Origin of the sequence: Plantactinospora sp. BB1, from assembly GCF_003030385.1 — a bacterium.
In the GTDB taxonomy this organism is placed as follows: domain Bacteria; phylum Actinomycetota; class Actinomycetes; order Mycobacteriales; family Micromonosporaceae; genus Plantactinospora.
This window is the reverse complement of record NZ_CP028159.1, coordinates 4,935,847-5,050,870: the sequence shown is the minus strand read 5'-3', so window position 1 is coordinate 5,050,870 and position 115,024 is coordinate 4,935,847. Positions and strand designations below refer to the sequence as shown.

Below are 115,024 nucleotides of genomic sequence, written 5' to 3'. Positions count from 1 at the left end.
TACGACGCCCAGTGGTCGGGACGGCAGTTCACGGTGGTCGACACCGGCGGCTGGGAGCCGGACGCGAAGGACCGGGCCGCCGCGATCGCCGCCCAGGCCGAGAACGCCGTCGCCACCGCCGACGTGGTGCTGTTCGTGGTCGATGCCACGGTCGGGGCGACCGACGTCGACGAGGCTGCCGTACGCATGCTCCGGCGCAGCGCCAAGCCGGTGCTGCTGGTTGCCAACAAGGCCGACAACACGGCCGTGGAACTCGAGGCCACCTCGCTGTGGTCGCTCGGGCTGGGCGAGCCGCGGCCCGTCTCGGCGCTGCACGGCCGGGGCTCCGGCGACCTGCTCGACGCGATCCTGGAGGCGCTGCCGGACGCGCCGCCGATCAGCGAGGCGGGCCCGCGCGGCCCGCGCCGGGTGGCCCTGGTCGGCCGCCCCAACGTCGGCAAGTCCAGCCTGCTCAACCGGCTCGCCAAGGAGGAGCGGGCGGTCGTCGACTCGGTCGCCGGCACCACCGTCGACCCGGTCGACAGCCTGGTCGAGATCGGCGGCGAGGTCTGGCAGCTGGTGGACACCGCCGGGCTGCGCAAGCGAGTCGGCAAGGCCAGCGGTACGGAGTACTACGCGAGCCTGCGTACCGCCGCCGCGATCGAGGCGGCCGAGGTGGCCGTGGTACTGCTCGACGCCAGTGAGCCGATCAGCGAGCAGGACCAGCGGATCCTCACCACCGTCACCGAGACCGGCCGGGCGCTGGTGATCGCCTTCAACAAGTGGGACCTGGTCGACGCGGACCGCCGCTACTACCTGGACAAGGAGATCGAGCGGGAGCTGCGCCGGATTCCCTGGGCGATCCGGATCAACGTCTCGGCGAAGACCGGACGGGCGGTGGACAAGCTCGCCCCGGCGTTGCGTACCGCCCTGGCGAGCTGGGAGACCCGGGTCCCGACCGGGCAGCTGAACCAGTGGCTCACCGCCCTGGTGCAGGCGACACCGCACCCGGTGCGGGGTGGCCGGGCGCCTCGGGTGCTCTTCGCCACCCAGGCGGGTACCTGCCCGCCCCGGTTCGTGCTCTTCACCACCGGCCCGCTGGACGCCGGATACCAGCGCTTCGTCGAGCGGAAGCTCCGCGAGGAGTTCGGCTTCGAGGGCAGTCCGGTGGAGGTCTCGGTACGTCCTCGGAAGAAGGTCGGTGCCGGCGGGCGGGGCAAGCCGCACGGCTGAGCCGGTACGCCGGGTTACCAAGCTCGATGATTCTCCGACCCGTCCGGTTCACTCCGAACCGGACGGGTCGACCTTCTGCCTGATTCGGGTTCGACGTGTTGTCGTCGTCTTCGTCTTCGCCTCCGGAGAATGACCTATCTTCCTAGGACGGCGTAGGGGGTGTGAGGGGTGCGGTGGAACGTGAAGGAGGGGCGACGGGGGACGGTGGGCCGCTGCACGTACGAAACGGTCCTGCGCTACGCTGTACCGGCTGTCGCACGGCGCAGGTCGGGCGGGAGCGGGACGTGGCGCAGTTTGGTAGCGCACTTGACTGGGGGTCAAGGGGTCGTCGGTTCGAATCCGGCCGTCCCGACAGACAGAAAGCCCTGACCAGCGGAAACGTTGGTCAGGGCTTTAAGCTTGTCTATGAGGTTTTGAACCGTCCCCCGAAAACCTCCCATCTACGGGTGTCGCAACCGGCTCTGTCAAACGAACGGCCCTGTCTCACATTCGGTGGTGACGGAGGGTGGCGAGGCGTCGCTGATTCCTGCTCGACCAGCAGCCGCTCGAACGGCCTGGAGGCGAAGCCCTTCTCCCTGATCAGCAGGATCCTGTCGTGCTCGGCGACCACCCCGGCCTCCACCTCCAGCATCGCCGCGAGGACCTCGCGTTCGCCGATCTTCGGCTGGCCAGGGCCCACAAGATCGGCATCCTGATCGCAGCCTGGGCCCGACGACGAACGTGCTCGGCGTCGAGGTTCCCGGGCGCGACCCATGCTGCCCTGGCGCCCGTCGAGGATCGACCAGGTCCGGCAGTGCGGTGGGCTTCGGCACCCAGCGTCTGCCGGGACGGGCGCGTGCGCGGGGGACGGATGCTGACTTCGACGCCACAACGATGCGCATGACCGTCCTCAATGGCGCAGCCCTCGGGGAAACGTGGAATCGCTGGATCGCCTCATTGATGGCGACAAATGGTATTGATCCCTCGATTCCGCTCGACCCCTAGGCGCCACTTACCACAATGTGTAAGGTGAGCGCACCGCCGGACAGGCCGACATCCCGGACCGGCGGCGCGGTTGTCTGGGGGGCAAGTCGGGGAGAGTCCCGCCGCGTACCGGGGGCAATTTTCCGATGACTGCGCGGCAGGGACGGGCTGCGACCACTCGATCGGGCGATCCGTCCTCGTGAGTGGTTCGCGGTGTCCACAGCGGAGGCGTGACGCTTCTCGGCCCCCTTCGACGTATAGCGGTGAGGTGAGACGAAGGAGGCAATAGCCATGGAGGACAACCCATTGCGATCCCGGCGCGGCTTTCTGGGAATGGGGGTGGGGCTGCTCGGCGCGGCCGGTCTGGCCGCGTGTGGGGACACTTCACCGTCGACCCCCCAGGTGCAGGCCGAGGTCCCGAAGGAGCTGATCGACGCTGCGGCATCGTTGAAGGGCTCCTCGATGGGCATGCTGTCGCAGAAGCTGTACTCGGAGGCGGCGAACGCCGCGCTCGACAGCTCCATCAAGAAGTTCGCCGACACCACCGGTACGAAGATCGACAACAGTCTGGTCCAGGCCGACGCCGGAGACGTGGTGGCCAAGATCCACGCCGAGGTTGAGGGTGGCGTGGCTCGGGACCTCGCGTTCATGACCGACTCGCGGTTCGTCGCGCAGTTTCAGGCCCTCGGCGACCTGGAGGACGTGACGGACGTCGTCCAGGCGCTGACGGCCAAGTACGGCGAGCCCACCGCGGAGTCCAAGAACTTCTGCGTCTTCGACGGCAAGTGGTTCGCCATCCCCTACCACTTCATCGGGATCGGCTCGTTCCTGCGCAAGGACTGGATGCAGGACAAGGGCATCACGCCCAAGGACATCTACAGCTGGGAGGAACTGCGAGACCTGTGCCTGGCCATCTCCGATCCGTCCAAGCGCCGGTTCGGCTGGGGCATGACCGTGAACCGGTCCGGTGACGCGAACGGCATGATCGAGGCGCTGATCAACTCGTACGGCGGGTCGATCGCCTCCAACGACGGCCGGAAGGTCACGTTCAACTCGCCGGAGACGGTGCAGGCGGTGACCTTCCTCGGCGACATCTACACCAATCCCAAGTACAAGCCGATGTTGCCGCCGGGGGTGGCCGCCTGGACCGACTCCAGCAACAACGAGAACTGGCTCGCCGGGATCCTCGGCTACACCCGCAACCAGCTCAGCGTCTACGCGGACTCCAAGACCAAGAAGAATCCCGTCTACGACAAGACCCACGTCTTCGCCGACTGCATCGGACCGGCCACCGACAACCCGCTGCTGCTCGGCCAGTCCCAGGCCTTCGTCATCTTCAAGGGCGCCAAGAACGCCGCACTCGCCAAGCTCCTGGCGCAGTACCTGGTGACTGCGCCCGCGCTGCTCGGGGTGGCGAAGGAAGCGCCCGGCCTGGCGCTGCCCGCCTGGCAGAAGGTCTGGGACGCCGACCCGTTCTTCACCAGCGGTGACCCGGCGTTCCCCATCATGCGCAAGATCACCGAGCTGTCACTGCCGCTGACCACCAAGAACGGCCTGAACTTTCCGCAGAAGGCCAGCGCGGGCCAGCAGGCCGCCGTCGGTGCCTACGTGCTCACCGACATGATGCAGCAGGTCATCCAGGGCACGGCGCCCGCGCAGGCCGTGCAGGCCGCCCACGCCAAGATGGTGCAGATCTTCAACCAGCAGGGGCTGCCGCAGTGACGTCGGTCCGTCCAGCACCGGCCCCGGCGACGAAGGTGTCCTCGCCGCCGGGGCACGGCACTCTCAGCACGACCCAGCGGCGGCTGGGTCGTGACTGGCGGCTGGCGGCGCTGTTCCTGGCGCCCACCGCCGTACTGGTCGGCGGGCTCGTGCTCGTGCCGATCGCCTGGTCGATCGTCACCAGCACGACGGAACGGCACGGGCAGCAGAGCGTGTTCGTCGGGCTGGCCAACTACGTCACACTCGCCAGCGACGACCAGTTCCGCACCGGCGTGGTGAACTCGTTCGTCTTCACCGCGTACGCCGAGGTCTTCAAGGTGGTGCTCGGGCTGTCCGCGGCCCTGCTGCTGCACCATCTGCGCCGCGGGCGGGCGGTGTTGGCCGGGCTGCTCCTGTTGCCGTGGGTGGTGCCGACGGTGGTCACGGCGTTCAGCTGGCGCTCGCTGCTCGATCCGATCTTCGGCAGCGTCAACATGCTGCTCACCGAGTCGGGGATCGGGCCGCTGCTGGCCAAGGCGCACCTGGTCGACACCTGGCCGGCAGGCTGGCTGTCCGAGGCGTCGCTGGCCATGCCATCGGTGATCCTCGTCAACGTGTGGAAAGGGGTGCCGTTCTTCACCGTCGCGTTCCTGGCGGGGCTGAAGGCCATCCCGGCGGACCTGTACGAGGCCGCGACCGTCGACGGCGCCTCGTCGTTGCAGCGCTTCCTCCACGTGACGCTGCCCGGGCTGCGCCATGTGATCACCGTGACGGTGACCCTGTCCTCGATCTGGACGTTCAACAACTTCGACCTCATCTGGTTGCTGACGCAGGGCGGCCCGGGCAACGCGACCGCGCCGTATGTGCTGGTCGCCTACTCCAAGGCGATCCTGCAACTCCAGTACGGTGCGGGGGCAGCCGTCACGCTCGTGATGCTGCCGGTCATCGGCGTGCTGGTGTTCGTCCTGGTCCGGTTGTTGCGTCGGGACGCCGGCAACGGGCTGCCCCGACGTGTCCGCACGGCGTGGAAGGCGGAGAAGGCGCGGAAGGCGCTGCCGTGGGTCGTCGCCCTGGTGCTCACCGGTCTGCTGGCCTGGGCGTCGCCACACATCGTCTGGAAGGCGGCGGTGGTCCTCGGGGTGATACTGCTGATCGCGGCGGCGGTCGGCCGGGTGGTGTCGGCACTCCAGACCTGGGGACGTCGCCGGGCGTCGTCGGTGGCGTCGCGCCTGGCGTCCGGTGTCGCGCTGGCCGGGTTGCTGCTCTTCGTCCTGGCCCCGCTGTACTGGATCGCCGTCACGGCATTCAAGTCCGAGGGTCAGATCGTCATGCGCGAGCACGACCTGTGGCCGACGCCCTGGACCTTGCAGCAGTTCACCGACCTCTTCGCCACCAAGCCCTTCGGCCGCTGGTACCTCAACACCGTGCTGGTGTCCGCGGCGTCCACCGCGGTGGCACTGGTCTGCGCCGCCCTGGCGGGCTACGCGTTGGCCCGGCTGCGTTTCCGCGGTGCACAGAGTTTCACCGTCACGGTGTTGATCACCTACGTGATGCCGGGTGCGCTGCTGTTCATCCCGCTGTACCAGCTGCTCATCGGGATGCGGCTCACCGACTCGCTGTGGTCGCTGGTGGTGACGTACCCGACCTTCACGCTTCCGTTCGCCACCTGGCTGCTGGTGGGGTACTTCTCGTCGATCCCCATCGAGTTGGAGGAGGCCGCGCTGGTCGACGGCTGCACCCGCCTCCAGGCCTTCGGTCGGGTGGTGCTGCCGCTGGCCAAGCCGGGACTGCTGGCGGTCGCGCTGTTCACCCTGACCAACGCCTGGAACGAGTTCCTCTTCGCCTTCGTGTTCATCACCAAGGACGAGTACAAGACGCTCCCGGTGGGGATGCAGTCCATGATCACCGGGGACGTCGTGCCGCAGGGGCAGCTTGCTGCGGCGTCACTGCTGGTCAGCATCCCCGTGGTGATCATGTACGCCTTCGGGCAGCGCTTCCTGACCGAGGGACTCACCGCGGGGGCGGTGAAGGGCTGACCTGGGATGGCCGGATCTCTCGGGCGACATGGATCCCGTACCGGACGGGTTACGCATGTGTCGCGCTCGGCATCCCGGCGATCGCGGTCGAGAGGCGATAGCGGGGGAGTCTGCGGGCCACCCGACGCAGGTTCGTGCGCGGTTGCCGTGCCGTCGTCCCACGGCACGGCAACCGCGCACCGTGCACCGTGCTGGTCCGACCCGGTCCCGGCGGACACCCCGGAGCAGCGCCGCACCGGGCCGCCGGTGCGAGGAGCCGTGGCCGGAATGATCATCGGGCCCTCGGTGACGTCAGAACCGGGGCGGGGATGGCCGGTTGGCGCCGAGACGGGGTCAACATGTCCTGGTCGGGGAAGGATAGGTGCGAGGATCTCGTCGATCAGGAGGGGACATCATGAACGGGTCCACGGCTGGCTACCGTGACCGGTGCCTTCGTGAGAGCGGCCAGCGAGCACGGAGATGATTGACCCTTCCACCCAAACGTGCCGGCCGGACGGCGGATTCCGGACGACGTCGCCGACATCGCCCTGTGGGCCCGTACCGGAGGTCAGGTGAGCTGTGGCTCCGAGTGTGTACGTCGCCGGACTCGGCCCGGGTGCGGGCAAGGCCACCGTGGCGCTGGGCCTGGCCGAGTCGCTGTCGCGACGGGTGGCCTCGCTGGGCCTCTTCCGGCCGGTGGTGCCCGCATCCTGGGAAGATCCGGTGCTCGCGCTGCTGATCGCCCGATATCCGATCGCCGCCGGCTATCCCGACTCGTACGGCGTGACGAGCAGCCAAGCGGCCACCCTGGCGGCGGAGGGGCGTCAGGAGGAGCTGATCGGCCGGATCGTCGAGCGCTACCGGGAGTTGGAGCGCCGCTGCGCCGCCGTGGTCGTCGTCGGCGGCGACGTGGCCACCCGAGATGATGGGACGCCGAGTGGGCCCGACCGGCTGCTCGCCTTCCACGCCCGGCTCGCCACCGAGTTCGGCAGTCTGGTCGTTCCGGTGGTGGACGGCCTGGACCAGCCGCCCGAGGTGGTCGCTACGGCGGCGCGGACGGCGTACCACGACGTCGTCGAGGCGGGCGCCACGGTTCTGGCGGTGATCGCCAACCGGGTGCCGGCGGGTACGTCCGCGCCGGCCGGGCTGCCGGTGCCGGCGTACGCGATCCCCGAGACACCGGCTGTCTCGGCGCCGACCGTGGCAGAGGTGGCGGCGGCGCTCGACGCCACCGTCCTGTCCGGCGATCCCGACGCGCTGGACCGCGACGTGCTGGACGTCGTGGTCGGTGCCGCGCACGTGCCGGTACTGCTCGACCATCTCACCGACGGCTGCCTCATGATCACCCCCGGGGACCGGGCCGACCTGCTCGTCGCGGCCAGCGCGGCGCACGCTGCCGGGGTCGTCGCTCTCTCCGGCCTGGTACTCACCCTCGGCGAGCAGCCCGACGCACGGGCGATGCGGGTGATCGATCGGCTGCACACCGGGCTGCCCGTACTCGTCACGAAGAGCGACAGCTACCAGACGGTTGGTGTGGTCGGCCGGCTCGAAGGCCGACTCGCCATCACCGCACCCCGCAAGGTCCAGGCGGCGCTCGGTGCCTTCGAGGCCCACGTCGACATGATCGAACTGTCCCGCCGCATGGAGGTGACCCGCTCCCACCGGGTCACGCCCCTGATGTTCGAGAACGGCCTCATCGACCGGGCTCAGACACAGCGTCGACACCTCGTCCTACCCGAGGGTGGGGTGAAACGGATCCTGCGGGCGGCGGAGACGGTCCTCCGCCGGGGCGTCGCCGAGCTGACGCTGCTGGGCGACCCATCCGAGATCAGCCGGCGGGCGAACGAACTAGGCGTCGACATCACCGCGGCAAGGCTGGTCGACCCCGAGAGCAGCGCCTGGCGCGCCGACTTCGCCGCCCGCTACGCGCAGCTGCGCCGGCACCGCGGGATGCCGCTGGAGCTGGCGCACGACGTGGTGCGCGATGTCAACTACTTCGGCACGCTCATGGTCGAGGCCGGGCTGGCCGACGGCATGGTGTCCGGAGCGACGCACACGACCGCGGCGACGATCCGACCCGCGTTCGAGATCATCAAGACCGAACCGGGCGTATCGGTCGCCTCCAGCGTCTTCTTCATGCTGCTCGCCGACCGGGTCCTGGTGTACGCCGACTGCGCGGTCAACCCTGATCCGGACGCGACCCAGCTCGCCGACATCGCGCTGTCCAGTGCCGATACCGCCGCCCGGTTCGGGATCGAACCCGTGCTGGCCATGCTCTCCTACGCCACCGGCACGTCTGGCGTCGGCGCGGACGTGGACAAGGTCGCCCAGGCCACGGCGATCGTCCGGGCCCGCCGGCCGGATCTGCCGGTGGAGGGTCCGATTCAGTACGATGCCGCCGTCGACCCGGTGGTCGCGGCGGCGAAACTTCCGGGCAGCCCGGTCGCCGGGCATGCCACCGTGCTGGTCTTTCCGGACCTCAACACAGGGAACAACACGTACAAGGCGGTGCAGCGGTCGGCGGGGGCGGTCGCGGTCGGCCCGATCCTGCAAGGGTTGCGCCGGCCGGTCAACGACCTGTCCCGCGGCGCGACGGTGAAGGACATCGTCAACACGATCGCCATCACCGCGATCCAGGCAGCCGGAAGGGGATCTGCGTGACGAGGGTGCTCGTGGTCAACTGCGGGTCGTCGTCACTGAAGTACCGGCTCTTCGACGGTAGCCGGATCGTCAGGCGGGGGCTGGTGGAGCGGATCGGCGAGCCCGACGGTGGTGCACCGGACCACTCGACGGCCCTGCGTGACGCGTTGGCCGGACTGGACCTGGCGAACCTGGACGTCGTCGGCCACCGCGTCGTGCACGGTGGCACCGAGTTCACCGGGCCGACCCTCGTCGATGACGCTGTCGTGGCGGCCATCGAACGGTTGATTCCGCTGGCGCCGCTGCACAATCCCGCCAATCTGACCGGGATCGCGGTGGCCCGCCAACTGCTGCCGGACGTGCCGCAGGTCGCGGTCTTCGACACCGCTTTCCACACCACGATGCCCCCGGAAGCGGCGACCTACGCGCTGGACAGTGACCTGGCAGGTCGGCTGGGTGTACGCCGCTACGGCTTCCACGGCACGTCACACGCGTACGTGGCCCGGCGTACGGCGGATCTGCTGGGGCGCCGGCCGGACCAACTCGACCTGATCACGCTGCACCTGGGCAACGGGGCGAGCGCCTGCGCGGTCTCCGCTGGCCGCAGCGTCGCCACCTCGATGGGAATGTCGCCGCTGGCCGGCCTGGTGATGGGCACCCGCAGCGGTGACCTGGACCCGGCGGTGATGTTCCACCTGCACCGGGTCGGTGGCCTGTCCGTACCGGAGATCGACGAGTTGCTCAATCACCGCGGCGGCCTGCTCGGGCTGACCGGCGACAACGACATGCGGGCCGTACTGCGGCGCCGGGCGGCCGGCGATCCCGCCGCAACCCTCGCCTTCGACGTCTACTCCCGGCGCATCACCGAGTACGTTGGCGCCTACCTCGCCGTCCTCGGCCGGCTGGACGCCATCACCTTCACCGGCGGCGTCGGCGAGCACGCCGTCGAGGTCCGCGCCGCTGCGTTGGCCGGGCTGGCGGGTCTGGGCATCGTCGTCGATCCGGCACGCAACGAACGCGGCGAGCAGATCATCTCCGCACCGGACGCACCCGTCTCGGTGTGTGTCGTCGCGACCGACGAGGAGCGGGAGATCGCCGACCAGGCGTTGGCGGTGCTCTCCGGGCGCCCGCCCCTGTCGAGCCCGTAACTCCGGATGGCCCCTCGTGGCACGGCTTCGACGTCCTCGACGACGGCTCCCTGAAACTGGTCAGCACCACGACCGGCCTACCGCAAGCAACAAGCGACGGCGGCATCCTCAACGGGATGGAGGGCATCGCGGCGACCCCGTGACCCACGACACCCGACGCCGGCCCGGGAACCGCCAAGGGCCGGCGTCGGGTGCGGCAACAGAGCCCCGCCGGCACGCTCGACGCTTCCTGAGGACGTGACGGAGATCCAGCCGGGGACTGTGATGTGTACGCGTGGCAGGGCCGTCTCGAACCGATGACGGCCCTGCCACGCGGGTTCATCCGGTGAGCGAGGCATCGTGGAGCAGGGCGCGACGTGGCTAGGCGCGAGGGCGGTGCGCGCCGTTCGCCGCCTTCGATCCGTCGTCGTCGTTCTGCGCCCGCAGGGGGGAATCGACCCTTAACACATGGTCCACCCGGGCGATCTCGAGGAGCCGGGACAGTCGTGCTGACGGCTTCCGTAACTCCAGCATGCCGCCGGTACGCCGCAGTTGGCGGTGCATGTCGAGGAGCAACGCGATCCCGGCGGCATCGACGTATTCGCAGTGCGCCATGTCGAGCACGATCCGTTCCGGCTTGCGGTCGAGCGCCGCGTCGAACGTCGTGTTGACCCCCGGTACCGCCGAATGGTCGAGCCAGCCGGTGATCGCCAACTCGATCGTCGAGACGGTCGCCGTGCCGTCGCGACGTCCGCCGTCACCCGCGTTGTCGTCCTCGGACATCGACGCCTCCTCCACGACCTCGGATGTGCAGGATCAGCTTGGCTGCTGATCTTCGCGGCAGTCTGGCGGCGACATGACAGTTCCGTGACACTCGAGGTGCCCGCCGGGACCCGCACTGCTGCGCCGGACCTCGCGGCTGGCGGACACCGAACCTCACGGAGAATGCCGGACCTCACGCGTAGCGGGATGGTGACCCGGAGCACGGCGGACGGATCGACGTGGTCGGCAGGGCCCCACGCCAGGTGCGGCGCGGATGCTGCCAGCACGGTGGTCGGCCATCGTGGCCGAGGTTGTCACGAGACTGTCATAGGTCCGCGTAAGCCTCTCCACATCGCCGCACGAGGCTGGCTCCAGTACCGGCGACGACAGGAGGGACGCGGTGACTACGGTTCGGCAACCAGCTGCCGTACCGGCGCCAGTAATCGGGGCCGGGTTCACCGACCGCCCGGACCTGGCGTACCCGGTGCCGGTGTGGGCAGCACTGGACGCGGCCGTGCGGGTGTGCCCGAGTCGGTCGGCGCCCGACATGCCGCGACGCGTGGCGACCGGCGCGGCAGGCGTCGCCCAGCCCTTGGACGTGCGCCGGCACCCGCTGCGAAGCGGTACCCGTGTCGTTTTGCGTGCGCCGACGGCACAGCTCCGGGGGCTGTGCCGGGGTGCCCGCGTGGAGCAGGTGCTGCGGGCAGCGCCCGCAGCGCCTGGGGTTCCGCCGGGGCAGGCGGGGCGTGCTCGGAGCGCGCCGTGACGGGGTTGTGGCCGCTCCCCGACGACGGCTCCTGGTCCGGCCCGCCGTCACGTCGCCAGACACCTCGAATCCACCAGGATCAGGTGCTCGCCGACCAGGTGGTGGCACAGTTGGTCCAGGACGAGCGGACTCGTCTGCAGGACATCGCCGTCGAGGTGCAGAACGGCGTCGCCATCCTCACCGGCCGGGTCGATACGGCGGAATTGATATTCGTCGCCGGCGCACTGGCGTGGCAGGCGATGGGCATCGCCGACGTCTGTAACGCCCTCGAGTCGCGCGACGGCGACGATCTGGCCGGCAGCTAGCCGATTTCAGGCATCGCCCCACCTGTACAGGATGGCTGCACCCGGTCAACAGGGAGGAACTGTGAAGGCGATGAGTTCCGGGGTCACCACCCTGCGCCGAGTCGCCCTCGGCCGAACGCGGGACGGCATCGTGACGAGGTCGGCGCAGACCGGGACGTGCGCGCTGTGAACGACCAGCGGGAACTCGGAACCACCATTCTGATCACCGAGCGGCAGACCGATTCCGGCATCCGGCTGCTGCTGGCCGGCGAGATCGACCTGGCCACCGTGGGGCAGATCCGTGACGCGATCATCGACGTGCTGACCCGGGACAACCCGTCGGCCATCGTCCTGGATCTTGAGGGCGTGTCGTTCATCGACTCCTCCGGCATCGGTGAGCTGGTTCGTTGTCACCAGGCCGCTGCGGTGAGCGGTAGCGTCCTGACGCTGGAGAACCTTGCCCCGTTTCCACGCCGGCAGCTCTGGGCGACCGGGCTGCTCGGTCTGTTCGGCCTGGTCGACGTGTCCGGCCAGGACGGGGGAGGCTGATCCCGCAACCCTCGGAAGCCGGGCCGGGAGGCGCCGATGGCAGCCCTTCTCGCCAGCTGACCACGGGCCGTTTTCGCCAGCTGACCACGGGCCGTTTTCGCTAGCTGACCACGGGCCGTCGAGGCGATGCCCGCAGCCGACGATTCCATCGGACCGCCGACGATTCAGCCGGACCGCCGACGATCCCGCCCGATGGTCAGCGGACGCCGTTCATGAGCCTTCGAACGAGCGGGCTGAGGGCGGCGAGTGCCAGGCCGAGCACGATGGCCGTACCGCCGAGGACGCCGAAGTAACCGCTCTCCTGGTCCTCGTCGTAGTACCTGGCGAGAACGCCGGACATGGCCGTGCCGAGGGCCACCGAGAGGAAGAACAGCGCGACCATCTGCGTCCGGAAGGCCCGGGGTGCGAGCTTGGTGGACAGTGACAGGCCGACCGGCGACAGCAGCAGTTCGGCGATGGTGAACACCAGCAGGATGCCGACCAGGGCGAGTAGCGGTGCGCTGTTCGGCCCGCCGCCGGCAAGTGGCAGGAACAGCAGGAACGCCACACCCATCACGGCCGTGCCGGTGGCGAACTTGATCGGGGCCGACGGCTGTCGTGGACCGAGTCTGGTCCACAGGGCGGCGAACAGACCCGAGAGGATGATGATGAAGACGGGGTTGATCGACTGTACCCAGGAGACCGGCATCTCCCAGCCGAGGATCCGGCGGTCCAGTCGGGTGTCCGAGTAGATGGTCACGACGGTGAACTGCTGCTGGTACAGCGACCAGAACGCCGCGCTGGCGACGAACATCGGGATGAACGCGATGACCCGCCGCCGTTCGGTGCCGGTGATCGCCCTACTGGCCAGGATCACCACGAAGTACGCTACCGCCGCGGCGGCGCTGAGCACCACGACGATGGCCGACAGCCGCCGCGCCGGCAGCAGCCCCGCGAACGCCGCCACGACGACGAACCCGATCACGACGACGGCGGCCGCCGCGACCAGGGGCCGACGAGCGGCCGGCAACGGATTCGGCACCTCACGCGCCGCGCCGGTCAGCCGTCGGCGGCCGAACGTGTACTGCGCCAGACCGGCCGCCATGCCGACCGCGGCGAGGCCGAACCCGTAGTGGAAGCCGGCGGTCTTCTGTAGCAGACCGGTAGCCAGCGGCCCGAACAGGGCACCGAGGTTGATCCCCAGATAGAACAGCGAGAACCCGGCGTCCCTGCGGTCGTCGTCCTCGGCGTAGAGCGTGCCGACCAGCGACGTGGCGGTGGCTTTCACACCGCCGCTGCCGAACGCGATCAGGACCAGGCCGACCCCCACCCCGAGCAGGCCGGGCAGCACCGCGAGGGAGACGTGTCCGGCCATGACCAGAACGGCGCTGTGGAACAGTACCCGTTCGGCACCGAACAACCGGTCGGCCAACCAAGCCCCGAGCACGGTGGAGAGGTACACCATCCCGCCGTACGCCCCGACGATGCTGGTGGCGGTGTCGCGGTCGATGCCGAGGCCGCCGTCGGCACTGGCGTAGTAGAGGTAGATGAGCAGGATGCCCTGCATGCCATAGAAGGAGAACCGCTCCCACAGCTCGACACCGAACAGATTCGCCAGCAGGGGCGGCTGCCCGAAGAAGGTCCTGCTCCGCTCTGGCCTCGGCGCGACATCGGGGGTCACCATGAGCTCGCCGGTACCCCGTTCATCCGAGAACTACGCTGAACCGGCCGTGGTGTTTCCGTCCGGTCGGCACGTCCACGTCGGGCCGGCCGGTGTTCTCGGCCCAGACGCACATCCGGTGCGCGACCTCGTCGGCCAGGGTCGGGCGTACGCTTCGGTCGACGGCCTGCCTCACCCCGTCCACGCCGGGGGGGGTGCGGTGGGCGGGGTGAGGGCTCAGGGCCGACGCACCCTCGGGGAGGGCGGGTAGGTGCGGAACGGCCCACGCGTCGATCACCCGGGTGAGGGCAACGACCTCCGCGTTGCCCAGGTGCTGTCCTGGACCGTATTCAGCCTCTGATCGGGGTATGGCGGTACCTCGACGGTTGTGTGACAGTCTCGTGACAAGCCGCCAGGACACCCCGTCAGGGTGCTTACGGTTGTGCCGCTGGGCATGATTTAGCGATGGAACAGGTGCTGTTGATCGAAGACGATGATCGTATCCGGCTGTCGTTGACGCTCGGCCTGGAAGACGAGGGGTACGCGGTCCGGGGCGCGGCGACAGCGGAGGAAGGTCTGCGGGAGCAGCGACGTGCCCCCGCCGACACCGTGCTGATCGACCTGATGCTGCCCGGCCTCGACGGTTTCGAGTGCATCCGGCAGCTGCGTTCTCGCGACGACGTGCCGATCGTCGTGGTCAGCGCGCGCGACGACACGCACGACATCGTGGCGGCGCTCGGCGCTGGCGCGGACGACTACGTGGTCAAACCGGTGGCGGTGAAGGAGCTGTCCGCGCGGCTGCGGGCGTTGCGGCGCCGAGCCCGGGCGAGTACGGTCTCGGCCGTACCGGCGCTGGTCTTCGACGATCTGGAGATCCGGCCGCAGGCCGGCGAGGTGGCCCTGCGGGGCGAGCCGGTGGCGGTGACCCGCACCGAGTTCCGGCTGTTGTGTGAGCTGGCCGAGCATCCTGGCCGGGTGCTGTCCCGGGCACAGCTGCTGGAGCGGGTCTGGGAGTACACGTACGGGGACGAGCGCCTCGTCGACGTGCACGTCGGCAGGCTGCGGCAGAAGATCGAGGACGACCCGACGGCGCCACGACATCTTCTGACCGTCCGCGGCATGGGATACAAGCTCGTCGGATGAGGCGTCCTGGCCTGCGTACCCGGGTCGCCGCTGGTTTCACGGCCGGCGCGTTCGCCCTCTCCACGTCGATGGCCGCCCTCTCGTACGGGTTCACCAGCCAGGCGCTGATGGCCGGTCGGGAACGCAGTGCCCTGCGCTCGGCGTACCTCGATGCCGGTGTCGTGCACGCGGGTCTGGCCACCGAGCCGCCGGACATCTCGGCCGTGCTCAGCACCCTCAACACGGGCAACACCCGACGGGCCCTGCTTCGCCGGGAGAGCCGTTGGTACGCCCGCGCCGCCGACGCGGGCATGACCGACGCGATACCGCCCGGGTTGCAGCGGCTGGTCGAGCAGGGCAAGGTCGGGATGCAGCGGGTTCGCACCGACAGCGGTCCCGCCGTGGTCGTCGGTGTCCCGTTGCCGTCTGAGACCGGTTTCTATGTCATCGACTCGATGCACGAACTCGACCAGACTCTGCGTACCCTCGCCCTGGTACTCACTCTCGTGGCAGCGGGCACGACCGCGGCCGGCGCCGGACTTGGCTGGAATCTGACTCGGCGCGTGCTGCGCCCGCTGGACACGGTCACCGCCGCCGCGCGCGAGATCACCGCCGGCGACCTCGGCGCCCGCCTCGATCCGGCCACGGAACCGGATCTCGAACGGTTGACGACATCGTTCAACGAGATGGTCGACCGGCTCGCCGATCGGATGGAACGGGACCGACGGTTCGCTGCGGACGTCAGCCACGAGCTGCGCTCGCCGCTGCAGACACTGTCCGCCGCCGCCACTGTGCTGGACCGGCACCGCCCGCGCCTCGACGACCGTGCCGCGACCGCGGTCACCCTGCTCTCCGACGAGGTGGTCCGCTTCCAGCGGCTGGTCACCGACCTGCTGGAACTGGCCCGCGACGACCAGGCCGCGCAGCGCACACCTGTCCAGGTCGCCGACCTGGCCCGCGAGGAATGCCAGGCGCGCGGACTGCCGGCGGAGGTGGTGCAGGTGGTCGACGGAAGCCCGGCTGTCTGGTCGATCGACCGGCGTCGGTTCAGCCAGATCCTGAGCAACCTGCTCGACAACGCCGAACGGTACGGGGGCGGGCCGTGCGCCGTGCGCCTCAGCCAGACACCCGGTGCGTTCGTGCTGGAGGTCGACGACGAGGGGCCGGGGGTACGACCGGAAGACCGCACCGCGATCTTCGACCGGTTCGTCCGTGGCCGTGCCGCAAGCGCGAGAGGAGCCAGCGACGGCACCGGCCTCGGCCTCGCCCTCGTCGCCCGGCACGCTTCCGCGCACGGTGGACATGCGACGGTCGTGGACCGGCCGGGCGGCGGGGCCCGCTTCCGTGTCGAACTGGGTGGGACGAACCCGTGAGCGCCCCGCTCGGATCCCGTCGGGCCGCCGCGCTGCCACTGTTGCTCGCGGCCGTCGTCGCCGGCTGCGGAGTACCGGCCGAGGAGACCGCCCGCGAGGTGGAGCCACCCGACGGGGTAACCCACGCGTGGGCGACCCCGACACCGCCGGACCCCACCCCGAGTATCGGTGCCGTCCCGGCGCGCCTCTACCTGCTCCGGGACGGCGAACTCGTCGCCGTCACCCGGCATGTCGACGCCGCACCCAGCGTCGACGAACTCGTCGACAACCTGCTCGCCGGTCCGACCGATGCCGAGCAACGCGACGGCCTGACCAGCGCGCTGCTCGGCAACGACATCGTCGTCGGCGTCCAGCTCAGCGACGGTCGGGCCACGGTCGAACTGACCGATACCCTGGACGAGACCGGCCGCAGCGACCAGATCCTCGCGTTCGCGCAGATCGTCTGCACCCTCGCCGCCAAGCCGGGCGTCACCGCCGTGTCGTTCACCCGTGCCGGGCAGCCCGTCGGCGTTCCCCGCGCCGACGGCTCGCTGTCCGAAGCTCCGGCGACCGCCGCCGACTACGCGAGCCTCGTCAGCGACCGATGAACGGTAGTTCGAATGGCGGAGTGCTGACCCTGCCCCGCCCGAATCTGCTGATTGTCGGGGCAGGTTGGTTGCTACCGGGCCACCTTCCGGTTCACCGGCTGTGAGTTCCCCCCGCATGCCGAAGACCTCGGCCAGGTGCGACGGGTCGGCACCGCTGACGATGGCTTCGTCGAGGTGACGGTCTATGCGCAGCCGTTCGAGGTTCGCCGGCAATCCGCGTCCAAGCCCTCGACGTCTCCGAGATCCTCGAACGCCTCGGAACCGACCTTGATGACCAGCCCGAAGCTGTAGAACACAACGATGCACACGGATGACAAACCTGGTTGCCGAGACCCATAAACGGGAGGTTCTCGGGGGAGGTTCAAAACTCCATAGACAAAGATTAAGCCTGACCAGCGTTTCTGCTGGTCAGGACTTTTCATCTGTCGGGACGGCTGGATTCGAACCGACGACCCCTTGACCCCCAGTAGTCCGGTGGCCCAGCGGCATGCTCAGGCACGTCTGCCCAGGTCGCCCATAGCATAAACCGGCCGAGTAAAGGGGTCATACGCCGACGGCTCCAGGCGGCCCGTCCGGGCTTATGCGGCCCGCCGCTCCAACGACCGCCATACTGTCGCCCATGAGCCTGGACGTGCGCAGCGACGACAACTGCCATCTATGGGCCGAACAGTCTGGCGCCGGGCCGCCGCTGGTGTTTTGTCACGGCGGTCCGGGCCTCTGGGACTACCTCGACCCGGTCGCCCGGCTGCTCCAAGATCATGCCCGCACCATCCGATGGGACCAGCGCGGCTGTGGACGCTCGCAGCGGCGCGGACCATACAGCGTCGCCCGCTTCGTCGCTGATCTCGACGCGGTACGCGATCAACTGGCCGGACCGCGAGCGGCCCTGCTGGGCCATTCGTGGGGCGCGCACCTGGCGTTGCGGTACACCCTCGAACACCCCGAACGGGTCAGCCATCTGATCTATGTGTCCGGGACCGGCATCGACCCCGAACGGGACTGGCACCCGCACTACAAGCGGAATCTGAGGCAGCGGCTCGGGCAACATCTGGACCGGTGGGAGGCCCTCAGCGCCCGCGTCCGCACGCCTGCGGAGGAACGTGAATGGGCGGTACTGCAATGGTCGGCTGACTTCGCCGATCACGGCACCGCACTGCGGCACGCCGAACGCATGGCCACCCCATGGCTGGGCATCAACTACGACTGCAGCCAGGCCATCAACGCCGAGGTCAAGCACGAGCTCAGGAACTCCGAAATGGCCGTGGAGTGCCGAGCGCTCGACCTGCCCGTGCTGATCATCGACGGCACCGAGGACATCCGCCCCCGCTGGGCCGTCGACTCGCTGCACCAAGCGTTGACCGACAGCCAACGGGTGAGCCTCGCCGGATCCGGTCACTTGCCGTGGGTCGAGAACCCTGACGGTTTCCGTGAAGCGGTGACCGCCTTCCTGACGCAACACAGTCGCCAGATCCTCCGTCAGGTTCACCGCGAACCCCCGGATCCGCGATAGCGTGACTGCGCAGACGAACCCTTGAGCTCACGCCGAGAACCCGTCAGTTTCCCTAAACTCTCGGGGATCCCCGGGGCGGTAAAGACCAGCGGGACTGCGTAGATCTCCGTGTTTGACCTGGGGGTGGTCCGTTGGACAGGACGTTGATCCTGTCCGGAAAGGACCACGTCATGGCAGACAAGAAGAGCGCTGTTTCACTTCCCGAGCCGATGGCGACGGAGGTGGAGTTCGCGCGGCAACTGGGCGAGCGGGCCGAGGCGACGGAGTCTCGTTGGTCGGGCCGGGTGGGCTCCTCGCGGGGATCACCCGGACCGTTTTCGAGTCAGCGCTCGGTGCGGAGCTGGATGCACACCTCGACGAGGCCGGTGTCGACGAGGCCACCGGCTGGCGGGCCAACATCCGCAACGGGCACGGTGCGAAGACGGTCCAGACCGAGGTCGGGCCGGTGCGGATTCAGGTCCTGCAGAACCGGGCGGGTTCCTTCACGCCACGGATCGTCCCGAAGCACGCCCGGCGGTTGGACGGGTTCAACGAGGCGATCCTGTCGCTGTATGCCAAGGGCCTGACGACCGGGGAGATCGCCGCGCATCTGGCGGATGCACTTGGCCGTCGCCGATGGTGGTCACCTGGTGATTCACCCCGCAATTGGCTAGGTTGCCCTCACCTTGGCCGATTCTCACAGGGGGGTGGCAGCCGTGCGGCAAGAGCACAAGACCTTTCAGGCGATCGAGGTCGGCGACGGCGGCGACGGGCGGTGGGCCGCCTACGCCCGGGGCCTGTGGCAGGAGATGGAGGGCCTGCTGACCGAGGAGGGCCGGACTCCGGAGGGCGCGGATCGTGTTCGGGCGCTGTTCCGTGCGCACATGCCGGAACTGGTCCCGGTTCTGGACCGCCTGGCCGGCCAACTCGACCGGCCCGAGGCGGAAGTCTTCCTCACCCACGCGGCACTGCGGCCGTTCTCCCAGGCGTGCACCCAGATCGGCAGGAACGGCACTCTGCTGCGCAACTATGACCTACGGCCCGATCAGTGCGAGGGGACCATCGTCTCCTCCTGCTTCCTGCGCCCCGTGATCGGGATGCAGGACATGCTGTGGGGCTTGCTGGACGGGATGAACGACGCCGGTCTCGCGGTCTCGCTCACCTGGGGCGGACGTTCCGCCTACGGACGGGGCTTCGCCATTCTCGTCGTGGTGCGCTACCTGCTGGAGACGTGCGACACCGTTGATGAGGCGGTCGGCAGGCTGCGGTCCCTTCCGGTCGCCGTCCCCCAGAACCTCACCCTTGTCGATCCCACCAAGGCGGTGACGGTGTTCGTGGGGCCGGATATGTCACCGACGGTGGCGCCGGATTCCTGCGCCGCCAATCACCAGCACCTGCCGGTGACCGACGAGCAGGAGCGTGCCCTGCGGACGCAGGAGCGGCTGCGCGCCATTCGCGCCGCGGGTGTGGACGACGTGGCGGCGATGCTCAAGCCGCCGCTATACCAATCCGTTGACGAGCAGGGGTCGAGAACGCTCTACACAGCCCACTACCGGGCCGTCGAGGGCCGTGTGACGTACTACTGGCCCGGTGAGTCCTGGCAACAGTCCTTCGGCGACTTCACACTCGGATCCCGCACCGTGACCTTGGGCCGGACCAGCTGAGAGGCTTTCCGGACCCCTGCTCACCCTGCACGAAGATTCTGCAAGAACGTGATGTCACCCGCCGCCGACAGGCCCTCCCTCGGCCCGCCCCGCCACGGCCACACGATGAACCGGCAGGCGCTCGGCATCGCTCCACCTGTCGGACGAGCGCCTCCCCCGATACACCCCGACAAGGTGTCTCTCGCTACATAGTTACCAATCCACAGGTCTTGACAATTGCTCCTGCGCGCGGCGCGCAAGCGGATCAGTTTGCTGGAGCAGGAGAACGAGATCCTGCGTCGGGCGGCGGCCTACCTGTCGCAGGCGAATCTGCCGGGAAACGGCTCTACCCGCTCGTGAACGAGCTGGCCGCCGACGGAATCCCCGTGGCGGTGACGTGCCGGGTACCGAAGATCGCTCGTCAGCCCTACTATCGATGGCTCGCCCGAACCGTCGGCGACGCCGGACTCGTTGCCGCTTACTGGTCGAACGCCTTGGTGGACGCCCACCGCGGCGATCCGGAGTTCGGTTACCGGTTCCTGGTCGATGAGGCCCGCGCGGCCGGGCAGGCGATGGCTGAGGCGCACCGCGTGGCGGATCTGCTCGGATCACGGCTGGTGGAGCGCCTTCGGTAAGCGCAAGCGTCGTGGCAAGGGTGGAAAGGTCGGCCCACCGGTGCACGACGACCTGGTCCGGGCGGCGAGGGCGGTCTGGGTGGCTTTCCGGTCGGAAGGCCTGGTCGATCAGAACGACACGATGATGCCGACCATCGGGGGGCGGCGTAGCCGCAGCAGGCGAGCGAACCAGTTTCCTGCCCGTGACATGACGTATCGGCTGGCCAGCAGCTTGCGGGCCAGCGCCGTCCCGTCGTCGTCGAGCAACCGGGCCGTTCCCGTCACGCTCGGCGCACCCGGCGCCACCGTCCCGCGTACGGAGCACGGTCGGACACGCACTTGCGGGTTGTTCCGGATCCGCTTGACCTTGCCCGAGCCCGCTTCGGTCACGATCCAGAGTTCAGCACCGTGCGGTACGTGCCAGACCGGCGTGCTCACCGGGGTGCCGTCCTTGCGGTAGGTGGTCAGACTGACGTACCGGCTACGGACGATCTCGTCGGCCACGGTCATCGTGCCAGCGTAGCGGGCCGCGCCCCGGGCCGCGCCCGCATGGTTGAGAGCAACTGGCCGGCAGGAAGGCTTACCTGCGCCCTCAGCCAGGCTAGCGCAAACGGCTTCCCCAGCCCGGACGTGCTGATCAAGCTGACAGGTGAGGCCCTTCGAACCCCACGGTCCGTCACCGTCGCCAGCGCCCTCTGCGCGGCGGATCCGGGTCCTGATCCGGGTGAGCCGAACGGCAGGCAGGAAGGCGCCGCCGATGGCTCGGCTCGGCGGCGTTGCGTTCTGGGTCATCAGCCGATCGGATGGCCGAAGGCGATGATCGGCTATTTCCATGTGCGACAGACACCGTGCGACGCCTAGGAAGGAGGCATGACCAACGAGGTGACCGTTCCCCTGCTGCCGTGCGCGTCCATTGACGACATCGAAACCTTCTACGGAGTTCTCGGTTTCCGCACCACGTACAAGCAGCGCAAGCCCAACGCGTGTGTGGGCGTGCAGCGGGAAGACCTGCATCTGCAATTCTTCGAGATCGACGGGTTTGACCCGGAGCAGTCCTATGGCTCCTGCCTGGTACTCACCGCGGACATCGAGGGACTACACCGGGCATTCGCCGCCGGCATGCGCGCCGCGTACGGCAAGGTACTGGTGTCCGGAACGCCGCGGATGACCCGGCCCAGGGCGCGGAAGAACGCCGACGGGTTAGGTGGATTCAGCGTCATCGACCCGGGCGGCAACTGGATCCGAGTCTTTCGGAACGCCACCACCGCGCCCATCCCGGCCGCCACGCCTGCCGGGCGGCTGGCCAAGGCGTTGGCGAATGCTGTCGTGCAGGCCGATTCCAGGGGAAGCGTCGGACAGGCCGTTCGGATCCTCGACAGCGCGTTGGCCCGCCCGCAAGCCGACGACGACCCGGTCGAGCAGGTAGAGGTGCTGGTCTACCGCGCCGAACTCGCGATGGTGCTGCACGATCCAAAGACTGCGGCCGAGATGCTGGCCCGCGCCCAGTCCGTCACGCTCACCGAAGAAGAGTCCGAAAGGGCGGCACCCGCGTTCGACAACGCCGCCGAACTCGCAGCAGCACTGCGGTGACTTACCATACGAACGCCTCCCTCATCTCGCCACGAGCGCGTCCGACAAGGTTGACCGATGGTGTACGGAGAGTGCCGGTCGCCGACACCCGACGTGCCCCATTGGCGGCATGAGCGTGAGCCGGTTGACTGCGTGGACTCATCCAAGCGCTACCTAAAGGGTAATAGGGATTCATTGATGCCGTGTCATCGACCATCGGTGGCGCGGTAGGGCGCACCAAAGTGGTCCAAGGCGTCGATGATCACGTCGCCGACGCCTCGGCCGGTGCCGTGGCCGGCTTCGTCGATCAGTGCCAGCCTCGCCTCCGGCCACACCTTGGACAGTCGCCAGGGAATGTCGACGGGGCTGCCAAGGTCGAGTCGGCCATGTACGAGCACACCGGGGATGCCGGCGAGCCGGTGTGCACCCGCCAACAGTTCGCCGTCGGCGAACCAGCCGTCGTGCGCCCAATAGTGGGTTACGAGGCGGGTGAAGGTCATCCGAAACGTCGGGTTCTCGTATCGAGGGTCGGGGCGGCTGCCGGGCAGGTTGGAGACCAGGGCGTCCTCCCAGGCGCACCACGCGCGCGCGGCCCGGTCCCGCACGGTTTCCTCGGGATCGGCCAGCAGCCGGGCGTAGGCGGCGGGCAGGTTGCCGCCGCGTTCGGCCGCCGGTACCGCGTCGCGGAACCGCTCCCACTCTTCGGGAAAGATCCGTCCGAGATCGCGGGTGAGCCAACGATGCTCGGCAGGGGTACTCGTGACGACGCTGAACAGCACGATCTCGGTGACCCTGTCGGGGTGCCGTTGGGCGTAGCCGAGGCCGAGCGCGCTGCCCCACGACCCGCCGAGCAGTAACCATCGGTCGATTTCCAGGTGCGTGCGCAACTTCTCGATGTCGGCCAGCAGGTGGGCAGTCGTGTTGGTCGACAGATCGGTGCGCACGTCGCCCGCGTCTGGTGTGCTGCGTCCGCACCCACGCTGGTCGAACAGGACCACCCGGTATACCGCCGGGTCGAAGAACCGCCGCCAGTAGGCACCGGCTCCCGAGCCGGGTCCACCGTGTAGCACCAGTGCCGGCTTGCCGAGCGGATTGCCGCAGCTCTCCCAGTAGACGAGGTGGCCGTCTCCGACGTCGAGCATGCCTTGCGCGAACGGTTCGATCTCGGGATACAGTCGGCCCATCCGCTGATCCAACCGTTCCGCCGTTTGCCGCGCACTCGCTTTTCACGAGTTCCGGCACGGTACAGGGTGCGCGGAGTGCGGTACGGCGGATGCGCGTAGTGCTGCGGCCAGCCACTCGAACGGGAACCGTTCCGGCGGCAGACCGTTCACGGCGGTGACCAGCGCCATGTACCGGTCGAACGGTCCCGCCGGCTCCGGCGGAGTGCGATCCCATTCCGCGCCCGCCAGCATGTGGTCGGCCGCCTGGATCCGGAACTCGGGTGTGTCAGGCGTACCGGGACTGTCCGGTGTCGCGAAGATGCCGGTCAGCCAGGCGATCCACCGGTCGGCGATCTCCCGCCCCCTCGGCGAGTCCGGCGGCACCTGCTCCCGCGCCGCGTCCATCGCCGCCTGGCCGATCGGTGTGGCCGCTTCCAGGGCGTCCAGCATCGGCGACGAGGTCATCAGCGGCCCGGCTCCGGTGGTGCACACCTCGTACAGCTCACGACGCACGGCCTGCCGGACCTCGGTGTCCCGGACCAGCTCGGCCAGCTCGATCCACGCCTCCAGCTGGGCCGCGGTGGGATGTTCGGGCAGTTCCGGACGGGCAGCCCGCCACCACTCGACCATCCGCTCCGGCGGCTCCCAGCCGGTGGAGACCTCGGTCCAGAACTCGTCGATCAGCCGGTGCCGCTCCTCGTCCGGCATGCCAACCAGCCTGTGCATCAGGGTGACCTGCTCGGCCGTGGAGTCCTGCCGCAGGATGGTCGACAGCACCGCGCGACGGCTGCGCAGCCGTGCCTCCTGCCGCGCCAGCAGGGCCAGGTGGGTGGCGGCCAGCTCGCGCAGCGTCGCCTCGCCGGCCAGCACCTGCCGGATCTCGTCCAGGCCGGCGTCGAGTTCCCGTAGCGTCCGGACCAGTTCCAGCCGGGCGATGGCCGACACGTCGTACAGGCGGTGACCGGACGGAGTGGTGGCGGACGGCATGACGACACCGGCGTCCGCGTAGTACCGGACGGCGCTGACGCTCAGACCGGTCCGCCGGGCGACATCCCCGATACCGTACAGCTCGTTCGCGTCCACGCCGCCCACTATGCGACCTCAAGCGGCTTGAGACACAAGCCCTGATCAGGTCGCCTGACTATCGGTCGTCGGCGTGACCGGGCGTCACGCGTCAGCCGAGGCCGTCACCCTGCTTACTCGTCGGCGACCTGTCGGCGCGCGTACTGGGCGGCAGGTGGGGGAGTGCGTCGATGGTGTCCCGTCTCACCGCGCTCTCCCTCGGCGGATCACCGCAGCGGCCCGGTACTCTTGATCGGGTACAGATTGTGACTTTATGTCCGCCAGTCGAGGGGTGCCCATGCCCGACCACGCATCCGGCCACATCGCGCTCGCTCACCTACAGAACGTGCTCGACGGACCGTGGGCTGCCGTTCGCAGGGCGCACCGGGATCACTTGAATGGGAAGTTTCTCCCGGTTTACGGCGAGACCGTTGACCAGGCACGTGAGCGGGTCTCCCGGCTGCTCACCGAGCTTCCCGTCGAGCTGGGTATGGGCTCGGCGTTCCCTGTCGAGTACGGCGGCAGATCCGACGTGGGGGGCTCGATCGTCGCCAGTGAGATGCTGGCGCAGGTCGACCTGTCGCTGATGGTCAAGGCGGGAGTGCAGTGGGGCCTGTTCGGCGGGGCGATCGCGGCCCTGGGCACCCGGCGGCATCACGACGCCTACCTCCGGGACATCGTATCCGGCAAGATTCTCGGCTGCTTCGCGATGACCGAGACCGGCCACGGTTCCGACGTCCAGCAGCTGCGCACCACCTGCGCCTACGATCCACAGACGCAGACCTTTGATCTGCACACCCCGCACGAGGCGGCTCGCAAGGACTACATCGGCAACGCGGCCCGGGACGGCCGGATGGCGGTGGTCTTCGCGCAACTGATCACCAACGGGCGACAGCACGGCGTACACGCCTGGCTGGTCCCGATCCGCGACGCTCGGGGCAACCCGCTGCCCGGCGTGACCATCGGCGACGCTGGGCCCAAGGCCGGTCTGCTCGGCGTGGACAACGGACGGATCAGCTTCGACCATGTGACGGTGCCGCGTGACATGCTGCTGGACCGGTACGGGCAGGTCGCGGAGGACGGGACGTACTCCAGCCCGATCGAGAACGACTCACGGCGCTTCTTCACGATGCTCGGCACACTGGTTCGCGGCCGGGTGAGCGTGGGTGGCGCCGCGTCGGCGGCCACCAAGTCGGCGCTGACCATCGCGGTGCGCTACGGCGACGTCCGTCGCCAGTTCGGCACCCCCGACGCGGATCGGGAGGTGCTGCTCAACGACTACCTGGCCCACCAGCGCAAGCTACTTCCCGCCCTGGCCACCACGTACGCGTTGCACTTCGCCCAGGCCGAACTGGTCGCCGCGCTGGACGAGGTCCAGGGCGGCAGCGGCCCGGTCGACGAGCATCGGCAACGGGAGCTGGAGTCCCGGGCCGCCGGTCTCAAGGCCGCACAGACCTGGCACGCGACCCGCACCATCCAGATGTGCCGCGAGGCGTGCGGCGGCGCCGGCTACATGGCCGAGAACCGGCTACCCGGCCTCAAGGCCGACACCGACGTCTTCACCACGTTCGAGGGCGACAACACGGTGCTGCTGCAGCTGGTGGCCAAGGGGCTGCTCACCGGCTACCGGGACGAGTTCGGCTCGTTGGACGGCTGGGGGCGGGCCTCCTTCGTCGCCGAGCAGGTCCGCGCGATGGTGCTCGAGCGCACCGCCGCGCGAGCGGTCATCGAACGGCTGATCAGCGCCGTGCCCGGCCGCGACGAGGAGGTTGCCGTCACCGACCGCGGCTGGCAGCTCAAGGTCTTCGAGGACCGCGAGGACCACCTCCTCGACGGCGCGGTCCGTCGCCTCCGCAACGGCGCGGCCACCAAGAAGGACCGCCCCTTCGACATCTTCAACGACGTTCAGGACCACGTCCTGGCCGCCGCCGCCGCGCACATCGACCGGGTCACCCTGGAGGCGTTCGTCGCCGGCATCGAGGGCACCGCCGATCCGGCGGTCCGGGCGCTGCTCTCCCGGGTCTGTGACCTGTACGCGCTCAGCGTCATCGAGGCCCACAAGGGGTGGTTCCTGGAACACGGCCGGTTCACGCCAGCCCGCTCGAAGGCGATCACCGCCGTGGTGAACGGCCTGCTCAAAGAGCTGCGCCCGCACATGCGGACGCTGGTGGACGGTTTCGCCATCCCGGAGGAGTGGCTGCACTGCGCCATCCTGCGCGAGGAACCCGACCGGCAGGAGACCATGGCCGCCCAGGACGCCGCCAGTGCTCCGCAGGCGGTCCCGGCGTAGGCAGCAAGACCGGTGCGCCCGGGAACAGCCGCCGCCGCACGATGCGGTGGGGCTGTCAACGAACGGAAGGTCTGCCGTTCAGCCCAGACCGGAAGGTCTGCCGTTCAGCCCGATGACGGTGCCGGATTACGTCGTGCTCGGAATCAGCCGCAGCACCGTGGCGGCGAGTTCGGCCAGTACGGTCTCCCGGTCGTGGGGCTTCTCCCCGCTCAGTGGCTGCCGGGGGTCGTTGAACGCCTGGAACTTCGACATCTCCGGTAGGTTCTGGAATTGGCTGGGTCCGCCCACCCGGCATTTCCAAGCCGGCACCCGCTACACACTCTTCCGGACCCGTTGACTGCATGGCGGCGTTCGACGGACTCAGGCTCGTCCCGCAGAGACCGCCAGAGCACGTCCGGACGGCGCAGGTCCGTCCGCTCCTGCTCGGGCTGCCCGATCAGCCCAGCCCCCGCGACTTGAAGGGACAACCAGCCACTGTGACCGACACCAGCCGGGAAATACTGCGCACCACGTTCGGCCAGGACGCCGAACTCTACGACCAATGCCGTCCCGGCTATCCACACCAGTTGTTCACCGACCTCGTCACGCTCGCGGATCTCGGTCCACCCGCTCGGGTCCTGGAGATCGGCTGCGGCACCGGCCAAGCGACCCTGCCCCTGGCACAACTGGGATGCCATGTCGTCGCGATGGACCTCAGCCCCGACATGACCGCCGTCGCCCGACGCAACCTCGCAGAGTTCCCGAACGTCACCGTCGTCACGGCAGCGTTCGAGGACTGGCAGTCCTCGGAGGGTGCCTTCGACGCGGTTCTCTCCGCGACCGCGTTCCACTGGCTCGACCCCGAGATGCGCATGATCAAGGTAGCTGACCTGCTGCGTCCCGGCGGCACCCTCGGCATCGTCTCGACCCACCACATCGCCGGCGGGACGAACGCCTTCTTCGCCGACGCACAACGATGCTACGAACGTTTCGACCCCACCACACCGCCCGGCATGCGCCTGACGACCGATGACGAGACCGCCGAAGAGACAGCAGAGTTCGATCGATCGGCACGATTCGGGCCGGTCGAATTCCGGCGCTACGAGTGGCAACAGACCTACACGGCCCACGAGTACCTGAACCTGCTCATGACCTACTCCGGCCATCGAGCCATGGCACCGCAGGCACGCAGCGGCCTGTTCGCCTGCATCGCTCATCTGATCGACGACGTCTACGACGGAGAGATCACCAAGCAGTACCGGACCCGCCTCACAATCGCGCACAAGACACCGTGACTCGGCTCGGCACCCGATCCGCGCACTACCGTCACCTGGAGCAGACAGCGAACGCCCGGTGTGTCAGGCCGGAAACACCGTTCGGTCCACAGACCCCGGGGTTACGACAGGCCGGCCTGGTGGGCGAGGACGGCGGCCTGGACCCGGTTCTGTGCGTCGAGCTTGATGAGGATCGAGCTGACGTGCGCCTTCACGGTTCCCTCGACGACGTGCAGGGAGCGAGCGATCTGGCCGTTGGAGTGTCCGGTGCCGAGCAGCGCGAGTACCTCGCGTTCCCGCTCGGTCAGCGACCCGACGCGCCGCGCCGCATCGGCGGCCCGGCGGCGGTGGCTGTCGCGGTAGGTGGCGATGACCTGCCGGGCGATGGCCGGCGAGAGGAAGGCGGCTCCGTCGTTGACGGCGTGCACCGCGGCGATCAGTTCGCGCGGGTCGGCGGCCTTGAGCAGGAACCCGGCGGCACCACCGCCGAGCGCCCGCGCGATGTACTCCTCCTCGCCGAAGGTGGTGAGCATCACGATGCTGGTGGTCGGTACCGTGCCGGCGATCTCGTCGGCCGCGGCGAGTCCGTCGAGAACCGGCATCCGGATGTCCAGCAGCGCGATGTCGGGACGGTGGGCGCGGCACAGCTCGACGGCTCGGCGTCCGTCGGCGGCCTCGGCGACGACCTCGATACGGTCGTCGGTGTCCAGGATCGCCCGGACACCGGCGCGGATCATGGCCTCGTCGTCGGCCAGCAGTACCCGGATCGGGGTCGCCATCACACCTTTTCCATCCGGTCCTTGGCGACGAGTAGGTCTTCGTCGCTGAAACAGAGTCGGTAGACGCTGGCGGCCTCGCTGAACATGCTGGTACCGGCCTGGAAGTAGGCGCAGGTCGAGCCGGCCGGGGTCGGTGGCTCGTTCAGGATTCGCGGCAGCGGGTCGATCTCGCGTGGCGGCAACTGCGGCTGGATCTGTGCACGCGTCTGGCCGAGCCGCAGGTGTTGGTACAGCTCGTCGGAGAGCCCGGTGCGTGACACGGTGTACATCTGCAGGATGGCGAGGGCCGCGACGAGCAGGAGCGCGGCGCCGAGGGGAAGGGCGGCGGACTGCATCTGCCGGCGGCGGGTGAGCCGCCTCGTGCCTTGCAGTTCGAATCCGGCGGGACCGTCGTCGAGCCGCGATCCGGCCTCGTCGGGCAGCACCGCGGTGACGGCCCAGCCGCCGTCCGGCCGGGGTCCGGCTTCGAGTCGGCCGCCGACCAGCCGGACCCGCTCGTCCAGCCCGATCAGCCCCTGCCCGCCGCCGGTACCGTCGCCCGGCCGCGCCGGTGCCTCGTTCACGACGTCGATGCGGGTGCCGGCGTGCTGGCGGGTGATGGTGACGGTGACCTGCGCTCCGGGTGCGTGTCGGGCGGCGTTCGTCAACGCCTCCTGGACCACGCGGTGCACCGCCTGGCTGCTCATCGGCAACCATGTCGGGCCTGATCCGTCACGGCGGAGCCGCACCCGCATGCCGGCCGTGACGGCGCGGCGGACCAGCTCGTCGACGCTCTCGTCGGCGGGTTGCAGGTCGGCGGCGGCATCGGCGTTGCCGAGTACCCGGAGGATGTCGCGTAGCCGTTCGGTGGCCCGGACCGCGCTCGCCCGCAGTTCGCCGGCGGCGTGACGGTGCTTGTCGCTGAGGTCGCCGGCCAGTTCCAGCGCACCGCTGTGCAGCGCGATCAGGGCCAGTTCGTGTCCGAGCGAGTCATGCATGTCCCGGGCGATCGTCGCCCGCTCACGCAGCCGGGCCTGTCCCGCGACGATCGTGCGCTCGCGCTCGCCGTGCTCGGCACTCAGGCGCCGGTAGCGGCCCACCCACCACGGCAGCACCGAGACGACGAACAACAGCAGGACCAGCGTGAGCCAGTACGACAACGGATTGGTGGAGCGCCACAGCGCCACCGCGAGCCCGGCGAACGCCGCCGCCGTGAAAACCCAGAGCGCGACCGAGAGCGAGGCCATCCGCCGCCCGGCAACGAAAGCCGGCAGGATTGCCACCAGGGGCAGCCAGCCGGCGGTGGTGAAGACCTCCGAGACCGACACCCCGGCCGACACGATCAGCAGCGGTGTCCACGCCCGGTCCGCCCGGTCGTAACGCACCAGGCCACGATACATACGCCGGTGCCGGCGGCACCCTTGACGAAAGTCAGGGGTGGGCCTGACGACAGACCGATGTCCGGCAGACCGGCTCCTCGTAGCGTCCGGGGACATGATCAGAGCCCAAGGACTGCACAAACGGTACGGCGAGAAGGTCGCCGTCGATGATCTCTCGTTCGAGGTACTTCCGGGTATGGTGACGGGTTTCCTCGGTCCCAACGGGGCCGGCAAGTCCACCACCATGCGCCTGATGCTCGGTCTCGACCACGGCGGCGGCGAGACCCTGTTCGACGGACGCCGGTTCGGCACGATCCGGCATCCGATCCGCCAGATCGGTGCCGTACTGGAGGCCAGGGCGTTCCACCCGACCCGCACCGCCCGGAACCATCTGCGGATGCTGGCTGCCGGCGGCGGGATCCCGGCGGCCCGGGCGGACGAGGTGTTGGAGTTCGTCGGGTTGGCGGAGGTGGCCCGGAAGAAGCCGCGGAGCTTCTCGTTGGGCATGGCGCAGCGGCTGGGGCTGGCGCAGGCCCTGTTGGGGGATCCGCGGACGCTGATTCTCGACGAGCCGGCCAACGGGCTGGACCCGCACGGCATCCACTGGCTGCGCGACATATTGAAGTCGCTCGCGGCGCAGGGGCGCACCATCCTCGTCTCCAGTCACCTGCTGTCGGAGATGGAGCTGATGGCCGACGAACTGGTGGTGATCGGCCGCGGAAGAATGATCTACAACGGCGACGTGGACGGGTTCGTGAGGCAGTTCACCCAGGCGACCGTCCAGATCCGCAGCCCCCGGTCCGACCGGCTCGCCCAGGTGCTGAAGGGTACCCACGGCGTCGAGGTCGAGGTCGCCGATGACGGCACGCTGCGGGTGTCCGGGGCCGACGCGGCCGCCGTGGGCGAGATCGCGTTCGCCAACAACATCCCGCTGCACGAGCTGACCACTCTGACCGCGTCGCTGGAAACGGCGTTCATCTCCGCCACCGGCGCCTCCGAGGAGTACGTCGCCCGTCAGCTCAGCACGGCCGGCGGTGCCGCATGATCGACGCGTTGCGCTTCGAATGGGTACGCCTCCGTACCATCCGCTCGACGTACTGGCTCATCGGCCTGGCCCTGTTCCTCAACGCCGCGGTGGCGTTCCTGGTCAACCTCGCCACCCGGAACAGTCCGCTGGACACCGACATCGTCGGGGCTACCGTGACCGGCGGAGGCACCGCCTCGCCGCTGCCGCTGCTGGCGGTGTTCATGGCCGCCGTCGGCATCCTGGCCACCGGTCACGAGTACCGGTACGGCACGATCCAGCCAACGCTGACCACCATTCCGCGCCGAGCCACGGTCCTGACCGCCAAGCTCGCGGTCGTGGCCGCCGCGGCGGTGGCGGTCACGGTCGCGTCCATGCTCGTCGACGTCGCCGTCGGCCTCGCCTTCTGGGGTGAGTTCCCGGCGCTGACCGAGCAGCCTCTCGATGCGGCACTGCCCGGCTACGTCCTGCTCGTCGTGCTGTGGGCCGTACTGGGCGCCGCACTGGCCCAGTTGTTCCGCAGCGTGCCGGCGGCGCTGGTGACGATCCTCGTGACGCCGCTCGTCGTGGAACAGATCATCTTCAGGCTGTCGCTCGTCCCCGCGCTCGACTGGCTCGCGCCCGTGATCAAATTCCTGCCGTTCTCCGCCGGCCTGCGGCTGGTCGACCTCAGCGGAACCGCCGCTCTCACCGACGCCGACAACTTCGACCTGTTCGGCCGCTGGGCGGCCGGTGGCGTCTTCACGGCCTTCGTCGCCATCGTCCTGACCGCCGCCTGGACATTGTTCTCGCGCCGGGACGCCTGACCGGAGCTGCCGGCTCAGCCATCGATGCCAGCCCCTCGCGGAGGGGAGTCAGCTCGATCGCCGGCCTCGCGCTCGCCTGTCGGCGGCGCGCGAGCCTCCAGTCCGCCGTGGGCGGACGAACGTCACCGTCTTCCACGTCGGGACGCCGACGAGCGCCGTGCACGAGGTCCGCACCGGCTGGGACGCATGACGGCGGGCGGGCGGGTGGTCCCGGTCCGGTCAGGCCGGGCCGGTGACCAGCGGGTCGTGGACCCGGCCGAGGAACAGCGGTACGCCGGTGAACCGGTCGTGGATGACGTACAGGAATGGCCGGTTGACGAAGAACTGCGGCCCCTGCGGGATCGACGGCGGCCGGATGATGACGGCCGACGCGTAATCAAGGAAGCCAAAGGGCATGGGCGCCTGCCGGGGCGGTACCCGGTCGATCTACTCCGCTCTTCGCGGCGGCCGGTCAACCAGGTGAGCGGGTGCTGGCCGGGGCGCCGAGAGGGTGGCTGACCGCGAATCGGGCCAGCCGTGACAATTCGTCGCTTATGTTACTGCACAGGAGGCTGTCGAAAACGGGGAGGTGACGTGGAGAGCTATCCGGCGATCGAGGATCACGGACTCATCGGCGACCTGCAGACCGCCGCGCTGGTGACGTGCGACGGCACGATCGACTGGTTCTGCGCGCCCCGCTTCGACTCGCCGAGCATCTTCGCCGCGCTGCTGGACCGCGAGCGGGGTGGCTACTTTCGCATCGCCCCGCGCGACGTCCGCTACGTCACCAAGCAGCTCTACCTGCCCGGCACCCCGATCCTGATCACCCGGTTCATCAGCGCGGACGGCGTCGCCGAGGTGATGGACTTCATGCCGGTCACCGGTGAGCGCGCCACCGACTCGCACCGCCTGGTCCGCATGGTCAACATGGTGCGGGGCACCATGCGGTTCCGGGTGGAGTGCCGGCCCCGGTTCGACTACGCCCGGGAGAGCCACGAGCTGGAGCGCCACCGCAACGGTTTCCTGTTCCGCAGCCCGTCGGCGACGCTCGCCTTCAACCCGATCGACCCGGTGCGGCACGTCTGGGCCCAGACCGGGAGCGTCCGCCTGGAGGACGGCGACCTGATCGCGTACGGCACGTTCAACGAGGGCGACACCGGCGGGGTGGTCCTGGAGACGGGCAGTACCGAACCCCGGTTCGTCCCGCAGGAAGAGATCCAGGGCATGTTCGAGTGGACCCGGAACTACTGGCGGCGCTGGGTCGAACGCTCCCGCTACACCGGGCGGTGGCGGGAAATGGTCGAGCGCTCGGCCATCACGCTGAAGCTCATGACGTACGCGCCGACCGGCGCCATGATCGCCGCCCCGACCGCCGCGCTGCCCGAGCTGGTCGGCGGCACCCGCAACTGGGACTACCGCTACACCTGGGTACGCGACACGTCGTTCTCGGTGCACGCGCTACTGGGCCTCGGCTTCACCGAGGAGGTCAGCCGGTACATGAACTGGCTGGACGAGCGGATCCGCGAGGCCGGTGACCACCAGGACCCGCTGAAGATAATGTATCGGGTCGACGGCTCCTCCGACCTGCACGAGGAGATCCTCGACCACCTGGAGGGGTACCACGGCTCACGGCCGGTGCGGATCGGCAACGGCGCCGCCGACCAGCTCCAGCTCGACATCCACGGCGAGGCGCTGTACGCCATGCACCTCGCCGACGAGCAGGGCATCCGCGTCTCGCACCAGGTGTGGAAGAGCACCGTCCGGCTCGTCGACTGGCTCTGCCAACACTGGGACCAGGCCGACGCCGGCATCTGGGAGAGCCGCCACCACCCCCGCAACTACACCTTCGGCCGGGTGATGTCCTGGGTCGCGCTGGACCGGGCCATCCGCCTCGCCACCCGCACCGGCCGCCCCGGCGACATCACCCGCTGGGTCGAACAACGCAACGAGATCTACAACCAGGTCATGGCCCGCGGATACCACCGGGCCCGCGGCAGCTTCGTGCAGGCGTACGACGAGAACATGCTGGACGCATCGCTGCTCGCCATGCCGGCGGTCGGCTTCATCACGCCGAGCGACCCCCTCTGGCAATCCACCCTGAGCGCGATCGAGCGCGAGCTGATCTCCGACAGCCTGGTCCACCGGTACGACCCGGTCCACTCTCCCGACGGCCTTCCCGGGCACGAGGGCACCTTCAACATGTGCACGTTCTGGTACGTCGAGGCGCTGGCCCGCTCGGGTCGCCTGGACGACGCCCGGCTCACCCTCGAGAAGATGTTCACCTTCAGCAACCACCTCGGCCTCTACGCCGAGGAGATCGCCGCGACCGGTGAGCAGATCGGCAACTACCCGCAGGCGTTCAGCCACCTCTCCCTGATCAACTCGGCACTGGCGGTGAACGACCTGCTCGACGTCGAGGCCGACGCCCGGCACCGCCGGTAGGGCGACCTCAGCCTGCCACGTTGCGACTCGGATCGCCCTCAGCCAGGTTCCGGGTGATGCCGGAGGGCGGGCCGCCGTTCCGCCGCCCGCTCGGGCTGTGCCACCCGTACCCTGAGGATCTGTCGGATCTCCTCGCGGGTCCTGGTCGGGTCGCCGGGCCGAGTGCCTCCGGCGGCCGCAGCTGCCCACAGACAGGGGTGTGAGGCCGTGACCGTTCCTCCGATCTCCGGCACGACCCGGCTGTACGCGGTGTTGGGCGACCCGGTCACCCAGGTCAAGGCGCCCGGCCTGGTGAATCCGCTCTTCGCGGCGGAGGGGGTCGACGCGGTGCTGGTGCCGGTACACGTGCGGCCCGACCGGCTCGGCGAGGTCGTGGCCGGGCTGATGGCAATGACCAACGTGGACGGTCTGTTGGTGACCGTGCCGCACAAGGTTGCGGTGTGCCGGTATGCCGACCGGTTGGCCCCCGCCGCTCTCATCGCCGGGAGCGCCAACGCCCTGCGGCGGGAGCCCGACGGCGGATGGCTGGCGGACAACTTCGACGGGGTCGGATTTGTCCGTGGGCTGCGGGCGGCTGGGCACGATCCGGCCGGCCGCCGCGTCGCGCTGGTCGGTGCGGGCGGTGCCGGCGGCGCGATCGCGGCGGCGCTGGCCGACGCGGGCGTGGCCCAACTGCGAATCTCCGACACCGACCATGTCCGACGCGACGATCTGGTGTCGCGGTCGAACCGGCGTCGTCCGGGATTGGCGGTCGGCGTGGACGAGCACTCCGGCAGCGACGTGCACCTCGCCGTCAACGCGACGCCGCTGGGCCTGCGCGACGGCGACCCGCTGCCGTTCAGTCCCGGATCGCTGCCCCGGGACTGCGTCGTGGCGGACATCATCATGGTTCCCGCGCAGACCCGGCTCCTGCGCGAGGCCGAGGCCGCCGGTCGGCCCGTCCACCCGGGCATCCACATGCTCCGCTTCCAGCTCGACTCGTACCGCGCGTTCTTCGGCTTCTAGTGGCCCAGCCGGCCTGAGCCGGCGGGCACCGGGGGAGCCCTAGACGGTCGGGCCACTGGCGTCACGTGAAGAGGTGACGTGTGGTGGCCGGGTGGTCGGACACACACTGATTCCGATTCGTCGTCGCGATTTGCCCGACGGGAGCAGGTGTGCCGTGCCTGCCGGTTGTTGGTGTCTAGTGGGGGGCCAGCATTGACTTCGGCTTTCATCGTTCAACTGCCCTTTCCGTCGACGCGGGCACCGGATCCGCGCCTGTCCGCGTATTACCGGGACTATGACCGCCTGTTCAGACTGACGTTCCCGGATTACTTCATCCCGGGTGACGGACTGTGGGAGATGCCGCTGTGGGTCGCCCACCTGACCGCCCTGATCCGGGTGGCCGGGCTCGACTCGGCGTTCTGCGACCTGTCTCGACGACCGGCCGACGCCCAGGAGTGCGCCGACCATGTCCAGGAGGCGAGCGACCCCGGTGACCTGATCCTGATGTCACCGCTGGCGCAGAACATGGGGCTCGCGTTGGAGACCGCTGCGCTGCTCAGGACGGCCGGCCGACGTGTCGTCATCGGTGGCAACATGGCGCCGCTCGTGCCGGCCGGCGCGGTGGACCTGGTACATCGTGGTCAGCTCGACCCGACCCTGGTCGGCAAGTTGGTCCGGCTGGCCACCTCCGGCGGTGGCGAGATCGTCAACCCGCCGGGCCGGGGTCGCTCCGCCAACCTGATCGACTGGGCGCCTGACTACCGGCACCTGGACGGCTACCGGGGGCGGGTTCCGCTACTGCGGCTGAATGCCAGCCACGGGTGCCTCTACAGCTGCTCGTTCTGCGGTGACGCCTGGACGAACCAGCTCGTACTCGTCGACCGCGCCGCGCTGGCCGCCGAGGTGGACGAACTCACGAAACGGTTTCCGGACACCAGGCTGGTCTACATCGGGGACAAAACGTTCGGCCAGTCCAAAGAGGCCACCCGCAACCTGGTCGAGGTGTTCCGGGACCGGCCGGGCTTCCAGTTCGTCGTGCAGACGCACGTCATGCAGGTCCGGCCGTGGGTGATCGACGCGATGCGGGAGCTGGGCGTGGTGGCCGTGGAGCTCGGCTTCGAGTCCGGCGACTCGCAACTGCTCGCGCGGCTCAACAAGCTCTCCCGGGGTCTCGACGACTATGCCGAGAAGATTCGCATGCTCGACGACGCCGGCATGAAGATCGTGCTCAACGTACTGGGTGGGTTGGACGAGGAGACCGAGGTGTCCCACCGGGAGACCGTGGAATGGTTGTGGGACAACCGCTCCATGCTCTGGTTGTTCAACCTGTACAACTTCGTCCCCTACCCGCTCGTGCCGGACTTCCCCCGGCTGCGGGACCGGATATTCGACTGGGATTTCGCCAACTGGCGCGAAGACTGCCCACCGGTGTACCGGCCACAGAACCTCACCCCAGAGCGGAGCTGGGAATTGTTCACCGAAAAGGTCGACGTCGCACACCGAATCGTGCGGGAGGGCATCGAGATGGCCTTCCGGGGAGCGGAGCAGGGCTGTGGATCACCTGCCTGACTTCGCGGAGCTTGCCGCCCGGGCCACACCTGCGGACTTCCGCGACGACCCGCTGCCGGGCTGGGCCGGTCTCGGCACACTCTTCGGCGCGCCCGCCGCCCGGCTGGACGAGCTGGGTCAGGTCGACGGCTGGGCGGTAGCCGCGGTCCCGTTCGACGGTACGGCGAGTTCCCGGCCCGGTGCTGCCGAGGGACCCCGCGCACTCCGGACCGCCAGCGTGGTCTTCGCGAACTCCCTTGCCAGCCTCGGCACCTGGGAGATGCTCGACACCCGGACCGGAGAGGCGTTCCGGTACGTCGCGCCGCAGGTGGTCGACGTCGGCGACCTGCACGTCTATCCCACCGACACCCTCCGGACCTACCAGGCGGTGGCGGCGGAGAGCCGGTCGCTGTGCGCGCGGGCCGGACGGGTGATCTTCCTCAACGGCGACCACTCCGCCACGTTCGCGACCTTCAGCGGCTTCCGCGCCGCCCAACTGGACCGCGCGGCCGGCCGACGGATCGGCTTCGTCAACATCGACCACCACTTCGACTTCGGCAGGTGGAGCGCCCTGCACGGCGCGCTGTACCACGGATCGAACTCGCGTCGGATCAGCGAACTGCCCGGGATGCGGCCCGAGGACATCGCCTTCGTCGGCGTCGGCGACACGACCCGGTTCGACCAGTTCCGGTCACTGGTCGAGCAGGGCTTCCAGGTCGTCCCGGCGGCGCGGATCATGCGTATCGGCGCCGACGCGGCACTTCGTCCCGTGGTCGAGCGGCTGGCCGCCGTGTGTGACGCCGTCTACGTGTCGCTCGACATCGATGTGCTGGACACCGCCGCGGTCACCGGGACCGGACACGTGACGATGGGCGGCCTCCAGGTGGCGCACCTGCTCGACGTCTACGAGGTCTTGCGCGAGCTACCGATCGGTGCGCTGGACGTGGCCGAGATCGCGCCACGGTACGACCCGACCGGCGCGACGGCGCAGGTCGTCGCCCGGCTGCTCTTCGAATTCCTCTTCCGCACCGGCCGCCACGATCCCGGCCTGCCCCATTGGCGATTCGACGAAGGAGGGTGACGATCGTGCGATTCGCATCGACCGACCAGTACCTGGACTGCGCGGAGCTGGTCCACGGAGAGGACACCGAGGCAGCCGCGCGAGCCCTGGCCGAACGCGCGGTGCCGCTGGTCCAGCGTGCCGGTTCCGTCGTGTTCCGCCTCGGTCGGCTACGGCTCGGCATCGAGGACAGCCGTGCGCTGAGCAGGGCGATCTGCGAGGCGCTGCGCCGGGCGCTCGTCGCCGGTGGAGCGCCCGCCTCGATGCGGCTGGAGCACGATCGTGCGCAGTCCACGCACGTTCCGAGCGGATATCCGACCCGTACGCTGCTGCCGCACCACGACGGCCAGCACTGTTCGTACCTCACCCCGAGTACCCGGGACGACCCGAGCTGGCTGCCGGAGTGGCGCGAGTTCGGCCGGTCCGGATACACCACCACCCCGGCACACAAGATGTACCAGGGGGTGTTCATCGCGGACCCGGGCGAGGCGTTGAGCGTGACGACGTACTACGACTGGCTGGACCTGCTGACAACCGTGTACGCCGAGCGCCACCGCGTCCCGGCCGCCGAGGTACCCCTCCGCACGGTGGCCGAGTGGTTGGGCCGGAACCTGCGCGCGGCCCTGGACCGGCAGGCCAAGCATGGCAGCCCGTACCCGACGATCGGGGCGATGCTCGGCGTGGAGGAGCCGATGTGGCACGGCCTCTCCTTCCACCACGCCGAGGCCGAACTCTCCGGCGAGGATCGGGAGCGCTACCCGATGTCGGGTCCGTTGGCCAAAGCCTGTCCGTGTGGCGACTGCGTCGGGGACACCGCGCGACTCTTCTGCCACCAGACACTGCTGGCGACCGGACGCGACTGGCGGCAGTTTCGCGCGCGCTGGGAGGTCTGTGCGCCGAGCGAGCGGTTCGACCTGCTCTTCGGGCACAACCTGACCATGCTGCACGGCGGGTTGGCCGGCGGCGGGCACCGGGTGATCGAGCCGATGTGCCTGGTGGTCGACGAGCCGTCGGGTCCCGAGTACGAGGACTGGCTCGCGGCGTCCTGGCGGCGTCGGCTGCCGGTCGGCGAATGATGAGGACCACCGATCCGCCGGCCCGGATCGAGGAGTTCGCCGCCAGCGGCGGGTACACGGACCTGCGGCCGCTGGGCCAAGGGCTGGAGTTCCTGGCCTTCGGTGCCACGGCGGCGGACGGCTCGCCGGTCGTGCTGCGGACAGCGGTCGGTGCCCGAATCCAGTCCAACGCCAATGACCCGTACGTCGACACCCGGCAACTGCTGCGTTGGGAGCAGAGCGTCACGGTCCATCTCACCCGGCTGGGTTTCCCCGTCGCCGCCCCGCGCGAGCTGGTCCTCGGCGAGGTCGACGTGCTGATCAGCGAGTACCTCCCGGACGACGGTCGCGGGGCCGACCAGCAGCAGCTCGGCGCCCTGCTACGGCGCCTGCACGACCTTCCGCCGCCGCTGGCCGAACCGGTGGCGGCGGAGGGAACCACCCCGGCCGAGCTGCTGCCTCGGCGGATCGTCCGCCGCTGGCGGGAGCTGGCCGCCCTGGTGCCGGACCTGCCCACCGCGCCGGACGCCGAGCGCCTGGCCGCCGAGCTGGCCCGCCCCCGTCCCGGCGGTCTGGTCCACCTCGACGTCCGGGCGGCCAACCTGCGCTGCACCGCCGGCCGGGTGCGGGGCCTGATCGACTGGTCGAACGCCATGGTCGCCGACCCCGTCCTGGAGCTGGCCCGGCTGGCGGAGTTCGCCCGGCTGCCCGGCAACGGGCTCGATCTCGGCGCGGTCCTGGCCGGCTACGGGTGTTCCGGGCTGCCGGACTCGCCCACCACCTCGATCTACCGCCTCGACGCCGCGGTGATGCTCGCCGTGGTCTTCCGCTGCGAGGCACCCGATTCCCAGTTGGGCTCCCGGGCGGTCGACCGCCTTCGCGAGGTGCGGGCCCAGCTCGACCGGGAGCTGAGCCGATGAGGCACGTACTGCTGGTCGGCGGCGGCAGCCCGCTTCCGCAGCGGATCCGTTCCCTGCGCGACCCGGTGCGGACCTCGGTCATGGTGCGTAACCGCAACTTCGGCGATGTCCCGGAACCCGGCGAGAACGTCCGGGTCCTCGGCATGCGGGACGAGGCTCCGGCCGAGGAGTGGGTACGGACCGCGGCGGCGATCCACGAGTGCGACCCGTTCGACGGGATCGGCGCCTTCGCCGAGGGCGACCAGGACAAGGCGGCGGCGATCGCCGCGAAGCTCGGGCTGCGCTTTCACGCCGTGCGCACCGTCGAGTCGGTGTACGACAAGCTCCGGATGCGCGAGCGGCTGGCCGCCGCCGGAGTCGAGACGGTCCCGGCCGTCGCCGTGGAGTCCGCCGACGACGTGCGCGCGTTCGCCCGCCAGGTCGGCTACCCCGTGATCGTCAAACCGCGGACCGGTACCGGAAGCGCCGGTGTGGTGGCCGTCCGGGCCGAGCCGGACGTCGCCGAGGCCGTCGACTGGGCGGTCGGCACCGGCGTCCACGGAAACCGCCTGGTCATGGCGGAGCCGCTGCTCACCGGCCGGGAACTGACGGTGGAGGCGTTCTCCGAGGACGGCGTGCACCGACTGGTGGGCACGACACAGAAGTCTCGGAGCCCCCGGCACTACGTCGACGTCGGCCACTGGATGCCGGCGACCCTGCGCACCGACGAGACCGACCTCGTCTGGTCGCACGTCGCCCGGATGCTGGACGCGCTGGAGATCGGGTACGGGCCGACGCACACCGAGTTGATCCTGACCGGGGCCGGACCGCGCGTGGTGGAGACACACATCCGCTGCGCGGGCGACCACCTGCCGCTGCTGGCGCAGGACGTCCGGGGAGTCGACCTGTACGAGCTCACCGCCCGGCAGGTGGCTGGCGAGCGGGTACTTCCGGTCCTGGACCAGCAGCTCGCGAACCCGGCGACCGGCGGTGCCGCGGTCTGGTACGCGGCCCCGGCCGCGCGGGGAGTGCTGGTCTCGGTCGACAACCTGGCGGAGGCGCAGGCGCTGGAGGGGGTCCGGGCCATCGAGGTGCTGGTGCCGCAGGGCAGCGACTTCGACGGCATCCGGGTGTCGGACTCGTTCGGGCGGGTGGTGGGCTGCCGGGCCGTGGGCCCGGACGGGGAGCGGGCCGCACAGTACGCGCGCGAGGCGTTGGCGGCACTGGTCTTCGCGGTGCGCTGTACGGTGACGGACAACGACTTTGACTGACCGGATCGCGACCTCGCTGGCGGACATCGAAGCCGCTGTCTGGGACCGTGCCGGGTGCAGCTCCTCGGTCTACCTCACCCACGCCTGGCTCTGCTCGGTCGAGGGACGGATCTCGCCGACGCAGTTCTACCTGCTCTCCGGCCCTGACTCGCGACCCAGCGGGCGGCTCAGCTGTTACCTGCTCCCCGAGCCGGCCGGGAACTACGCGACCTTCGATCCGGTCGAGACGCTGCTCGTCGCGGACTCGCGCGCCCGGGTGACCGGGTACGGCGCCGAGGGGGACGCCGACGCCTACGACGCCGCGCTCGCCGAGGTGGCCCGGAATCGCGCCACGCTGTATCCGGCGCTGGTCTGCGCGGTGCCGAACGGCTACCTGGCCGGGATCGACCGGGCGCGCACCGGCGGCCCCGACCCGGACCGAGCCGACCCGGACCGAGCCGACCCGGACGGAGCCGTGCTGACGCACCTGCTCGACCGCTTCGAGGCACTGGCCCGCTCGGTGGGGGCACGTACGGCCGCCGTGCTCTACGTGCCGGACGGCGACCTCGCCCTGGCCCGGCAGTTGCGGGTTCGCGGCTACGCGGAGGCCGTGGCCGGCGCGAACAGCGTGCTGGAGGTACCCGCCGGCACCTTCGAGGACTACCTGGGCGGCCTGCGCGGCATCAGGGCCAGGAAGGAGGTCGAGCGTTTCCGGGGGTACGGCCTCACCGTCGAGATCTGCGACAGTTCAGTCCTCGACGAGCGCCTTGCCGAGCTTCAGCTCCAGCACTACCGGCAGTACGGGTTGCGGGGATCGCTGGACCACGTGCTGCGTTCCTTCCGGGAAACCCGACGCCATCTCGGGGACCTGCTGCGGGTCATCCGGGTCCACCGGAGGGAGACGATCGTCGGCTTCCACTCCGGTTTCCGGTACGGACGCGGCCTCTTCAGCCGGTACGGGGCCTTCGACAGGAACCTGCTCGGCCGGGAGACCTTCGCGCACTTCAACCTCCAGTACTACGAGATGGTTCGGCTGGCGCAGGCGGAAGGGGTGCGAGAAATCCACTATGGACTGGGCAGCTACCCGACCAAGGTGCGCCGGGGTTGCCGGCTCGACGTGTTGCGCACCTTCGTCCGACCGATGGCCGCCGGGCCGGCGACATCCGCATTCGCCACCTGCTGGCGCCTGCTCGGCCGGGCGAACGAACGCGAGATCGCCGCGGTGACGGGAGGGGTGCAGCATGACGCGTGACGCCGAGGCGTTTCTTTTCGACGGCGCCGGTACCCTCTTCGACTGCCACCCGACGCTCGCCGAGTACATCGCGCAGACCAGCCGGAGCTTCGGGTTCACCGTCGAGCCGGCCGACGCCGGGCAGGCGCTGGCCACGGTCGGCGGCGCGTACGGCTGGCCGGACGACACCGATGACGTCGCGGCGCGGAAGGCCGGATGGCTGGCCTTCTTCGACCGGGTACTGCTGACCTGCGGTGCCCGGCACCACCGGGCCGAGCATGCCGAGGTGGTGGCGAACTTCGTGCTCGACCCGGGCAGCTACCTGCGCTACGACGATGCCCTGCCCATCCTGCGCGCGGTGCGGGACGGTGGGCTCAAGCTCGGGCTGGTCTCCAACTTCGACAGATGGCTGCGGGACGTGTTGCGGAAGCTGGACCTGCTGGACTACTTCGACGTCGTCACGATCTCGGCCGAGGTCGGCGTGGCGAAGCCGGATCCGCGCATCTTCCGGGCGGCGCTGGGCCAGCTCGGCGTACCCGCCGGGCGTTCGGTCTTCGTCGGCGACTCGCTCCTCGCCGACGTGGCCGGCGCGCAGGCCGCCGGCATGATCCCGGTGTTGCTCGACCGCGACGGCACCCACCCGGACCATCCGGGGTGGCGGGTGCGGTCCCTCGACGAGCTGCACCGGTGCATTCCGGCCGGTCCGGGCAGGGGGTGACGGTGACCGATCCACCCCGGGTGACCGTGGCCGGGTCGCTCTCGGAGGTCGAGCCGGCCCGGTGGGCGAGCCTGGCCACGGGCTGGCCGGTCGAGCTGTCGCACGCCTGGCTCAGGGCGGAGGAGGGCCGGACCGCCGCCGCGCAGTGGTACCTGCTCGCGTGGCGCCCCGACGGCCGGTTGCTCGGAGCCCTTGCCGCCTACCTGTTCGACGGCCCCATCACGCACACCGCCTATCCGGTGCAGAGCGTACTGCGCGGCACCTCGCAGGATCTCGACCCGGCGCTGCATCCCAGCCTGGTCTGCGTGGCACCCGGGTCCTACCGTCCAGGACTGCTCTCCGACCGGACGCTGGACGCGGAGTCGACCACGCGGGTCCGGGAGGCGCTCCTCACGGCGTTCGAGGAGCACGCGCGCGGCCTCGGCTGCGCCGCGATCTCGGTCATGCACGTCTCCGGCGGAGACACCGGACTGGCCGGGTTGCTGGCCGGACGCGGGTACGCGAAGGCTCTGGTGAGCGCCGACGCCGTGCTCCGGGTGCCGGCCGGCTCGTTCCCCGACTACCTGGCAACGCTGCCCCCGGACCGGCGCCGCAAGGTACGTCGGGAGCGGCGGACGTTCCTGGACAGCGGCGTCACGGTCCACGCCGGGGGCGCCGAGCTGCTCACCGAGAGCCTGGCACCACTGCTGGTGGATCACTACCGACGGTACGGCCACCCGGCGGACGAGCGTGGTGTGCTCGACCGGTTCCACCGCGTCCGGCGACAGGGCGAGCTACGGGTCTTCCTCGCCCGTGCGGGCGACGAGATCGCCGGCTTCTCCGCGTTCTTCACCGACGGCGCGGACCGTCTCGTGGGCCGGCTGTACGCCGCGCGGTCGGCCGGCGCGTTCGAGTACTTCAACCTGGTCTACTACGAGCCGATCACGGCGGCCGCCCGAGACGGGATCCGGGCGATCCACTACGGCTCGGAGTCGTTCGACGCGAAGGTGTTCCGCGGCTGCACCCTTCGCCCGCTGTACGGACACTTCGGGTCGGTCGCCGGTGACGCCGGGACGCTGTCCCGGATGGCGTACGAGCGTTGCGTGGCGGAACGGACGAGGTTGCGCGACTTCGTGCCGCACCTGGCGGAGTGATCGTCGGATGGCGTCGTCGGCGGGTGGGGTCTACGCCGCCCTGGCGGAGCGGCGGTTCCGGTCGTACTGGATCAGCCAACTGCCGTCGCTGCTGGGTGACGCCCTCGTCCCGGTGACGCTGAGTTTCGCGGTGCTCGGCGGGGGCGGCTCGGCGGCCGATCTCGGCCTGCTGCTCGCCGCACAGTTGCTCCCGCAGATCCTGCTGCTGGGCCCCGGTGGGGTACTGGCCGACCGCGTGTCGCGGGTTCGGCTGATGGTCGCCGCCGACGTGCTGCGCGGTCTTGCCCAACTGACCACCGCTGCCCTGCTGCTCACCAACCAGACGTGGCTTTCGATGCTCCTCCCGCAACTGCTGCTCGGCGCGGCGGCGGCGGTGTTCCGGCCGGCCGCATACGGGTTGATTCCTTCGCTGGTCTCGAAGCCCCGGCTGCACAGCGCCAACGCCCTGGTCACCGCGTCGACCACGGTCACGGCGATGGTCGGCCCACTGATCGCCGCGCTGCTGCTGGCCGTGATGCCGGCCGGCCTTGTCGTCGCCGTGGACGGCCTCAGCTATCTGGTCAGCGCGCTCGCGCTGGTGGTGTTCCGGCTCGGCGGCAGGGCACCGGACCGGTCCGGGCACCAGAGCTTTCTGCGCGACGCCCGGGCCGGCCTCACCGAGATCCGGACGCGTCCCTGGATCTGGATCGGCCTGATCTGCACCGCCGTCTCCCTGACGCTGGTCACCTCGCCGTTTCTGGTCCTCGGACCGCTGGTGGCCGAGAGGTCCTTCGGCGGGGCGTCGACCTGGGCGGTCTGGCTCGTCGCCTTCAGCATCGGCGAGTTGGTTGGCAGTTATCTCGCGGCACGGGTCAGACCGGAACGTCCGGCCCTGTGGGCGTCGGCCGCGCTGATCCTGTTGGCGATCCCACCACTGCTCCTGGCCCTACCCGCGTCCGCACCTGCGATCACCGCGGCGGAGGCCGGCGCCGGCCTGGCCATCGGCTGGCACGCCGTGCTCTGGTCCACCGCCATACAGTCCGACGTGCCCGACGAGGCGATGTCCAAGGTGGGCGCGATGGTGACCTTCGGCTCGTTCGCCCTGCAACCGGTCGGCTTGGCGGTCACCGGCCCGTTCTCCGAAGCCGTGGGTGTCGAAACGGTCTTCTGGATCGCCAGCGTCAGCGCACTCCTCTCGACCGGTGTCCTCGTCGCCTCACGGTCGATCCGACGCTTCGTGGTCGTGCCGGCGTCGTCGGCCTGACACGTCCGCGAAACCGGTTCCGGACCACCGGGAAGCGTGCGGAACTGTCGCCGCCACGCGACGGGGAGCAACTGCGGAAACTCCGCCGGGAAGCGTGCGGAACTGTCGCTGCGGTGCGACGGGAGCAACTGCGGAATTTCCGCACCCGTGACCGCCGCACACCGGAGGCGTACGAGAGCGGGGTCTCGCGCTCGTCCTTCGACCCGTTCGCAACCGAGGAACGGCACAGCGGGTGCAGGGCTTCCGATTATGTCATGGTCGGCTCCGTTCGTCGGCGCTTTGCCGGGGGCCGATCCGGTCAGCGAATACGGGGCCGCGACGGCCTTGCTGGTATCAGTCGGGTGCTCCTAAGCTGGCTGAAACGATCCGCCCGTAGCCTCGCCGGACCTGCGTTTGTGTCGGCGCCGGGCAGTACAGCGAATGGACGTGGTTGCCATTTCTCGTCAAAGCCTCGATCTGCCGCGCTGGCCACAGTTCGACGATAGGGAAAAAGCGGCCCTGCTCCGCGCACTCGAGCAGAGCGGATGGTGGCGCTTTGACGGGCACGAGGTCTCGGAGTTCGAAAAGGAGTTCGCCGGCTACCACGGCGCGCGTAAGGCACTGGCGGTGACCAGCGGCACCCATGCGTTGGAACTCGCGCTCCAGGTCGTCGGTGTGGGGCCCGGAACGGAGGTCATCGTGCCGGCGTTCACCTTCATCTCGTCCTCCCAGGCGGCACAGCGACTCGGCGCGGTGGCCGTGCCCGTCGACGTCGACCCCGTCACCTACTGCATGGACGTGCCGGCGGCGGAGGCCGCGATAACCGAGAGGACCCGCGCGATCATGCCGGTGCACATGGCCGGCCTGCTCGCCGGCATCGACGCGCTCGGCAAGCTGTCCGACGATTCCGGGGTTCCCCTGGTGCACGACGCGGCGCACGCCCACGGTGCGCAGTGGCGCGGACTGCGGCTCGGCGAGCTGGCCTCCATCGCCACCTACAGCTTCCAGAACGGCAAGCTGATGACGGCGGGCGAGGGCGGCGCGGTGACCTTCTCCGACGCGCAGGAGTACGAGGCGGCCTTCTTGCGGCACAGCTGTGGGCGCCCGCGAGCCGACCGCGCATACCGGCACGAGGTGTCGGGGTCGAACTTCCGCATGAACGAGTTCTCGGCGAGCGTGCTGCGCGTGCAGCTTGCCAGGCTCGACGAGCAGATCGACATCCGCGAGCGGCGCTGGCCGGTGCTGGCGGACCTGCTTGCGCGAATTCCGGGCGTACTTCCGCAGGGATCGGACGAGGGGTGCACCCGCAACCCGCACTACATGGCGATGTTCCGGGTGCCGGGGATCACGGCGGAGCGGCGTCAGACACTGGTGGACGAGATGGTCGCCCGTGGGGTGCCGGCATTCGCGGCGTTCCGGGCGATCTATCGCACCAGCGCCTTCTGGGAGGCGGCGGCCCCCGCCGAGGATGTCGAGAGCATCGCTCGTCGATGCCCGAACGTCGAGGCGATCACGAACGACTGCATCTGGCTGCACCATCGCGCACTGCTCGGCACCGAAGAGCAGATGTCCGCCATCGCGGAGGTCGTTTCCGACGTGGTCGGAAACACCGTCGCCTCGTCGTAGCGGTGCGGGTAAGGGGGAGTTCGCAATGTCCGAGGAGACCGTTCCTTGCCATTCTTCGGCCGCTCGGCCAGGTGTCGTGAGCGGTACCGAACTGCGGGGCGTGGTCTTCGACCTCGACGGCGTACTCGTGAATTCCTTCGATGTGATGCGCCTCGCGTTCGAGCATGCGTTCCGAGAGGTGGTTGGCGACGGTGAGGCGCCCTTCGAGGCTTACCGGCAGCATCTCGGCGGATATTTTCCCGACATCATGCGACTGATGGGTCTCCCGCCGGAGTTGGAAGGCCCCTTCGTGCGCGAGAGCTATCGGCTGGCACACCAGATCAATCTGTACGACGGCGTCGGCGAGATGCTGGTTGAGTTGCGCGAGCGTGGCATCCGCTGCGCTGTCGCCACCGGAAAGAGTGGTCCCCGGGCCCGGTCACTTCTTGACGGGCTGGGCGTGTTGGAGATTTTCGACTGCGTCGTGGGGTCGGACGAGGTCGACCGGCCCAAACCCGCTCCCGACATCGTACGCCGGGCCCTGCACCTGATGGACGTCGACAGGGATGCCGCGGTGATGATCGGTGACGCGGTGTTCGACGTCATGAGTGCTCGCGCCGCGGGTGTCGGCGCCGTCGCCGCACTCTGGGGAGAGTGCGACCGCGAGGTGCTGCTGGCGGCAGGTCCGGACGCGAGCGTGGAGAACCCCGCGGAGTTCCTCGCCCTGCTGCGTGCCCGGGACGGCGCGGCCGGGTCGCCGCGACGAGACGACCGCGCGACATGAACGGCCGCCGGGGTCCGGTTACCACCTGGAAGGACGGTGCAGGATGGTCGTGACAATCGAACGGATCCTGGTCGACTGCCGAGAAGCCAGGCTTGTCGTCGGCGATGCCGCATGGTCGTCCGAGGAGCTTCTTCGCTCCGGTGGGCGACTCGCCGAGGAGATTTCCAGCCGCTTCGACGGGTTGCGGCTCCTGACGGTTTCCAGCGCGAACGCCGCCCTGCTCGTGGTCGCCGCAGTCGCGGCCGGTCGCCTGGGCGTGCCGGTACTCCTCCTCGACCCCGAGGCCACCAGCACCTCGACCGGGTACGCCGACGACGTCCTGATCAGCGACCACCGAACTCCCGACTGCGACCAGGCTGTCACGATCAGCCCGAGCCTTGCGTGTTGGCTGGCCGGGCGCACGAGCGGGAGGGTCTGCGCCCTGCCGGGGGACTCGATCCTCTTCCAGACCTCCGGCTCGACGGCCACGCCCCGGGCGGTGGTGAAGTCCGTCGCCGCCGTCGTCCGGGACAGTGCGCGGGTGGCCGACCATCTCTACGGCGAGATCTCCTCCGCCGAGGTTGTCTGCGCCGCCCCGGTGTTCCACTCCTACGGGTTCACGCACGGGCTGCTTGCCGGCCTGCTCGTCGAGGCGAGGACGGTGTTCCGGTCGCCGTCGTCACCGCCTCTCTCGCTGGCCAGGGCGGCGGCCCGGTCGGGGGCGAGCACGCTGATCGCGCTGCCGACCCAGGTGCAGATGATCGCCGGATCCCGACCGTCGGAATTTGCCGGACTGGAGCAGGTGGTCTCGGCCGGCGCGCCACTCCGCACGGAGACGGTACTGCGGGTCTGCGGCGACTTCGGCTTCCGTCTCCGCAACGCGTACGGGGCGTCTGAGGTCGGCACCTGTGCGATAGGGACCCTGACGGCGACGTCGGCGCCGGGCAGTGTCGGCGAGCCGCTGGACGGGGTCGACGTCCGGGTCGAGCCCGGAGACGGCGAACTCATGGTCAGAAACGACTCGTTCGCCGTCGGCTATCTCGCCGACGGGCTGCTCCGTCCGCTGCCGACCGAGGACGGTTGGTACCGCACCGGCGACCTCGCGCAACGGGACGCGGACGGCGTTCGGATCACCGGACGCCGGGACGACCTCATCAATATCGCCGGCCGCAAGACTCGCCGTTCCCGCCTGGAGGCCGTCCTCGCGGCCCATCCGGACGTGCTCGAGGTTCAGGTGATCGTCGCAGAGGACGAGGTGCGCGGCGCGGTGCCGGTAGCCAGAGTCGTCGTCAAGCCGGGGCATCCACGGCCCGACATCGTGGGGTGGAGTCGGAGCAGGCTCGACCCGTTCGAAGCGCCGCGCCAGGTCGAGTGGGTGGACCGGCTGCCACGGTCCGCAACGGGAAAGCTGATCTACGCGGCCAGCCCACCGAGGCCCAGCGTTGACGGCCGAATGAGTGCCTGGGAGGAAAAGCATGTCAAGCAGTGACCGGGAGGCATGCGTGTCGCCCGAGAGCGAGATCGTCGACCTGTACCAGATCAGGGACGAGTTCTACCGGGACCCGCATGCCGTGATCAAGTCCTTACAGGAATCCGGGCCGGTGCACCGGGTCCGACTACCGAACGATCTGGACGCCTGGCTGGTCGTCGGCGCCGACGTGATCCGTGAACTCCTCTCGGAGCCGACGTTCGTCAGTGGCCCGCGATTCCTCGGTGTCGCGCAGGAGGACACGGGCGGCAGTTCCACGCTCGGCATGCTCACCTGTGACGAGCCGCGTCACGGGCAGCTGCGCAGCCTGGTCGCCAGCACCTTCAAGCCCCGCGAGGTCGCCCGGCTCGAACCAGGCATCGAGGCGATCGCCAACGACCTCCTCGACCGGCTCCGCGAGGGCGAGGAGGTCGACCTGGTCGAGGCGTTCGCATACCGGCTGACCCTCGAAGTCATCATCGAGATCCTCGGTGTGTCGTCGGTCGACCGGGCCGCATTCCGCAGGTGGACGAACGAAACCGTGGTGGACGGCGACGACTCCGCGGCCATCCGTGCGGCTCGCAGGCACCTGGAAGACGTCCTGGCGCGGACACTGCGCGAGGGCGACGGCAGCACTCTGGTGGAACGTATCGCGAATGCCGGCGGTACCGCCGACGCGCCGCCGATCTCCTTCGACGAACTCGTCTCGATGACGTACCTGCTACTGATCGCCGGCCATGAGAGTGCCACCAACCTGATAGCGAACACCCTGGTGACGGTCCTCAACTCGGAGGAACTTGTCGACCAGATCCGCGCCGGGAGCCTGCCGTTCGAGGAGCTCGTCGAGGAGTCGCTGCGGTTCGACCCGCCTTTGATGATTTCGACGAGCCGCATCACCACCTGCCCGGTCTCTGCCGGTGGACGGACGATACCGGGAGGGGGTGAGCGGGTGTTCCTGGCGTGGGCCGCTGCGGAACGAGACCCTTCGGTGGTGCCGGACTCCGACACCTTCGATCCGCACCGTCGACGCACGCGTACGTTGGCTTTCGGCGGAGGTGGCCACTACTGCCTCGGCGCCAACCTGGCGCGCCTTGAGGCCACTGTCGCGCTGCGTACGCTCTTCCGGCGCTTTCCGTCGATGGAGTTGGTGAAGCCGCCACAACGCTGGCGTAGCACGGTGACGCGAGGGATAGAAAGCCTCTTCGTCCGGCTGTAGCGGCCTGGCCACAGGTCGGGGCGTCCGTAATGCCGCGGAGTCACCCGGTTGACTGCGGAATACCCGCAGTCGAACAGCGAAAGTGTTTCCGCGACGCCGTTGGCGCCGGGCGTCGCGTTCGCGGGCCGGGCCGGGCGATGTTCTCCGACAGCTACGAAACCGTTCGATGCTTGCCTTGTCCGGCGAGGGTCGAAAGGATGTTTTCCACAGGAGCTGCGGAAATGCGGCGCGGTCTCGGAATGGTGAGGCCGGGCATTGGTTGCTCCAGAGTCGAAGTTGATGGGTGGTGGAACGAATGACCTTGCGTGATGGCCTCACGAACGCGGAGATGGCCCGATTCTCCGAGGACGGCTTCCTTCTACTCGGGCGTTTCGTCGACGATGAACAGCTGGCGGTCCTGCGCGGCATCTACGACCAGATGCTGGCCCGGGATCTCGGTGACAGGCTCCTCGGCACCACCTCGGACGGGACGGCCGTATCCCTCGTGCAGGTGCCGAAGCCCGAAAAGCTGTTCCCGGAGCTGTGGCAGACGTCCTACTTCTCCCGGAGCCGCCGGCTCGCCTCGCAACTGCTGGAAACTCCGGAGGAGGAGCTGGAGGGGGTCAGCCACCTCATCCACAAGCAGGCGATGACCGGCCGCGACACGCCATGGCACCAGGACGACGCCTGCTGGCTCGCGCCGGAGTTCCAGACGTACGAGCCCCGCGCGGTGACGATCTGGATCGCCCTGGACGACGCGACCACGACGAGCGGCTGCATGAGCTTCATCCCCGGTTCGCACACGCGCACGGCGCGACACGTCTTCATCGACGACGAGTCGGCGTTCGTGATGGTCGCGGATCCGGCCACCGAGTCGGCCCTCCAGTGTCCGATGCGCGCCGGTGAGGCGAGCATCCACCATTGCAGGACCGTGCACTACGCCGGAGCCAACACCTCGGACCGACAACGCCGGGCGTGGGCGCTGGAGTTCTACGCCTCCCCGGTGCCGCGGTCGGAGCCGGACCCTCGGACCTGGCTGCCGGAGATGCGCGAACGCATGGCCCGCAGAGCTGACCTGCGGCTCATCTAGGCCGACTCGCCCTTGCCCACAACGGTTGGCGAGCCAGCCGTCCTGATTGGAGTGTGCCATGCGGGTGACGGTGATCGGCGGGACCGGGCACGTGGGCGGGTACCTCGTGCCTCGGCTCTCGGCGTCGGGCTGCGACGTGACAGTGGTGACGCGGGGGAAGAGCACGCCGTACCGGAGGCACGGTGCCTGGGACCAGGTCGAGCTGGTGGTGGCGGACCGCGAGGCGGAGGAGGCTGCGGGCACGTTCGGAGAGCGGATCGCGGCGCTCGATCCCGACGTGGTGATCGACATGATCTGCTTCACCGAGGAGAGCGCCCGACAGCTTGTCGAGGCGGTGCGCGGCCGGGTCGGGCACCTGCTGCACTGCGGCACGATCTCGGTGCACGGGCCGAGTCGGGTGTTGCCGACCACCGAGGCGGCGCCGCGCCGGCCGATCGACGAGTACGGGGTGGGGAAGGCTGCCGTCGAGCGGTACCTGCTCGACCAGGCGCACCGTCACGGGCTGCCCGCGACGGTGATCCATCCGGGGCACATCACCGGACCGGGGTGGGTGCCGGTCAACCCGGCCGGCAACCTGGACCCGGCGGTGTTCCAGCGGCTTGTCGACGGCGCCGAACTGGTCCTGCCCAACCTGGGGCTGGAGACGCTGCAACACGTGCACGCCGACGACGTCGCGGCACTGTTCACCGCCGCGATGGCGAGCCGGTCCACGGCGGTGGGGGAGAGCTTCCACTCGGTGGGCGCCACCACGCTGACGCTGCGCGGGTACGCCGAGGCCGTCGCCGCCTGGTACGGCCGGGAGGCGAACCTGGTCTTCCAGCCGTACGACCGCTGGCGGGAGAACGTGCCGGACCGAGACGCCCGAGCCACCTGGAACCACATCGCGCACAGCCCGCACTGCTCCATGGCGAAGGCCGAGCGCCTGCTCGGCTACCGTCCCCGGTTCGGTGCGCTGGAAGCTGTCCAGGAGTCCGTCGACTGGCTGGTCGCACACGGCGAGCTGACCGCGCCGGCCTAGCCGGTACGGCGGAAGCCCGATCGGTTCCTCTCGTCCCGCCAGTCGATCCAGCTGCGCAGTGCTGCCAGGTCGTACCTCGGGCCGCTGCTGCTGATGGTGAACAGTCGGGTCCCGAGCGCGTAGAGGGCCTCGGCCAGCTCGCCCGGCTCGCCGATGCCGGACGGCCCGGTCACTCCGGCGGACCGCTCGATCTCGACGGGGTCGCGGCCGATGGCGGCGCAGTACCCGTCGAGGACGCGATGCTTGCGCTCGATCTGCGCCGGGTCGCCGATGCCGTGCCAGATGTCCGCGTGCGCGGCGACCAGCTTGAGCGTCCTCTTCTCGCCGCCGCCACCGACCAGCACGGGCACCTTCCGGGTCGGCGCGGGGTTCAGCTTGTCGAGCCGGCTCCGGATCCGGGGCAGCGCCTCGGCGAGATTGTCCAGCCGGCCGCCGGCGGTGCCGAACTCGTAGCCGTATTCGAGGTAGTCCCGCTCGAACCAGCCCGCGCCGATGCCGAGGATCAGCCGGCCGTCGGAGATGTGGTCGACGGTACGCGTCATGTCCGCCAGCAGTTCCGGGTTGCGGTAGCTGTTGCAGGTGACGAGAGCGCCGATCTCGACGCTGGTGGTCGCCTCGGCCCACGCGCCGAGCATCGTCCAGCATTCGAAGTGTTTACCGTCGGGATCGCCGAAGACCGGAAAGAAGTGGTCCCAGGTGAAGATGATGTCGACGCCGATCTCCTCCGCCTCGGCGACCGCCCGGCGGATCTCGGCATAGTCGGCGTGCTGGGGCCACAGTTCCAGGCCGATGCGTACCGGACCGGTGTACGTGCGCACCACGAAAACCAATCCCTCCTCGATCCGGCGCCGAGCGCATCTGGTCTGGTCGGTCACCAGGCGCGGAGCGCGTCTCCGACGCACCGCCCGCCCCAATAAATCAGTTTCGGCGGCCAGGAGCCAGTCGCCGATTCCCGTTCCAATCGCCGCGCACCGAATTCTGGCAGAATGTACGGATGGATTGTTCACCGCAGGCGCGAATCGCCACCGGAGTGCTGGAAGGTGAATGGAAAAACGGGATAGCGGCGTTCCTGGGTATTCCGTTCGCCGCTGCACCCGTCGGTGCGAACCGGTTCGCCGCGCCTCGCCCGGCGCCGCCCTGGGACGGGGTGCGACGTGCCACCGAGTTCGGTTCGGCACCCCCGCAGCCTCGACGGGAGTCGGAGGACGACGACTGGTTGAACCTGGCGGTCTGGACGCCCGACCCCGGCGCGCGGGGTCTGCCGGTGCTGGTCTGGATCAGCGGCGGGGCGTACCTGCAATGCTCCACCGCGAATCCGCACCACGACGGCAGGATCCTGGCGGCCGGCGGCGCGGTGGTGGTCAGCGTCAACTACCGGGTCGGGGCCGAGGGGTGGGCGCACCTGCCGGGTTACCCCGACAACCGGGGGCTGCTTGACCAGATCGCCGCGTTGCGCTGGGTGCGGGAGAACATCGCCGCGTTCGGGGGCGCCCCGGACAACGTTACCGTGTTCGGCCAGTCGTCCGGAGCCGGGTCGGTGGCCGCGCTGCTGGTGATGCCTCGGGCGGCCGGACTCTTCGACCGGGCCATCGTGCAGAGCCTGCCCGGTACGTACTTCACGCCGGAACTGGCCGCCGAGATCACCGGCCGCATCCTTGCCGAACTCGGCCCTTCCCTCGCCCCGGAGCAGCTCGCCGAGGTCTCCCCGCAACGGTTGACGACCGCGGTGACCCAGATGAGCGAAGAGCTGCTACCGACGATGGCTGCCCGCTGGGGCCCGGTCGCCTACACCCCGACCCCGTTCTCCCCGGTCGTGGACGGTGAAATCCTGCCCGTCACCCCGTGGGAGGGACTGGCCGCCGGCCCGGCGAACCAGGTGCCGATGCTGCTCGGCCACGTCCGCGACGAGGGGCGGCTGCTCGCTGCCCGGCTCGGTCCCGCCGACGGCGCCGCGGTCGACCAAATGATCAACAGTCTTGCCCCGGCGGCGGACGCCGCTCGCTACCGTGCGGACTTCCCGGAACTGGCCGCGGCCGAGCTGCGAGAGGTCGCGCTGGGGGACTGGTTGATGCGGATGCCGACGCTGAAGCTGGCCGAAGCCGCCCACCGCGGACGGGTCCCGGTGTGGCTCTCCGAACTCTGCTGGGGCCACGGATCCGAGGGTGCCGCGCACACCCTGGACGCGTTGCTCGTCTTCGGCACCGCGGACATTTTCGGCGAGGTCACGACGGCCGGATCGGCGAAGGTGGAGGAATACCGCAGGCTCTCGGAGCTGATGCGTACCGAATATCTCACCTTCGCCGCGACCGGCGACCCGGGCTGGTCCCGCTTCGATCCGGGCAGGCGCGCCACCCGGATCTACGGTACCGACCCGTCGGTGCGGCCCTACCCGGAACAACGGTCCCAGGCAATATGGTCCGGTCATCGGTACCCGGCCATGGATCGACTCACGACAGTCGCAGGCTGAGGCACCGCCGCCGGCGATGGGCGGCGGCGCCCAGTGGCGTCGAGGCCGGTCCTACCGGGGGCGCACGGCCGTCAGCTGCGGCACCCCGGCCGACTGGTAGAGCCTCTCGATGATGTCGATCGTCCGGGTCACCTCGGCGATGGCTGATCCGGGCCGCCCCGGATCAGCCAGCAGCGCCGGCACCAGGTCGAGCTGGCGGCGGTACTCCGCCCCCCGGTCCTGCTGCGGCACGTCGACGGATTCGGCCCGCCCATCCCGGTGCAGCAGCAGGGTCGAGCCGCCAACCCCGTTCGGGCTGAGGCCGAAGGTGCAGGTCAACTCGGCACGGCCGGTGGCGCCGTCGAGCACCACCCGGGTCACGTCGCGCTCGGAATGCGAGGCCCAGGCCGCGCAGACGGTGACGAGCGGGCCGCCCTCGATTTCGAGTACGCCGCGAGCGGTGTCCTCGACGTCCTTCGGAGCGCCGGCGTACGGGGCAGCGTGCGCGGCCGGACCGGTGCCGCGCCAGGTCGCTTCGGTGCCGGCCCGGGCGAGGAAGTCCCCCGACACGGCGCAGGTCACCTGCGTGACCTGCGGCCAGGACAACATCCGCATGCCGATGGTGATCAGGTGCCAGCCCAGGTCGATCAGTGCGCCGCCACCGGCCCGGCGGCGGTCGGTGAACCAGCCGCCCGGAGCGGGAATGCCGCGGGCCCGGATCCACGACAGTTCAACGGCCCGCAGCGGGCCGAGCCGCGGCAGCAGCGTACGCAGGGCCGTGACGTCCGCGCGATGCCAGGCCGCGCTGCCCGCCAGTAGGCGGGCACCGCCCACCCGCTCCGCCTCGGCCAACGCCGCCGCCTCATCGGAACTGACACAGACCGGCTTCTCGACGAACGTGGAGATTCCCCGCTCCAGCAGCGAGATCGCGATCGGGGCGTGCAGGTGATTGGGGGTCACGACCACGGCCAGGTCGACCTCGTCGGGACGGAGGTCGCCGGGCTCGTTCAGCAGCCGTGCGGCGGGGAACCTACTGCCGGCCCACCTGACCGCGACGGGGTCCGGGTCGTGCACGGCGACGACGGTGAACCCGGGATGACCGCCGAGCAGCGGCGCCCAGAGCTCGTGGACGGCCCAGCCGAGGCCGATGAGCGCCAGCCGGACCGGGGCGGCGTCGGACACCAGCGCCGCGCTCCGCCGCCGGCCGGCTCCCCGGACCGGACCCGGCGGGCGTGCACCCGTGCCGGGGGAGACACCGCTTCCGGTCACCGGGGGCAGCCGACCAGTCGAACGATGCTCTCCGCCAGCGAGCTGACCGAGGCCGCGCTCTGGATCGTCTGGTCCTCGTCGGCGAGGTCGACGCCGAACTCGTCTTCCGCCCTGGCGAGCAACTGGACGATGGCGATCGAGTCGAACCCGGCGAACTGGGTGAGTGAGGTCTCCTCGTCGATCCCGGACTCCGCGCAGCTCGGCACCAGCTCCACCACCCAGGCCATCAGTTGTCGCACCACCGCCGAACGCTCAACCATCTCCGCTTCGTTCATCAAGAGAGACCTCTCCTTCCGTATCAACAGCTTCGGTCAGCGCCACCCTGAAGGCGTCGACCGCTGGCAGGTGACGACCCTCGGTCAGTACGGCGAGTGCGAAAGCCTCCATCGCGACGAGGATGTCGCGCGGTTCCGCCACGGGCAGGTAGCTGCGGTCGATCAGAACTGCCGGCGCCGGCCCGCCCGCTCCGTTCCGCACCTCGACGTGGAACTTGTCGTCGTAGTACCGAAGACCCTGGGGCGGTCCGATGACGGTCCGGGAGCGGAGCGAATGGATCGCGGGAACGGACCGGAGCTGCTGCGGCCGGGAACTGGCCGCGGCGTCCCGGAAGTCGTTGTGCATGGCGTCGAACCTGGTCGCATCGACGATCGCCTCCAACTCGTCGGTGCGGTACCTGCCCATCGAGTAACCACGGATGCTGGCCGCCATGGAGCGCCGGACAACCTCGTCGAACACCGCGTCGCCCACCTCGACGTCGAAGGCGCACGCCTGCGACAGATTGCCGATGTAGCTCTTCTCGGCGTCGGTGAACCGGTTCGAGATCATGCAGCGGAGCACAGCGGTCGGGCGGTCCGACAGGGCTGACACCGCCGTCGCCGACAGGGCCACGTAAACGGCCGGTGAGGTGACCGCGTTCCGGTCGGCGATCCGGTCGAACGCGCACCCGAGTGCCGGCGAGAACATCGAGGCGCGCATCCAACGCGGCTCGCGGTCGCCAGGCAGCCGGCTCGGGAAGTTCGTGACATCGGCCCGCTCCACGAACCGCTTCCAGCGGCCGATCGTCCGCGCGTTCCGCAGCACGCCCGTCGGGGTACCCTCCGCCAACGCTCTCGCCACCGGTGTCAGCAGGGCCCGGTCGTCGCCGTACCGGTGGTCGCCGTTCAGCCGCGCGGTGAACTCCTCCACCAGGCGGTTACGGGCCAGGCCGTCGATCGACAGGTGCGACACCACGATGAGCAGCCAGGCGGGACGCCCCTCGACGTGCACGACGCCGAATCGCGCGGGGAGTTCGGAGTCGAAGTCGAACGACCGATCGGCCAGCCGATCGAGCAGGCCATCCAGCGACTCCTCGGTGCCCTGCTCCACCACCACCTCGACCCCACCCGCTCCGACCACCTCCTGCCGGCCGGAGCCATCCGCCGAGTCGAAGTAGCGGGTCCGCAGCGCCTCGTGCTTGACAAGCATTTCCCGGATCACCGACAACACGTCGTCGAGTGAACAGCCGGCCGGTATCTCGACCCTGAAACGGACGTTCAGATAGGTGTCGTAGGGATGGAATTTCTTGACCGCTCCCCACATCCCGAACTGGGACCATGTCATCGGCGCGACAGCGCCGGTCAGGCCCGAAAAATGCACGGTCGTCGACGTGGTTGACGAGGCATTCATTGTGGCTCGACCTCCTGGTGACTTGGCTGCCCGGCACGCATGGTCTGGCCTCGGTGCGGATGCTCGTCGAGAGTGCGGAAAGCTTCTCTGTCAGCCGGCAGCCTTCGGTCAAAGTAGGGATCTCCCGAGCGGGAGTCAAACGTTTCCGTCCCCCGCCGGACACCTCCCGACAGGGCCGCGATCGCCGTACGCCCCGGGGCGGTCAGGCGCCGGTGAGGACCTCGGTGAATCGCTCGACCAGAGCGATGGCCTGGGCGGGGTTGAGGCGGGGATCGCACGCCGATCTGTATCGGGAGCGGGCCGGCCCCGGACCCAGCTCCGCGCAGTTCTCCACGCATTCGGTCACCCCGTCCGGGGTCATCTCCAGATGCAGCCCACCGGGCTGGACCCGGTGCCGGTGCAGCACCGCACAGAACTGCTCGACCTCCTCGGTCATCCGCCGCATGACGCGGGTTTTCAGCCCCCGGGCCGAGCGGACGGTGTTGCCGTGCATGGGGTCGCTGAGCCACACGACGCGGGCCGCGTCCTCGCCCAGGGCCCGGACGACGGGCGGCAGCCGCTCACCGATCCGGTCGGCGCCCATCCGGACGATCAGACTCAGGCGGCCGGGTGGCCCCTTCCCGGCCAGACGCGAGACCAACGCGGCTGCCTCGGCCGGGTCGACGCCCGGCCCGATCTTCACCCCGATCGGGTTGCTGACGCTGGCGGCGAACTCGACGTGCGGCCCGCCGACGTCCCGGGTGCGTTCGCCGATCCAGACCGTGTGGGCCGACGAGGCGAAGACCCCGCCCCGGATCGGGTCGGGGCGTACGAGGGCGCGCTCGTACTCCAGCAGCAGCGCTTCATGGCTGGCGTACGTGGTCCGGCCCGACGCGAGGGTGCGCAGTCCGCGGGCGGCGTGCGAGTAGGCCAGCAGCAGCCGGTGCGGGTCGGGCCGCCGAGCTGCCGCTGTCGGGGTCCGGTCGTTGACCGCGTCGCCGAGATACACGGGGATCTCCACCCCGTCGTCGCCGATCTCCACCGATCGTGAACGCGGCTTGGCGTACTGGCCCGCCAACCGTCCGACCAGAATCGGTGCCCGACCCGTGCGGCGCAGGCGGCTGCCGAGTTCGTGCAGCTGCGCCGCCTTGGCGCGTACCCGCTCCGGCGCTGAGTCGGTGAACAGCTCGGCGCAGTCGCCCGCCTGAAGGACGACGCTCTCGCCCCGGGTGACCGTCGCCAGTTCGTCGGTCAGCCGGGCACAGTCCTCCGCCTCCACCAGCGGCGGCAGCCGTCGCAGGCTGTGCAGCATCCTTCGCAGCACGTCCGGCCGCGACCAGATCGGCTGGTACGGCCCGACGAGGTCCGGTACGGCGGTCATGATCTCAGGCATCGCCGTGGTGGTCGGGAAAACGCATGTCGAGTACGCCCTCGATCTCCAGCAACAGTTCGCTCCTACAGATGTCCACGGTGAATATCTCGATGGGGACCCGGGGGCCGACGACCTCGCGAAGCCGCTGGTGCAGGTACGAGGCGTCGGGTCCGTGGCGCACGTAGCCCTTGACCAGGCGGAACGAGTCCAGGTCCACCGTGCCGCCCGACTTCTCCGACACCTCCTTGAGGAGGATCCGGATGTTCTCCAGAGTCGTGTAGCACTGACCTTCGAGATGCCCCAGGCTCACCGACCGGTGCCCGATGATGCTCGCCGTTCCGGACAGGAAGAGCCTTTTCGACGCCGGGAGGAGTGTTGCCCGGGCGAAGCTCGGCGATCGCGGTCCGTATGTCCGAGGGTATTGGTGGGCCGGGACCTGTCGCGGATTCTCGAAGTGGAGTGCGGCACCGGTCCGCTCGGCGAGAAAATAGACCACCACGCCGCCGTCGTGCGCACCGACTCCCGTCGCTGCCGGCAGGCGGGCGGAGATGGCCGTTCCCGCGTCGTCGAACCCCTCGGCCCGGCCCTGACAGAAGTCCCGGTAGATTTCCAGACCTCGGTGGTTCGGGCGGTTGATGTCCGCGATGTAGTTCCACATCCGGACCAGATGTGGATAGTCGAGGTCGGAGATCAGCGTCAGTAGCTGCCGGTAGGCACTCCTGGTCGCATCGCGGTAGCGGTCCGAACGGGGCAACCGGAGGGCGCCGAAGAGATGTGTGCCGTCGCTGCTGTAGACGATGTCGTCGCGGCGACCCGCCGACACCTCGGAGGTACTCGTCCATATCTCGCGGACGTGAATTCCAGGCGGGTCGCAGGTCGCCACCGCGACCGTCGGATAGCCCGCGTCCAGGTGTGGTGCCGGTGCTCGGGAGCCGAATTCGACGACCCCCATGATATGGCCGTGGTCGGCGGGAGGATCGCCCACAGAGAGGACGACATCTATCATCGGGTCACTTCCGTCACAGTCCTGTCTGTCGTGGTGTTCCGCTTGCGGGCACGTGCCGCAGCGCCGATCACCGCAGATCTGTCCCGGCTATTCGAGGGCCGGCGGTGGGTGCGGCCGGGTGCGGCTCAGGCAGTCGGGACGTGGGCCAGCAGGGCGCGGGCGGCGAGGCGGTAGCCGAGTGCGCCGAGGCCGACGATCACCCCGCTGGCCAGCGGGGCGAGCACGGACTCGTGCCGAAACTGTTCACGGGCCCACACGTTCGAAATGTGTACCTCGATCCACGGGCGCGGATAGCTGGCCAGTGCGTCCCGCAGGCTCCATCCGGCGACCATCAATGCACCGGGATTCACGATCGCACCGACCGTGTCGTACGCGTCCTGCACAGCTTTCACCAGCTGGCCCTCGCACTCGTGCTGCACCCCAACTACTTTCCAGCCTCGCTCGGCCACCTCCCGACCGACGGCGGCCTCGATGTCGGCCAGCGTGTCGGTGCCGTAGATCTCGGGTTCCCGCCGCCCCAGGATGCCGAGGTTGGGTCCGTTGAGCAGAAGTAGCTCACTCACGCTCACCTCACAGGTCACAGCGTTCTGCTGCCCAACCTATGGCCGCCGGCCGGGGTGGTCGAGCTTTTGGCGAAGCCACCGCTGCGCATCGCCCGATCCAGACGATGCGACCCGGCGAAGAGCCGAATGGGTGCGCAACTTCGGGGATTCCGCAGTTGCGCCGGCACACCGTGGATTACCGGCAGCGGCGTCGACTTTCGAATGCGCGCCGGGCGCCGGGTACCCGGAAGGTTGCTATCGTTTTCCTCCGCCGACGGCGCCCATCCGACCCCACGGTTCCCGCTACGCCGCGCCGTGGTGGCAGGGAAACGTCCGCACGGGGGGAGGGACGGGCATGAACGGTGTACCGGCCGAGGTCGCCGGCCGCGAGCCGGTCGTGGTCACCGCGGCGGACGCGCGGTACGGCGAGCTGGTCCGTGGCGTCAACGCGAGGTACGTCGGCAGTCCCGAAGCGGTCTACCTCGTCAATTCGACGACGCAGGTGGCCGAGGTGGTCCAGGCGGCGGTCACCCGGGGCAAGCGGCTCACCGTCCGCAGCGGTGGCCACTGCCTGGAGGACTTCGTGTTCAACCCGGACGTCCAGGTGGTCTTGGATCTCTCCGAGATGAACCGGGTGTACTTCGACGCCGCACGCGGAGCGTTTGCCGTCGAGCCGGGCGCCACCCTGATAGACGTGTACGAGCTGCTCGACACCGCCTGGGGCGTCGCGATCCCGGCCGGAAGCTTCTACTCGGTCGGTGCGGGCGGCCACGTCGCAGGGGGCGGATTCGGCTTCCTGTCGCGGATGCACGGCCTGGCCGTCGACCACCTGCACGCGGTCGAGGTGGTCGTGGTGGATGCCGCAGGTGCGGTACGCACCGTGGTGGCGAGTCGTGAGCACGACGATCCGCACCGGGACCTCTGGTGGGCGCACACCGGCGGTGGCGGTGGAAACTTCGGCGTCGTCACCCGGTACTGGTTCCGCTCGCCGGGCGCGGTCGGGCAGGACCCCCGGTCGGTCCTGCCACGGCGGCCGACCGACATGCTGCTCAGCACCGTCTCCCTGCCCTGGCCCGAGATGACCCGCCAGAGGTTCGGCAGACTGCTGGAGAACTTCGGCGCCTTCCACGAGAAGCACAAGGATCCGGACTCGCCCTATCTGGCGGTGACCGGCGGCCTGGTGCTCACCCACCGGTCGGGCGGCCCGATCCGGCTGGACACCCAGGTGGACGGCGGCCACCCGGAGGCCGATCGGCTGCTGGAGGCTTACCTCGCCGAAATCCTGGAGGGTCTCGGCCCGGTCGTACGGCCCCGCGCCCGGCGGGTGCCCTGGCTGGCGTTGGTGCGACAACACGCCCGGGCGAACAGCGCCCAGAACGACCCGACACTGCGCGGAGACTTCAAGTCGGCGCTCATGCGTGCGGGCCCACCGGACCACCAGATCAACACGTTCTACCGCCATCTCACCCGGGTCGACATCGACAACCCGACCATCACCGTCTCGCTCGCCGGATTCGGCGGCCGGATCAACGCGGTGCGGCCGGAGGCCACCGCCTTCGCGCACCGGGACTGCTCACTGGCTCTGTTGTGGACGGTGCTCTGGCACGACCCCGCCGACGACGGCAGGTACGTCGACTGGAACCGCGAGTTCTACGGAGCGGTGTACGCGGAGACCGGCGGGGTTCCGGTGCCGAACTCCGTCACCGACGGCTGCTACATCAACGACCCGGACGCCGATGTCGCCGATCCGAGGTTCAACAGGTCCGTGACCCCGTGGCACGAGCTGTACTACAAGGACAACTATCCGGGCCTGCGCGCGGCGAAGGCGAGGTGGGATCCCCGGAACGTGTTCCGGCACCGGCTGTCCGTACAGCTGCCCTGACCGGTGCACGCCCGAGCGGCGCTCGGCCCGTGGACCCGGTCCCCACTGAGAGGACCCGACGCTTCATGTCCCAGCCCCGTGCCGCCCTGTCCTGGCTGGCGGACGCCGTGCTGTACCACATATACCCGCCGTCGTTCGCCGACTCCGACGGCGACGGCATCGGCGACCTGGCGGGAATCACCGAGCGCCTGGACCACCTGGAGTGGCTGGGGGTCGACGCGATCTGGCTCAGCCCCTGCTTCACCTCGGAGTTCGGTGACGGCGGGTACGACGTCGAGGACTACCTGACGATCGCGCCGAGGTACGGCGACAACGACGACGCGGCGGCCCTGATCGACGCCGCGCGCAGCCGGGGCATCCGGGTGATCCTCGATCTGGTGGCGGGTCACACCTCGCACCGGCACCCATGGTTTCAGGAGTCGGCGAACACGCCCGGGGATCACCGGTACATCTGGTCGGACCGCATCGCGTCGCCGGTGCGCCAGTGGGTGCCCAACCAGGGCCGGCGGGGTGGCTTCTACCGGGCCAACTTCTATCCCATCCAGCCGGCGCTGAACTTCGGCTACGCCCGACCCGATCCGACCGAGCCGTGGCGGCAGCCCGTCGACGCCGAAGGCCCCAGGACCAACCGGGCGGCGCTGCGCGAGATCATGAGCTTCTGGTTCGATCGCGGCGTCTCGGGCTTCCGGATGGACATGGCCTACTCGCTCGTCAAGGACGATCCCGGCCACGTCGAGACGGCGAAGCTCTGGCGAGAGATCCGCGAGTGGATCGACCGCAGCTATCCGGGGTGCGCCCTGCTGGCGGAGTGGGGCGACCCGAAGACCTCCATACCGGCCGGATTCCACGCCGACTTCTTCCTGCACTTCGCCGGTTCCGCGCTGCGGTCCCTGTGGGACAACAACACCGGCAGCCTCGGTCCCTGGAGCGACGGCGAGCCCTGCTATTTCGACCACGACGGCAGGGGCTCGATGCGGACGTTCCTGGAGGCATGGCAGGAGGCGGAGACGGCGACCCGCGGCTCCGGACTGGTCGGGCTGCCCACCGCCAACCACGACTTCTCCCGGCTGACCTGCGGACCGCGTACCCGGGACATGGTCGCGCCGGCCTTCGCCCTCCAACTCACCTGGCCCACACTGCCGGTCATCTACTACGGCGACGAGATCGGCATGCGGTACCTGCCGGGTCTGCCGGACAAGGAGGGCAGCCAGTGCGACACCCAGGCCCGGCAGGGCTCGCGCACCCCGATGCAGTGGGCTGACGGTACCAACGCCGGATTCTCCACCGCACCGGCGGCGGCGCTCTACCTGCCCGTCGACTTCGACCCGGGCCGCCCCACCGTGGCCGGTGCCCGGGCCGACGAGTCCTCGCTGCTGCACCACGTCCGGAAGCTGATCCGGCTGCGCAGACAGACACCCGCGCTCGGCAGCACCGCCCCGGTGCGGGTGCTGAATCGCGACTACCCCTTCGTCTACGCCCGGGGCGAGGGCCATCTGGTGGTCGTGAACGGTCGTGCGGAGCCGGCCCGCGCGGCGGTGGAGGTCGGCGACGTCCGGCCGCTCGCGGTACACGGCGTCGAGGTGGCCAACGGGGAGGCGAGGGCGAACGGCTTCTCCTACGGAATCTTCGAGTTTTCCCGCCGGCAGTAATTCGAGGTGGGGGCGGCGACAAAATCCACGGCCGATTCTGATGGTGTCGGATCGGGGACCGACGGCGACTGACGGCCGTACGCTGGCGCCTATGACCGTCCATCTCACTCGCATCTACACAAAGGCCGGGGACAGCGGCGCCACCCGGCTGGTCAACAACGAGCAGACGCCGAAGACCCATCCCCGAATCGCCGCGTACGCCGACGTGGACGAATGCAACGCCGCCATCGGGGTCGCGCTCGCGCTGGGGCAGCTCACCGACGAGGTACGCGCTGTGCTCCGCACGGTGCAGAACGACCTCTTCGACCTGGGCGCCGATCTGGCGAACCCGTCACCGGAACCGGGCCTGCGGGTCACCGAGGCGTACGTGCAGCGCCTGGAGGGCTGGTGCGACGACTTCAACGGGCGGCTGTCCGCCCTCGACTCCTTCGTGCTGCCGGGTGGCACCCCGGGCGCCGCACTACTGCACGTGGCGCGCACGGTGGCCCGTCGCGCCGAGCGGGCGGCGTGGACGCTGGTCGAGGCCGATCCGGACCGCACCGAGACCCTCCCGGCGAAGTATCTCAACCGGCTGTCGGATCTGCTGTTCATCCTGGCGAGAACGGCCAACCCCCAGGGCGACGTGCTCTGGGTTCCGGGTGCGAACCGTTGAGGAGCCGAGGTGCTTAACTGCGGAATCGCGGTTGTCGAACGTACCTCGTGCTGACAACGACAGGGCGCTATTCTGGCCCTGATCACACAGCGCGGCGGCGGCCCGGGGCGAACGGGTGCATTTGACGGGCACAATGCGCCGCGCAGTTGTTCGGCTGATGTGTCGAGTGGCCGGGTGTGGTCAAATTCCGTCCCGAAAGGACCAGGAGTTGGCTTCGCTTCCGCCGATCGTTTGCGCAGTGGACGACAACTTCGAACTGCCGGTCAGAGTTCTCCTCCACTCTCTCGCCGTCACGCACCGCCACTGCCTGGACGAGCTTCGGGTCGTCATCCTGCACGACGCGCTGAGCCTGGCCCCGCGGACGCGAATCCGCGCCCACGCCGAGCAGTTGGGACTGAGACTGGAGCTGGTGCAGAGCCCTCCGGTCGACCCTCGCTTTCCGGTGTGGCGGCGGTTCACGGCAGCCATCTACCTGCGCCTGAAGGTGCACGAGGTGCTCGCGGACGAGTCACGGGTGCTGTATCTGGATTCCGACCTGCTCATCATGGACGACATCCGCGAGCTCCTCACCCAGCCGTTGGACGGCTTCGCTCTCGGCGCCGTCCGCGACCCCGTGCGGCCGACCCTGGGCTGCGGGGGAGCGCTGCCGTCCTGGGACCACCTCGACTTCGCCGCGGATCGCGAGTATTTCAACTCCGGCGTCCTTCTGCTCGACCTGGACAAGTGCCGGTCGACGGGCCTCCTCGATCGGGCCTCGAAGATTCTTGCCGAGCGCCCCGAGGTCGCCCGTTTCCCGGACCAGGACGCGTTGAACTGGTCGGCCGACGACAACTGGCTCCGGCTGGACCAGCGGTGGAACACGTTCGCGATGTCGATCGTCGCCCGCCGGGCCGACTACCTGCACTCCGCGGAACACGTGGTGAGCCTGGAATCGCTCCTGCGCGCCGAGGAGGTCGCGTCGATCCTGCACTTCAGCGGCCGGAACAAGCCCTGGCAGGATTCCTGCCCGCAGAGTAGGTCGCGTGACCTGTACCGGCAGCTCCTCCGAGTGGTGGAGCGTTCCGTCCGGTGACGGCGGCCGGGGCGAGCTTTCTGGGTATCGACATCGGCGGGACGAAGGTCTCCCTCGGTGCCGTGCGCGGGGCGGGCCGGGCCGATGCTGCCGAGGAGCGACACGCGCTGGCCCGCTGGCGGAACCCCGCCGGGGATGTCGAGGAGGACCTGTCGGTGCTGCGGGCGCAGGTCGCCGACCTTCGACGTACCACGGGATGGCAGTTCGCGGGCGTGGGCGTCGCCGTGGCGGCGACCCTGGACGCGGACGGACGCGTCGTCGCGTGGCCGAATCGACCAACCTGGACCGGTCTCGACCTGCTCCGGGAACTCCGCTCGCTCTTTCCGCAGGCCAGGGTCGTCTGCGGCGACGACGGATCCCTGGCCGCCGTGGCCGAGGCCAGGGCGGTGGACGCGACAGACGTGGTGTACGTCGGTGTCGGCACCGGCGTCGGCGGCGGAATGATCGCCGGGGGCCGCCTGGTGCCGGGTCTGTCCCGGGGCTCCTGCGAGCTGGGACACCTGATCGTGAACCGCGACGGTGCTCGGTGTGCCTGCGGACGGCGGGGCTGTCTGCAAGCCGAGTCGTCGGGGCCGGCGACGCTGTCGCGAGCCGCCGCCACCCGGGGGAAGGCCACCACCTTCGACGAGCTTCGCGCGGGCTACGCGGACGGTGCGGCCTGGGCCGTGGCGGCGGTACGGCACAGTTGCGCGGCCCTGGCAGCCGCGCTGGCCGGCGTGGGTGAACTGTCGAGACCCGCTGCGCACATCGTGGGTGGCGGGTTCGCCGCAGGGATTCCCGGCTTCGTCGCCGAGGTTGCCCGGCACGCCGCCACACTGTCCCGGCCCGGACATCCGGTCGCACCCGTCCGCTCCGCCCGATTCGGCGCGGAGTCCTCCCTCCGCGGAGCCATCGTCGCGGCGACGGGCGAACTGCGGGACCACGCCGTGACAACCGGGAGCGACGCGACCGGGTGATCGTGCGGGTCGTGCGGCCGGCGTCGACCCGTCGGTCAACTCGATACCGACGAGTGGTGCTCCAGGCGCTGCGCGATGTCCGCCCAGGCCGCCGCGCAGTGCCGGGCCAACCGGGCGATGACCGGCAGGCAGTGCGGCGGTACCGCCGCTACCAGTCCTGCGGGCAGGGGCTCGCCGACCAGGTATCTGTCCAGCCAGCGCAGCACGGCACGCCCGGAATCGGTGTACCGCAGGGACGGGTCCCGACGCAGCCCTTCCAGGATCGACTGCGGGTCGAGGACCTCGTCGTCGCGGTACGGGCGGGCGGATCGCGACCGCCGTACCGGACGCGACCCGGGCGAGCCTTCCCCGGGTACCCGATGGGCTTCCAACTGGGTCGCGGTCATCGGGCTGTCGCCGCGGCGCAGCCGTTCCCGAACGTCACGAACCGTGGCCGGTGCGATGCCGGCGGCCCGGGCCACCTCCCGGAGCGACGCCTCGGGACGAGCGGCGAGGATGTCTCCGGCGAGCTGCCGCCCGGTGGCCCCGTCGATCGGGCGTACCCGGCCGTCCTGGCCGATCCTCCTCGGCTGGGCGTCGTCCACGGTGCGCTGACGTAGCGCCCCGACGGTCTTGTCCGACAGGCCCACCGCCCGGGCGACCCGGCGGTCGGACCAGAGCGGATAGCAGTTCATGATCCGGACGGCGGCGGCCTTCCGATCGGCCAGCGAGAGCGCCAGGCCGTGACTGATGTTCTCGGTCACCGCCCGGACGAAGGCCGCGTCGTCGTCACCGTCGAAGTACTCGACCGGCACATGGGTCTTTCCCTGGTACCGGGCGGCGAGCAGGCGGTGCATTCCGTCGATGACCCGCATCGACCGGCGGTGTACGAGGATGGGTGGCAGCTCCGCGCCGGACTCCAGGAGTATCGCGACGTGCGCCTGGTCGACGCCGTCGAGCCGGGGCGAGTCCGCCGGATGCAGCGAATCGACGGGGATCAGCGCTGTTTCCAGGTCGCCGAGCTGCGGCACCGCCGCTACGACCGGTTTCGTCTGCACACTGGACACCGTGGACGTCCCTCCTGACGATCGCCGGAACGAAAGCCCATCGCTGGGCCGCGTACCACTTCAACCCGTCCCGCATCCGTCGGCAAGGTCACGCCTTGCGGATCGATGTCCCCAGTTCACGGGGCTGAAACCGGAGCACCGCTCCGCCATATGATCGAAAGCCGCGGAAGCCTTACCGAATCGCATGAGGGGTGTGGCCGTAGCTGTGGCGGGTATCAGCGTGGTAACCCCTACCCTGGGCAATCCGGAACTGGTGGAGGAACTGCTCAGGTCGACGGTGCTGGCCGGACGCACGGCCGGGGTGCCCTGGGAGCACATCGTCGTCGACTCGACGCCGGGCCCGGCGGGCCAACTGCTGGCGCAAATCTGCCGGCGGCATGGTGCCAGCTATCTGCGCGGGCCGGATCGGGTGGGCGCGAAACGCAACCTCGGGGCCCGGTCGGCGGCGTACGACATCGTCGCCTTCGTCGACTCGGACTGTACGGTGGTACCCCGGTTCTTCACGGCGCACCTGGCCGCGTACCGGGAGCAGCCGGATGTCGGCGGCGTCGCCGGTCCGACCGACCTGCACGGGCCGGACGACACCTTCGCGCTGCGCGCCCTGCGACGCGCCCGGCAGTACCGAAGCTGGTTCGAACGCGATCTGTCGTGGCCGCGCCGATATGCCGAGATGGGCTGGAGCACGACGTCCAACCTCTCGGTGCGCGCCGACGTGTTCCGCGCCGTCGGCGGTTTCGACGAACGGACGCTGACCGTCGTCGGCGGCGAGGACGTCGACTTCGGGATCCGCGTCCGGAAGGCGGGCCACCGCATCGTCACCAGCCCCGACGCCGTGGTCCTGCACACCACGATGACGGCCACCCGGCTCGGCCGCGTCGCCCGGCGAGTCTTCCGCTACGGCCAGGCCGAGGGTTGGCTCTGCCAGCGCCACCCGGAGCTGACCGCCCCGGACTACCGGAATCCTTTCGTCATCGCGGCAGCGGCGGGCGTCGCCGGTCTGGTGCTCTTCCCGCGCGCGCCACGGGCCCGGCACGCGGCGGTCGCGGCGCTCGCCGTGCTGGCGGCCCGGGAGGTGGCGAGCAGGCACGAGCGGGGCAGCGGCGCCGTGGGCGTCGTCCACGACTCCGTATGCACCGGACTCGACATGGTCTTCGACGCGGGAAAGGTGGCGGCGGCCGTCCAGCAACGCCGGCCCGGCGACCTCTTCCGACGATTCCGGTACGTGCAGGACCAGTGGTTCGTCGCAAGGGAAGACGCCCGGTAACACCTGCGGAGAGGTCAGGGGTACGTCACGCCGATCTGGGCGCGGATCGCGTCGAGAACTCCCATCACCTCAAGCGTCGTGGCGTGTGAGACCAGCGGGCTCTCGACCAGCCCCTCGTGCAGACAACGGTGCACCTCTGCCGCCTCGAACTGGTACCCGTTGCCCTCGAACGGCAGGGCGATCTCCTCCGGTGCCGCACCGTCGCGGTCCAGCACCAGCCCGGACGGCCGGTGGCACGGGCGCGGCAGGGTGATCCGGCCGCGCGTGCCGGTGATCGACGCCGTGTTCGGCGTGCCACCCAGCAGGCCGCAGCTCAGCGTCGCCAGCGCCCCGGTGTCGTAGCCGAAGACCATGCCGGTGTTCTCGTCGACGCCGTCGCCGCTCAGCGCGGCCCACGCCCGGATGTGCGCCGGAGCACCGAGTACCAGATGCGCGATGGTTATCGGGTAGACGCCCATCTCCAGCAGGGCTCCGCCGCCGAGCGCCCGGGCGCGCAGCCGGTCCGCCGGATCGGGTGGCGCCGCGAACCCGAAATCCGCGACCACGGCGGCCACCTCGCCGATCGCGCCCTCGGTGACGAGATCGCACATCCGCCGAACGGCCGGATTGCAGCGGGTCCACATCGCCTCCATCAGGAAGAGACCGCGCTCGCGGGCCAGGTCGACGAGTTCCGCGCTCGTCGCGCGGTCCAGGGTGCAGGGCTTTTCGCACAGCACCGCCTTGCCCGCCTCCAGGCAGGTCGTCGCGGCGGCGCGGTGCACCGCGTGCGGGGTCGCCACGTACACGACGTCCACCTCCGGGTCGGCGGCCAGCGCCGCCCACGAGCCGTGCGCGCGACCGATGCCGTGCCGGGTGGCGAACGCCTGCGCCGCGTCGTGGGTGCGGGAGCCGACGGCCACCACCTCGGCATCGGGCAGGAGGCGCAGGTCCTCGGTAAACCTTCCCGCGACTCGGCCCGTGCCGAGGATTCCCCAGCGGGTACGTCCAGTCATGGCTCGCATCGTAGGTGCCGCCGGTGCGTCCGCAGAGATGGCAACCGATGCACATTTTCCTCGAATCCTTTGTCGGACAACGTCGTGCCGACCTCCGATGTGGAGGGCCAGCGCTTGGCCGTTCTGCGGATGCTCAATCGCGTACCGCCCTTGCCGTCGCTCGCGGCCGTTGGAAGAATTCGACTCGTTCCGGTGACGTCATCGGAGCAACGGCCGCCGGCGAACCGGGAATACGGCGGGACCGGACGGCGCCTCGATCGTGACGGCGGCTCGGGTCAACTCGGCCTTGTTGCCGAGCTTCAACTTCACCCGGACCCGCTTCACGTACGTGTCCACGGTGTGCGGGCTGATTCCCAGTCGTCGGGCCACCTGGTTGTGGGTCAGACCCTCGGCGATCTGCTGGAGCACCTGGCGCTCACGCGGTGACAGCGTGATGCCGTCCCGTTCCGGACCGTCGGCTCCGGCGTCTTGCCGATCGACGGTGGACCAGAACTCACCGCCTCGGGCCACCGTCCGGACGGCGGTGACCAGGCTGTCGGCCGGCGCGCGGCGTTCGATGAACCCGGCCGCGCCAGCGGCGAGGTATCTCCGCAGCACTGCGGGCCCGGGTGAGGTGCCCACCACCAACACCGCCGTGGTCCCGGTCGCGTCGGCGACGAAGTCCGCCAGGCTGATGTCTCCGGTCGCGGACGGATCGACCAGTACCAGATCCGCCTCCCGCGCGGGCTTCGGATCTGTCGCCAACGGCTGGTGTTCGAGTACCCGGAATCCCTGGGCGGTCAGGATCGCCGTCAGCCCGCGAGTGAATATGGGGCAGCTGTCAATGACCTCTACCTTGAGCACCCGCTCTCCTCCAATGCCCTCCGTAGGAGTGGTGGTCAATCTGGGCCGGAGGTGTACCCGATGGATATGGACTCACACGCTGCGTAATGACGAGGGTGCGCAATCCAACGACGCCCGAGGTACGCCGACGACATCGGCGAGCAGCTCCGGCCAGTGCTGAGGCGAGACTACCCGGGGGCCACTCGCCGCAATGTCACTGAATTTCGCCACATGAGGGCGGCGGCGTCCGGGAATACCCGGCGTACCCGCATCGGACCTGCCGGGACACCGGTTTGAAGCAGTTATGAAGTCGCCATCGGCCAGGCTGGTTGGGTCGGCGACGTGACCCGAGAGTCGGATCGACCGACGTCGGCTTGCGGTACGACGTGCCGCGACATGCGGCTGTCGTTGTTACGGGGGGAGGCGACAAGGTGCGTGTCGCGATCGTGGAATCCTGCGAAATCTATCTGCACGGTCTCGTTGCGGCGCTGAGCGAGGCGGGAATGACGGTGGTCGAGGCGAGAACGTCCTTTTCCGGGACCACAGAGCCGTCGGCGGACGTGGTGATCATCGGGGCGGAATCGGCTGTCGAACCGGGCCTCGAAGAGGCGACAGCCCGGATCGCCCGAACGACCCCGGTCCTCGTACTCGCCGCCCGGGACAGCACCTCGACCGTCGACCGGCGGCTGGCTGGCATCGTCGGAGTACTGGATCGAGACGCCGCCGTGGAAGTACTGCTGGACGCCATCCGGGCCGTCGGGAAGGGCACCCGGTCACCGTCCACCCCGGGGACTCGGCCAGCGGGCAGCGCGGCCGAGGACGACGCCTCCGTACCGGTGGCGGGGCGCGGCGTACTCTCGGTGCGCGAATACGAGGTGTTGAGACGTATCGCCGAGGGCCGTACGCAGCGCCAGATCGCCCGCGCCTTCGGGATCAGCCACCACACCGTCGACAGCTACGTCCGACGGATCCGGGCAAAGCTCGGCCTGGGCAACAAGGCCGAGCTGACCAGGGCAGCCGTGCTCGGTCACCTCACCCCCGACACCCGCCGGCCCGACCAGTCCGACTCGTCCCAGCCATGCCCCTCCAGGTGAACCGGCCAGACCCAGCGGCGTCACACCCGCCGGTGCTGTCAGGCCAGCGACGTGGCCGGAGCGACGATCCGACATTTCGATGACCAGAGCCGGGCGTACCGCGATCATCCAGTTCGTCGCGTCGTTTGCGCCGGCGGCCCGGCGAGTCGATCTGGCCGACAGGCAGCGGCTGCGGCCACGGCGCAGCGGTTAGCATGACCGTCATGGCGACCGTCGAGCTGAATGAGTTGATCGTCGCGGACGCTGATGCACTGCGCGCGTGGTTGTCGGTCAACCACGCCACGTCGCCCGGCGTCTGGCTCGCCCTCACCAAGAAGGGCGGCACGGTCACCACCCTGTCCTGGCAGCAGGCGGTCGACGAGGCTCTGTGCTTCGGCTGGATCGACGGGCAGGCCCGTAAGCGGGATCAGGAGAGCTCCTGGATCCGGTTCACCCCTCGCCGGGCCCGCAGTTCCTGGTCGCAGCGGAACGTCGCCCACGTGGCCCGGCTGGAGGCGCAGGGGCGGATGCTGCCTCCGGGCCGCGCCGCGGTGGAAGCCGCGAAGGCGGACGGGCGGTGGGCGGCGGCCTACGCCCCGCCATCGGAAGCCGAGGTGCCAGCCGACCTCCGCACCGCCATCGCGGCCGACCCCGCCGCACAGGCCATGTTCGAGGTACTCACCAAGACCAACCGGTTCGCCCTCATCCACCGGGTCAACGCCGTCAAACGAGCGGAGACCCGTGAGCGCAAAATCTGCGAGTTCGTCGCCATGCTGGCCCGCCACGAGACGATCTACCCGCAGAGGGCCAAGCCGCCGGAGTCGCAGTAACCGACACTGTCATGGTTTCTTTCGAGGTAACCGACCCGTCGAGTCGTCATTCTCGGCTCCGACAGATCGCGGTGATCGGAGTCGACCCCGGCGGGGAGAAACTACGTCGTCCTCGGGCAGCCGTTGACACCGTACGCCGGGTCCCAGTTGTTCACGTCGAGCTTGGTCCTGCGGTGGAAGCGTGGGATCCGATGGTCGATGGTGCCGGTGCCGGCCTGGCCGCAGGCCCAGCACACCGAACCGTCGGTACGGATGAGCGTGCCTGCTGGACCATTGATCGAGCGCGGCGCCCGGTGGGCGACCGAGCACGGTCCTGGACATGTCTCACCCGTTTCGATCCGAGTGTCGACCGGGTAGGTGAGGGCATGGATCGCAAGGTGGTCACGGTGTTGCTCGCCGCTTGGGAACGACCCGACTTCCGGGCTGGCCTGCGGCACCTGATCGATCTTGACGAGGTGACGTCTCTGCTCGCCGCGCTGGCTGTCGACGATCAGGACGACGAGGTGCGGCGCCGGGTCATGGAGCTTCTGTCGTCGGCGCTGGAGACAGCGGAGATTCGCGGGGCAATCCTGCTGTTGATCGAGACAGACGACATCCGGCACAGCCTTGCCGCCGCGATCTCGGAGAAGCTCGTCGACCGTCCGGGTCTCGCGTCGTCGATCCGGTCTGCTCTGGACGATCCCGCCGTCCGCGCCGAGATCCGCGACGCTCTTGAGTCGCAGGGAATGCGCACCCTGGTCTGGAAGGCGGCGGAGGATGAGTTTCGCGGCCGTCGACTGACGCTGGTCAAGGAGGCGACGTTGTTGCTCCTGCGGCACCGTCCCGCCCGCCGCCTGGTCTGGGCGTTGCGGCGGCATGGCGTCATCCGTGAGTTGCGCCGCAGGCCGGCGATCACCTGACTGCGAGGGGCAGCCGCCATCCGCGTACGCGGCCATGGTTGTGCCGGGACGTCGACAGCGGTGGCGCGGCTACCGTCGATGCACGGCGTAGGTCAGGTGCGTCACCCGCGGCGACGGCTCCGAACGGACCGGCTCCAGCGCCACACGGCCCGCGTCCACGCCTTCGAACAGGCGGATTCCGGAGCCGAACAACACGGGCGACAGCGCGATCGAGAACTCGTCGATCAGGCCGGCGTTCACGTACTCCAGGATTGTCGCGCCGCCGCCCGCGATGCGGACGTCTCGGTCGCCGGCGGCCTCGCGGGCCTGGTCGAGCGCGGACTCGATGCCGTCGTTGACGAAGTGGAAGGTGGTGCCACCCGGCCGCTCCCAGGCGTCACGCTTCTCGTGCGTCAGGACGAACACCGGCGTGTGGAACGGCGCCTCCTCTGGCCACGCCTGCTCGCCGGCGTCGAACATCCGCTTACCCATCACGCTCGCGCCGGTGCGCTCGAACGTCTCCCGCACGATGTCGTTGTCGCGCCCTTCCTCACCGCCCCCGCCGAGCTTCAGGTTCTCCCGGAAGAACCGCTGTGGGAAGATCCACCGTTGCAGTTCCATCCACTGCCGCCCCATCAGGTCGCCGAGGGACTGGGGTGCGATGAACCCGTCCAGCGACATCGACACGCTGAAGAACACCTTCCCGGCCATCAGCTCTCCGCTCCCTTCCGAACGATCTCGGTGACATAGGTAGCCAGGTTGCTCAGGGTCTGCTGGCCGCCCTCGATCGCGTGGTACTTCTCGACCGCCTGGTCGCGCAGTTCCTTGGTGGGAAACACCGTGCGCATCTCGATCCGGGTCGCCGCCCCGTCGGGCGTGAACGTGAGGATCGACTCGAAGGCGTTCGGGTCGGTGCGGGACTCACCGTGCAGCAGCGTGATCCCTTCCGGCGGGACGATCTCGGTCCAGGTGATCCACTCCTGGTAGTCCGTTCCGTCCGGTCCGTGCATCACGAAGTCCCACTCCCCGCCGGTGCGGAACTCGAAGGACCGCGTGGTGGTGGTGAACCCCTCCGGACCCCACCACCGCGACAGGTGCCGCACCTCGGTGAACGCCTCGAACACCAGCTCCCGTGGGGCGTCGATGACCCGGGAGATCACGATCTCGCGGTCGGCCGTCGCGGACTGCTCCGGCGTTCCTCGTCCCATTGCACTCATCAGCTATTCCTCCTGCTTTGCCTGTTTCAGGTCCTGCACGTACGCGTCCAGTCGGTCGAAGCTCTCGTTCCAGAACCGCTCGAACCCGCCGGCCCACTCGTGGACCGGTCGCAGCCCCCGGGCGTCCAGGCCGTAGAGGCGCTGCTTGCCCGCTCCGCGGACCCGTACCAGCCCGACCTCCCGAAGCACCCGCAGGTGCTTGGACGCCCCCGGCTGGGTCATCCCCAGCGCCCGGGCCAGGTCGGTCACCGGCCGCTCACCCGCCCGCAGCAGTACGAGGATCTCCCTGCGCTGCGGCTCGGCGATCGCGTTGAAGACGTCCGACGTCGTCGCTGCTCGTGCCATGGCAGCCATCATATTCCCATAACAGAATACGTCAAGTCGGATGGCGCCCTTCCCTCGGCGTCGTCCGGATGCCACCGGCGTCGTGCAGCAGCACGATCGCTCCCGGATACGGGACCGGGCAGTGCGTTTGTGGGCGATATGAACTACTACCCGGCCCACCGACTCCAGCTCAGATGGCGAACCGGCAGCGAGTGGCGGCGATCGGTCTCAGGCGACAGCTGTTGTTGCCGATCACGGTCTCCGGGTGGGCCATCGTGAGACGGCATGCTGATCTGTCGGACGGTCAGATGCCGTCGAGGTCGACGGCGGCGACTCCGTTTGCGTAGGCGAAGATCACCAGTTGCACCCGGTCGCGGGCGCCGACCTTGGCCAGCACGCGGCCGAGGTGGCTCTTCACGGTCGCTTCGGTCACCACCAGCCTCTCGGCGATCTCTCCGTTGGTCAGCCCCCGGGCCACGAGGATGAGTACCTCGCGCTCGCGTGGGGTCAGCGAGTCGAGCAGTGGGGAAGGGCGTACGGCGATTGGCGGGCGAGCGGCGAACTCCTGGATCAGCCGGCGGGTGACGGTGGGCGAGAGCAACGCGTCGCCCGCGTCGACCACCCGGATGGCCTCCAGGAGGCGGTCCCGTGGCGCGTCTTTGAGGAGGAATCCGGCCGCGCCTGCGCGCAGTGCTCCGTAGACGTACTCGTCGATATCGAACGTGGTGAGGATCAGTACCCGCGGTGTGGCGCGGGGGGATGAGCTGGTTTCGTCATGCCCACAACGGTGCCGTTCGGGAGCGGTCTCGGTCATCGAACCGCGGACCACACTTCATCGCCCACCGTGGTCGGAGAGCCGACGATCCTTGCCGGTGCTGCGGCGATGCCTTGTCGGCCGGACCCAGCACACCTGATCGTGCTGGCGGCGCTCTTCCTGCTTCACGCGCTCACCTCAGGAGGGGCTGCCGGTCCACCGCCCGTCGACGCCCTCGATAGTCGGCAGCCGATCCAGATACCTGGGCACCGAGCCATGCAATCTCGATAGCGGCGACGTCGGGTAGTCGCTACGGTGCTCGCCACAGGGTGACCGCTACCGACGGGGGCGCGAATGACGCTGGCGACCAAGGGTTGTCGAAGGATAACGGTGGACGGCGTGACCTACCGCTGGTCGGTACGACGCAGACCCACCTACTGTCAAGCCAACGGGTGGTCACCGCTGACCTTTGTCGTCGAGCATGCGGAGCAGAAGGGCGCCGTTCTGGTGGCAGCGCTGCCCTGCGCCCATCCCGGCAACTGGCTCGGACTACCGAGCCAGCCGGTGTTGCCCGGCACGGTGGCTGCCGGCGTCCGCCAGGCCCTGGCCGCCGGCTGGCAGCCTTCCCGCCCGGGGTGGGCCTTCGAGCTGTTCCTGCCCAACCCGTCCCCCGGGCGGTGACAGCCGCCATTTGGGCGGCGCCCAGATGGCGAGACTTGGGTACGACTCATGATCGGCGCGCTGCTCGATGGCTGGAACGGGATGATGTCTGCATGGACGGGCTGAGCGATGAGATGCGGCGGGATGGGTTCGGCTGGTTCTCGGTGCGGTGCGTCTTCCGGGCTGGATCCGGCCCGGCGGGTCAGTTGTATGAGGAGAGGCTGACGCTGTGGCGGGTCGGGGGCTTCGACGAGGCGATTGCAGAGGCAGAGGCAGAGGCGATCGAGTACGCGGCTGAGCAGCCCGACGTGATCTTCGCGGGGCTCGCTCAGGCGTATCGACTGTTCGACGAACCGGGACACGGAGCGGAAGTCTTCTCACTGATCAGGGAGAGTGAGCTGGACCCGCAGGCCTACCTGACGAGGTTCTTCGACACCGGCGCGGAGAGACAGGGCCACGTCGCTCCTGGCGCCTGACCGGGCGGCCCCGGCCTCGTCCAGTTCGCTGTCCGCTCCGCATCCGACGGCGCCTCAGGCAGACCGCTGCGCGGTGTCGCCGCTGCGGAGGCGGTCCAACTCGGCGAGGTACATCGCCTGCATTCGGTCGTAGTGCCGGACCAGCAGTGTGATCTCCTCGACGCTGTAGCCCTCGATGAGCTGTTCCGCCCGCTCGGCGAACCGCTCGTAGGGTCGCTCCAACTCGGCGATCCGCTCCGGCCGCAGGGTGACGATCACCCGCCGCCGGTCCGCCGGATCGCGCTCGGTCGTCACGTAGCCGGCCTGCTGGAGCCGGCGGAGCATGCTGGTCACCGCCCCGGTGGTGAGGTTGGTCCGCTCGGCGACCTGGCCTGCGGTGGCGGATCCGACGTCCGCCAGGAAGTCCAGGGACTCCAGGTCGCTCACGGTGAGACCCAGCCGGTCCGCGATGGCGTACCGGAACACCATGGACAGCCGCGAGGTCTCCCGCCCGGCACGCATGAGGTCGGCGATCGCGGACGCCCGGCCTGGCTCGTGGGACATGCCAGCAATCATGCCTCCGGTACGGTGACCCGGTGCAGCCGAGGTAGTACGCGGGTCAGCAACCAGTGCGGTGCGGCCGCGTCCCCGGTGAGGCGGCGCATCAGCCCGGCGGCGGTGTCGACGGCGCGGAAGGCGTAGGGCACCATCTCGTCCTGGTAGCCGGCGATCGCCTCCTCCACCGGCGTGCCGCTCGCCCGGGCCTTGACGAGCCTGCGGCCGAGCAGGACGGCGTCGCGGAGCGCGGTGTTGCCGCCGTGCGCGCCGAACGGCGGCATGACGTGCACCGCGTCGCCCATCATCGTCGCCCGGGGCACCGCCCACTGTCGCGGGCGCCGGCCGGTGGCGAAGAGGTTGAGTACCGTGGCGTCCAGCTCGGCCGTGTCGACCAGCCGCCGGATGAGCGGGTGGAAGTCCATGCTCAGCCGGGCGGCCAGCTCCCGCAGCGCCAGCAGGTTCCCGCGGACGCCGACGGGCACCTCCTGCTGCCGGAGCAGCAGCCCCCACATGACGTAGTCGTCGCCGGTGGGCGCATAGCTGCCCGGCGCCAGGCGCGCGAACGCCTCCCGCGGCCTTTCGCCGAACCGCATGGAGGTGAAGAAGAAGGCGCGGCCCGGCCGGTCGGCGATGGCCAGGACCCCACTGGTACGCAGTGCGTCCGGGATGACGCTCTCGCCGTTGCGCCGCAGCGGCGACCGGCCGTAGACGCCTGCCATTGGGGTGTTCGCCGGACCTGCGCCCGGTATGAGCTGCTCGCGCAGTGCCGAGCCGACGCCGTCCGCGCCCACGACGACGTTCGCCGCGACGGCCCTGCCGTCGGTGAACCGCAGCCGCAGCCCGGCCGGGCCGCCGCTCTCCACCGCGACGGCGGCCTTGCCGTAGTGGATGCGTCCGTTCAGCCCGGACATCAGGATCGACCGCAGGGTCAGCCGGTCGACCTGGCGGGTCGCGTGCGGCTCGTCCTTGAAGGTGATGGTGAATGCGTCCCGCAGCCGGCTGTCGGTGAAGCGCAGGTGCCCGCCGGGCTCGTCGCCGGTGACCAGCGCCAGGCGGTACAGCGGACGGGGCAGGCTCTCGCGCAGCGCCCTCAGCCCGTACCGGTCGAGAATGATCCGGTAGCCCTGCTGCCGGACGAAGGGTCCGGGGTCCCGCTCGTAGACGTGCACGTCGATGCCGGCGCGCATCAGGTACTGGGCGAGGCAGAGGCCGGAGAGGCCGGCGCCGGCGATTGCCACCGAGAAGTCAGTCGATATACCCATGCGGTTATCTTAATGACTAAGATAATTTGGGCAAGCCCGCCAGCGTGCCACGGTCCGCCAAGCCGCCCCGCCGGCCACCTCGGACCGATCCGCCGGCCTGGTCAGGTGCGGGCCGGCCCCTGGCCCCACCCACGCAGTAACGACATCGCATCCACCGGGTCATCGGTGAACTGAAGGCTCACCGACACCGAGGTCGGTCACGAGGCGCGACTGCCCCGGCGTGGGAGCGCGCCGTGGGCAGCAGGCGCGGATCAGGTGCGCGACCCGGCACGGCCCTGGTGCGGGGATCTCAGCCCTGCCTCGGTCACGGCCCGTCGGCGCGCCCCGCCGCGTAGCCATAGCCGAGTAGCGCCATCGCTGTGACGTTGGCCGGACGAGACCAGAACAGGTCGTGCAGGTCGCCCGGCAATTCGTCGCGGTAGGTGCCGATCTGGCCGCGTCGGAAGAACCTCGGACCGACCTGGTGCAGCGCGGCGAAGGACGGGGCATCGCCACCCGCGCGCGGCGGCAAGGAGACCGCGAGTCTCGCCAGGGTCCGTCGCAACGACTCCGAGGGTTCGCTCACCAGATCCTCGAACCGCAGGACCACCCGCTGTTGCGCCGACGGCCGTAGCCAGCTCAACACGTTGTTGCCCCAGCTGCCGGTTCCCCGTGGCGCCTCCCGTCTGATCATCTGCTCAAGCTCCACCCGGAAGCTGCGGCCAGGCTTCTCGGACTCGAGGCGCGCCCACGAGACGAGCGCATCACGGCCGTCACGGACGAGGCAAACCGCTCTGTCGGACTCGTCCACGTCGTCGTCGCGCTGACGGTGAGTCTTGACGAAATGAAGCTCGGCTGACTCCCGCATGGCGTCGAGAGAATCCTGACGCCTGCGGAACCCCACCATGTCAGGCCCGAGCCGCTCCGCGACACCGTCGATGTCGTAGACCGCCGACGTCCGCACCCCGTACAGCCGGTGCAGCAGAATACGCAGGAACGTGTTCCCCGACCGTGGATACGAAGCCAGCCAGACGAGCATTTCGGCAGGCTAGCCGAGCCCTGGGACCAGCAGTGCTCGGGCCGGCTCATGCTGCCGGGTGCTGCCAGAACATCCGCGTCCTCCACCAGTACGCAGCCCGGCGAGCCGCGATTCGTGGCAGATCCGGCCAGACCTGACACCCGATTCCCGTCGCCGCCTGCTCGAAGCGTTCCCCGGACCCTGGCTTGTGGCGGCGGGCAGGTCGTGCCCTGACCCGGTCACGTTGAGCGCCCACGGCCAGGGTTGGTTAGGCTCGCCGGAGACCCGTGCCGCCAGTGACGAGGACCGCGATGACCCAGACCGACGACGACGTCGCACTCGGCTCGGCGGTGGACCCGCTGGTCCTCGCGCTGGACGTCGGGTCCACCGCCACCCGTGGCGGTGTGCAGGACGCGTCGGGCCGGCGGGTTCACGGCCTCCAGCACAAGGTGCCGCACGCCTTCACGGTCGCGCCGGATGGTACCTCGGTCATCGACCCCGATCAGGTGGCCGCAGAGGTGGAGCAGGTCCTCGACGCGGTAACGGGGGACCGGCAACTGGGGACCCGGATCGCCGGCGTCGCGATGGACACCTTCGCCGCCTCGCTGATCGCGGTCGACGCGGCCGGACGCGCGCTCACCCCGTGCCTGACCTACGCCGACTCCCGCAGCGCCGATGCGGTCACGGCGCTGCGGGAGGTGCTCGACGAGCGGGCAGTGCAGCAGCGCACCGGCACCCGCCTGCACCCGAGCTACCACGCCCCGCGCCTGCGCTGGCTCGCGGCGGCGCAGCCGCGCGTCGTCGACGAGGCCGCGGGCTGGTGGTCCCTGGGCGAGTACGTCCTGGCTCGGCTGGTCGGGTACCCGCTTGCCGGAACGTCCACGGTGGCCTGGACCGGCCTGCTCGACCGTCGCACCGGCGAGTTCGACGCCGAACTGCTCGCTGCCGCGGGCATCGGCCCCGAGCAGCTTTCTTCGCCGCGTGACATGACCGAGCCGGCATCTTCGGCGGCCCCGGCCCGTTGGCCCGCCCTGGCTCGGGCGGCGTGGTTTCCCGTCGTCACCGACGGCTTCGCCAGCAACGTCGGGTCCGGGGCGACCGACGCCACGGTGCTCACCGCGTCGACAGCCACCAGTGGTGCGCTGCGGGTGCTGCTCGACGGCCCTGCCGACCCCCTGCCGTTCGGGTTGTGGAACTACCGGGTCGACGCGGGACGCACCCTGCTCGGCGGGGCGATCAACGATGTCGGTCGTGCCGTGAGTTGGGCGCAGAGCACGTTGCGCCTCAGCCCGGCGCTCGCGGCCGCCCTCACCGCACCGCCGAGCGACGCCACGCCGCTGGTGCTGCCGTACCTCACCGGTGAACGCGCGCCGGGCTGGGTCGGCGGCGCGCGTGCCGTGCTCGGCGGGGTCTCGGCGGCCACGGACGCGGACGCCCTGTTCCGCGGGATCGTCGAGGGCGTGGCCATCACCTACGCGCGGGTCGCCGACGAACTGCACCCGGCCGCTCCGGGGGTGTCGGAAGTCGCGGCGGCGGGCCGGGTCAGCAACGACCACCCGGAGTGGCTCCAGATCCTCGCGGACGTACTCGGCCGACCCGTCACGCACGTGACCCGGCGGCGCGCCACGCAGCGTGGCACGGCGCTGCTCGCGCTCGACGTGCTGGCACCCGACGTTCCGCGCGCGCCCCGGGCCACCGGGGCGACATACGAGCCCCGCCCCGCGCACGTCGCGCATTACGCGGAACGGCGGGCGCGGTTCGCCGAGGCGTACGACGCGCTCGTGCGCGGCTGAGTGACCGGGTGGACGGTTCCTCGCCCCGGATCGGAGCCACGTCGTCCTGGGCGCTTCCCGCCCGAGACGTGACAGGCGACATCCACTGATCAGACCGGCGGCGTCAGGCTGGCTCCGTCTTCGCCTTCCGGACGGGATCCAGCTCGGCCGGGCCGGGGCTGGCGGGCCCGAGGTCGTCCCACCACCCGAGCACTCTGGTCGCGAAGAAGGTCAGCCACTTCGACGGCTGGCCCGCCGGGACGTCGACCTCGAACCACACCTGGCCCGGATGCCGCCGTTCCTGCAGCCACGTGCCGTCGGGCTGCCGGGCGGCACGGATCCGCGCGATCCCGTCCGCCATGCGCTCGTCCGGGACGGTGCCGTCGTGGAGCGCCGCGGCGCGGAAGTAGTCCGCAGCGTTCAGCACGCTGTAGAACCAGCGGAACGGGTACGCCAGGTGCAGCGCCCAGGGGCCGACCGGCTCGCCCGTCGAGAGCCGGCGGTACAGCCCGCGCGTGAGCAGGTATTCCTCGCCGCTGCGTCGCGCGTCACGCACCCGCTCCCTGTCGCCCGTCACCCGCTCGTAGTCGAGTAGCCCCTTCAGGACGTTCAGGGTGGAGTGGAACGAGGATCTCGTCGCGCCGTTCACCCACTCGCAGTTCCATCCGCCGTCCGCCAGCCGGTGGGCGAGGAACCAGTCGACGAGGCCGTCGACGTCGGCACCGAGCCAGAGCCCGTTGGACAGCGTCCACGAGTTGATGCAGCAGTCCACCTCACCGCCCCAGTAGGGCAGGTTGTCGTACTCCCAACGACTGTTCGCCGCGAGCCGCGGCGCCGTGTCGGCGAGCGCACCCGCGTCGAGCCCCCACTCCCGCAGCGAGTTCAACGTCCACGTGGTCGCTGTCCATGGCTGAGCGCCCTGCTGCGCCTCCGGGCCGTCGAAGTCGAAGCCGCCGGGGAAGAACGCCCCGCCCGCCCACTGCCCGTCGGGGTCCTGGAGGGCGAGCAGTCGCGCGCCGAATCCGTGGGTCGCGACTCTCGCCCTGGTGGCGGTCCACACCTCCTCGGGCAGACGGAGGAGGTCCCGCTCGACCTGCCAGCGCAGGGCCGGGTCGGAATCGACCAGCCAGGCGGTGAGGGTGCTGCCAGCCATGCGGGGAGGATAGCGCTCGCCGCTTCCTCGGCTCTGCGGCGGATGGCATGGCTCGGGGGTGGAGCCGGGTCGAGGCTCCACCCCCCGGGCTTTCGGCGATGGTCAGGCGAGGGCGCAGGCCGCGCCGTTGAGGGTGAACGAGGTCGGCCTGGCCGTGTTGCCGGTGTGGGTGGCCTGGAAGCCGAAGGTGACCGACGCGTCGCGGGCGATGGTGGCGTTGTAGGAGGCGTTCCTGGCCGTCACCTGGCCGGAGGCCGGCGAGTAGCTGGCGTTCCAGCTGGAGGTGATGGTCTGGCCGCTCGGCAGGGTGAAGACCAGGGACCAGCCGTTGACCGGGGTCGTACCGGTGTTGGTGATGGTGATGCTTTCGGTCAGGCCCGTGCTCCACGCGTTCACGGTGCTGCTGACCCGGCAGCCGCCGGTGGAGGGCGACGGTGTGGTGGGTCCCGGCGTCGGAGCGGTCGGCCCCGGTGTCGGTGTGCTCGGTCCCGGCGTCGGCGTGCTCTGGAACTGTGTGAAGAACTCCCACGTCTCCTGGGGGAGCCAGGCGGTGTTGGAGCCGGCGTCCTGCGGTGTGGGGGTGTGGCCGCCGTCGAACGCGTACCAGGCGACCGGGTGCCCGGCCGAGCAGCCGGAGTAGTGGTACTCGGTGTGCCTCCCGCTGCCCTGCGCCGGTTCGGGCGGACTCGCCGCCGTGCAGCCGTTGTTCCTGACGAACCTGTCGCGCATCGCTCGTCCGCCGGAGATGCTGAGCACGTTGTCACTGAGCCCGTGTGCCTGAAGGTACGCGATGGGCTGGTTCCCGCCGTTGCACCCGCTGATCACGCCACCCGCGTAGATCGCGACCGCCCGGAAGACGTCGGCCCGGGCACAGGCCAGTGCGTAGCTCATCCCGCCGCCGTAGCTGAATCCCAGGGAGAACAGCTGTGCGGTGTCGACGCAGAGCGCGTTTCCGATCGTGTGGATCATGTTGTCGGTGAAGGTCACGTCCTCGCCGCCGGAGTTGGCCCAGCCGTTGTTGAGGCCCTCCGGGGCGACGAAGATGGTGCTGTTGTTCGACAGCGGCAGCAGTCCGTAGTAGCTCTGGCTGACGACGGAGTTGGCGTTGCCGCCCAACCAGTGGAATCCGAACACCAGCCGGTAGGGGCGGCTGTTGTCGTAGTTGTCGGGGATTCTCAGGACGAAGCTGCGGGTCTTCCCACCGCTCTGTATCGAATGTGTGCCGCTGGTCAGCGTCGGTGCCCGACCGCATCCGGCGGTGGCGGCGAGGACGCCGGCGCTGGTGTCCGACCCGGCTACCCCCGCCGCTCGGGGCGCGGCGGCACCCGACGGCATCGCGGTCGCCACCAGCAGCGCGACGCCTGCGGCGGCCGCGACCCCCGACACCGACAGGATCGTCGCGCGACCTCGGCGAACTGCTCTCCCAAACACATTTCCTCCTCCGGTTGCACTCTCACCGCGGCCGCGCCCGGGTACGTCGACTGACCGTGGCCAGCGCGGCCGTGCGCCGGCACCGGTCGCTGCGGCCGGGTGGTCACGAGCGGACCGGTCGGTCCCGGTGAGCGCCCGTTGCGGCGAGGAAGCCCGGGCCGCCGGCAGGTGACCTCCAACGGCCGCCTCTCGCGCGACGGGGTCGGCCTGCACCGACCCCGTCGCCCCACCTCACTCCGCGTCCACATGAGTGACTATCGTCAATATAGGAGTCACTGTGACGTCCGTCAATGGATGTGTTCAGCGTTGGGGTACGGGACGGTCGAGGCCGGGGTGCGCCCGCTGGCCCGCGTGAGCCCGGCGCGGCGGTTCGACCTTCCGGATCAGGAGTAAACGTCCGCATTCCCGGAGGCCCTGCCCTCCTCTGGTGACGTGTCTCGGGGTACCCGAGTCCGTCCCGGGCGGCGTCTGTCGGGTGAGCGGGTCGGGTGTCCGGGCGGTCACGGTGCGGCGAGATTTCCGGGTGCCGGGGCCGGTCGCCCTGCTCAGAGCGGTCATCGGGAACCGTCGCGCGCCACTCTAAGACATTTTATTGACGACCGTCATTCAAGTTGCTAGCTTGCTGCAATGATGTCTATCAATGAAAGGATCAGGCGTCGAGTCCGGGTGACGCTCGTCGCGTTGGCTTCCACGGCGCTCGCGGCGACCGCCGGGATCATGCTCGCCCCACCGGCCCAGGCGGCCTCCCTGGTCGAGGTGACCAGCTTCGGTGACAACCCGGGCGGCATGCGGATGCACGTCTACGTCCCGGACTCCCGTCCCGCCAACCCGGCGATCGTGGTGGCGATGCACGGCTGCGGCGGCTCGGGTCCGGGCTTCTACTCCGGCAGCGAGTTCGCCTCCCAGGCCGACCGGTACGGGTTCATCGTGATCTACCCGACCGCGACCCAGCAGGCGGGCTTCGGCAACTGCTTCGACGTCTGGTCGGCGGCGTCCAAGCGCCGGGGCGGCGGCAGTGACCCGGTGTCGATCATGTCGATGGTGACGTACGTCCAACGGCAGTACGCCGGTGACCCGAACCGGGTCTACGCGACGGGCAGTTCCTCCGGCGGCATGATGACCAACGCCATGCTCGCGCTCTATCCGGACGTCTTCAAGGCGGGCGCGGCGTTCATGGGGGTGCCGTTCAACTGCTTCGCCAACGCCGCCGACTTCCCGCCACAGAACAGCCAGTGCGTCAACGGGCGGATGGACCGGACACCCCAGCAGTGGGGTGACGCCGTCCGCCAGGCGTACCCCGGCTACAGCGGCACCCGCCCGCGCATCCAGCTGTGGCACGGCACCAACGACACCCTGGTGCCGTTCCAACTGCTCCAGGAGGCGGTCGACCAGTGGACCAACGTGCACGGGCTGAGCCTCACCCCGACCTCCACGGACACGCCGCAGCCGAACTGGAACCGGCGGCGCTGGACCAGTGGCGGCGTCACGCTGATCGAGGCGATCAGCGTCAACGGTGCCGGCCACAGCCTGCCGATGAGCGGGATGGCGCAGGCGGCGGTGCAGTTCTTCGGTCTCGCCGGTGGAACGCCGACCCCGAACCCGACCACCGGTACGCCCACCACCTCGCCGAGCGTGCCGCCGACGACCACCCCACCGCCGTCCACGACCACCCCGCCGCCGTCGGCGGGTGCCTGCCGGGTCGGCTACACGGCCAACAGCTGGACCGGCGGCTTCACCGCCAGCGTGACGGTCACCAACACCTCGACCACCGCCGTCAACGGCTGGACCGTGCAGTGGAGCTGGCCGGGCAACCAGCAGGTGACGAACGCCTGGAACGCCACGGTCAACCAGTCCGGCGCGCAGGTGACCGCCCGCAACGTCTCGTACAACGCCGCGATCGGGGTCGCGGCCAGCGTCACGTTCGGCGTCCAGGGCAGCTACAGCGGGGCGAACCAGGCGCCGAGCCAGTTCACCCTGAACGGCGCGGTGTGCAGTCAATGACGACGTACCGGGCGTCGACGGCAACGCCCGAGGTCAGATGACCGGTCGGGTGAGTTCGGCCAGGCCGGCGCCGAGCACCACGGCGCCGGCCCGGTCCACGCTCTCGAACCGGTGTCCGGCACCGTCGGCCCAGACCCGGGTGGTGAGGGTGTCGCCGGGTGCGATCGGTCGGGTGAAGCGGCAGCTCAGCCGCGCCGGCTCGGCCCCGTCGGCGAGCACGGTGTGGCTGGCCACGGCGAGACTGGCCAGACCGTGCACGATGACGCCGGGCAGCCCGGCGGCGCGGGCGAACTCCTCGTCGAGGTGGATCGGGTTGCGGTCGCCGGAGGCGTCGGCGTAGCGACGGGGCAGGTCGAGCGGCAGGGGTGCGGTCCCGGTACGCAGCGGCGGGCCGTCGGGCGCGTCGGCCGGCAGGGCGGGGGAGGGGGTGCCCAGCCGCAGGTCGGTCGGGATGCCCCGGTAGAACTCGGTGACGTACTGCTCGTTCAGGAGCGCGCCGTCGGCGTCGTACGTCCGGACTCCGATGGTGGCGACGGTGCCGCTGCGCTTGCCGTGCAGCCCGAGCACGGCGGCGCGGACGGTGACCGTCTCGCCGACCGGCAGCCGGCGGTGGAAGAAGATGTCCTGCTGGCCGTGCACGACCCTGGCGCGCAGCTCGGCCGGGGCGGCGGTACCGGCGACGGCGAAGACCAGCTCCATGGCGGGGACCACGGCGTAGACCGGGGAGGGCCCGCCGACGGCGTCGGCGTAGCCGGCCACGCCGGGCGGGGTGACGTCGAACCGGCGCGGCTCGCTCCAGCGGCCGACGACGGACCCGTCGAACGACATCAGTCGGTCACCTCCAGCACCAGGGCGGCGGCGGTGTCACCGGCCGCGCATCCGGTGAAAAGGCCGCGTCCACCGCCCCGGGCGTGCAGCGCGGCGACGAGTTCGGCGATCGCACGCAGGCCGGTCGGCCCCTGCGGGTGCCCGTAGACCAGGCTGCAACCGTACGGATTCATCCGGTCCAGCGCGAAGCCGGTCTGCCGGGCGAAGTAGAGGTCGTTGACGGCGAACGGGTTGTGCGTGGTCACCACGTCGATGCCGGTGATGTCGAGGTTGGCGTCGGCGAGCGCGGCGCGGGCCGCCGGCAGTGGCGCCCGGGGCATCCGGGCCCGGTCGGTGCGGGCGAAGCCGATCGCGAGCACCCGGGCGACGCCCGTACCGCCGCCGAGTTCGCGGGCCCGGTCGACCGTGCTGAGCACCGCCGCGGCGGTACCGTCGCCGGGATGGGTCTGCGACCCGTACGTCACGACGCCGTCCGGCCGGACCGGGGAGAGCGCGGCGAGCCCGTCGGCCGTGGTGTCGTGCACGCCGTGGTCGTCGTCGACCACCACGTTCCCGTGCCGGCCGGGCACGTGCACCTCCACCAGGTGGCCGGGGCGCAGGTCGGCGGCCGACCGGTACTGCTCGTGGCGCAGCAGCGTGACGGCGTCGATCTCGGCACGGGAGTAGCCCTCCTCGGCGGCCACGTGCTCGGCGGTGTCGAGCATGGACTGGCCGGTGTTCGGGTCGTGCCGCATCGGGTCGAGTACCCAGTGCTCGGTCCGTGGCGCGGCGCCCGGGCTGCGCTGTGCCGACCAGACCAGCAGCGGGCCGTTGCTGGTGCGGTCGGCCGCCAGCGCGAGTACGGTGCGGTGGGCACCGAGCTCGACCTGTACGGCGGCGGCCTGCACCACCGCCACCGAGGTGGCGCAGGCCTGGGCGATGGCCGGACCGGTGACGGTGTCGAGCCCGAGCCGTGGGGTGATGGTGGTGGCGCCGTAGAAGGAGGCCGGCTGCGGCACGGTGCTGCCGAAGGCGACCTGACCGATCTCGGAGGCTGGCATCCCGCCCCTGGTCAGCGCCCGGGCGGTCACGTCGACCGCGAGGTCCACGCTGGACATCTCGGCGAGTGGGCCCTGCCAGCGACAGAACGGCGAGGACCAGACCAGGTTGACCGGGATCGCCACGTCGGAGAGCCGCATCACCGGCTCCCGGCGAGGTCGGCGGGGTGCCTGGCGGAGCGCATCTCAGCTCATCCCTTCGGCCTGCCCACCGGCGACGGTGAGCACCTGGCCGTGGACGAAGTTCGACCACGGCGAGCAGAGCAGGAAGATGCCGCCGGCAGCCTCCGCCGGGGTGGCGGGCCGGCCCAGTGGGATGCGCGCCGCGGCCCGTTCCCGGACGGCGCCGGGGATGCCCAGCGGGATCCGGTGCTCACCATGGTCGAAGGTGCCGGCCTCGGTGGCGTCGGCGGTCAGCCGGGTCTGCACGAAGCCGAACGCCACCGCGTTGACGTTGATTTTCAACGGGCCCACTCCTTGGCGAGCGTCCTGGTGAGACCGGTCAGGGCGGCCTTTGCGGCGGCGTAGTTGGCCTGGCCGACGTTGCCCATCGTGCCGGCGATCGAGGTCACGTTGACCACCTTGCGGAAGATCTCGCGGCCCTCGGCGGCGTCGCGCTTGGCGGCCTCACGCAGCACCGGGGCGGCGGCGCGGAGCAGCCGGAACGGCGCCGTGAGGTGGATGTCGAGCATGGCGGTCAGCTGCTCGTCGGTCATCCTGTGGAAGATGCCGTCCCAGGTGTAGCCGGCATTGTTGACCACGATGTCGAGCCGCCCGTACTCGTCGACAGCGCGGGCGACGACCTCGGCCGGCGCCGCCGGCACGGTCAGATCGGCGGCGACCGCGACCCCGCGACCGCCGAGCGATCCGACGGTACGCGCGAGGGCCTCGCCGTCCAGGTCGGCGCAGACCACCCGGGCACCGTGCCCGGCGAGCAGTTCGGCCGTCGCCCTGCCGATCCCGCGCGCCGCTCCGGTGACCACCGCGACCCGCTCCGCCAACAATTCACTCATGCCGGCACTCCGCTTCGCTCCGTGCCGCCATGAGGCACGGTCGCACTGAGCTGGCTGATTCGCTCGCTCCGCTCGCTCATGCCGGCACTCCGCTTCGCTCCGTGCCGCCATGAGGCACGACCGCACCGAGCTGGCTGATTCGCTCGCTCACGGCTGTCCTTCCGTTGTCGAGGCCAGCTCGGCCGCCAACTCGTCCTGCCAGGTCCGGCGGGCCGCCACCTTGTCGAACTTGCCGGTCGCCGTCGTCGGCAGCGCGTCGACGAACCGGACGATGTCGGGCAGCCACCAGCTCGCCACCCGGGGCCGCAGGTGCACGGCGAGCGCTTCGGCGGAGACCTCGGCGCAGGCGACGACGAGCGCGGCGGGGCGTTCGCCCCAGATCGGATGCGGTACGGCGATCACCATGGCCTGGGCCACCGCCGGGTGGTCCATGAGGTGGTTCTCCAGCTCGATCGAGCTGATCCACTCGCCGCCCGACTTGATCAGATCCTTGGCGCGGTCGAGCAGGTGGAGGTAGCCGTCGCCGTCGACGGTGCCGAGATCGCCGGTGCGTAGCCAGCCGTCCCGGAACCGGGCGGTGTTGGCGTCGTCCTCCGGCCGGTGGTACGACTCGGTGACCCACGGTCCGCGTACCTCGATCTCACCGGCGGACCGTCCGTCGTGCGGCAGTACCACGCCGTCCGGGTCGACCACCCGCAGCTCCACCCCGGCGGTCGGCACCCCCTGGGTGGCGTGCAGTGCCTGCCGACACTGTTCCGGCTGTTCCTCCAGATGCCGGCGGACCATGGTCAGGTTGCCGGACGGCGACATCTCGGTCATGCCCCAGCCCTGTCGCATGGCGACGCCGCGCCGCTGGTAGCGCTGGATCAGCTCCAGCGGCACCGCCGAGCCGCCACAGAGGATCCGGTCCAGGCTGGCCAACTCCTCCGGCTCCGGCGCGAGCTGGTCGACGGCGAGCCAGAAGGTCGGCACCCCGGCCGCGACGGTCACCCGCTCGTCCCGGACGAGGCGTACGACGGTGGCCGGGCTGGTGTCCGAGCCGGCGAGGACCAGACCGGCCCCGGCCAGCGCCGCCGAGTACGGCATGCCCCAGGAGAGGGCGTGGAAGAGCGGGGTCAGCGGGAGTACGACGTCGCGTTCCCGGATCGCGAACGAGTCGACGAAGAGGCCGCTCATCGCGTGCAGGGTCAGCGAGCGGTGCGAGTAGACGACACCCTTCGGGCGGCCGGTGGTGCCACTGGTGTAGCAGAGGCACGCCGCGCTCCACTCGTCCACCTCCGCCGGCTCGTCCTCCGGCGCGCTCGCCAGGAGCTGCTCGTAGTCGGTCGCGTCGGCGAAGTCCGGGTGTGTCGCGCCGCCGTCCGGCAGCACGACGTAGTGCCGTACCCCGGAGAGCCGGCGCCGGATCGGCGCGAACTGGCCGGTCAGGGAGGCGGTCACGAAGATCGTCCGGTCCTCGGCGTGCGCGGCGATCGCCGCCACCTGATCCGGGTGCAGCCGGGTGTTCAGCGGTTGCAGTACCGCGCCGGCCAGTGGCACGCCGTAGCACAGCTCCAGGTGCGGCAGCCCGTTGCAGGCGTACGTGCCGACCCGGTCGCCCGGGCGGACACCGAGCGCGGCCAGCGCGTTGGCCAGCCGGCGTGCCCGACCGGCCAGCTCGGGCCAGCCGTACTCCGTCCGGCCGGCCTCGGTGTATCCGACCAGCCGGGCGTGCGGGCCCATCGCGGCGGCTCGGCGCAGCATCATCCCGACGGAGAGCGGCATCGAGCCCATGGTGCTCCGCACGCGTCAGCCCTCCGCCGAGCCGGTCCCGGTCAGCAGCGCGCGGAGCCGGTCCGGCCACGGACTGCTCTGGCCCGTCTCGGCGTCGATCCAGACCACGGTCAGCGTTCCCCGGGCCAGCGTCGTGTCGTCCCGGGCGACCGTGAAGGCGTAGCGCAGCGAGGCGCGCCCGACGTGCTCCACCGCGAGGGTGGTCTCGGCGATCTCGCCGAAGTGCAGGGCCGCCAGGTAGTCGACGGTGAGGTTCACCCGGGGCATCCAGCGGGCGTCCGCCGCCGTGACGCCGAGCTGGTCCTGTAGCTCCTTCTCGGCACTCTCCACGAACCGCAGCACCACCCCGTAGTGCCACCGGTCCGCCGGGTCGGTGTCCGACCACTCCAGGCGACGGCGCACGACGATCGACGCTGGCTCGGCCATCCCGGTCTCCCCGCTGCTCCTGTAGCTGGTGTCGTCCGGTGCATAAACGTGGGCCCGAGCCGGCCGGGCCGTCGGAGCGGCCGAGGCGTCCTCGGGTCTGGACCGAGTCTGACTATCTACGTGCCTAGCGTCAAGACTAGTGTCACATATCGCCCGCCTGGCTGGTGTGGGTACGCACCAGCGCGGCGAGGTTGGGATCGTGCCCGGCGACCACCTGGACCACGCGTTGTTCGGCCAGGCCGGTCAGGCCGTCGTACAGTTCGACGAAGAGCGCCCGGGCCGCTGCCCGGGGCCAGCGCGCCGGCAGCAGTTCGGTCGGCAACTCCGGGTCGAGGCTCGGCATGGTGCGCCAGTCGTCCATCAGCGCGGTCCGCGCGACGAGGGCCTCGGCGGTGCCGATCCGGCCGGTGCGCCACCGTCGCCGGACCGGCTCGTACGCGGCGAGGATCCGCTCGTACTCGGCGCGCAGCGCGGAGAGGTCCCAGGCGTGGATCGGATGGCCGCCGGTCGGCCCGCCGTCGGCCAGTTCCGCCGTGAAGACGGTGGCCCGGTCGATGTCGAGTTCGGCCAGGATCGTCGTCACCTCGGTGACCCGTTCGTGCGGCGAGACCCAGAGCCCGTCGTAGAGCGGAGCGAAGCCGTGCCAGCCCAGTCGGGTACGCAGGGCGTGCCGCCGGGACCTGTCGTCCTCGGGTACCGAGAAGGCGGCCACGGTCCACCGGCCGGTCCACGGTGTCCGCCCGGTGCCGAAGGACAGGATGTGGCCCCGCCCCTCGGCGAGCACCCCGGCGGCCCGCTCGCTGAGGGCGTACGAGGTGCGCCGGCCGGACTTCGACTGCTCCAGCAGCCCGCGCCGGGCCAGCCGACTCAGCGCGGCCCGAGCGCTCACCTCGGTGATGCCGAACTCGCCGAGCAGTGCGACCAGGGCCGCGGAGGGGAGCGGGGCGCGCTGGCCGTACCAGTAGTCGCCGAGCAACGTCAGCAGCAGGTGTTGCGGGCTGCCGCCGGCCTGCACCCGGGGCAGGTCGGCCGCGGGCGACGCGGACTGCATCGACATGCCGCCGACTTTACAGATTCCGGGTCGTCCGACAGCCGCTCGACCCTCCTCGACCGGCGCCGAGTGCCCGGCGGGCCGGTTCCTGTGCTGCTCGCCGTCGGCTGCCGGGACACCCCGGACCCCCGGTTGCGGTGCGGGAGGCGCCGTCTCGGCACGAGAACGTTAGGCATGAATGTTGACCGGCGTGCGATAGATGTCTAGCGTCTCCGTGACAGGGCTTTCCCTCGCGGTGGGAGGCAACCGTGCGACGTACCGCCGTATCCGCCGTCGCGCTCGTCGTGGCGGTCGCCACGGCCGGCTGCGGCGGCGAACCGTCCACCGGAGACGGTGCCGGCCCGATCAGGGTCGGCCAGATCGTCTCCCTGACCGGCAACTACGCACCACTCGGCACCGAGAACGAAAAGTCCGTGGCGCTCGCGGTCGAGCAGATCAACGCGGCCGGCGGGGTGCTCGGCCGCACGGTGGAGCTGATCGTCCGCGACGACAAGAGCCAGCCCGACCAGTCGGTGCTGGCCTTCAACGACCTGCGCGGCCGCGACGTCGCCGCCGTGATCGGCTCGCCCTTCTCCAACTCCGCCCTGGCCACCATCCCGCTGGTCGACCGGGAGAAGGTCCCGTACATCTCGCTCACCCCGGCCGACGAGCAGGTCGACCCGGTGCACCCGTACGTCTTCGTCGTGCCGGCCACCTCGGCGACCTATGCGGACCGGATCCTGCAATACCTCAAGGCGCAGGACATCACCAGGATCGCCGTCGCGTACGACGGTCGCAGCTCATACGCCAAGGCCGGCTTCGACGGTACCCGGGAGAAGGCGCCCGGCCACGGCGTCACCCTCACCGCCACCCCGGAGTTCCAGACCACCACCACCGAGTTCTCGGCCGTCTTCAACCAGGTCCGCTCCTCGGGGGCGCAGGCACTCGTCGTCTGGGCCACCGGCGCCCCCGGGGTGGCCCTGGCCAAGCAGTACGCCACCGCCGGGCTCGACGTGCCGGTGGTCTTCACCGGGGCGCAGGCCAGCAGGCTCTGGCTGGATCCGGTCGGCCCGGCCGCCGAGGGTGCGCTGGTGGCCAGCTCGATCGGCGTGGTCGGCGACACCCTCCCGGACGGCGCGCAGAAGCAGGCGATCGACGAGTTGGCCGGTGCGTTCCGGGCCAAGCACGGGTACCCGCCACCGCAGTTCGCCCAGGACGGCTACAGCGGGGTACGGCTGCTCGTCGCCGCGATCGAGAAGGCCGGCGGCACCGACCGGGCGAAGATCCGGGACGCCCTGGAGGGGTTGACGGTGACCACCCCGAACGGCACCTACACCTACAGCGCCACCGACCACGCCGGCCTCAGGGCCGACTACATCTCCGTCAACACCGTGCGGGGCGGCGCGTTCGTCCCCACCGACTGGGCCCGGGAGCAACTCGCCGTGGTGGCGGGCAGGTGACCGAGCCGCTGCTGCGGGTCGCCGGTGTCTCGCACGCCTTCGGCGGCGTGTACGCGGTGCGGGAGGTCGACATCGACGTCGCGCACGGGGAACTGCGTGCCGTCATCGGGCCGAACGGCGCCGGCAAGTCCACCCTGTTCAACCTGGTCGGCGGCCAGTTGGCGGTGCGTACCGGCGCGATCGTGCTCGCCGGTACCCGGGTGGACCGGCTGCCGGCCCACCGTCGGGCCCGGCTCGGCATCGGGGTCGTCTTCCAGGGCGCCCGGATCTTCCGCGGCATGACGGCGCTGGAGAACGCGATGGTCGGCGCGCACGCCGTCACCGGCGGGGGCTTCGCCGGTGCGGTGTTCCGGCTGCCGGGGCACCGCCGGGAGGAGCGGGAGATCCGGCAGAGCGCCCGGGAGGCGTTGGCCCGGGTCGGCCTCGCCGGCTGGGCCGACCGGCCGGCGGAGTCGCTGCCGCTGGGGCAGCAGCGCGCGCTCCAGGTGGCCCGCGCGCTCTGCGGCCGACCCCGGCTGCTCCTGCTCGACGAGCCCGCGGCTGGACTGCGCGCGGCCGAGCGGGACGCACTGGCCCGACTCTTCGAGGAGCTGAAGGCGAGCGGCCTGACGATGGTGGTCATCGAGCACGATGTCGCCTTCGTGAACCGGCTGGCCGACCGGGTCACCGTACTCGACCTCGGCCGGGTGATCGCCGAGGGCACCCCCGCCGAGGTTCGGGCCGATCCGGCGGTCGTCGCCGCGTACCTCGGGACAGGGGTGCCCGGGTGATCGACGTCGTCGACCTCACCGTCCGGTACGGCGTCGCGGTCGCGCTGCACGAGGTCAGCCTCACCGTGGCGGCCGGGGAGATGGTGGCGCTGATCGGTCCCAACGGGGCGGGAAAGTCGACACTGGTCGACACGCTCTCCGGAATTCGGCGGCCGGCCGGCGGCACGGTGACGATCTCCGGCCGGCTGGCCCACGTACCGGAGGGGCGGCAGGTCTTTCCCGACCTGACCGTCGACGACAACCTCCGGCTCGGCGGCTGGCGGATCCGCAACCGCGACACCGGCCCGATCTACCAGATCCTGCCCGGCCTGGCCCCGTTGCGTCGCCGCCGCGCCGGTCAGCTCTCCGGCGGGGAACAGCAGATGGTGGCGGTCGGTCGGGCGCTGATGGCCCGGCCGGACGTGCTGGCGGTCGACGAGCTCTCCCTCGGCCTCGCCCCGCTCGTCGTCGCCGACCTGGTGCGGCACCTGCGGGAGCTGAACGCCGAACAGGGTCTCGCCGTGCTCCTCATCGAACAGAACGCCCGACTCGCCCTCGACCTGTGCAGCCGGGGGTACGTGCTGGAGGCGGGGCGGGTCGTCGTCGCCGGGACCGCGGCGGAACTGGCCGCCGACCCACGGGTCGCCGACGCCTATCTGGGAGTCGCCGGGTGACGGAGTTCCTCCAGTACCTGATCACCGGCGTCGGCGGCGGCTGCGCGTTCGCGCTCGTCGGCAGCGGCCTCGTCGTCGTACACCGGGTCACCCGGGTGGTCAACTTCGCCCAGGGCTCGTTCGCGGTGATCGCCGCGCTGACCGCGTCGACCCTGCTGGCCAGCGGGCTGCCGCACGGCCTGGCCGAGCTCTCCGCCGTGGCGGTCAGTGCCGGTGCCGGGCTGCTCGTCGGGCTGGTCGCGATCGGCAGGCCGGGTACCCCACCCGGCGCGTCACTGATCATCACGCTCGGGCTGGCCGTCTTCGCGTACGCGGTCGAGGTGTTGATCTGGGGTGACCAGCCCCGGTCGTTCGCCGGGGTGCCCGGGGCGGTCGAGTTCGCCGGCGTCCGCTTCCAGGCGCATTACCTGCTGATCATCGGCGCGACGGCCGTCGTCTTCGCCGGCACGGCCGCGCTGTTCGCCCGCACCGACATCGGCCGCGCGCTGTCGGCGTGCGCCTCCAACCCGTACGCCGCGAAGGTCGTCGGGATCGACGTCGTCCGAATGGGGCTGCTCGCCTTCGGCATCGGCGGTGCGCTCGGCGGGCTCGCCGGAGTGCTCGTCACGCCGATCCAGCTCGTCACCTTCGACTACGACGTCACGCTGATCGTCGGTGGCTTCGCCGCCGCCGTCTTCGGCGGGTTGATGCGGCCGCTGCACACCCTCGTCGGTGGGGTGCTGCTGGGCGTGGCGCAGTCCTTCGTCGCCGGTTACGGCAACGCCGCGTACCAGATGGAGGTGGCGCTGGTGCTGCTGCTCGCCGTGATGCTGCGGCAGGCCGTGCGGACGCCGGTGGCCGAGCAGGAGCCGGCCTGATGGCCCGGCGGGGGCCGGCGGTGGCGGTGGCGGCGGCGACGCTCGCCCTGCCGCCGCTGCTCTCCGGCAGCCACCTCACCGTCTACGTCCTGCTCGGCCTCGCCGTGATGGTCACCGTCGGGCTGTCGCTGCTGATGGGGTACGCCGGTCAGATCTCCCTCGGGCAGGCGTCCTTCTACGCGATCGGTGCCTACACGGCGGGCCTGCTCAGCGTGCACAGCCTGCCGCCGGTGCTCGGCCTGCTCGCCGCGCCGCTGGTCTCCGCCGGGTTCGCGGTCGTCGTGGGGGTGCCGCTGTTGCGGCTGCGGGGTCACCATCTCGCCTTCGCCACCCTCGCCATGCAACTGATCCTGCTCTCCCTGGTCGCCCGGGCGGACTGGGCGGGCGGTGCCATCGGCTTACAGAGCATCCCACGGCTCTCGGTCGGCGGCTACGAGTTCGCCGACGACCTCTCCTACGCCTACCTGGTCTGGGCCGCCGTCGCGCTCACCCTGCTGGTGGCCCGCAACATCGTCGCCTCCCGCCCCGGCCGTGGCCTGCACGCGCTGGCCAGCAGCGAGACCGCCGCGGCGGCCTGCGGGGTGCCGGTGGGGCGCTACCGGCTCACCGTCTTCGCGCTCTCCGCCGCGTTCGCCGGCCTGGCCGGCGGCATCTACGCCTTCTATCTCGGCTATCTGGCGCCGGGCTCGTTCCCGGTGCTGCTCTCCATCGAGTACGTGGTGATGGCCGTCGTCGGCGGGCTCGGCACCCTGTGGGGTGCTCTCGTCGGCACGACCGTGATCATCCTGCTCGTCCAGCTGCTCAACACGCTCGGCACCCAGCCCGGGATGCCCGGCTACGCGCCGAGCGTGCTCTCCTACGCCGTCTACGCGATCCTGCTCGTGCTGGTGGTGATGTTCCTGCCGCGCGGCATCGTGCCGGCGGTACGCGACCGGTCGGCCCGGAGGGCGTCGAGCGGCACCGGGTAGCCGGGCGGCGGCTCAGGTGTCGCGACGTCGGAGGCGCGGAGTCGAGGGTGGTCGACTACTCCGGCCCAAACAAAGGTAGGCGCACCCGGGAACGATATCCCTCGTCGGATGAGGGCGTGGGAGTGCATCGAAAGATTCGACTTTATTGAAACTTTCGGAGAAGCCTTCGCTTTGGTGAAGGTCGGGGTGCGCGGATCGTCAGGCTGCTCGGCGGCGCAGGTGACGTGCGGGTCGCGAGTGGAGATGGATCTTGCGCGACGGGGCGGTAGGCGGCAGGATGCTGGGAAAGCGCTTGCCCAACGGCGGGCGATGCGAGATGGAGAACAAAAGTGCGAAAAACACTGCGTACCCTCGTACCCTTGCCACTGACGCTGGTTCTGAGTCTGTCCCTGTCCGGCTTCGGTTCTCCGGCTGCGAGCGCTGCCCCCGCGTCCAGCCTTCGCCCGATGGAGTATCTGACCCGCGGCCTGGTCGCCGCCCAGACCCCGGACGGCATATTGCTGAGTTGGCGTTTCCTGGGCAACGAACCCGACGGCATCTCCTGGAACGTCTACCGCAAGGACGGCGACGCCGACTTCGCGAAGATCACCACGATCGCGCCCAGGGACGTTGCGCCCGAGAGCAACTACGAGACCAACCCCGGCATCGTCAAGGAAGACGTCACCCCATCCAACTACACCGACCCGGACGGTGCGCTCGGCTCCGTCTACGAGGTCGCTCCGGTGATCAACGGCGTCGAGGGCGAGCGGCAGGGCATGAGCGTGCCCATGCTCTCCGCCCTGGCCGGCCAGGCTGGCCAAGCGGGCCGGGGCGCGGCGACCTACATCCCGCTCAAGCCCGCGCCGGCTCCCGTGCCGCTCGCCCACTTCACCTACCGCAACCAGCGGTTCGGCCCGGGTACCAACCTGAACGCGGCCAACATGGTCATCCCGGGTACCGAGAACCAGAACTGGTACGTCGTCGACATGAACCTGCTGCGCGCGTTCCGGGTGGCGTACGACGATCAGGCGACCGTGACCCAGGAGCAGTTGGACGGTTGGGTCGCCGCGCTCAACGAGCACAACATGACCCCCAACGCGCTCGGCGTCGCCACCTACACCGCCCCTCGGCCGCTGACCAACTCTCTGGTGAACGGCAAAATCACCAAGGCGCTCTACGACGAACTGGAAGCCGAGTTCATCAAGTACGTGAAGAACCTGGATTCCGGCACGTCGCTTCCCTACGCGAAGACCAGCACCGGCGCGATACACACCTCGCAGAGCAGCCCCTACTCCACCCATGACATGACGGTGGGCGATTTCGACGGCGACGGCGAATACGAGATCGTCGTCAAGTGGCGCAGCACGCAGCAGGATCCGATGTATTCCGAGCCGATCTTCGGCGGCAGCAACACCACCACCGCACCCGAGTACATCGACGTGTACAAGCTCGACGGCACCATGCTGTTCCGGGTCGACATGGGCTACAACGTGCGGGCGGCCAACGACCACGAGACCACGCTGTTCACCGAGGACTTCGACGGTGACGGCAAGGCCGAGCTGATGCTCAAGACCGGGCTGGGCACCCGCATCGGCAACTGGGACGAGGCGTCGCAGTCCGTCGTCTACCCGAACACCCTCGGCACCGTCGTGGGCGGCGAGGACGGCCTGAAGACGACCACGGACAGGTTCCAGGAGTACTTCGCCAGCGGCAACACCGCGGCGCTGGACACCTACTGGTCGCTGCTCAACAGCTTCACCATCAGCTACCGCAGCCCGGTGGCCGGAGGCGGCAACGACGGGGTCAACGATCCGGCTCTGAAGCGGTGGATCAAGACGTACCACGTCGGCCCGATCGGCCCGGCAAAGGACGACCAGGAGTTCTTCTCGGCCTTCCGCTGGGACGCCGCCGCCGGCAAGGGCGTACTCATGGACAGCGCCAAGTATCCGCATCCCTACGAGGGGAGCGTGGACGGCGACAACTGGGCCATGACGCCGGCCACCCAGCGCGGCAACTTCTCCTACCTGGCCTACCCCGGCCCCGGCGCCGGTAGCGGGCCCGGTGACTACAAGTCGCAGATGATGGCCCCCTCGGAGGCGTACTGGCTTGAGCACCCCTGGAAGGCGGCGGTCTGGGGCGACGCGCAGGGCAACCGCGCCAACCGCTACGTCGGCGTCGTGGCCGCCCTGGACGGCAAGCACAACTATGCGGTCTCGCAGCGCGGCTACTACGTGCGGACGACGATGGCCGCCTTCCGGATCGTCGACGGCAAGGTCACCCTCCAGGCCAGCTTCGACTCGAACGACCCGCAGTACTGGTCGCTGGGCGGCACCGCCTACGACTACCAGAACCGCGGCAACCATCACACCGATTCGGGCGACCTCGACGGCGACGGCCGCGACGAGATCGTGATGAAGGCCATGGTTCTCGACCTGAGCGCCGACGGCACCAAGATCCTGCCCGAGGTGATCAACGGCGACACCATGCCCACGATCGAGGGGCAGAACGGCGTACCCCCGGTCGCCGGCAGCTTCGAGTTCGCCACCGACGCGGTCCGGAACAACCCGCAGAACACCTGGGCTCCGCTGCGGCACGGCGACCGCAACGCACTACTCCCGGTCGACAAGGACGACAGCATCCGGATGTGGTCCGGCAGCGAGGAGAACCTGCTCGACGACATCCGCACCGGGCGGCAACACGGCTGGATGCCCGGACCGGAGGCCCACGACCCGATGAAGGGCAAGCGGCGCAACGACCAGGGCCAGATCGTCCACGAGAACTCGATGGTCTTCGGCGTCTACGCGGGCACCGACGCCGAGGGCGCGGTGGCCGGCAACTTCTCCAACCGCTGGCCCGGTGCGCAGGGACACTCGCAGAACGGTGCCCGGAGCATGGTCACCGGCGAACTCCTGAACGGCAACCGCAACCTGAGCAGCGGCCAGTACGCCATCTGGTTCGGCGGTGGCCTGACGGCGATGGCCGCCAGCAACGCGACCATCAGCACGGTCGACGATCTGACCTTCGCGACCTCGCCGTATCTCGCGACCGGTCTGACGTCGACCGGCAACAAGAGCACGCCCACGCTCAAGGCCGACCTGTTGGGCGACTGGCGCGAGGAGCTGGTGCTCCGCGCGTCCGACAACCGCCTGGCCATCGTCACGACCCTGTCGCCGACGGAGTACGGCATCCGTACGCTGATGCACGACCCGATGTACCGCCTCGGGGTGGCGAACAAGAACACCGGCTACGACCAGTTCGGGTTCGCCAGCTTCTACCTCGGCGACGAGGCCGAGCTGCCCTCGATGCGGACCGACATCGCGATCCCGGCCGCGCCCGACACGACCGCTCCGACGATCACCGTCAAGCCGGAGTCGAAGGGGCGGGACGGGGTCTACCGCGAGGTCTCGTTCAAGCTCTTCGACGCCGGCAAGGTCGACCGGCTCACCCTGAACGGGGTGCCGAAGGACCTGACCGACAACACCTACTCCGACCTCAACGGGGTGCGGCCGGGTGTCTTCGGCGGCAGGGCCGGCAGCAACGAACTGAAGGTGTACGACGTGGCGGGCAACGTCACGACGCTCACCTTCGAGCTGGATGTCACGGGCCCGACGGTGACGGTGAAGGACGGCGCCACCGAGACGGTCGGTACGCCCGCCGCCGGGTACGAGCTGGTCTCGTTCAAGCTCTTCGACGCCGGCAAGGTCGACAAGCTCACCCTGAACGGGGTACCGAAGGACCTGACCGACGACACCTACTCCGACCTCAACGGGGTCAAGCCCGGTGTGTTCGGGGCGGTACCCGGGGCGAACGAGCTGCGGGTGTACGACGTGGCGGGCAACGTCACGACCGTCACCTTCACGCTGGTCGAGCCGAAGCCGGCGGTTCCGGCGTGGGACCCGAAGAAGGTGTACAACAACGGCGACCAGGTGTCCTACAACGGGGCGACCTACATCGCCCAGTGGTGGACGCAGAACGAGAAGCCGGGCAGCACCACGACGGGCGCGTGGCGGGAGCAGGGCGCTCTCGTCCCGGCGGCCGGGGCCGGTGTCCGGGCCTGGACCGCATCCTGGGTCTACACCGGCGGCGAGACGGTCGCGCACAACGGTCACACCTGGAAGGCCAGGTGGTGGAGCCGGAACCAGCAGCCGGGCGAGCCCAACGGTCCGTGGCAGGACCTGGGCAGCTACTGACAGCTGACGCCCGGGGAGGGCCGGTCCGCAGGGGCCGGCCCTCCCCGCGTCTGCCGGTTCAGCCGACGCGGCGGCGTTCGATGGGCAGGCGTGCGCGGGTCAGCAGGCCGGTGCCGCACATCGCCACCAGCGGTACCACGAGTACCACCGCCAGCGTCTCCCACGGCATGGTGATCGGGTACGCCGCCTCGCGCGGCCACTGGTACAGAAGTGCCCGGTTGTAGGCGAACAACACCGCGGTGGAGGCGCCGAGCCCGGCGAGCAGCCCCAGCGCCGTACCCAGGCCGGCGATCACACCGGCCTGGCTCAGTGACAGCTTACGGCGTACCCCCGGACTGGCACCGACGGCGGAGAGGGTCGCCAGGTCGGCATGGCCGTCGGCGGCGGCGAGGCCGGTGGCGATGCCAGCCGCTCCGAGCGTGACGAGGCCCGCGACGGCGGCCAGGATCAGCAGCGTCGGGTCGTACGGGGTCGCCGGTCGGCGTTCGATCGTCGCGCCCAGCCCGCCCTCGTCGGTCAGGTCACGCAGCGCGGCGGTCAGCCGATCCTGCTCGGCCTGGGTGGGCATCCGGTCGGTGGCCACGACCAGCCCGTACGGTCGCTCACCCAGCCTCGCCGCCCGCACCGCACCCGGCGAGTAGATCGTGCCGGACAACCGGGTACCGGTGCTGGGCGCGTAGCCCGGGACGGTCACGGTCGGTGCTGCGGCCAGCTTCTCGGGCGTGATCGGCCCCTGGATCGTCTCGTCATACGCCTGGAGGGTCACCCGGCCGTCCACAACCAGCCGCGCGTCACCGACGAGTACGCCGCCCGCGGCCAGTGTCTCGCGGGCCCGGGTCAGATCCTCGCCGGAGGCCCTGGTCAGCGCGGTCACCGCCGCCGGTCCGGCGATGAGGGCTCCGTACCCGGTCCTGCTGGGCAGCTTCTCGATCGCGCACCGTGGATCCTCGTTCGCCGCCCGCTGCTGGGTTCGGCTCAGCACCACACCGCCGAACGGGTCGTACGGGCACCGCCGCTCCCGAGGGACCTGGGGTTGCAGGGCGCAGTAAGGGAGTACCGGCCGACCCGCCTTGACCGATCTGGGCGTCCTGTCGCTGTCGGGGCAGGCCACCTCGCCGACCGGGACGACCTCGGTCACCGGCAGGGTGCTCCGGACGGCGTCCGCCACCCGCCGCATCGGGACCCGGGGCTGCTCGCCGTCGAGCGGTCCGGGCAGCGGATTGTTGATCACGAGCGCGTGTCCGTCGGGCAGGCCGGCCCGGTACCCCGTGTCTGCCCGGGTCTTCTCGGCGGTGAGTACCACCCCGACCGCTACGCTGCCGGCCACCGCGGCCATGACCGCCGCCACGGCGGCCACGGCCGCGGTCCGGTTCCGGGCGGTGTCGCGCAGTGCGATCCTGGGTGCCAACGGCAGTAGCGGGCCGAGTCGGGCGACCAGGCCCACCAGCGCGGGCGTGCAGAGCACCAGACCCACCTCGGCGAGGACCAGGCCGGTGAGCAGGATGTTCGACGAGACCCGCCAGGCGCCATAGCCGGCGGCGACACTACCGGTGCCGACGAGGACCAGGCCGAGAACCAGCCATCCCCTGCGGGACCGGCGGACGCCACGCCGCCCGGTCAGGGCGGTGACGACGTCGTTGCGGGCCGCGGTGAAGGCCGGCACCAGTGCGGCGAGGACGCCGGTCCCGACGGCGAGACCGGCGATGGCGGCCAGCGCGAGGGGAAACACCCGGTACCCGCCGGCCCGCTGCTGCGCCAGGTGCACTTCGACCAGGGGACGGGACGCGAACGCGGCCGCTACGCCGAGTACCAGCCCCGGGACGGTGCCGAGCACGCCGAGTACGACGCCGTCGGCCAACACGATGCGACGCAGGTGTGCGGGTGTGCCTCCGTTGGCGGCGACCAGCCCGAGGTCGCGTTGCCGGCGGCGGGCACCGACCGCGAACGCCGGCCCGGCGAGCAGCATCGCCTCGAGCACGCCCAGCCCGACGACGAGCCCACCGGCGGCGACGGCCCGCAGGTCGACATCGTCGGCGCCGTCCCGGTAGTACGGGTGCGAGGGGTCGAGCGCGGGCGGATCGAGCAGTACCGCCCGCGAGACGACGACCATGCCACGTTCGTTGAGTCGACTGACCCCGGCCCAGTCGACCGGTACGGGCGCGTCCCACAGCCACTGGTGCGAGTCGTAGCCGGAGCCGCCGCCCGTCGCCGGGTCTGGCCAGAACACCACCTTCTCGGCCAGGTGGGCGGGAAACTCGACGATTCCGGTGACCCTCCACGAGGCCGTCCGGTCGGCGTTCCGCACCGTGTCGCCGATCCGGCTGCCGAGCCGCCGCGCCGCCTGCTCGGTGAGCGCCGCCTCGCCTTCGGTCGCCGGAGCGCGACCGACGCGCAACGTGACGAGGCCGGCGACCATCGGATCGGCCACGTCGATGCCGTACGCCGGAAGGTCGCCTATCCCGCTTGCGGTACGAAGCTGGACGGTACCCCTGCGGACCGGGGTCACCCTACTGCCCTCGGGCAACGCGGCGAGTAGCTCCTCGGCCGATGTGCTGGCGGCGTGCGAAGAGCTGTCGGCGGAGTGGCCGTCCCCGGTGGGATCCTGGCGGACCGGCTCGGTGTCGACCCATTCGATCCTCGCGTCGGCGGCACCGAGAAGGCGGGTGGCCTCCTCCTCGGGGGTGAGCCGGAACATGTCGTAGCTGGCGGCGGCGGCGCTCAGCGCCAGTACCGGCAACGCGAGCATCGCGATCACCAGCGCCGAGCGCCCTCTCGCCCGACGTGCCTCCCGACGGGCGATGCGCAGCGCGGTCAGCCAGCTCCTCAGCACGCCCGCCCCAGGAGCTGCTCGGCGGCGGCCAGCGGGCCGGAGGTGTCGGCGACGACGCCGTCGCGTAGGAAGACCACCCGATCGGCCCAGGCGGCGTGCCGGGCCTCGTGGGTCACCAGCACGCCGGCGGCGCCCGCGTCGACCCTGGTGCGCAGCAGTCGCAGTACGGACTCGCCGGTCTGCGAGTCGAGCGCCCCGGTCGGCTCGTCCGCCAGCACGAGCCGACGTTCGCCGACGAGTGCCCGGGCGATCGCGACCCGCTGCTGCTGGCCGCCGGACATCTCGTCCGGGAAGCGCGGCCCGAGTTCGGCCACCCCGACCTCGCTCAGGGCGGCCACGGCGAGCCGGCGGGCCTGTCGTACCCCGGTGCCGTCCAGTTCGAGGGGGAGTGCGACGTTCTCCGCGGCGGTGAGGCTGGGCAGCAGGTTGAGGTCCTGGAAGACGTACCCGATCGATCGTCGCCGCAGCGCGGCGAGCTGCCGCCTGGACAGCTTGCGGAGCGGCTGGTTCTCGACGTACACCTCACCCCGGGTGGGTCGGTCCAGGCCGCCGGCAAGGTTCAACAGGGTCGACTTGCCGGAACCCGACGGTCCCATCACGGCGACCAGTTCTCCAGGCCGGACGGTCAGGGTGACGCCGCGCAGTGCGTGGACCGCGGCCTCCCCGGCGCCGTGGGTCCGGTATGCGTCGCGTATCTCCAGCACGCTCACGACGTCACCTCGCTGCGCTCGGACGTCGGGTTCGGCGTGCTGGACCGTGGCACCGGGGTGACGTTGTGACGGACCAGGCTGGACTCGCAGTGGTCGAGCCAGCGCAGCTCGGCCTCGGCCTGGAAGATCATCGCGTCGAGCACCAGCGACCACGCCAGGTCGGCGGGCCTGGGCTCGGAGCCCCGGGCCTTGAGCCGGGTGTACTCCTGCAACGAGCGCATCGTCGCGGTCCGCTGGGTCTGTAGCACGACCCGAATGTCGACCCCCGGCGTGGTGATGGCCAGCGCCAGCTTGATGGACAGTTCGTCGCGTGGGCGCTCCGCGCGACTGATCGGGGTGACGAACCAGGTGTCCAGCTGCGTCCGGCCCGCATCCGTGATCTCGTACGGCTGCTGCCCCCCGTCGCTCTCCGGCAGCGGACGCACGAGGCCGTCACGTTCCAATCTGGACAGTGTCGTGTAGACCTGCCCGATGTTCAGCGGCCAGGTGGCGCCGGTGGACTCTTCGAAGGCGGCGCGCAACTGGTAGCCGTGCATCGGGCCGCGTTCCAGCAACGCGAGCAGGCCATGGCGAATCGACATAGCTACCGAGTATGCATACCCGGTATGCTGTTGGCAATTCCGCTGTCGGTGCGGCTACCCGTGCGGAGCCGGCCGACGTCGGGGCTGACCCGTCTGCTCGGGTGACCCGTCGTCGCGCGTCACGCGGGGCCGGATGCGGTTCTCCGCGTAGGCCACACTGACCAGGACCACCAGGCCGCCGACGACGAGGTTCCAGGTGATCGCCTCTCCGAGCAGTACGGCGCCGATCAGCACGGCGAAGACCGGGACCAGGTAGTTGACCGCGGACGCGGCGGTGGCCCCGGCATCGCCGATGAGCCGGAAGTACAGCACGTAGGCCAGCCCGGTGCTGAACACGCCGAGGAACAGGACGCTGCCCGCGACCCGGCCGGTGATCTCCGGGGTCTGCCAGGCCAGGAACGGGGTGGCCAGGCCCTGTAGCACGGCGGCGGCGACCAGCTGTGACGCGGCGAGTGACAGTGGGGCGAGGCCGCGTGGGGAGAGGAACCTACGGACGTAGACGAAGCCGATCGCGTAACTCACCGCAGCACCCAGGCAGGCCAGCCGGCCGCTGAGCGTGCCGAGTTCGGAGTGCCACGGCCCGACCAGGAGCACGACGCCGACGAATCCGCCGACCAGGCCGACGACCTTGCGTGTGGTGGCGCGCTCGCTGGGCAGCGCGGCGGCGGCCAGAGCCAGGGTCAGCAGTGGCGTACTGCCGACCAGAACTCCGGCGATGCCCGCACCGGTGCCCTGTTCGCCGTAGGACAGCAACAGGAACGGGATGACGTTGCCGAACAGGGCCGCGCCGGCGAGGTGTCCCCAGACGCCCAGGCCGCCACGGGGGAGGGCGACCTTTCGGACGGCGGCGATGGCCAGGAGCACCAGGGCGCCGAGGACGAGCCGGCTCAGCACGATCTGCGCCGGGGTGAGCCCTTCCAGGGACACCTTGATGAAGGTGAAACTGGCGCCCCACAGCAGGGCGAGCAGTACGAACCGGGCCAAAGTCCCGTTGGTCATTTCTCCTCCTGGTGCGAACCCGGCCGACGACTGCGGGGCGGGGTGCGTGGCTGGTCAGACATGACGGTCTGCCGGTAGGGGTTGGCCCCGAAGAGCATCCGCTGCTCGTCGGCGTACAGGGCGAGGCGGCTCCTGGAGTCCCGGCGTCCCCGGTGCGGTCCGGGCCCGCCCTGCCGTCGGGACGGTGCCGGGAGCCGGCGGGGTTGGCACGGTGCGGGAACCAGAGCCTGCCACGCCGATCGCCTCCACCGGTGGAGTGGGTGCGTCGCCCGGTCCGCCGCCTCGGGCCGCCGACAACTGCCCCGCCGCGAGCGCGGTGAGTGCCATGCCGAAGCCGAGGGCCTGGACCGGGCCGAAGGTCTGGTCGAGGACGACGGCGCCGAGTGCGGCGGCGACGAGCGGCGAGATCAGCCCGAGTAGCGCGACGGCGGCGACGGGTAGGGTGCCGATGCCACGGAACCACACGGCGTACGCGACGAGCCCGCCGACCAGCCCGAGCCAGACGTACCCGCCCAGCCCGGGAAGGTCGACGGCGGGAGGGCGACCTTCGAAGAGCGCGGTCAGGGGGAGCAGGACCAACCCGCCTGCGGTCAACTGCCAGCCGGCGAACACCACCGGGCGCACCTCGTCGGTACGCCAGTGCTTGGTGAGCGTCACACCGAGGGCCATCGACAACGCGCCCGCGAGCCCGGCGAGGAGACCGACCGGGTCGAGACCCGCCTGCGGGCCGAGGACGACGAACCCGACGCCAGCCGCTCCGGCCACGCCCCAGCCGATGCGCCACCACGACGGCGACTCCCGCAGGATGCCGACCGCGAGGCCCGCCACGACCAGCGGCTGGGTCGCGCCGAGGGTGGCCGCGACACCGCCGGGCAGCCGCTCGGCCGAGACGAAGAGCAGCGGGAAGAAGAACCCGATGTTGAGGGCGCCGAGTAACAGCGATCGCCACCACCACACGCCGCGGGGTAGCACGCGGAGCACCGCCAGCACGACGAGTCCGGCCGGCAGCGATCGGACCAGGCCGGCGAAGAGCGGATGCCCGGCGGGCAGGAGTTCGGTCGTCACGACGTACGTCGTGCCCCACACCGCCGGCGCGAGAGCCGTGACGAGTGTCCGCGTGCCGGTGGAGGTTCCCATGGCCACCAGCCTGTGGCGTCAGCAGCGATGAGTCCAACGCATTGTTGTCATACGTTCGATCGTGATCGACGATTGCCGGGTGAACCTTCAGCAGCTCCGATACGTCGTCGCGGTGGCCGAACTCGGCAACTTCACCCGGGCGGCCGAGCGGTGCTTCGTCGTACAGTCGGCGTTGAGTCACCAGATCGCGAAGCTGGAGCAGGAGTTGGGTGCGCGGCTCTTCCACCGCACCAGCAGGTCGGTGGCGCTGACCCCGGCCGGCGCGGCCCTGCTGCCGGCCGCGCGCGAGTGCCTCGCGGCGGCGGAGCGCGTGCAGGCGGAGGTCTTCGCGGCGACCGGCGAGATCCGCGGTCGGCTCGCCGTCGGCATGATCCCGACCGTGGCGGCCGTCGACGTGCCGGCCGCGCTGCGGGTCTTCCATCAGGAGTACCCGCAGGTGCGGATCAGCCTGCTGACGGCCGGCAGCGACGACCTGGCCGACCGGGTTCGCGCCGGTGCGCTCGACGTCGCGTTCCTGGGCCTGGCCGAGGAGGTCGAGATCCCGGACCTGAACAGCCAGCAGCTCGCCCGCGACCCGCTGGCCGCGCTGCTGGCTCCGGACCATCGACTCGCCGGCCACGAACGGATCCGGCTGGAGGCGATCTGCGCCGAGAGGTTCGTCGACTTTCCCGCCGGGACCACCGGCCGGGTCCAGGCCGACCGGGCGTTCGCCGCCGCCGGCCTGGAGCGCACGGTCGCCTTCGAGATCACCGACCCGCACATCATGGCGCGGCTCGTGGCCGAAGGTCTCGGCGTCGCCCTCCTCGCCTCCACCTTCGCGGTACGGCTGCCCGGCGTGACCGTGGTACCCGTGGTGAACACGTCGTACCGCCTGGAGCACCTGGTCTGGAGCCGACTGGGACCGACTCCGGCAGCGAACGCGTTCATCGCTCGACTGGCGCGGCTGGCGCCGCCCTAGCCTCGCTCCGTCTCGACCGACGTCCGCCTGCTCTCCGGGACCCTCGCGCGGCACAAACCGCCCGAGCGGCGGTTGCCGTTCGGGGATTCGGCCGAGCGATGTCGAAACCTGTCGGCAGATCGCGGAGGCTCTCGCCTCGGCCGACTCCTCCCGTTACCAGCCGACCCTGCCACCCGACACGCACTGGGACGACTGGCCCATCTGCGGTGCGCGTGGTGCGGCATCAGCGCGGGTTGGTGCCGGCGTCGCGGCGGGTCGGGGGTGTCGCGGGTCGCACGGGTACCTCCAGGACCGTCGCGACGGCGTGGTCAGCGTCGACCAGGTGCTCCTCCAGGGTGGGGCCGGCGACGGTCAGGGCACGGCGGTGCAGCCAGTCGAAGAGGTCGAGGCCGGCGCGGACCACTCCGGTTGCCGGTGGGACGATGGTCCGCACCACCGTACGGGCGGGCAGGTCGAGGCGTTCGCCGCCCCGGTCGGCCGGGACTGCCGCGACGAAGTCCCCGGTGGGATGTCCGGTGAGCCAGGTGAGCAGGGTCGTCGGTGGTGGCGGGCACAGGGCGGCCAGCGCGGACGGGTGGGCGATGCGCAGGTGGCGCACGTACAGGCGGCGCGGGCCCACCGTGGCCGTTTGGGGTAGGACCGACATCGGTGTGGCGAGCCGGTCCTCGGCGATGGCCACGGCTGCGGCCTTGGCCGCGAGGTCGCGGCGAAGGGCGGCCACGGTCTCGGTCAGGGCCTGCTGTAGCTGCTCGTCGGGGGCGTCCAGGACGTCGGCGATCTGACGTAGTGACAGCCCGAGGTGTTGTAGCCCTCGGATGCGTTCCAGGCGGGCCAGTTCGGTTACTCCGTACCACCGGTAGCGGGTGATACGGTCCACTGTGGCAGGAGCGAGTAGGCCGACCCTGTCGTAGTGCCGCAGGGTGCGTTCGGACACCCCGACCATCCTCGCCAGCTCCCCGATCCGCCACACGCCGCCCTCCTCCTGGCTTGACCCTCTCCCTGTGTCAGGGTTTTAGCGTGCCGCCATGAGTCCCGCTGACCAGCGCTCGGCGGCCCGGCTGACGGGCGCGCTGCTGTTGATTTCGTTGTCGGCCATGCTCGCCGGTGTGGCCGTTGTCGTGCCATCGGGATTGACCCTTAATCCGGCCGATCCCGCTGCCGTGTTGGCCGTGGTGAACGCCCGGGTCGGGTCGCACCTGATCGGGTTGGGCCTCGATGTCGTCGGCTGGCTCGCCCTACTCGCGGCCGGGCTCGTGATGACGGCCCGCCCCACCGGCGGTAGGCCGCACCTGGTGACGCTCGCCGGCGGACTGCTGCCCTGTGCCGGCTTGGCGGGGCTGCTCCACGACGCCGGAAACCTCGCGTTGACCCGGTTGGCCGCCGATCCCACCGACCCGACGACCGCCGTCGTGGCCGGGGCAGTCCTCGTCACCGCCAAGTGGGCTGTCAACCTCGCCGGGCTGCTCTGGGTCGCCGCGACCGTGACGACCGCGCTCGGCGTACCGCTGCCCACCGCCTTTCGTCATACCGGCCTGATCGCCGTCGCCTCCGGCCTTGCCGGGGTTCTGCTGCCATGGACCACCGGGATCGAAGACCCGTCGGCAACGCTGGAACAGCTCGGCTACGGCCTCCATCTGCCGGTCATGGTCTGGTACGGCGTACTGGGCTGGTGGCAGATCCGCAACAGCCACCGATAGCCACGGGCGTGCCGGCGGCGGACGCGCTCCACCAGCTTTGGATGAGTGCGTTGCAACCAGAGGGCCATACTGATGCGGTGAGATCGCGGTTCGACCAGGCATCGGCGGAAGCGGCCGAGGCGCGTGGTGACTACGTGAGCGTGCCCAGCGCGGTGACACGGGCGCCCTGTACCTGTTGGCGCGCCTGCTCGACCTTGCACCACCTCTCGACGAATCGCGGCATCCGTAGCGGATCGTGGCCTTGCCTAGCCGGGTGCCCGGACCTGCTCCAAAATCGATCTGTCAGACGGTTCCAGAACGCGAACCGCTCGCTCGACTCATGCCCGCCGGACCCGGCGCGCTCGCTTGACCCCACGCACTACTCCCCGGTGGAGCCGGAGCCGCGAGAGGTGTGTGGGTCGCGGCATGAGGGTGCACCGATCGGCGATCGGCTATCCGAGGTGGAGTGTGGGGGCGGAAAGCTGAGCCGTGCGGAAGGAGAAGAGGCGCTGTAGCTGCCGGCGTAGCTGTTCGATTTCCTGGTGTGTGAGGTGGAGCTTGATCGTGAGGGTGGTCGAGCGGGCTCCCCATGCTCGTGCGGCTTCGTGGGTGAGCCGTAGGCTCAGGGTGCTGCGGGTCAGCCGGAGTGCGACCAGCGCGCCGTAAACCGGTACGCCGTCGGTGACGAGACAGTAGCCGTCGTCGTCGCCGGGGTCGTAGTCGTCATGCTCCGGGTTGAACGCCTGGAACTGCACGCTGCGGGGTCGATCGTCGAGCTCGCGTCCTGCCAGGGCTATGCACAGGATGTCGCCCTCGTCGCGGATCGACAGCTCCGAGGCGGTGAAGCCGGTCCGACCCCGGCGTATCAGCCCTGCCGTGAGCCGACGCATCGGGCCGGGAGCCGCACCGGGCGCATAGGGCTCGCCGCTTTCGACTTCGATCGTGTGCCGGACGTATTCAACGGCCAGGTCGGGCCTGCTGTAGCTCAGTTCGGTGACGCCGCTCGGCCCGACGAACCGCAGCGCTACCACACCGGCAGTCGATGGTCGGTGTTGCTGCCACCACTTGGCCAGCGGCGCTGCCAAGAGCGACAGGTCGCGCAGTTCGTCTGCGGTGAAGCGCACGACGTTGTCGACTCGAAGGACCTCGATGCCGTTGGCGTCGAGGTCGGTGGCCAGCGTCGCCAGCATCTCTGTCGGGTCCACCGTCTGGCCGTGGACCACGAGACTCACTCCAAACCCCATCGGCACCCGGTAGAGCGTAGACGTCCCGGCCGTTTGTCAGGAGCGAACGAGGGGGATGGTTCTGGTCACGGCAGCGGTTGCCTGCCGCGACTCGTCGATCAGCCGGTCGGGTAGGAGCCCGGCGTGTGGCCGAATGCCCGCCGGAAGACGTCGATGAACGCGCTGGTGGAGGACCAGCCGCATTGGTGCGCGACGGTGGTGACCGATGTCTTCTCGGCCAGCAGGACCAGTGCGTGTTGCAGCCGCAACTGAGTGCGCCACTGTGGAAACGTCATGTTGAGGTCGCTGCGGAAGAGCCGGGACAGGGTGCGATCGCTCGCGCCGACCTGGTGGCCCAGTTCGGCGAGCGTGCGGCTGTCGGCCGGATCGGCTCGCAGGATGTCGCAGAGCGTGCGCAGCAGGGGCGAGGCCGGCGTGGGCAGGTGCAGCGGCTGTTGGGGGGAGGCCCGCAACTGGTCGAGAAGTACCGCGCGCAACCGGATCCGTTCGGGACTGTCGTCGTCGGGAGTGCGGGTGTAGGCGATGATCAGTTCACGCAGCAGCGGGCCCACCGCGAGCACGGTCGGGGTATCCAGGCCGAGCGGGTTGTCGGTCGCGGGCAGCCCCACCAGATGCAGTTCCAGTTCCCCATGGGCCCTGTGGGCGTGAACGGTGCCGGCCGGAACCCAGATGGCGCGGGTGCCGGGGGCAACCCAGGAACCCGCGCTGGTCGTGACGGCCAGCACCCCACGGCCGGCGTAGACGATCTGGTGGTCGTCGTGCCGATGGGCGTCGATCGTGCCGCCCGACGCCAGCCGCTGGGTGCGGGTCGGCGCCACCGGATTGTGGCGGATTTTCGTCATCATCCGTCAGTTTATCGGAAGCGCGACACGGCGACGGGATCTGATCATGAGGTGATGCGAAGGAACGTCTCGGTCACTCTCCTTTCGGTCGGGCACGCCTGCGTCGACGTCTACCAGGGCGCGGTGGCCTCCCTGGTCCCGTTCTTCGTCGCTGAGCGCGAGTACAGCTACGCGGCTGTCTCTGGCGTGGTGCTGGCCGCCTCCTTGCTGTCGTCGGTGGTGCAGCCGGTGTTCGGTGCCCTGACCGACCGCTGGGCGATGCCCTGGCTGTTGCCGGTCGGCACCCTGCTGGGCGGTGTGGGCATCGCCCTGAGCGGGATGAGCGGCTCCTACGGGCTCACCCTGCTGTTCGTAGCGGTTTCCGGGATCGGTGTGGCTGCCTACCACCCCGAGTCCGCACGGGTCGCCCGGATTGTCAGCCAGGGCAGCCACGCCGCCATGGGCTGGTTCTCGACGGGCGGCAACCTCGGCTTCGCGCTGGCCCCGCTCATGGTCGGCGCGGTTGTGACCACGGGTGGGCTGCGCCTGACGCCGCTGCTGGTGCTGCCAGCGCTCGCAGCCGCCGTACTGTGCCTACCCGTGCTGCGCGCGCTGGGGCAGCGGCAGGCCGCCGGTACCGCTGCGGCGGTGCTGGCTGGGCCGGATGACAGAGCGTCATTCGTGAGGCTGGCGCTGGCCGTGGTGTGCCGGTCGATCGTGTTCGTGGGATTGAGTACCTTCATCTCGCTCTACGCCGCGCAGCGCATGGGCGGCAGCACCGTGGCAGGCAGTCTGGCACTCTTCGTGTTCTACCTCGGCGGCGCCGTGGGCTCCGTTCTCGGCGGTACGCTGGCGGGGCGCTGGGACCGGGTCACGGTCTCCCGCTGGTCGTATCTGATCACGATCGGATCGGTCGCGGGCGTGGTGTTCGTGCCGGGCCCCGCCCTGTACCTGTTCGTGGCACTGGCCTCAGCCGGCCTTTACGTCCCCTTCTCGCTGCAGGTCACGCTCGGCCAGGACTACCTGCCCTCACGGGTCGGCACCGCCAGCGGGATCACCCTCGGCCTGACTGTCAGCATCGGCGGCCTGGTCAGCCCACTCATCGGCAGCCTTGCCGACGCAACGTCACTGCGGACTGCCCTGGCACCTCTCGTCCTGATGCCGGCGCTGAGCTGGCTGCTGTTCCGGACCCTGCCCGAACCCACCGCACCACGGCTCGGGCCGAGCCCGACATGAAGGCAGTTGCGGCGCAGCCAGCTGAACCATGCTCCGGCCCGGCATCGACACGCTGTGCTCGGCGGACCTGAATCCGGCGACCGTCCGTGCAGCGGCACGACCTCACGTCCCACCTCACCTCCCGCTTGCCCGAATGTGCCGCCGGGCCGGTGGCAGATTCGCGCGCGCCGGATCACGACTGGCTCAGACCTTGGGCGACCATTCTCGGGTCATCGCCGCGATGCGCTCCGTCACGGCACCTGGGTCGACCAACTGATGCAGATGCCGGCCGGGAATGTGGTCGACGGCCCACCCCCGCTTGGCCGCATCCTCAGCGACCGGCTCGTACGGCGGGCCGAACAGCAGATAACCGCACGGCCGGTCGTCCCAGCCGACCGGCGTGGGCACGAGCTCCTCGTAATAGTCCAACGGGAGCCGAGGCTGCTCGGCCGACACCGCACTCCGCGTTTGGGCGTCCGGAAACATCGGTACGACGTCCGACTCCTCCCACCACGCCGTCCATTGCGGCAGCCGACCACCGACCGCCTTCGGACGCAGGAAGTCCAGCAACTCGGGCGGCGCGACAGGTGTGGGTCCGCTACGCGACGGCAAGGCCGCATCCACGAACAGGCAGCCGGCCACCTCCCGCGAGGCTGCCTCGACGATTACCGGCACGAAGAGGCCCGCGTTGCTGTGCGCCACGATCACCACGGGTTGATCCTGGGGCAACTGGTCGATCGCTGCGCTGACCGTCTCGGCGACGGACCGCCAGTATGGTGGGCCGGTTTCCGCCACCCCGACCAGCGACGGCACGACCACGACCGCCCCCGAGTCCTCCAGTCCCCGCGCTGTCGGCGCCCATGTCGCAGGCCCGACCGACGGACTGTGCACCAGAACGAAACCGGCCCTCATGGAGCACACCCTGCACGATCCGGGCCGCCGGTCACCACCCCGATCGTCACGCTGACCGCGAACACCCGAGACGGTCGTCGGCGCGATCGATCGCGAGCAGGCCGGCCGTGGGAATCGAGCCGCGGAAGCGTGACAGTTCCGTGCCGCAATCGCCCGCCACGACCTAGAAGCCGCTGCGAAGGAGCTGGGACGCATAGCGCGACCCGGTTCCCTGGTCGGGCGGCGTCACGGAGATTCCGCAGCAGCTCATCGGTTGGCGTATCGGCGGAGCTCCCAGGGATCGTGCGCCGATACGATGGCCACTTCCGTCAGGTGGTCGCGGGCGAGGGACCGCAGCCGCTCAAGGTTGCCCAGCCGCTGCGCTGGGTCGGTCTCTATGCCGGACTGCAGGGAGACCAGGAAGGGTGGTACTCGTCCGGGCTCGGGTGCCAGCTCTCCGTGATGGTAGTAGGCATCGCCGACGTGCAGCAGCCAACGGTCGTCATCCCTGACCGCGACGGCGATGTGCCCCGGAGTGTGCCCAACCAA

Annotated in this window: 106 protein-coding genes, 1 tRNA gene and 1 pseudogene (2 of these 108 running past the window's edge); 61 read left to right on the top strand and 47 right to left on the bottom strand. The window is 70.1% G+C overall.

Going from position 1 to position 115,024, the window contains the following annotated elements; translation table 11 throughout:
* From der to C6W10_RS21920, 6 genes are all read left to right on the top strand, one after another.
* A protein-coding gene (gene der, locus C6W10_RS21950; RefSeq protein WP_107260092.1) for a ribosome biogenesis GTPase Der crosses the window boundary here: on the top strand, positions 1–1,212 show its 3' portion. 192 nt of this gene lie to the left of the window's left edge; the window shows 1,212 of its 1,404 coding nt (coding positions 193–1,404); the start codon falls outside the window, past its left edge; its stop codon occupies positions 1,210–1,212.
* 278 nt (positions 1,213–1,490) lie between these two features.
* A tRNA-Pro gene (locus tag C6W10_RS21945) sits at positions 1,491–1,564 on the top strand.
* Positions 1,565–2,466: 902 nt separating this feature from the next.
* Positions 2,467–3,897 (top strand): extracellular solute-binding protein, encoded by a 1,431-nt coding sequence (locus tag C6W10_RS21935; RefSeq protein ID WP_107260090.1) that lies wholly within the window; start codon positions 2,467–2,469, stop codon positions 3,895–3,897.
* 35 nt (positions 3,898–3,932) lie between these two features.
* Complete coding sequence (locus C6W10_RS21930) at positions 3,933–5,912, top strand: ABC transporter permease subunit (RefSeq protein WP_234361378.1); 1,980 nt, start codon at positions 3,933–3,935, stop codon at positions 5,910–5,912.
* 558 nt (positions 5,913–6,470) lie between these two features.
* Positions 6,471–8,552: a phosphate acetyltransferase gene (gene pta / locus C6W10_RS21925; protein WP_107260086.1), complete on the top strand. Its 2,082-nt coding sequence runs from the start codon at positions 6,471–6,473 to the stop codon at positions 8,550–8,552.
* The gene (locus C6W10_RS21920) at positions 8,549–9,679 is read left to right on the top strand and encodes an acetate/propionate family kinase (RefSeq protein ID WP_107260084.1); all 1,131 of its coding nucleotides are present in this window, start codon (positions 8,549–8,551) and stop codon (positions 9,677–9,679) included. Before pta ends, C6W10_RS21920 begins: the two co-directional genes overlap by 4 nt.
* A 360-nt stretch (positions 9,680–10,039) precedes the next feature.
* Here the strand turns inward: C6W10_RS21920 and C6W10_RS21915 are convergent, their stop codons facing one another.
* Positions 10,040–10,441 carry an STAS domain-containing protein gene (locus C6W10_RS21915; protein ID WP_159079617.1) on the bottom strand — a complete coding sequence of 134 codons (402 nt, stop codon included), beginning with the start codon at positions 10,439–10,441 and terminating at the stop codon, positions 10,040–10,042.
* An 828-nt stretch (positions 10,442–11,269) separates the two neighbouring features.
* Here C6W10_RS21915 and C6W10_RS38695 point away from each other — a divergent pair.
* Both C6W10_RS38695 and C6W10_RS21905 read left to right on the top strand, forming a co-directional pair.
* Entirely contained in the window at positions 11,270–11,491 is a 222-nt protein-coding gene (locus tag C6W10_RS38695; RefSeq protein WP_234359182.1) for a BON domain-containing protein, read from the top strand.
* A gap of 165 nt (positions 11,492–11,656) precedes the next feature.
* A complete protein-coding gene (locus C6W10_RS21905; protein ID WP_234361377.1) occupies positions 11,657–12,019 on the top strand; it encodes an STAS domain-containing protein in 363 nt (120 codons plus the stop codon).
* 196 nt (positions 12,020–12,215) lie between these two features.
* On the opposite strand, the gene C6W10_RS21900 is transcribed toward C6W10_RS21905, so the two are convergent.
* Together C6W10_RS21900 and C6W10_RS37460 are read right to left on the bottom strand one after the other, a co-directional pair.
* The gene (locus C6W10_RS21900) at positions 12,216–13,682 is read right to left on the bottom strand and encodes a peptide MFS transporter (RefSeq protein WP_107260080.1); all 1,467 of its coding nucleotides are present in this window, start codon (positions 13,680–13,682) and stop codon (positions 12,216–12,218) included.
* A 19-nt stretch (positions 13,683–13,701) separates the two neighbouring features.
* The gene (locus C6W10_RS37460) at positions 13,702–13,863 is read right to left on the bottom strand and encodes a hypothetical protein (RefSeq protein ID WP_159104709.1); all 162 of its coding nucleotides are present in this window, start codon (positions 13,861–13,863) and stop codon (positions 13,702–13,704) included.
* Between the two features lie 260 nt (positions 13,864–14,123).
* Here C6W10_RS37460 and C6W10_RS21895 point away from each other — a divergent pair, with 260 nt between their 5' ends.
* From C6W10_RS21895 to C6W10_RS21860, 8 genes and pseudogenes are all read left to right on the top strand, one after another.
* Positions 14,124–14,801 (top strand): response regulator transcription factor, encoded by a 678-nt coding sequence (locus C6W10_RS21895; protein ID WP_107260079.1) that lies wholly within the window; start codon positions 14,124–14,126, stop codon positions 14,799–14,801.
* Positions 14,798–16,153 carry a cell wall metabolism sensor histidine kinase WalK gene (locus tag C6W10_RS21890; protein ID WP_107260077.1) on the top strand — a complete coding sequence of 452 codons (1,356 nt, stop codon included), beginning with the start codon at positions 14,798–14,800 and terminating at the stop codon, positions 16,151–16,153. Before C6W10_RS21895 ends, C6W10_RS21890 begins: the two co-directional genes overlap by 4 nt.
* Positions 16,150–16,740 carry a GerMN domain-containing protein gene (locus C6W10_RS21885; protein WP_107260075.1) on the top strand — a complete coding sequence of 197 codons (591 nt, stop codon included), beginning with the start codon at positions 16,150–16,152 and terminating at the stop codon, positions 16,738–16,740. The genes C6W10_RS21890 and C6W10_RS21885 overlap by 4 nt, the downstream gene beginning before the upstream one ends.
* 619 nt (positions 16,741–17,359) lie before the next feature.
* Positions 17,360–18,250, top strand: coding sequence for an alpha/beta fold hydrolase (locus C6W10_RS21875; RefSeq protein ID WP_107260073.1), 891 nt, complete (start codon positions 17,360–17,362; stop codon positions 18,248–18,250).
* Positions 18,251–18,362: 112 nt separating this feature from the next.
* A pseudogene (locus tag C6W10_RS39760) lies at positions 18,363–18,794 on the top strand (transposase); the annotation flags it as partial.
* Between the two features lie 151 nt (positions 18,795–18,945).
* Entirely contained in the window at positions 18,946–19,893 is a 948-nt protein-coding gene (locus tag C6W10_RS21865; RefSeq protein WP_107260071.1) for a C45 family autoproteolytic acyltransferase/hydolase, read from the top strand.
* 216 nt (positions 19,894–20,109) lie between these two features.
* Entirely contained in the window at positions 20,110–20,232 is a 123-nt protein-coding gene (locus tag C6W10_RS39240) for a hypothetical protein (RefSeq protein ID WP_255419606.1), read from the top strand.
* On the top strand, positions 20,229–20,507 hold the full coding sequence (locus C6W10_RS21860; RefSeq protein ID WP_199853723.1) for a hypothetical protein: 279 nt from the start codon (positions 20,229–20,231) through the stop codon (positions 20,505–20,507). Before C6W10_RS39240 ends, C6W10_RS21860 begins: the two co-directional genes overlap by 4 nt.
* 108 nt (positions 20,508–20,615) lie before the next feature.
* Here the strand turns inward: C6W10_RS21860 and C6W10_RS21855 are convergent, their stop codons facing one another.
* Entirely contained in the window at positions 20,616–20,996 is a 381-nt protein-coding gene (locus C6W10_RS21855) for a PPOX class F420-dependent oxidoreductase (protein WP_107260069.1), read from the bottom strand.
* Positions 20,997–21,356: 360 nt separating this feature from the next.
* Between C6W10_RS21855 and C6W10_RS21850 the strand changes: the two genes are divergently transcribed.
* Positions 21,357–22,076, top strand: coding sequence for a hypothetical protein (locus tag C6W10_RS21850; protein ID WP_107260068.1), 720 nt, complete (start codon positions 21,357–21,359; stop codon positions 22,074–22,076).
* Between the two features lie 185 nt (positions 22,077–22,261).
* Here the strand turns inward: C6W10_RS21850 and pip are convergent, their stop codons facing one another.
* Both pip and C6W10_RS21840 read right to left on the bottom strand, forming a co-directional pair.
* The gene (pip, locus tag C6W10_RS21845; protein WP_107260067.1) at positions 22,262–23,239 is read right to left on the bottom strand and encodes a prolyl aminopeptidase; all 978 of its coding nucleotides are present in this window, start codon (positions 23,237–23,239) and stop codon (positions 22,262–22,264) included.
* Between the two features lie 42 nt (positions 23,240–23,281).
* Positions 23,282–24,301 (bottom strand): MerR family transcriptional regulator, encoded by a 1,020-nt coding sequence (locus C6W10_RS21840; protein ID WP_107260065.1) that lies wholly within the window; start codon positions 24,299–24,301, stop codon positions 23,282–23,284.
* Positions 24,302–24,578: 277 nt separating this feature from the next.
* Between C6W10_RS21840 and C6W10_RS21835 the strand changes: the two genes are divergently transcribed.
* The gene (locus C6W10_RS21835) at positions 24,579–26,570 is read left to right on the top strand and encodes an acyl-CoA dehydrogenase (protein ID WP_107260063.1); all 1,992 of its coding nucleotides are present in this window, start codon (positions 24,579–24,581) and stop codon (positions 26,568–26,570) included.
* A gap of 126 nt (positions 26,571–26,696) precedes the next feature.
* On the opposite strand, the gene C6W10_RS39235 is transcribed toward C6W10_RS21835, so the two are convergent.
* Positions 26,697–26,822 (bottom strand): hypothetical protein, encoded by a 126-nt coding sequence (locus tag C6W10_RS39235; protein ID WP_255419605.1) that lies wholly within the window; start codon positions 26,820–26,822, stop codon positions 26,697–26,699.
* Between the two features lie 224 nt (positions 26,823–27,046).
* Here C6W10_RS39235 and C6W10_RS21830 point away from each other — a divergent pair, with 224 nt between their 5' ends.
* Positions 27,047–27,844, top strand: coding sequence for a class I SAM-dependent methyltransferase (locus C6W10_RS21830; protein ID WP_199853722.1), 798 nt, complete (start codon positions 27,047–27,049; stop codon positions 27,842–27,844).
* A 101-nt stretch (positions 27,845–27,945) separates the two neighbouring features.
* On the opposite strand, the gene C6W10_RS21825 is transcribed toward C6W10_RS21830, so the two are convergent.
* Positions 27,946–28,602 carry a response regulator transcription factor gene (locus tag C6W10_RS21825; RefSeq protein ID WP_107260059.1) on the bottom strand — a complete coding sequence of 219 codons (657 nt, stop codon included), beginning with the start codon at positions 28,600–28,602 and terminating at the stop codon, positions 27,946–27,948.
* Positions 28,602–29,966, bottom strand: coding sequence for a sensor histidine kinase (locus C6W10_RS21820; protein ID WP_159104708.1), 1,365 nt, complete (start codon positions 29,964–29,966; stop codon positions 28,602–28,604). The genes C6W10_RS21825 and C6W10_RS21820 overlap by 1 nt, the downstream gene beginning before the upstream one ends.
* Before the next feature lie 109 nt (positions 29,967–30,075).
* Here C6W10_RS21820 and C6W10_RS21815 point away from each other — a divergent pair, with 109 nt between their 5' ends.
* Together C6W10_RS21815 and C6W10_RS21810 are read left to right on the top strand one after the other, a co-directional pair.
* Positions 30,076–31,005: an ABC transporter ATP-binding protein gene (locus C6W10_RS21815; protein WP_107260055.1), complete on the top strand. Its 930-nt coding sequence runs from the start codon at positions 30,076–30,078 to the stop codon at positions 31,003–31,005.
* Positions 31,002–31,790 (top strand): hypothetical protein, encoded by a 789-nt coding sequence (locus C6W10_RS21810; RefSeq protein ID WP_107260053.1) that lies wholly within the window; start codon positions 31,002–31,004, stop codon positions 31,788–31,790. The genes C6W10_RS21815 and C6W10_RS21810 overlap by 4 nt, the downstream gene beginning before the upstream one ends.
* A 219-nt stretch (positions 31,791–32,009) precedes the next feature.
* Here C6W10_RS21810 and C6W10_RS21805 read toward each other — a convergent pair whose 3' ends face one another.
* Complete coding sequence (locus C6W10_RS21805; RefSeq protein ID WP_107260051.1) at positions 32,010–32,186, bottom strand: serpin family protein; 177 nt, start codon at positions 32,184–32,186, stop codon at positions 32,010–32,012.
* Positions 32,187–32,363: 177 nt separating this feature from the next.
* Between C6W10_RS21805 and C6W10_RS21800 the strand changes: the two genes are divergently transcribed.
* The 17 genes from C6W10_RS21800 (at position 32,364) to C6W10_RS21720 (ending at position 52,450) form a co-directional block, all read left to right on the top strand.
* Positions 32,364–34,211: a glycoside hydrolase family 15 protein gene (locus C6W10_RS21800; RefSeq protein ID WP_107260050.1), complete on the top strand. Its 1,848-nt coding sequence runs from the start codon at positions 32,364–32,366 to the stop codon at positions 34,209–34,211.
* Between the two features lie 207 nt (positions 34,212–34,418).
* Positions 34,419–35,216, top strand: a complete 798-nt coding sequence (locus tag C6W10_RS21795) for a shikimate dehydrogenase (RefSeq protein ID WP_199853721.1) — start codon at positions 34,419–34,421, stop codon at positions 35,214–35,216.
* 336 nt (positions 35,217–35,552) lie between these two features.
* The gene (locus tag C6W10_RS21790) at positions 35,553–36,764 is read left to right on the top strand and encodes a radical SAM protein (protein WP_159104707.1); all 1,212 of its coding nucleotides are present in this window, start codon (positions 35,553–35,555) and stop codon (positions 36,762–36,764) included.
* Positions 36,748–37,824, top strand: coding sequence for an arginase family protein (locus C6W10_RS21785; RefSeq protein WP_159104706.1), 1,077 nt, complete (start codon positions 36,748–36,750; stop codon positions 37,822–37,824). Before C6W10_RS21790 ends, C6W10_RS21785 begins: the two co-directional genes overlap by 17 nt.
* 5 nt (positions 37,825–37,829) lie before the next feature.
* On the top strand, positions 37,830–38,879 hold the full coding sequence (locus C6W10_RS21780) for a hypothetical protein (RefSeq protein ID WP_159104705.1): 1,050 nt from the start codon (positions 37,830–37,832) through the stop codon (positions 38,877–38,879).
* Entirely contained in the window at positions 38,876–39,778 is a 903-nt protein-coding gene (locus C6W10_RS21775) for a phosphotransferase family protein (protein ID WP_107260043.1), read from the top strand. The genes C6W10_RS21780 and C6W10_RS21775 overlap by 4 nt, the downstream gene beginning before the upstream one ends.
* Positions 39,775–41,028 carry an ATP-grasp domain-containing protein gene (locus C6W10_RS39505; protein ID WP_107260041.1) on the top strand — a complete coding sequence of 418 codons (1,254 nt, stop codon included), beginning with the start codon at positions 39,775–39,777 and terminating at the stop codon, positions 41,026–41,028. The genes C6W10_RS21775 and C6W10_RS39505 overlap by 4 nt, the downstream gene beginning before the upstream one ends.
* Positions 41,021–42,259, top strand: coding sequence for a GNAT family N-acetyltransferase (locus tag C6W10_RS21765; RefSeq protein ID WP_107260039.1), 1,239 nt, complete (start codon positions 41,021–41,023; stop codon positions 42,257–42,259). The genes C6W10_RS39505 and C6W10_RS21765 overlap by 8 nt, the downstream gene beginning before the upstream one ends.
* Positions 42,249–42,956, top strand: coding sequence for an HAD family hydrolase (locus C6W10_RS21760; protein WP_107260037.1), 708 nt, complete (start codon positions 42,249–42,251; stop codon positions 42,954–42,956). Before C6W10_RS21765 ends, C6W10_RS21760 begins: the two co-directional genes overlap by 11 nt.
* Before the next feature lie 2 nt (positions 42,957–42,958).
* Positions 42,959–44,089, top strand: a complete 1,131-nt coding sequence (locus tag C6W10_RS21755; RefSeq protein ID WP_159104704.1) for a GNAT family N-acetyltransferase — start codon at positions 42,959–42,961, stop codon at positions 44,087–44,089.
* Positions 44,090–44,096: 7 nt separating this feature from the next.
* Positions 44,097–45,332, top strand: a complete 1,236-nt coding sequence (locus C6W10_RS21750) for an MFS transporter (RefSeq protein WP_107260033.1) — start codon at positions 44,097–44,099, stop codon at positions 45,330–45,332.
* A 420-nt stretch (positions 45,333–45,752) separates the two neighbouring features.
* Positions 45,753–46,937: an aminotransferase class I/II-fold pyridoxal phosphate-dependent enzyme gene (locus C6W10_RS21745; RefSeq protein ID WP_107260031.1), complete on the top strand. Its 1,185-nt coding sequence runs from the start codon at positions 45,753–45,755 to the stop codon at positions 46,935–46,937.
* A 25-nt stretch (positions 46,938–46,962) separates the two neighbouring features.
* Positions 46,963–47,700 (top strand): HAD-IA family hydrolase, encoded by a 738-nt coding sequence (locus C6W10_RS21740; protein WP_107260029.1) that lies wholly within the window; start codon positions 46,963–46,965, stop codon positions 47,698–47,700.
* A 43-nt stretch (positions 47,701–47,743) separates the two neighbouring features.
* Positions 47,744–49,168 carry a class I adenylate-forming enzyme family protein gene (locus C6W10_RS21735; RefSeq protein ID WP_107260027.1) on the top strand — a complete coding sequence of 475 codons (1,425 nt, stop codon included), beginning with the start codon at positions 47,744–47,746 and terminating at the stop codon, positions 49,166–49,168.
* On the top strand, positions 49,155–50,363 hold the full coding sequence (locus C6W10_RS21730; protein ID WP_107260025.1) for a cytochrome P450: 1,209 nt from the start codon (positions 49,155–49,157) through the stop codon (positions 50,361–50,363). The genes C6W10_RS21735 and C6W10_RS21730 overlap by 14 nt, the downstream gene beginning before the upstream one ends.
* Before the next feature lie 295 nt (positions 50,364–50,658).
* Positions 50,659–51,432: a phytanoyl-CoA dioxygenase family protein gene (locus tag C6W10_RS21725; protein WP_107260023.1), complete on the top strand. Its 774-nt coding sequence runs from the start codon at positions 50,659–50,661 to the stop codon at positions 51,430–51,432.
* Positions 51,433–51,490: 58 nt separating this feature from the next.
* A complete protein-coding gene (locus tag C6W10_RS21720; protein WP_107260021.1) occupies positions 51,491–52,450 on the top strand; it encodes an NAD(P)-dependent oxidoreductase in 960 nt (319 codons plus the stop codon).
* Here the strand turns inward: C6W10_RS21720 and C6W10_RS21715 are convergent.
* Positions 52,447–53,271 carry an LLM class F420-dependent oxidoreductase gene (locus tag C6W10_RS21715; RefSeq protein ID WP_199853720.1) on the bottom strand — a complete coding sequence of 275 codons (825 nt, stop codon included), beginning with the start codon at positions 53,269–53,271 and terminating at the stop codon, positions 52,447–52,449. The genes C6W10_RS21720 and C6W10_RS21715 overlap by 4 nt on opposite strands.
* 173 nt (positions 53,272–53,444) lie before the next feature.
* On the opposite strand from C6W10_RS21715, the gene C6W10_RS21710 reads away from it, so the two are divergent.
* Entirely contained in the window at positions 53,445–54,917 is a 1,473-nt protein-coding gene (locus tag C6W10_RS21710; protein WP_107260017.1) for a carboxylesterase/lipase family protein, read from the top strand.
* Positions 54,918–54,968: 51 nt separating this feature from the next.
* Here C6W10_RS21710 and C6W10_RS21705 read toward each other — a convergent pair whose 3' ends face one another.
* From C6W10_RS21705 to C6W10_RS21680, 6 genes are all read right to left on the bottom strand, one after another.
* Positions 54,969–56,078, bottom strand: a complete 1,110-nt coding sequence (locus C6W10_RS21705) for a Gfo/Idh/MocA family protein (RefSeq protein ID WP_234361376.1) — start codon at positions 56,076–56,078, stop codon at positions 54,969–54,971.
* An 83-nt stretch (positions 56,079–56,161) separates the two neighbouring features.
* On the bottom strand, positions 56,162–56,425 hold the full coding sequence (locus tag C6W10_RS21700) for an acyl carrier protein (protein ID WP_159104703.1): 264 nt from the start codon (positions 56,423–56,425) through the stop codon (positions 56,162–56,164).
* Positions 56,418–57,830, bottom strand: a complete 1,413-nt coding sequence (locus C6W10_RS21695) for a condensation domain-containing protein (RefSeq protein WP_107260015.1) — start codon at positions 57,828–57,830, stop codon at positions 56,418–56,420. Before C6W10_RS21695 ends, C6W10_RS21700 begins: the two co-directional genes overlap by 8 nt.
* A 202-nt stretch (positions 57,831–58,032) precedes the next feature.
* Positions 58,033–59,202, bottom strand: a complete 1,170-nt coding sequence (locus C6W10_RS21690; RefSeq protein WP_199853719.1) for a 3-deoxy-7-phosphoheptulonate synthase — start codon at positions 59,200–59,202, stop codon at positions 58,033–58,035.
* Positions 59,195–60,187 (bottom strand): FkbO/Hyg5 family chorismatase, encoded by a 993-nt coding sequence (locus C6W10_RS21685; RefSeq protein ID WP_107260013.1) that lies wholly within the window; start codon positions 60,185–60,187, stop codon positions 59,195–59,197. The genes C6W10_RS21690 and C6W10_RS21685 overlap by 8 nt, the downstream gene beginning before the upstream one ends.
* A 125-nt stretch (positions 60,188–60,312) precedes the next feature.
* Positions 60,313–60,750 carry a type II 3-dehydroquinate dehydratase gene (locus C6W10_RS21680; protein WP_107264172.1) on the bottom strand — a complete coding sequence of 146 codons (438 nt, stop codon included), beginning with the start codon at positions 60,748–60,750 and terminating at the stop codon, positions 60,313–60,315.
* 334 nt (positions 60,751–61,084) lie between these two features.
* Here C6W10_RS21680 and C6W10_RS21675 point away from each other — a divergent pair, with 334 nt between their 5' ends.
* The 5 genes from C6W10_RS21675 (at position 61,085) to C6W10_RS21655 (ending at position 66,940) form a co-directional block, all read left to right on the top strand.
* Positions 61,085–62,611, top strand: a complete 1,527-nt coding sequence (locus tag C6W10_RS21675; protein WP_107260011.1) for an FAD-binding oxidoreductase — start codon at positions 61,085–61,087, stop codon at positions 62,609–62,611.
* Positions 62,612–62,676: 65 nt separating this feature from the next.
* Positions 62,677–64,260, top strand: a complete 1,584-nt coding sequence (locus C6W10_RS21670; RefSeq protein WP_107260009.1) for an alpha-amylase family glycosyl hydrolase — start codon at positions 62,677–62,679, stop codon at positions 64,258–64,260.
* A gap of 91 nt (positions 64,261–64,351) precedes the next feature.
* Positions 64,352–64,912 (top strand): cob(I)yrinic acid a,c-diamide adenosyltransferase, encoded by a 561-nt coding sequence (locus C6W10_RS21665; RefSeq protein ID WP_107260007.1) that lies wholly within the window; start codon positions 64,352–64,354, stop codon positions 64,910–64,912.
* 238 nt (positions 64,913–65,150) lie between these two features.
* Positions 65,151–65,984 (top strand): glycosyltransferase family 8 protein, encoded by an 834-nt coding sequence (locus C6W10_RS21660; protein ID WP_159104702.1) that lies wholly within the window; start codon positions 65,151–65,153, stop codon positions 65,982–65,984.
* Positions 65,981–66,940, top strand: a complete 960-nt coding sequence (locus C6W10_RS21655; RefSeq protein WP_107260003.1) for an ROK family protein — start codon at positions 65,981–65,983, stop codon at positions 66,938–66,940. Before C6W10_RS21660 ends, C6W10_RS21655 begins: the two co-directional genes overlap by 4 nt.
* 35 nt (positions 66,941–66,975) lie before the next feature.
* Here C6W10_RS21655 and C6W10_RS21650 read toward each other — a convergent pair whose 3' ends face one another.
* On the bottom strand, positions 66,976–67,986 hold the full coding sequence (locus C6W10_RS21650) for a ParB N-terminal domain-containing protein (protein ID WP_107260001.1): 1,011 nt from the start codon (positions 67,984–67,986) through the stop codon (positions 66,976–66,978).
* Positions 67,987–68,206: 220 nt separating this feature from the next.
* On the opposite strand from C6W10_RS21650, the gene C6W10_RS21645 reads away from it, so the two are divergent.
* Positions 68,207–69,250 (top strand): glycosyltransferase, encoded by a 1,044-nt coding sequence (locus tag C6W10_RS21645; protein WP_159104701.1) that lies wholly within the window; start codon positions 68,207–68,209, stop codon positions 69,248–69,250.
* Between the two features lie 14 nt (positions 69,251–69,264).
* Here the strand turns inward: C6W10_RS21645 and C6W10_RS21640 are convergent, their stop codons facing one another.
* Entirely contained in the window at positions 69,265–70,242 is a 978-nt protein-coding gene (locus C6W10_RS21640; RefSeq protein ID WP_107259997.1) for a Gfo/Idh/MocA family protein, read from the bottom strand.
* Between the two features lie 198 nt (positions 70,243–70,440).
* Complete coding sequence (locus tag C6W10_RS21635; RefSeq protein WP_199853718.1) at positions 70,441–71,085, bottom strand: response regulator transcription factor; 645 nt, start codon at positions 71,083–71,085, stop codon at positions 70,441–70,443.
* A gap of 425 nt (positions 71,086–71,510) precedes the next feature.
* Between C6W10_RS21635 and C6W10_RS21630 the strand changes: the two genes are divergently transcribed.
* Positions 71,511–72,158: a response regulator transcription factor gene (locus C6W10_RS21630; RefSeq protein WP_159104700.1), complete on the top strand. Its 648-nt coding sequence runs from the start codon at positions 71,511–71,513 to the stop codon at positions 72,156–72,158.
* Positions 72,159–72,361: 203 nt separating this feature from the next.
* Complete coding sequence (locus tag C6W10_RS21625; protein ID WP_107264170.1) at positions 72,362–72,967, top strand: YdeI family protein; 606 nt, start codon at positions 72,362–72,364, stop codon at positions 72,965–72,967.
* Between the two features lie 101 nt (positions 72,968–73,068).
* Here C6W10_RS21625 and C6W10_RS39230 read toward each other — a convergent pair whose 3' ends face one another.
* Positions 73,069–73,203 carry a hypothetical protein gene (locus C6W10_RS39230; protein ID WP_255419603.1) on the bottom strand — a complete coding sequence of 45 codons (135 nt, stop codon included), beginning with the start codon at positions 73,201–73,203 and terminating at the stop codon, positions 73,069–73,071.
* A 129-nt stretch (positions 73,204–73,332) separates the two neighbouring features.
* On the opposite strand from C6W10_RS39230, the gene C6W10_RS21620 reads away from it, so the two are divergent.
* Complete coding sequence (locus C6W10_RS21620; RefSeq protein ID WP_107259993.1) at positions 73,333–73,866, top strand: hypothetical protein; 534 nt, start codon at positions 73,333–73,335, stop codon at positions 73,864–73,866.
* 69 nt (positions 73,867–73,935) lie between these two features.
* Here C6W10_RS21620 and C6W10_RS21615 read toward each other — a convergent pair whose 3' ends face one another.
* The 4 genes from C6W10_RS21615 to C6W10_RS21600 form a co-directional block, all read right to left on the bottom strand.
* Positions 73,936–74,556 carry a dihydrofolate reductase family protein gene (locus tag C6W10_RS21615; RefSeq protein ID WP_107259991.1) on the bottom strand — a complete coding sequence of 207 codons (621 nt, stop codon included), beginning with the start codon at positions 74,554–74,556 and terminating at the stop codon, positions 73,936–73,938.
* Positions 74,556–75,062: an SRPBCC family protein gene (locus tag C6W10_RS21610; protein ID WP_107259989.1), complete on the bottom strand. Its 507-nt coding sequence runs from the start codon at positions 75,060–75,062 to the stop codon at positions 74,556–74,558. The genes C6W10_RS21615 and C6W10_RS21610 overlap by 1 nt, the downstream gene beginning before the upstream one ends.
* A gap of 3 nt (positions 75,063–75,065) precedes the next feature.
* Entirely contained in the window at positions 75,066–75,407 is a 342-nt protein-coding gene (locus C6W10_RS21605) for a helix-turn-helix transcriptional regulator (RefSeq protein ID WP_107259987.1), read from the bottom strand.
* Between the two features lie 283 nt (positions 75,408–75,690).
* Positions 75,691–76,200 carry a response regulator transcription factor gene (locus C6W10_RS21600; RefSeq protein ID WP_107264169.1) on the bottom strand — a complete coding sequence of 170 codons (510 nt, stop codon included), beginning with the start codon at positions 76,198–76,200 and terminating at the stop codon, positions 75,691–75,693.
* Positions 76,201–76,530: 330 nt separating this feature from the next.
* On the opposite strand from C6W10_RS21600, the gene C6W10_RS21595 reads away from it, so the two are divergent.
* A complete protein-coding gene (locus tag C6W10_RS21595) occupies positions 76,531–76,821 on the top strand; it encodes a hypothetical protein (RefSeq protein WP_234361375.1) in 291 nt (96 codons plus the stop codon).
* 92 nt (positions 76,822–76,913) lie between these two features.
* A complete protein-coding gene (locus C6W10_RS21590; RefSeq protein WP_199853717.1) occupies positions 76,914–77,276 on the top strand; it encodes a hypothetical protein in 363 nt (120 codons plus the stop codon).
* Between the two features lie 54 nt (positions 77,277–77,330).
* Here the strand turns inward: C6W10_RS21590 and C6W10_RS21585 are convergent, their stop codons facing one another.
* The 3 genes from C6W10_RS21585 to C6W10_RS21575 all read right to left on the bottom strand — a co-directional run bounded on the left by C6W10_RS21585 (position 77,331) and on the right by C6W10_RS21575 (position 80,093).
* The gene (locus tag C6W10_RS21585; RefSeq protein WP_234361374.1) at positions 77,331–77,819 is read right to left on the bottom strand and encodes a MarR family transcriptional regulator; all 489 of its coding nucleotides are present in this window, start codon (positions 77,817–77,819) and stop codon (positions 77,331–77,333) included.
* A gap of 8 nt (positions 77,820–77,827) precedes the next feature.
* Positions 77,828–79,075 (bottom strand): NAD(P)/FAD-dependent oxidoreductase, encoded by a 1,248-nt coding sequence (locus C6W10_RS21580; RefSeq protein ID WP_107259981.1) that lies wholly within the window; start codon positions 79,073–79,075, stop codon positions 77,828–77,830.
* Between the two features lie 304 nt (positions 79,076–79,379).
* The gene (locus C6W10_RS21575; protein ID WP_107259979.1) at positions 79,380–80,093 is read right to left on the bottom strand and encodes a sulfotransferase domain-containing protein; all 714 of its coding nucleotides are present in this window, start codon (positions 80,091–80,093) and stop codon (positions 79,380–79,382) included.
* 290 nt (positions 80,094–80,383) lie between these two features.
* Between C6W10_RS21575 and C6W10_RS21570 the strand changes: the two genes are divergently transcribed.
* On the top strand, positions 80,384–81,865 hold the full coding sequence (locus C6W10_RS21570) for a gluconokinase (RefSeq protein ID WP_107259978.1): 1,482 nt from the start codon (positions 80,384–80,386) through the stop codon (positions 81,863–81,865).
* 103 nt (positions 81,866–81,968) lie between these two features.
* Here the strand turns inward: C6W10_RS21570 and C6W10_RS21565 are convergent, their stop codons facing one another.
* Positions 81,969–82,997, bottom strand: coding sequence for a squalene cyclase (locus C6W10_RS21565; protein ID WP_107259976.1), 1,029 nt, complete (start codon positions 82,995–82,997; stop codon positions 81,969–81,971).
* Between the two features lie 102 nt (positions 82,998–83,099).
* Positions 83,100–84,383 (bottom strand): cellulose binding domain-containing protein, encoded by a 1,284-nt coding sequence (locus tag C6W10_RS21560; protein WP_234361373.1) that lies wholly within the window; start codon positions 84,381–84,383, stop codon positions 83,100–83,102.
* Positions 84,384–85,058: 675 nt separating this feature from the next.
* Between C6W10_RS21560 and C6W10_RS21555 the strand changes: the two genes are divergently transcribed.
* A complete protein-coding gene (locus C6W10_RS21555) occupies positions 85,059–86,429 on the top strand; it encodes a PHB depolymerase family esterase (RefSeq protein WP_107259974.1) in 1,371 nt (456 codons plus the stop codon).
* A gap of 33 nt (positions 86,430–86,462) precedes the next feature.
* Here C6W10_RS21555 and C6W10_RS21550 read toward each other — a convergent pair whose 3' ends face one another.
* The 7 genes from C6W10_RS21550 to C6W10_RS21525 form a co-directional block, all read right to left on the bottom strand.
* Positions 86,463–87,257: a MaoC/PaaZ C-terminal domain-containing protein gene (locus C6W10_RS21550; protein ID WP_107259972.1), complete on the bottom strand. Its 795-nt coding sequence runs from the start codon at positions 87,255–87,257 to the stop codon at positions 86,463–86,465.
* Positions 87,257–88,435 (bottom strand): thiolase family protein, encoded by a 1,179-nt coding sequence (locus tag C6W10_RS21545; RefSeq protein WP_107259970.1) that lies wholly within the window; start codon positions 88,433–88,435, stop codon positions 87,257–87,259. Before C6W10_RS21545 ends, C6W10_RS21550 begins: the two co-directional genes overlap by 1 nt.
* Positions 88,436–88,480: 45 nt before the next feature.
* Complete coding sequence (locus tag C6W10_RS39755) at positions 88,481–88,759, bottom strand: SDR family oxidoreductase (RefSeq protein ID WP_199853716.1); 279 nt, start codon at positions 88,757–88,759, stop codon at positions 88,481–88,483.
* Entirely contained in the window at positions 88,756–89,307 is a 552-nt protein-coding gene (locus C6W10_RS21540; protein ID WP_199853715.1) for an SDR family NAD(P)-dependent oxidoreductase, read from the bottom strand. Before C6W10_RS21540 ends, C6W10_RS39755 begins: the two co-directional genes overlap by 4 nt.
* Before the next feature lie 147 nt (positions 89,308–89,454).
* Positions 89,455–91,071: a long-chain-fatty-acid--CoA ligase gene (locus tag C6W10_RS21535; protein WP_159104699.1), complete on the bottom strand. Its 1,617-nt coding sequence runs from the start codon at positions 91,069–91,071 to the stop codon at positions 89,455–89,457.
* Between the two features lie 24 nt (positions 91,072–91,095).
* Positions 91,096–91,506 (bottom strand): thioesterase family protein, encoded by a 411-nt coding sequence (locus tag C6W10_RS21530; RefSeq protein ID WP_107259966.1) that lies wholly within the window; start codon positions 91,504–91,506, stop codon positions 91,096–91,098.
* 142 nt (positions 91,507–91,648) lie between these two features.
* A complete protein-coding gene (locus tag C6W10_RS21525; protein ID WP_199853175.1) occupies positions 91,649–92,563 on the bottom strand; it encodes a PaaX family transcriptional regulator C-terminal domain-containing protein in 915 nt (304 codons plus the stop codon).
* Positions 92,564–92,805: 242 nt separating this feature from the next.
* On the opposite strand from C6W10_RS21525, the gene C6W10_RS21520 reads away from it, so the two are divergent.
* The 6 genes from C6W10_RS21520 to C6W10_RS39500 all read left to right on the top strand — a co-directional run bounded on the left by C6W10_RS21520 (position 92,806) and on the right by C6W10_RS39500 (position 101,413).
* Positions 92,806–93,996 (top strand): ABC transporter substrate-binding protein, encoded by a 1,191-nt coding sequence (locus C6W10_RS21520; protein ID WP_107259964.1) that lies wholly within the window; start codon positions 92,806–92,808, stop codon positions 93,994–93,996.
* A complete protein-coding gene (locus tag C6W10_RS21515) occupies positions 93,993–94,766 on the top strand; it encodes an ABC transporter ATP-binding protein (RefSeq protein ID WP_234361372.1) in 774 nt (257 codons plus the stop codon). The genes C6W10_RS21520 and C6W10_RS21515 overlap by 4 nt, the downstream gene beginning before the upstream one ends.
* A complete protein-coding gene (locus C6W10_RS21510; protein ID WP_107259962.1) occupies positions 94,763–95,419 on the top strand; it encodes an ABC transporter ATP-binding protein in 657 nt (218 codons plus the stop codon). Before C6W10_RS21515 ends, C6W10_RS21510 begins: the two co-directional genes overlap by 4 nt.
* Positions 95,416–96,276, top strand: a complete 861-nt coding sequence (locus C6W10_RS21505) for a branched-chain amino acid ABC transporter permease (protein WP_107259960.1) — start codon at positions 95,416–95,418, stop codon at positions 96,274–96,276. The genes C6W10_RS21510 and C6W10_RS21505 overlap by 4 nt, the downstream gene beginning before the upstream one ends.
* Complete coding sequence (locus tag C6W10_RS21500) at positions 96,276–97,244, top strand: branched-chain amino acid ABC transporter permease (RefSeq protein WP_107259958.1); 969 nt, start codon at positions 96,276–96,278, stop codon at positions 97,242–97,244. Before C6W10_RS21505 ends, C6W10_RS21500 begins: the two co-directional genes overlap by 1 nt.
* A 446-nt stretch (positions 97,245–97,690) precedes the next feature.
* Complete coding sequence (locus C6W10_RS39500; RefSeq protein ID WP_159104698.1) at positions 97,691–101,413, top strand: carbohydrate-binding protein; 3,723 nt, start codon at positions 97,691–97,693, stop codon at positions 101,411–101,413.
* Positions 101,414–101,471: 58 nt separating this feature from the next.
* Here C6W10_RS39500 and C6W10_RS21490 read toward each other — a convergent pair whose 3' ends face one another.
* The 5 genes from C6W10_RS21490 to C6W10_RS21470 are packed head-to-tail and all read right to left on the bottom strand — an operon-like array spanning position 101,472 to position 107,670.
* Positions 101,472–104,243, bottom strand: coding sequence for an ABC transporter permease (locus C6W10_RS21490; protein ID WP_159104697.1), 2,772 nt, complete (start codon positions 104,241–104,243; stop codon positions 101,472–101,474).
* Complete coding sequence (locus C6W10_RS21485) at positions 104,237–104,953, bottom strand: ABC transporter ATP-binding protein (RefSeq protein ID WP_107259954.1); 717 nt, start codon at positions 104,951–104,953, stop codon at positions 104,237–104,239. Before C6W10_RS21485 ends, C6W10_RS21490 begins: the two co-directional genes overlap by 7 nt.
* Entirely contained in the window at positions 104,950–105,534 is a 585-nt protein-coding gene (locus C6W10_RS21480) for a PadR family transcriptional regulator (RefSeq protein WP_107259952.1), read from the bottom strand. The genes C6W10_RS21485 and C6W10_RS21480 overlap by 4 nt, the downstream gene beginning before the upstream one ends.
* Positions 105,535–105,588: 54 nt before the next feature.
* Positions 105,589–106,533, bottom strand: a complete 945-nt coding sequence (locus C6W10_RS21475; protein ID WP_107259950.1) for a DMT family transporter — start codon at positions 106,531–106,533, stop codon at positions 105,589–105,591.
* Between the two features lie 54 nt (positions 106,534–106,587).
* Positions 106,588–107,670, bottom strand: a complete 1,083-nt coding sequence (locus C6W10_RS21470) for an EamA family transporter (RefSeq protein ID WP_107259948.1) — start codon at positions 107,668–107,670, stop codon at positions 106,588–106,590.
* 79 nt (positions 107,671–107,749) lie between these two features.
* Here C6W10_RS21470 and C6W10_RS21465 point away from each other — a divergent pair, with 79 nt between their 5' ends.
* Positions 107,750–108,628, top strand: a complete 879-nt coding sequence (locus C6W10_RS21465) for a LysR family transcriptional regulator (protein ID WP_107264163.1) — start codon at positions 107,750–107,752, stop codon at positions 108,626–108,628.
* Positions 108,629–108,851: 223 nt separating this feature from the next.
* On the opposite strand, the gene C6W10_RS21460 is transcribed toward C6W10_RS21465, so the two are convergent.
* Complete coding sequence (locus tag C6W10_RS21460; RefSeq protein WP_107259946.1) at positions 108,852–109,598, bottom strand: MerR family transcriptional regulator; 747 nt, start codon at positions 109,596–109,598, stop codon at positions 108,852–108,854.
* 55 nt (positions 109,599–109,653) lie between these two features.
* Between C6W10_RS21460 and C6W10_RS21455 the strand changes: the two genes are divergently transcribed.
* On the top strand, positions 109,654–110,325 hold the full coding sequence (locus C6W10_RS21455; RefSeq protein ID WP_107259944.1) for a hypothetical protein: 672 nt from the start codon (positions 109,654–109,656) through the stop codon (positions 110,323–110,325).
* A gap of 431 nt (positions 110,326–110,756) precedes the next feature.
* Here the strand turns inward: C6W10_RS21455 and C6W10_RS21450 are convergent, their stop codons facing one another.
* Both C6W10_RS21450 and C6W10_RS21445 read right to left on the bottom strand, forming a co-directional pair.
* Positions 110,757–111,536 (bottom strand): hypothetical protein, encoded by a 780-nt coding sequence (locus C6W10_RS21450; protein ID WP_107259942.1) that lies wholly within the window; start codon positions 111,534–111,536, stop codon positions 110,757–110,759.
* 110 nt (positions 111,537–111,646) lie between these two features.
* Positions 111,647–112,393 carry a helix-turn-helix transcriptional regulator gene (locus C6W10_RS21445; RefSeq protein WP_234361371.1) on the bottom strand — a complete coding sequence of 249 codons (747 nt, stop codon included), beginning with the start codon at positions 112,391–112,393 and terminating at the stop codon, positions 111,647–111,649.
* 51 nt (positions 112,394–112,444) lie between these two features.
* On the opposite strand from C6W10_RS21445, the gene C6W10_RS21440 reads away from it, so the two are divergent.
* Positions 112,445–113,605: an MFS transporter gene (locus tag C6W10_RS21440; RefSeq protein ID WP_107264161.1), complete on the top strand. Its 1,161-nt coding sequence runs from the start codon at positions 112,445–112,447 to the stop codon at positions 113,603–113,605.
* 183 nt (positions 113,606–113,788) lie between these two features.
* Here the strand turns inward: C6W10_RS21440 and C6W10_RS21435 are convergent, their stop codons facing one another.
* Together C6W10_RS21435 and C6W10_RS21430 are read right to left on the bottom strand one after the other, a co-directional pair.
* A complete protein-coding gene (locus C6W10_RS21435; RefSeq protein ID WP_234361370.1) occupies positions 113,789–114,403 on the bottom strand; it encodes an alpha/beta hydrolase in 615 nt (204 codons plus the stop codon).
* Positions 114,404–114,742: 339 nt separating this feature from the next.
* On the bottom strand, positions 114,743–115,024 hold the end of the coding sequence (locus C6W10_RS21430) for an MBL fold metallo-hydrolase (RefSeq protein ID WP_107259940.1). 522 nt of this gene lie beyond the right edge of the window; 282 of the gene's 804 nt are visible here — the last part of the coding sequence; the start codon falls outside the window, past its right edge — the gene reads right to left on this strand; its stop codon occupies positions 114,743–114,745.

Excerpts from the sequence above, each read along its gene's own strand:
- C6W10_RS21935 (WP_107260090.1), top strand. The coding sequence starts at position 2,467 with ATGGAGGACAACCCATTGCGATCCCGGCGCGGCTTTCTGGGAATGGGG.
- C6W10_RS21915 (WP_159079617.1), bottom strand. The coding sequence starts at position 10,441 with ATGTCCGAGGACGACAACGCGGGTGACGGCGGACGTCGCGACGGCACG.
- C6W10_RS21900 (WP_107260080.1), bottom strand. The coding sequence starts at position 13,682 with ATGGTGACCCCCGATGTCGCGCCGAGGCCAGAGCGGAGCAGGACCTTC.
- C6W10_RS21895 (WP_107260079.1), top strand. The coding sequence starts at position 14,124 with ATGGAACAGGTGCTGTTGATCGAAGACGATGATCGTATCCGGCTGTCG.
- C6W10_RS21890 (WP_107260077.1), top strand. The coding sequence starts at position 14,798 with ATGAGGCGTCCTGGCCTGCGTACCCGGGTCGCCGCTGGTTTCACGGCC.
- C6W10_RS21875 (WP_107260073.1), top strand. The coding sequence starts at position 17,360 with ATGAGCCTGGACGTGCGCAGCGACGACAACTGCCATCTATGGGCCGAA.
- C6W10_RS21855 (WP_107260069.1), bottom strand. The coding sequence starts at position 20,996 with ATGACCGTGGCCGACGAGATCGTCCGTAGCCGGTACGTCAGTCTGACC.
- C6W10_RS21850 (WP_107260068.1), top strand. The coding sequence starts at position 21,357 with ATGACCAACGAGGTGACCGTTCCCCTGCTGCCGTGCGCGTCCATTGAC.
- pip (WP_107260067.1), bottom strand. The coding sequence starts at position 23,239 with ATGGGCCGACTGTATCCCGAGATCGAACCGTTCGCGCAAGGCATGCTC.
- C6W10_RS21835 (WP_107260063.1), top strand. The coding sequence starts at position 24,579 with ATGCCCGACCACGCATCCGGCCACATCGCGCTCGCTCACCTACAGAAC.
- C6W10_RS39235 (WP_255419605.1), bottom strand. The coding sequence starts at position 26,822 with ATGTCGAAGTTCCAGGCGTTCAACGACCCCCGGCAGCCACTGAGCGGG.
- C6W10_RS21825 (WP_107260059.1), bottom strand. The coding sequence starts at position 28,602 with ATGGCGACCCCGATCCGGGTACTGCTGGCCGACGACGAGGCCATGATC.
- C6W10_RS21815 (WP_107260055.1), top strand. The coding sequence starts at position 30,076 with ATGATCAGAGCCCAAGGACTGCACAAACGGTACGGCGAGAAGGTCGCC.
- C6W10_RS21810 (WP_107260053.1), top strand. The coding sequence starts at position 31,002 with ATGATCGACGCGTTGCGCTTCGAATGGGTACGCCTCCGTACCATCCGC.
- C6W10_RS21805 (WP_107260051.1), bottom strand. The coding sequence starts at position 32,186 with ATGCCCTTTGGCTTCCTTGATTACGCGTCGGCCGTCATCATCCGGCCG.
- C6W10_RS21790 (WP_159104707.1), top strand. The coding sequence starts at position 35,553 with ATGCCGCTGTGGGTCGCCCACCTGACCGCCCTGATCCGGGTGGCCGGG.
- C6W10_RS21775 (WP_107260043.1), top strand. The coding sequence starts at position 38,876 with ATGATGAGGACCACCGATCCGCCGGCCCGGATCGAGGAGTTCGCCGCC.
- C6W10_RS39505 (WP_107260041.1), top strand. The coding sequence starts at position 39,775 with ATGAGGCACGTACTGCTGGTCGGCGGCGGCAGCCCGCTTCCGCAGCGG.
- C6W10_RS21760 (WP_107260037.1), top strand. The coding sequence starts at position 42,249 with ATGACGCGTGACGCCGAGGCGTTTCTTTTCGACGGCGCCGGTACCCTC.
- C6W10_RS21750 (WP_107260033.1), top strand. The coding sequence starts at position 44,097 with ATGGCGTCGTCGGCGGGTGGGGTCTACGCCGCCCTGGCGGAGCGGCGG.
- C6W10_RS21745 (WP_107260031.1), top strand. The coding sequence starts at position 45,753 with ATGGACGTGGTTGCCATTTCTCGTCAAAGCCTCGATCTGCCGCGCTGG.
- C6W10_RS21740 (WP_107260029.1), top strand. The coding sequence starts at position 46,963 with ATGTCCGAGGAGACCGTTCCTTGCCATTCTTCGGCCGCTCGGCCAGGT.
- C6W10_RS21735 (WP_107260027.1), top strand. The coding sequence starts at position 47,744 with ATGGTCGTGACAATCGAACGGATCCTGGTCGACTGCCGAGAAGCCAGG.
- C6W10_RS21730 (WP_107260025.1), top strand. The coding sequence starts at position 49,155 with ATGTCAAGCAGTGACCGGGAGGCATGCGTGTCGCCCGAGAGCGAGATC.
- C6W10_RS21725 (WP_107260023.1), top strand. The coding sequence starts at position 50,659 with ATGACCTTGCGTGATGGCCTCACGAACGCGGAGATGGCCCGATTCTCC.
- C6W10_RS21720 (WP_107260021.1), top strand. The coding sequence starts at position 51,491 with ATGCGGGTGACGGTGATCGGCGGGACCGGGCACGTGGGCGGGTACCTC.
- C6W10_RS21710 (WP_107260017.1), top strand. The coding sequence starts at position 53,445 with ATGGATTGTTCACCGCAGGCGCGAATCGCCACCGGAGTGCTGGAAGGT.
- C6W10_RS21700 (WP_159104703.1), bottom strand. The coding sequence starts at position 56,425 with ATGGTTGAGCGTTCGGCGGTGGTGCGACAACTGATGGCCTGGGTGGTG.
- C6W10_RS21695 (WP_107260015.1), bottom strand. The coding sequence starts at position 57,830 with ATGAATGCCTCGTCAACCACGTCGACGACCGTGCATTTTTCGGGCCTG.
- C6W10_RS21690 (WP_199853719.1), bottom strand. The coding sequence starts at position 59,202 with ATGCCTGAGATCATGACCGCCGTACCGGACCTCGTCGGGCCGTACCAG.
- C6W10_RS21685 (WP_107260013.1), bottom strand. The coding sequence starts at position 60,187 with ATGATAGATGTCGTCCTCTCTGTGGGCGATCCTCCCGCCGACCACGGC.
- C6W10_RS21675 (WP_107260011.1), top strand. The coding sequence starts at position 61,085 with ATGAACGGTGTACCGGCCGAGGTCGCCGGCCGCGAGCCGGTCGTGGTC.
- C6W10_RS21670 (WP_107260009.1), top strand. The coding sequence starts at position 62,677 with ATGTCCCAGCCCCGTGCCGCCCTGTCCTGGCTGGCGGACGCCGTGCTG.
- C6W10_RS21665 (WP_107260007.1), top strand. The coding sequence starts at position 64,352 with ATGACCGTCCATCTCACTCGCATCTACACAAAGGCCGGGGACAGCGGC.
- C6W10_RS21640 (WP_107259997.1), bottom strand. The coding sequence starts at position 70,242 with ATGACTGGACGTACCCGCTGGGGAATCCTCGGCACGGGCCGAGTCGCG.
- C6W10_RS21625 (WP_107264170.1), top strand. The coding sequence starts at position 72,362 with ATGGCGACCGTCGAGCTGAATGAGTTGATCGTCGCGGACGCTGATGCA.
- C6W10_RS21620 (WP_107259993.1), top strand. The coding sequence starts at position 73,333 with ATGGATCGCAAGGTGGTCACGGTGTTGCTCGCCGCTTGGGAACGACCC.
- C6W10_RS21615 (WP_107259991.1), bottom strand. The coding sequence starts at position 74,556 with ATGGCCGGGAAGGTGTTCTTCAGCGTGTCGATGTCGCTGGACGGGTTC.
- C6W10_RS21610 (WP_107259989.1), bottom strand. The coding sequence starts at position 75,062 with ATGAGTGCAATGGGACGAGGAACGCCGGAGCAGTCCGCGACGGCCGAC.
- C6W10_RS21605 (WP_107259987.1), bottom strand. The coding sequence starts at position 75,407 with ATGGCACGAGCAGCGACGACGTCGGACGTCTTCAACGCGATCGCCGAG.
- C6W10_RS21600 (WP_107264169.1), bottom strand. The coding sequence starts at position 76,200 with ATGACCGAGACCGCTCCCGAACGGCACCGTTGTGGGCATGACGAAACC.
- C6W10_RS21590 (WP_199853717.1), top strand. The coding sequence starts at position 76,914 with ATGGACGGGCTGAGCGATGAGATGCGGCGGGATGGGTTCGGCTGGTTC.
- C6W10_RS21585 (WP_234361374.1), bottom strand. The coding sequence starts at position 77,819 with ATGTCCCACGAGCCAGGCCGGGCGTCCGCGATCGCCGACCTCATGCGT.
- C6W10_RS21580 (WP_107259981.1), bottom strand. The coding sequence starts at position 79,075 with ATGGGTATATCGACTGACTTCTCGGTGGCAATCGCCGGCGCCGGCCTC.
- C6W10_RS21575 (WP_107259979.1), bottom strand. The coding sequence starts at position 80,093 with ATGCTCGTCTGGCTGGCTTCGTATCCACGGTCGGGGAACACGTTCCTG.
- C6W10_RS21570 (WP_107259978.1), top strand. The coding sequence starts at position 80,384 with ATGACCCAGACCGACGACGACGTCGCACTCGGCTCGGCGGTGGACCCG.
- C6W10_RS21565 (WP_107259976.1), bottom strand. The coding sequence starts at position 82,997 with ATGGCTGGCAGCACCCTCACCGCCTGGCTGGTCGATTCCGACCCGGCC.
- C6W10_RS21555 (WP_107259974.1), top strand. The coding sequence starts at position 85,059 with ATGTCTATCAATGAAAGGATCAGGCGTCGAGTCCGGGTGACGCTCGTC.
- C6W10_RS21550 (WP_107259972.1), bottom strand. The coding sequence starts at position 87,257 with ATGTCGTTCGACGGGTCCGTCGTCGGCCGCTGGAGCGAGCCGCGCCGG.
- C6W10_RS21545 (WP_107259970.1), bottom strand. The coding sequence starts at position 88,435 with ATGCGGCTCTCCGACGTGGCGATCCCGGTCAACCTGGTCTGGTCCTCG.
- C6W10_RS21540 (WP_199853715.1), bottom strand. The coding sequence starts at position 89,307 with ATGAGTGAATTGTTGGCGGAGCGGGTCGCGGTGGTCACCGGAGCGGCG.
- C6W10_RS21535 (WP_159104699.1), bottom strand. The coding sequence starts at position 91,071 with ATGCCGCTCTCCGTCGGGATGATGCTGCGCCGAGCCGCCGCGATGGGC.
- C6W10_RS21530 (WP_107259966.1), bottom strand. The coding sequence starts at position 91,506 with ATGGCCGAGCCAGCGTCGATCGTCGTGCGCCGTCGCCTGGAGTGGTCG.
- C6W10_RS21525 (WP_199853175.1), bottom strand. The coding sequence starts at position 92,563 with ATGTCGATGCAGTCCGCGTCGCCCGCGGCCGACCTGCCCCGGGTGCAG.
- C6W10_RS21500 (WP_107259958.1), top strand. The coding sequence starts at position 96,276 with ATGGCCCGGCGGGGGCCGGCGGTGGCGGTGGCGGCGGCGACGCTCGCC.
- C6W10_RS39500 (WP_159104698.1), top strand. The coding sequence starts at position 97,691 with ATGGAGTATCTGACCCGCGGCCTGGTCGCCGCCCAGACCCCGGACGGC.
- C6W10_RS21480 (WP_107259952.1), bottom strand. The coding sequence starts at position 105,534 with ATGTCGATTCGCCATGGCCTGCTCGCGTTGCTGGAACGCGGCCCGATG.
- C6W10_RS21475 (WP_107259950.1), bottom strand. The coding sequence starts at position 106,533 with ATGACCAACGGGACTTTGGCCCGGTTCGTACTGCTCGCCCTGCTGTGG.
- C6W10_RS21470 (WP_107259948.1), bottom strand. The coding sequence starts at position 107,670 with ATGGGAACCTCCACCGGCACGCGGACACTCGTCACGGCTCTCGCGCCG.
- C6W10_RS21455 (WP_107259944.1), top strand. The coding sequence starts at position 109,654 with ATGAGTCCCGCTGACCAGCGCTCGGCGGCCCGGCTGACGGGCGCGCTG.
- C6W10_RS21445 (WP_234361371.1), bottom strand. The coding sequence starts at position 112,393 with ATGATGACGAAAATCCGCCACAATCCGGTGGCGCCGACCCGCACCCAG.
- C6W10_RS21440 (WP_107264161.1), top strand. The coding sequence starts at position 112,445 with ATGCGAAGGAACGTCTCGGTCACTCTCCTTTCGGTCGGGCACGCCTGC.